This window comes from Chryseobacterium ginsenosidimutans, assembly GCF_039536845.1.
In the GTDB taxonomy this organism is placed as follows: domain Bacteria; phylum Bacteroidota; class Bacteroidia; order Flavobacteriales; family Weeksellaceae; genus Chryseobacterium; species Chryseobacterium ginsenosidimutans_B.
Genome location: NZ_BAAAZJ010000003.1, coordinates 1,379,944 through 1,479,802, shown reverse-complemented (window position 1 = coordinate 1,479,802; position 99,859 = coordinate 1,379,944). Strand labels below are relative to the sequence as shown.

At 34.5% G+C, this 99,859-nt stretch carries 73 protein-coding genes, 1 tRNA gene, 1 pseudogene and 1 CRISPR repeat array (1 of these 76 cut by a window edge); of the genes and pseudogenes, 26 read left to right on the top strand and 49 right to left on the bottom strand.

Annotated features, from left to right (window positions below):
• Positions 1 to 167: 167 nt before the first annotated feature.
• The gene (locus tag ABD745_RS06930) at positions 168 to 359 is read right to left on the bottom strand and encodes a helix-turn-helix domain-containing protein (RefSeq protein WP_344827224.1); all 192 of its coding nucleotides are present in this window, start codon (positions 357 to 359) and stop codon (positions 168 to 170) included.
• An 852-nt stretch (positions 360 to 1,211) separates the two neighbouring features.
• Here ABD745_RS06930 and ABD745_RS06925 point away from each other — a divergent pair.
• The 9 genes and pseudogenes from ABD745_RS06925 to ABD745_RS06885 all read left to right on the top strand — a co-directional run bounded on the left by ABD745_RS06925 (position 1,212) and on the right by ABD745_RS06885 (position 12,875).
• On the top strand, positions 1,212 to 2,786 hold the full coding sequence (locus tag ABD745_RS06925) for a T9SS type A sorting domain-containing protein (protein WP_344827158.1): 1,575 nt from the start codon (positions 1,212 to 1,214) through the stop codon (positions 2,784 to 2,786).
• Between the two features lie 12 nt (positions 2,787 to 2,798).
• The gene (locus ABD745_RS06920) at positions 2,799 to 5,579 is read left to right on the top strand and encodes a hypothetical protein (protein ID WP_344827155.1); all 2,781 of its coding nucleotides are present in this window, start codon (positions 2,799 to 2,801) and stop codon (positions 5,577 to 5,579) included.
• 2 nt (positions 5,580 to 5,581) lie between these two features.
• On the top strand, positions 5,582 to 9,277 hold the full coding sequence (locus ABD745_RS06915; RefSeq protein ID WP_344827153.1) for a DUF6443 domain-containing protein: 3,696 nt from the start codon (positions 5,582 to 5,584) through the stop codon (positions 9,275 to 9,277).
• The gene (locus tag ABD745_RS06910; RefSeq protein ID WP_344827150.1) at positions 9,274 to 9,681 is read left to right on the top strand and encodes a hypothetical protein; all 408 of its coding nucleotides are present in this window, start codon (positions 9,274 to 9,276) and stop codon (positions 9,679 to 9,681) included. The genes ABD745_RS06915 and ABD745_RS06910 overlap by 4 nt, the downstream gene beginning before the upstream one ends.
• 7 nt (positions 9,682 to 9,688) lie before the next feature.
• Positions 9,689 to 10,069: a hypothetical protein gene (locus ABD745_RS06905; protein ID WP_344827147.1), complete on the top strand. Its 381-nt coding sequence runs from the start codon at positions 9,689 to 9,691 to the stop codon at positions 10,067 to 10,069.
• Between the two features lie 131 nt (positions 10,070 to 10,200).
• Positions 10,201 to 10,533 (top strand): annotated as a pseudogene (locus ABD745_RS06900) (RHS repeat domain-containing protein); the annotation flags it as partial.
• A gap of 894 nt (positions 10,534 to 11,427) precedes the next feature.
• Positions 11,428 to 11,796: a hypothetical protein gene (locus ABD745_RS06895; protein WP_344827144.1), complete on the top strand. Its 369-nt coding sequence runs from the start codon at positions 11,428 to 11,430 to the stop codon at positions 11,794 to 11,796.
• Between the two features lie 306 nt (positions 11,797 to 12,102).
• Entirely contained in the window at positions 12,103 to 12,351 is a 249-nt protein-coding gene (locus tag ABD745_RS06890; protein ID WP_344827142.1) for a hypothetical protein, read from the top strand.
• Between the two features lie 44 nt (positions 12,352 to 12,395).
• Complete coding sequence (locus tag ABD745_RS06885; protein WP_344827139.1) at positions 12,396 to 12,875, top strand: hypothetical protein; 480 nt, start codon at positions 12,396 to 12,398, stop codon at positions 12,873 to 12,875.
• A 138-nt stretch (positions 12,876 to 13,013) separates the two neighbouring features.
• Positions 13,014 to 15,446: direct repeats of the CRISPR family, unit length 47 nt; unit sequence GTTGTGAATTGCTTTCAAAAATTATTATCTTCGTGATTGATCACAGC.
• Positions 15,447 to 15,503: 57 nt separating this feature from the next.
• On the opposite strand, the gene cas2 is transcribed toward ABD745_RS06885, so the two are convergent.
• The 4 genes from cas2 to ABD745_RS06865 all read right to left on the bottom strand — a co-directional run bounded on the left by cas2 (position 15,504) and on the right by ABD745_RS06865 (position 21,529).
• On the bottom strand, positions 15,504 to 15,842 hold the full coding sequence (gene cas2, locus ABD745_RS06880) for a CRISPR-associated endonuclease Cas2 (RefSeq protein ID WP_034678328.1): 339 nt from the start codon (positions 15,840 to 15,842) through the stop codon (positions 15,504 to 15,506).
• Entirely contained in the window at positions 15,839 to 16,732 is an 894-nt protein-coding gene (gene cas1, locus ABD745_RS06875) for a type II CRISPR-associated endonuclease Cas1 (protein WP_344827132.1), read from the bottom strand. The genes cas2 and cas1 overlap by 4 nt, the downstream gene beginning before the upstream one ends.
• Before the next feature lie 2 nt (positions 16,733 to 16,734).
• Positions 16,735 to 20,598 carry a type II CRISPR RNA-guided endonuclease Cas9 gene (gene cas9, locus ABD745_RS06870; RefSeq protein WP_344827129.1) on the bottom strand — a complete coding sequence of 1,288 codons (3,864 nt, stop codon included), beginning with the start codon at positions 20,596 to 20,598 and terminating at the stop codon, positions 16,735 to 16,737.
• 253 nt (positions 20,599 to 20,851) lie between these two features.
• Positions 20,852 to 21,529: a YceI family protein gene (locus ABD745_RS06865; RefSeq protein WP_344827126.1), complete on the bottom strand. Its 678-nt coding sequence runs from the start codon at positions 21,527 to 21,529 to the stop codon at positions 20,852 to 20,854.
• A gap of 301 nt (positions 21,530 to 21,830) precedes the next feature.
• Here ABD745_RS06865 and ABD745_RS06860 point away from each other — a divergent pair, with 301 nt between their 5' ends.
• The 3 genes from ABD745_RS06860 (at position 21,831) to ABD745_RS06850 (ending at position 27,364) form a co-directional block, all read left to right on the top strand.
• A complete protein-coding gene (locus ABD745_RS06860) occupies positions 21,831 to 24,233 on the top strand; it encodes a hypothetical protein (RefSeq protein ID WP_344827124.1) in 2,403 nt (800 codons plus the stop codon).
• A gap of 418 nt (positions 24,234 to 24,651) precedes the next feature.
• Positions 24,652 to 26,775 carry a Tex family protein gene (locus ABD745_RS06855; RefSeq protein ID WP_344827121.1) on the top strand — a complete coding sequence of 708 codons (2,124 nt, stop codon included), beginning with the start codon at positions 24,652 to 24,654 and terminating at the stop codon, positions 26,773 to 26,775.
• Between the two features lie 10 nt (positions 26,776 to 26,785).
• A complete protein-coding gene (locus tag ABD745_RS06850; protein WP_344827119.1) occupies positions 26,786 to 27,364 on the top strand; it encodes an RDD family protein in 579 nt (192 codons plus the stop codon).
• Positions 27,365 to 27,403: 39 nt separating this feature from the next.
• Here the strand turns inward: ABD745_RS06850 and ABD745_RS06845 are convergent, their stop codons facing one another.
• From ABD745_RS06845 to ABD745_RS06835, 3 genes are all read right to left on the bottom strand, one after another.
• Positions 27,404 to 28,108: a hypothetical protein gene (locus tag ABD745_RS06845; protein ID WP_344827116.1), complete on the bottom strand. Its 705-nt coding sequence runs from the start codon at positions 28,106 to 28,108 to the stop codon at positions 27,404 to 27,406.
• Between the two features lie 100 nt (positions 28,109 to 28,208).
• Complete coding sequence (locus ABD745_RS06840) at positions 28,209 to 29,780, bottom strand: M20/M25/M40 family metallo-hydrolase (protein ID WP_344827114.1); 1,572 nt, start codon at positions 29,778 to 29,780, stop codon at positions 28,209 to 28,211.
• Positions 29,781 to 29,927: 147 nt separating this feature from the next.
• Positions 29,928 to 30,104: a histone H1 gene (locus ABD745_RS06835; protein WP_027381692.1), complete on the bottom strand. Its 177-nt coding sequence runs from the start codon at positions 30,102 to 30,104 to the stop codon at positions 29,928 to 29,930.
• 344 nt (positions 30,105 to 30,448) lie between these two features.
• Between ABD745_RS06835 and ABD745_RS06830 the strand changes: the two genes are divergently transcribed.
• A complete protein-coding gene (locus ABD745_RS06830; protein WP_344827108.1) occupies positions 30,449 to 31,411 on the top strand; it encodes a beta-1,6-N-acetylglucosaminyltransferase in 963 nt (320 codons plus the stop codon).
• Between the two features lie 113 nt (positions 31,412 to 31,524).
• Here the strand turns inward: ABD745_RS06830 and ABD745_RS06825 are convergent, their stop codons facing one another.
• The 10 genes from ABD745_RS06825 to ABD745_RS06780 all read right to left on the bottom strand — a co-directional run bounded on the left by ABD745_RS06825 (position 31,525) and on the right by ABD745_RS06780 (position 38,350).
• Positions 31,525 to 32,442 (bottom strand): hypothetical protein, encoded by a 918-nt coding sequence (locus ABD745_RS06825; RefSeq protein WP_344827105.1) that lies wholly within the window; start codon positions 32,440 to 32,442, stop codon positions 31,525 to 31,527.
• An 11-nt stretch (positions 32,443 to 32,453) separates the two neighbouring features.
• Complete coding sequence (locus tag ABD745_RS06820; protein ID WP_344827102.1) at positions 32,454 to 33,308, bottom strand: hypothetical protein; 855 nt, start codon at positions 33,306 to 33,308, stop codon at positions 32,454 to 32,456.
• A gap of 10 nt (positions 33,309 to 33,318) precedes the next feature.
• Complete coding sequence (locus ABD745_RS06815; protein WP_344827099.1) at positions 33,319 to 33,990, bottom strand: hypothetical protein; 672 nt, start codon at positions 33,988 to 33,990, stop codon at positions 33,319 to 33,321.
• Positions 33,991 to 34,270: 280 nt separating this feature from the next.
• Positions 34,271 to 34,450, bottom strand: coding sequence for a hypothetical protein (locus ABD745_RS06810; protein ID WP_344827096.1), 180 nt, complete (start codon positions 34,448 to 34,450; stop codon positions 34,271 to 34,273).
• Positions 34,451 to 34,697: 247 nt separating this feature from the next.
• Positions 34,698 to 35,021: a helix-turn-helix domain-containing protein gene (locus ABD745_RS06805; protein ID WP_344827094.1), complete on the bottom strand. Its 324-nt coding sequence runs from the start codon at positions 35,019 to 35,021 to the stop codon at positions 34,698 to 34,700.
• 4 nt (positions 35,022 to 35,025) lie between these two features.
• Positions 35,026 to 35,445, bottom strand: coding sequence for a S1 domain-containing protein (locus tag ABD745_RS06800; protein ID WP_344827091.1), 420 nt, complete (start codon positions 35,443 to 35,445; stop codon positions 35,026 to 35,028).
• A gap of 61 nt (positions 35,446 to 35,506) precedes the next feature.
• On the bottom strand, positions 35,507 to 35,725 hold the full coding sequence (locus ABD745_RS06795; RefSeq protein WP_047400013.1) for a hypothetical protein: 219 nt from the start codon (positions 35,723 to 35,725) through the stop codon (positions 35,507 to 35,509).
• A 63-nt stretch (positions 35,726 to 35,788) separates the two neighbouring features.
• Complete coding sequence (locus ABD745_RS06790) at positions 35,789 to 36,589, bottom strand: hypothetical protein (protein WP_344827087.1); 801 nt, start codon at positions 36,587 to 36,589, stop codon at positions 35,789 to 35,791.
• An 18-nt stretch (positions 36,590 to 36,607) separates the two neighbouring features.
• Complete coding sequence (locus ABD745_RS06785; RefSeq protein ID WP_344827083.1) at positions 36,608 to 37,513, bottom strand: hypothetical protein; 906 nt, start codon at positions 37,511 to 37,513, stop codon at positions 36,608 to 36,610.
• Positions 37,514 to 37,531: 18 nt separating this feature from the next.
• Positions 37,532 to 38,350: a hypothetical protein gene (locus ABD745_RS06780; RefSeq protein ID WP_344827081.1), complete on the bottom strand. Its 819-nt coding sequence runs from the start codon at positions 38,348 to 38,350 to the stop codon at positions 37,532 to 37,534.
• A gap of 501 nt (positions 38,351 to 38,851) precedes the next feature.
• Here ABD745_RS06780 and ABD745_RS06775 point away from each other — a divergent pair.
• Positions 38,852 to 40,492 carry a helix-turn-helix domain-containing protein gene (locus tag ABD745_RS06775; protein ID WP_344827079.1) on the top strand — a complete coding sequence of 547 codons (1,641 nt, stop codon included), beginning with the start codon at positions 38,852 to 38,854 and terminating at the stop codon, positions 40,490 to 40,492.
• 42 nt (positions 40,493 to 40,534) lie between these two features.
• Here the strand turns inward: ABD745_RS06775 and ABD745_RS06770 are convergent, their stop codons facing one another.
• Positions 40,535 to 41,290: an SDR family oxidoreductase gene (locus ABD745_RS06770; RefSeq protein ID WP_344827076.1), complete on the bottom strand. Its 756-nt coding sequence runs from the start codon at positions 41,288 to 41,290 to the stop codon at positions 40,535 to 40,537.
• A gap of 634 nt (positions 41,291 to 41,924) precedes the next feature.
• Here ABD745_RS06770 and ABD745_RS06765 point away from each other — a divergent pair.
• The 7 genes from ABD745_RS06765 (at position 41,925) to ABD745_RS06735 (ending at position 52,707) form a co-directional block, all read left to right on the top strand.
• The gene (locus tag ABD745_RS06765; protein WP_344827073.1) at positions 41,925 to 42,374 is read left to right on the top strand and encodes a MarR family winged helix-turn-helix transcriptional regulator; all 450 of its coding nucleotides are present in this window, start codon (positions 41,925 to 41,927) and stop codon (positions 42,372 to 42,374) included.
• Positions 42,375 to 42,396: 22 nt separating this feature from the next.
• Positions 42,397 to 43,245, top strand: coding sequence for a universal stress protein (locus tag ABD745_RS06760; RefSeq protein ID WP_344827071.1), 849 nt, complete (start codon positions 42,397 to 42,399; stop codon positions 43,243 to 43,245).
• Positions 43,246 to 43,600: 355 nt separating this feature from the next.
• Positions 43,601 to 45,001 (top strand): glycoside hydrolase family 28 protein, encoded by a 1,401-nt coding sequence (locus ABD745_RS06755; RefSeq protein ID WP_344827068.1) that lies wholly within the window; start codon positions 43,601 to 43,603, stop codon positions 44,999 to 45,001.
• Between the two features lie 4 nt (positions 45,002 to 45,005).
• Entirely contained in the window at positions 45,006 to 48,566 is a 3,561-nt protein-coding gene (locus tag ABD745_RS06750; protein ID WP_344827066.1) for a DUF4450 domain-containing protein, read from the top strand.
• 121 nt (positions 48,567 to 48,687) lie between these two features.
• Positions 48,688 to 50,823: a hypothetical protein gene (locus ABD745_RS06745; RefSeq protein ID WP_344827063.1), complete on the top strand. Its 2,136-nt coding sequence runs from the start codon at positions 48,688 to 48,690 to the stop codon at positions 50,821 to 50,823.
• 306 nt (positions 50,824 to 51,129) lie between these two features.
• Positions 51,130 to 52,176, top strand: coding sequence for a GntR family transcriptional regulator (locus ABD745_RS06740; RefSeq protein ID WP_344827061.1), 1,047 nt, complete (start codon positions 51,130 to 51,132; stop codon positions 52,174 to 52,176).
• A 93-nt stretch (positions 52,177 to 52,269) separates the two neighbouring features.
• Positions 52,270 to 52,707, top strand: coding sequence for a nuclear transport factor 2 family protein (locus ABD745_RS06735; protein ID WP_344827058.1), 438 nt, complete (start codon positions 52,270 to 52,272; stop codon positions 52,705 to 52,707).
• 395 nt (positions 52,708 to 53,102) lie between these two features.
• Here ABD745_RS06735 and ABD745_RS06730 read toward each other — a convergent pair whose 3' ends face one another.
• From ABD745_RS06730 to ABD745_RS06590, 29 genes are all read right to left on the bottom strand, one after another.
• On the bottom strand, positions 53,103 to 54,254 hold the full coding sequence (locus tag ABD745_RS06730) for an alpha-hydroxy acid oxidase (protein WP_344827056.1): 1,152 nt from the start codon (positions 54,252 to 54,254) through the stop codon (positions 53,103 to 53,105).
• A gap of 86 nt (positions 54,255 to 54,340) precedes the next feature.
• Positions 54,341 to 55,729 (bottom strand): FGGY-family carbohydrate kinase, encoded by a 1,389-nt coding sequence (locus tag ABD745_RS06725; protein ID WP_344827054.1) that lies wholly within the window; start codon positions 55,727 to 55,729, stop codon positions 54,341 to 54,343.
• A 355-nt stretch (positions 55,730 to 56,084) separates the two neighbouring features.
• Complete coding sequence (locus ABD745_RS06720; protein ID WP_344827051.1) at positions 56,085 to 57,365, bottom strand: sugar isomerase; 1,281 nt, start codon at positions 57,363 to 57,365, stop codon at positions 56,085 to 56,087.
• 188 nt (positions 57,366 to 57,553) lie between these two features.
• Positions 57,554 to 59,656: a bifunctional aldolase/short-chain dehydrogenase gene (locus ABD745_RS06715; protein ID WP_344827049.1), complete on the bottom strand. Its 2,103-nt coding sequence runs from the start codon at positions 59,654 to 59,656 to the stop codon at positions 57,554 to 57,556.
• A 262-nt stretch (positions 59,657 to 59,918) separates the two neighbouring features.
• Positions 59,919 to 61,976, bottom strand: coding sequence for a RagB/SusD family nutrient uptake outer membrane protein (locus ABD745_RS06710; protein WP_344827046.1), 2,058 nt, complete (start codon positions 61,974 to 61,976; stop codon positions 59,919 to 59,921).
• Positions 61,977 to 61,986: 10 nt separating this feature from the next.
• A complete protein-coding gene (locus ABD745_RS06705) occupies positions 61,987 to 65,031 on the bottom strand; it encodes a SusC/RagA family TonB-linked outer membrane protein (RefSeq protein ID WP_344827043.1) in 3,045 nt (1,014 codons plus the stop codon).
• Positions 65,032 to 65,388: 357 nt separating this feature from the next.
• Positions 65,389 to 66,477, bottom strand: a complete 1,089-nt coding sequence (gene rhaT / locus ABD745_RS06700; protein WP_344827041.1) for an L-rhamnose/proton symporter RhaT — start codon at positions 66,475 to 66,477, stop codon at positions 65,389 to 65,391.
• Positions 66,478 to 66,821: 344 nt separating this feature from the next.
• Positions 66,822 to 67,985, bottom strand: coding sequence for a glycoside hydrolase family 88/105 protein (locus ABD745_RS06695; protein WP_344827039.1), 1,164 nt, complete (start codon positions 67,983 to 67,985; stop codon positions 66,822 to 66,824).
• Between the two features lie 12 nt (positions 67,986 to 67,997).
• Entirely contained in the window at positions 67,998 to 68,774 is a 777-nt protein-coding gene (locus ABD745_RS06690) for a rhamnogalacturonan acetylesterase (RefSeq protein WP_344827036.1), read from the bottom strand.
• Between the two features lie 5 nt (positions 68,775 to 68,779).
• On the bottom strand, positions 68,780 to 70,660 hold the full coding sequence (locus ABD745_RS06685) for a rhamnogalacturonan lyase (protein WP_344827033.1): 1,881 nt from the start codon (positions 70,658 to 70,660) through the stop codon (positions 68,780 to 68,782).
• Positions 70,661 to 70,952: 292 nt separating this feature from the next.
• On the bottom strand, positions 70,953 to 71,747 hold the full coding sequence (locus ABD745_RS06680; RefSeq protein ID WP_344827031.1) for a hypothetical protein: 795 nt from the start codon (positions 71,745 to 71,747) through the stop codon (positions 70,953 to 70,955).
• Between the two features lie 170 nt (positions 71,748 to 71,917).
• Positions 71,918 to 74,695: a glycosyl hydrolase gene (locus ABD745_RS06675; RefSeq protein ID WP_344827028.1), complete on the bottom strand. Its 2,778-nt coding sequence runs from the start codon at positions 74,693 to 74,695 to the stop codon at positions 71,918 to 71,920.
• A 155-nt stretch (positions 74,696 to 74,850) separates the two neighbouring features.
• Positions 74,851 to 76,170 carry a rhamnogalacturonan acetylesterase gene (locus ABD745_RS06670; protein WP_344827027.1) on the bottom strand — a complete coding sequence of 440 codons (1,320 nt, stop codon included), beginning with the start codon at positions 76,168 to 76,170 and terminating at the stop codon, positions 74,851 to 74,853.
• A gap of 2 nt (positions 76,171 to 76,172) precedes the next feature.
• Positions 76,173 to 79,028, bottom strand: a complete 2,856-nt coding sequence (locus ABD745_RS06665; protein ID WP_344827024.1) for a glycoside hydrolase family 2 protein — start codon at positions 79,026 to 79,028, stop codon at positions 76,173 to 76,175.
• Positions 79,028 to 80,407 (bottom strand): rhamnogalacturonidase, encoded by a 1,380-nt coding sequence (locus tag ABD745_RS06660; protein WP_344827021.1) that lies wholly within the window; start codon positions 80,405 to 80,407, stop codon positions 79,028 to 79,030. Before ABD745_RS06660 ends, ABD745_RS06665 begins: the two co-directional genes overlap by 1 nt.
• Positions 80,408 to 80,709: 302 nt before the next feature.
• Positions 80,710 to 80,883, bottom strand: coding sequence for a hypothetical protein (locus tag ABD745_RS06655; protein WP_344827018.1), 174 nt, complete (start codon positions 80,881 to 80,883; stop codon positions 80,710 to 80,712).
• A 176-nt stretch (positions 80,884 to 81,059) separates the two neighbouring features.
• Positions 81,060 to 81,335 carry a UBP-type zinc finger domain-containing protein gene (locus ABD745_RS06650; RefSeq protein ID WP_344827015.1) on the bottom strand — a complete coding sequence of 92 codons (276 nt, stop codon included), beginning with the start codon at positions 81,333 to 81,335 and terminating at the stop codon, positions 81,060 to 81,062.
• A 25-nt stretch (positions 81,336 to 81,360) separates the two neighbouring features.
• Positions 81,361 to 83,022, bottom strand: coding sequence for an FAD-dependent oxidoreductase (locus ABD745_RS06645; protein WP_344827012.1), 1,662 nt, complete (start codon positions 83,020 to 83,022; stop codon positions 81,361 to 81,363).
• Between the two features lie 9 nt (positions 83,023 to 83,031).
• Positions 83,032 to 84,450, bottom strand: coding sequence for a sensor histidine kinase (locus tag ABD745_RS06640; RefSeq protein WP_344827009.1), 1,419 nt, complete (start codon positions 84,448 to 84,450; stop codon positions 83,032 to 83,034).
• Positions 84,451 to 84,660: 210 nt separating this feature from the next.
• Entirely contained in the window at positions 84,661 to 85,749 is a 1,089-nt protein-coding gene (gene gwsS / locus ABD745_RS06635) for a grasp-with-spasm system SPASM domain peptide maturase (RefSeq protein WP_344827006.1), read from the bottom strand.
• On the bottom strand, positions 85,742 to 85,882 hold the full coding sequence (locus ABD745_RS06630; protein ID WP_344827005.1) for a hypothetical protein: 141 nt from the start codon (positions 85,880 to 85,882) through the stop codon (positions 85,742 to 85,744). Before ABD745_RS06630 ends, gwsS begins: the two co-directional genes overlap by 8 nt.
• Positions 85,883 to 85,934: 52 nt before the next feature.
• Positions 85,935 to 86,933: a grasp-with-spasm system ATP-grasp peptide maturase gene (gwsG, locus tag ABD745_RS06625; protein ID WP_344827002.1), complete on the bottom strand. Its 999-nt coding sequence runs from the start codon at positions 86,931 to 86,933 to the stop codon at positions 85,935 to 85,937.
• A 121-nt stretch (positions 86,934 to 87,054) separates the two neighbouring features.
• Positions 87,055 to 87,252, bottom strand: a complete 198-nt coding sequence (locus ABD745_RS06620; protein WP_344826999.1) for a hypothetical protein — start codon at positions 87,250 to 87,252, stop codon at positions 87,055 to 87,057.
• 32 nt (positions 87,253 to 87,284) lie between these two features.
• On the bottom strand, positions 87,285 to 87,479 hold the full coding sequence (locus tag ABD745_RS06615) for a hypothetical protein (protein WP_344826996.1): 195 nt from the start codon (positions 87,477 to 87,479) through the stop codon (positions 87,285 to 87,287).
• A 32-nt stretch (positions 87,480 to 87,511) separates the two neighbouring features.
• Positions 87,512 to 87,706, bottom strand: a complete 195-nt coding sequence (locus tag ABD745_RS06610) for a hypothetical protein (protein ID WP_344826993.1) — start codon at positions 87,704 to 87,706, stop codon at positions 87,512 to 87,514.
• A 25-nt stretch (positions 87,707 to 87,731) separates the two neighbouring features.
• Positions 87,732 to 87,929 (bottom strand): hypothetical protein, encoded by a 198-nt coding sequence (locus tag ABD745_RS06605; RefSeq protein WP_344826990.1) that lies wholly within the window; start codon positions 87,927 to 87,929, stop codon positions 87,732 to 87,734.
• A 42-nt stretch (positions 87,930 to 87,971) separates the two neighbouring features.
• Entirely contained in the window at positions 87,972 to 88,799 is an 828-nt protein-coding gene (locus tag ABD745_RS06600) for a GLPGLI family protein (RefSeq protein ID WP_344826987.1), read from the bottom strand.
• 496 nt (positions 88,800 to 89,295) lie between these two features.
• Entirely contained in the window at positions 89,296 to 89,634 is a 339-nt protein-coding gene (locus tag ABD745_RS06595) for an Mpo1-like protein (protein WP_344826984.1), read from the bottom strand.
• A 134-nt stretch (positions 89,635 to 89,768) separates the two neighbouring features.
• Positions 89,769 to 91,577 carry an amino acid permease gene (locus tag ABD745_RS06590; RefSeq protein WP_344826981.1) on the bottom strand — a complete coding sequence of 603 codons (1,809 nt, stop codon included), beginning with the start codon at positions 91,575 to 91,577 and terminating at the stop codon, positions 89,769 to 89,771.
• A gap of 251 nt (positions 91,578 to 91,828) precedes the next feature.
• Between ABD745_RS06590 and ABD745_RS06585 the strand changes: the two genes are divergently transcribed.
• From ABD745_RS06585 to ABD745_RS06565, 5 genes are all read left to right on the top strand, one after another.
• Positions 91,829 to 94,792, top strand: a complete 2,964-nt coding sequence (locus ABD745_RS06585) for a tetratricopeptide repeat protein (protein ID WP_344826978.1) — start codon at positions 91,829 to 91,831, stop codon at positions 94,790 to 94,792.
• 9 nt (positions 94,793 to 94,801) lie between these two features.
• Entirely contained in the window at positions 94,802 to 95,287 is a 486-nt protein-coding gene (locus ABD745_RS06580; RefSeq protein ID WP_344826975.1) for a hypothetical protein, read from the top strand.
• 31 nt (positions 95,288 to 95,318) lie between these two features.
• Positions 95,319 to 97,082 (top strand): TonB-dependent receptor, encoded by a 1,764-nt coding sequence (locus ABD745_RS06575; protein WP_344826973.1) that lies wholly within the window; start codon positions 95,319 to 95,321, stop codon positions 97,080 to 97,082.
• A gap of 84 nt (positions 97,083 to 97,166) precedes the next feature.
• Positions 97,167 to 97,238: transfer RNA gene (locus tag ABD745_RS06570), tRNA-Arg, on the top strand.
• 903 nt (positions 97,239 to 98,141) lie between these two features.
• Positions 98,142 to 99,125, top strand: a complete 984-nt coding sequence (locus tag ABD745_RS06565) for a hypothetical protein (protein ID WP_344826970.1) — start codon at positions 98,142 to 98,144, stop codon at positions 99,123 to 99,125.
• Between the two features lie 130 nt (positions 99,126 to 99,255).
• Here the strand turns inward: ABD745_RS06565 and ABD745_RS06560 are convergent, their stop codons facing one another.
• Positions 99,256 to 99,859, bottom strand: partial view of a DUF4267 domain-containing protein gene (locus ABD745_RS06560; protein WP_344826967.1) — the 3' portion only. 323 nt of this gene lie beyond the right edge of the window; only the last 604 of its 927 coding nucleotides appear in the window; its start codon lies off the right edge, out of view — the gene reads right to left on this strand; its stop codon occupies positions 99,256 to 99,258.

Below are 99,859 nucleotides of genomic sequence, written 5' to 3'. Positions count from 1 at the left end.
GTAAGTTTGCATTGTGAAATTTTATCGCAGATAAAATCCTTGTGCCTTATAACAGTATTTCAACTGTAATTTGCACCTTTGCGATTGACCAACTATAAAAATGTAAATAATTTAAGATGGAAACCTTTAGAGTTTGAGAAATTTCATCTCAAAACAAAAAAATACCTTCATTTCTTGAAGGCATTATTGAAAAACGATTTGGGATAAAATATTTTGCGCCCTATCCTGACGTGTGGAATATTCTGGGATTTCCTGATCCGCAATAACGTACTGTCACTGATGTTCAGTAACCTTTTGACATCTGCACTGTCGTAGTACGGCGATTCATTACCCTGCCCTTTTCTAAGGGTATCTAAAATTTTTACAAAAACAGCCAGAACAGTATTTATTAGCTAGTCATCATATAAGGGAGGTTCTGCTTTCTTTTTCATAGTGTGTTTTTTTATTTAATCAAAATAAATTATTTTATATTATTTATATTTATTCAAACGTAATGATACTTAAAAATATTGTTTCAAACTTATTTCAATTAATATCAACAAATAAATTACACTTTAATTGAAATTAATGTATTTTATATTTTAAAAGAATATTTTTTATCAAAAACTGAAATATTAAGAATCAGAATTATCTAATGATTAAAAATTGCGAATATTTTTCACTATAAAAATTTATTTTTCCTCCTCATTATCAGTACTATCTGAATATATTTTTTGCATTGTGTATTTATTTTTTTATTTTCGCTCCATAATTTTAATGAAAACAAGCGTAAGCTATCGATTTGGACAAAGAAAACTGCGAATCTTCTTAATTGTATCCAAAAAAGATAGACTTACGCCCGTGTACCTATATGGCGCGGGCTAGGTCTTTCTGGATACAGGGTTCTTCGCAGTACCTCTTTGTCGGATTGGCTTTTGCTCCGCGCTTTTTATTTTAAAATTTCCAACCTTAGAGCAAAATACTGCATCTCTATATAATACGACATCCTTTGTCGTGTATGAGAACTAATTTTGCACAACAGATTGAGAATAACAGCTTACAATATTTAAATAATAGTAAAACAATAAACCATGATAACAACAAATGATGACACTAATTTCAATTACTAATAATAATAATTCTTTAAGAATGCGGTTTCCCTTATTTTCTTAAGTAAAACTCTTCTTACTTTCGACACAAATAATAACGTAAAATTTCAAACACTAAGAAGCATGAAAAAATTTTCTGCAAGCGCACTTACCATGTGCACAATCTTCGGCATTTCGGCTCAAGAAGTGGTCTGGCAACGTGACATCAAATCCTCGACACAGGATTTCCTTTCACAGGTCACCACCACCATCGATCAGCAGTATCTGATTACGGGAAGCTCCATTCGGGCTAACAACAGTCAACAATCACCTAACAACCAAAAACAAAACAATGGCTACGACCTTCATTTGGTTAAACTCAACCAACAGGGGGAAGAAGTATGGGAAAAATATTTCTCAGGGAAAAACCATGATTTCCTGTCAGCAACAGTCAATACTCAGGAAGGAGGTTTCGTTTTAGCAGGCACTTCTTACAGTGGAAAAGGCTTGGATAAAAAAGAAGAATCCAAAGGAGGATCTGATATCTGGCTCATCAGAATTAATGAATTTGGTGATGAATTGTGGCAGAAAACCATTGGTGGAACATCGGATGAAGAAGCCAGAGCGGTGATCCAAACCACCGACTTCGGATTTTTTGTTGCCGGAAATGTTCAGGGCGCAGTAAAAGGCTACGGATCAAAAGATGTTCTGGTTATAAGACTGGATAAAAACGGAAAAGAAGTATCCCAACTCGTTTTAGGCGGAAAAGGACTCGATGAAGTTGAGAAAATGATTCCTACCAAAGACGGTGGAGCTTTACTCGGAGTGTATTCCAGAAGCAACATCGGAGGATCCAAGAAAACCGAAAACTTTGGAGAGGGCGATTACTGGATCATTAAGCTCAGTAAAGACGGCAAAATAGAATGGGAAAAGAACTTCGGAGGAAAAGGCGATGACCATTTAAGAACACTGGCTTTGACTTCAACAGGCTATTTAATCGGAGGAGAATCAAGATCGGAAAGATCAGGAAATAAATCAGTCGGAATAGAAGAAGGAACTGATTTATGGCTGATTTCACTCGATGAAAGAGGGGAAGAAATCTGGCAGAAATCTTACAATTTTAAGAACAGGGATGTTCTCATGGGAATGAGCGTGATTCACCATCCATCAACAGACAACCAAAAACAATCAACCCAAGGCATTTTACTGGGAGGTTACACTCAGGCAGAAGGTCGTATTGAAACGGACGATGAAAAATTCTGGATGTTATACTTAGACCAAAATGGCAACGAACAGTGGAGAAAACATGTGAAGGGAGAATCCAGTAAACGTGAAGAAAGACTTTCAGACATTAAGTTAAACAGAGACGGATCAATTGTGTTGGCGGGTACGAGTGCGGAAGAGCTCGGAAAAGAGAACTGGAAGATTGTAAAACTGGGAGATAAACAAATTGATCAGCTGGTAGAAAAAAAGGATATTAAGATTTATCCGAATCCTGTATCTGATTACGCATATGTGGAGCTTGGGTTTGAGGGTCTGAGAGAAGGAGCGTTTGAGGCAGAGATCTCGGTGTATGATATGGGAGGAAGAAAGCTACAGAGCCTGAAAACAAAGAATAAAGTGACCAAGATCAATACACAACCTCTGATTCAGGGGGCTTATCTGGTCGTGGTGAAAACAAATGATAAAACGGCGAATGCTAAACTCATAAAAAAATAAAAATTACAAATAATGAAAAAAATAATAGTAAGTGCTTTTCTATTGACAGCCTTATTGGGAAATATCCATATTTCTGCACAATCGGATGCTATTGGACTTCAGAAATATGATTATGTCACCAATGGTGATGCCAATGTATTTCAGGGAATTCCCAATATCGGAATCCCCATCTTTGGTATTGATATCCCCACAACAGGAGCAGGCATCAACCTTTCTATAAGCTATACCACCGAAAGTCTTGCCGCATCAAGCCTGATCAGTGACGTAGGCAGGGGCTGGAATCTCTCCAGTATCGGAAGCATCGTGAGAAGTAAAACCCGTATCGCAGAAGACTATATCAAGACAACAGCATCCAGACCCGCCTATTCTGATGTCTATTACTATAATTATCCGGGAGGAAGCGGGAAATTTTTCATCACTGAAAATACTGTTTCTCATGAACTTCAAGCAGTACACACCTCTCCTGACAATGATAAAATCACATTTATTAAGGACACTACTGAAGGGAAAATAAAATCTTTTACCATCACAGATACAAAAGGGAATACTTATCTCTTTGATAAACTGAACATCAACAAAATGAATGTTGGAACCATAAACAGTACTCAAAAGTTAATTAACAGTGGTTTTTTACTGACTAAGATTTTCAATGTTAAAAATGAAGAAACTGCAGTCATTGAATATGAAACAAGAACGCAGCAGATCTCCAGTCCTGCAGGAACTTTACAGCAGAATAAGATCAAAAAAATTACCGTTAACGGTATAGGAAGCATAGAATATACTTACAGACACAACGGTACAGCTCCTTTACTAACAGACAATACCGATAGTGACTGGTATATTCTGGATAAATTGGTGCTTAAAGATACACGAGGTACTGTGATGAACCAGTATGCTTTTGAGAGAACCGAAGAAAATTTAACCGGATTGATCAATCTTGATAAAAATAATGCTCAGGTTCAGAAAACCAGATTTGAATATAATCTGGATACTCCTATAGGATTTAATAATACGTATGACAGCTTCGGATATGTCAATTCATTTCAATATTGTGATTTTGACAGTGGAATATTACACAGCCCTGAAGGAAGAAACAAGGATATCTGTACCTATGGAGCTTTAAAAAGTATTATCCTGCCTTCGGGAGGAAGAACGGAATATGAATTTGAATCTCAATCCCTTTATCAGGGGGATTATGCACCTTCTCCATCCAATTACTACGATAATTATCTTTTTGAAAAAATTCAGACCATTACCTACAGAACAGAACCGGGAGAATATCCTGCGCCATTTACAGTTCCCAATGATTATAAGGTAGCTGCGGTGAAAGTTGAGGCTTTAGCTTACGGACCTCCAGGACCTCATGGAACACTGCCGACATATACTATTTATATTAATGGTGTTGAGCCCCAACCTTATACTTATAATGCTGTAAACAATACAGGCTATTGCCAAAATATGTTTAGCTTTGAAAGTGAAGGAACCCTTACTTTCACTTTTCAGGGAAAGAGCCAGGGAACGATAGACCTGTATGCCTTTAAAAAGACCCGTATTGATGAAAATGATTACGGACACGGTCTGCGTATTAAAAGTATTAAGAATTTTAATACCGGATCTTCTACTCCTTTGAGTTATACAAAATACGAATATAATGTTTTTGATAATGCTCTCCGTTCAAGCGGAGTGGTACTGGATGACAGTATCGATCTCTTATTCCTGGATGATTCCCGAAAGGAAGTTAAACCGATCGGTTACACGAATATTAAAGTAACGGATATGGTAGGAGGAAATTATTCAAAATATTATTTCAAGGACCCTTATGCTGTAGCACCAGGAATTACACCTTCCTATCTGGGGGCTGATCAGGAAATGGATGTTTATCTCCGCACGATGGGAATTCTTGAGAAAAAAGAAGATTTTACCCCTACGAATCAGCTTTTACAGAAAACAGAGATGAATTATCAGTTCAAAGAAATTCCTATTGCCAATATTTCAGATGGAAACAATCCCGCAAAAAGAATTAATATTTCCAAACAAAGCTCTACAACCGAAAGCTATGTGACACCTTCAAAGAAACTGGTTTCTTCTTCCGAGACCAACATTGAGGATAAATACAACAACGTATCCTCTACCAAGGAAACTCTTTCTGACGGAACGGTGGTAGAAAAAACATTCCTCTATCCTGAAGACAAAGGAGTACAAAAACTATTGACAGCCAACATGGTGGATATTCCTCTGGAAACCTCCACCAAAAAGAACGGAAAGCTGGTAGGAAAAGCAGAAACCAAGTTTGACGATGCCTCGAATCTTTATCCTACTTCCATTATTTCTTATAATATGCAGACCCAGACTCCGGTTACGGCTTCTACACTGGATATATATGACAGCAAAGGAAACCTGGTACAGACCACAGGGAAAAACGGAATCCCGGTGACAACGATTTGGGGATATTACCAGACTCAGCCTATTGCCGTAATTGCGGGAGCTTCTTATGCCCAGGTTTCTTCACTGGCAACAGTAACGGCAGCAATAAATGCTTCCAATGCAGATCGTGATGATCCCACTCAGGAACCTCAGTTATTGACCGCACTGGAAAACCTTCGTAAAGATACTGCATTGCAGAATTATACCGTGAGTGCAACAACCTATGATCCGATGATCGGAGTAACCAATTCCATTTCATCCAACGGAATCAGAACAGTGAATATCTACGATTCCGCAAACAGGCTGATCAAAGTAACGGATGCAGCAGGCAAAACGTTGCAGGAACACCAGTACAACTATAAAAACTAATCATGATGAACAAAAAAACAACAAAAATAAAAAGACTCTCAGTTGAAAAACGGGTGGAGAGAAAATATTTTTCACTCCTCACTTTTCTTTTTTCATTAACAATTTTCGCGCAGAGCAGTTTAAATGCAGACAAAAACTACATCTACACCAAAAGCTGTCTGGATGCAGACTGCGTAAAAAAAGCCGAAGCCGTGCAATATTTTGACGGACTCGGAAGACCTGTTCAGTCCATAGCCATCAAAGCAACGCCGCTCGGGAGAGATGTAGTAACCCCGTTTGAATACAATTCACTAGGAAAACAGGTGAAAGATTACCTTCCGATTCCGCAGCAAAGTACAAGCGGAGGAGCTTTTTATGCCAATCCCAATGACAATATTTCGGCTGTTTACGGAAGTGAGAAAATCTATTCCGAAAAGATCTACGACAATATCTATACAAACAGGGTAAAACAGGTGGTTTCCGTAGGAAATGCATGGGCGCAGAAACCCGTGAATTTAGGATATGACACCAATATCGACGGCGAAGTAAAAAAGTATATCATTACCACAAACTGGGTGGACGGAAGAACAGATGCTCAGATCAGTGTTTCAACACCATACGCTGCGAATCAGCTGATGAAAACCTCGGCAACCGATGAAGACGGTAATACGACCGTTGAGTTTCAGAATGGTGAAGGACAGACCGTGTTGGTAAGAAAAAATGACGGAACACAGGACGTAGATACCTATTATCTGTACAACGAATACGCTCAGCTTGCCTATGTAATTCCGCCTTTGGCTGTGAGTACAGCACTGGATCAGGTAACTTTGGATAATCTCTGCTACCAGTACCGTTACGACGGAATGGGAAAAATGGTGGAGAAAAAAGTTCCCGGAAAAGGATGGGAATATGTGATCTACGACAAACAGGACAGGGTCATCCTGACCCAGGATGCCAACCTGAGAACAGCCACCAATACGTTCCTTACCCAGGGATGGATGTTTACCAAATATGATAAATTCGGGAGAGTGGCTTATACGGGATTTTTCCCTTCTACGGATACCAGAGCTACAGTACAGAACTATGTGAATAACCTTTCTGTAAATCCTGAAAACAATGAAGCAAGGATTTCAGGTTCTTTTACTTCAGACGGAATGGATGTATTTTATTCCCAGAATGCTTTTCCTTCTACAGGGATCAAAGTTTTAAGTGTTAATTATTACGATACCTATCCTTCTTACAGCTTTAATCCGGCGTTTCCAGCTTCGGTATTTGGACAGAATGTGATCACAGATGTTCAAAACGCTGCAATCAGTACCAAGGTCTTACCGACAATGAGTCTGGTGAAAAATATTGAAGACAATAACTGGACGAAAAGCTATGTGTATTACGATAACAAAGCAAGAGCAGTAGCAACCTATTCCATCAATCATTTGGGAGGATACACCAAAACAGAATCTGAGCTTGATTTTGCAGGAGTCGTAAAACAAACCAAAGTCTATCATAAAAGACTCAACTCAGATACCGAAAAAGTGATCTCCCAGGTTTTTGAATACGACGACCAAAACCGACTGAAAAAGCAGTGGCATCAGGTAAACAGCCAGCCACAGGAATTGTTGTCGGAAAATTCGTATAACGAGCTTTCACAGCTTTCCAATAAAAAAGTAGGAAACAACCTGCAAAGTATCGATTATACCTATAACATCAGAGGTTCTGTTACCCGGGTGAATGATCCGGCAAATCTGGGAACAAAACTTTTCGGTTACGAATTGAAATATTACAATCCTTTAAATACATCCAGTTCTACAGGAAAATACAACGGAAACATAGCCGAAGTTACCTGGAAAACCGCCACAGATAATGTATTGAGACAGTACAACTATCAGTATGATGCCCTGAACAGACTCAAAAAAGGAATCTATTCCGAACCCGATGCTTCCGTTCCTTCCAACGATTTTTATAACGAATCGGTAACCTATGACATGAACTCCAATATCCTGTCGCTGCAGAGAAACGGGAAAAACTCGTTGGGTTTAAAAGCAGAAATCGACAATCTTACATATGATTACACAGGAAACCAGCTGAATTCGGTAACGGACAATTCTCAGAATTACGCAGGATATCCTGATACATCGGGAAGCAGGATTCATTATGACAACAACGGCAATATGACCGATCATACCGATAAAGGAATTCTTCAGATTGATTATAATTTCCTGAATCTGCCGAAATATATTAAGTTCAATCAAAGTGTCGGAAGACTTTTAAAGACCTATGTAAATACAACTTATCTTTATCGTGCCGATGGATCAAAATTAAAAAAGATTCATAAGTACAAAGATTCGGAAACCGCTACAGCTCTTAGTACAACAGACACCGATTATCTGGATGGTTTTCAGTATGAAACAAAAACAATCCCATCCGCATCAGGAACTACCATTTTAAAATTTGTACCTACAGCAGAAGGATATTATAATTTTGAAAATAATAAGTATATTTACAGCTACTCAGACCATTTGGGAAATGTGCGTTTAAGCTATTTTAATAATGGAAGTGGCGCAGAAGTTCTTGAAGAAAACAATTTTTATCCGTTTGGATTAAAGCATGAAGGATATAATGCTCAGGCTGGAAATCCTGCATATAACTACCAATACAACGGTAAGGAACTGCAAAAAGAAACAGGTTGGAGCGATTACGGAGCTAGGATGTACATGTCAGACATCGGACGTTGGGGTGTGATTGATCCGCTGGCGGAGATGATGCGTCGTTATTCTCCGTATAATTACGCTTATAACAACCCGATCAGTTATATTGATCCCGATGGAAGGAAACCACAAACACAGGAAGATGAAATAAAAGCGACAATGGTTCCCACTACCATGCTGATGTTTTATGCAAGCGGAGGAAGCACAAATAATCGTGCTTTAATGCAGTTTGTCGGACAACCGGACGATATTGGGGATTTCTTTGTCGCAATGGACAAACTGAAGTCTGTGAACAGTAAAAGTGGCGGAGGGGCAAGTAGCAGTTCTTCATCAGGTACTTCCGAACATATAGATGTAGAGATTCCTGAAGTTACTATTAATGTAAAAGGTAATAAAAAAACTTGGAAAAATTCTGCAAACTTTGAATACAATAGATTACTCATGATGAGTAAGATTACTGGAGCTTTAGGAGAATGGAACTTAGATCTAAGAAGAGACTTTTTATATAATAGAGTCATAGAGACAGGAGCAGATAAAGTAGAAAGAAATTTTTATTTTATGTTTGGAGGAGCTTTAGCTGCACCATTTGCTATGTCATATATTGCAACACTTGGAGGAGGAACTGCTGCTGGTTATTTACAAGGAGCTGCGGTAAGAGGAGTTACAGATATGGCATTACAACAAACTATAAAAGGAAGCATAGACTGGAAACAAACTAGTATTAATGCATTTGTAGGAGGTGGAAGTGGTTTTGGAGCAACTCAAGTGAACTGGTTAAATTATGGAGGAAATATGGTTAATAATTTTGGAACGTCAATATATGATGGAACTTTCAATCATGATTTTATTATGAATTCAATGAAAGCCTTTACAGGTATTTTTGGAATGGGGTTTGCAAATTATAATGGTTTAACAAATGGCTATTTAGGAGGTTATTTTGGGACAACCTTATTACCGGGACTTTATTTTAATACAACTGATATAGTAATTGAGCAAAATAAAAATAAAAAATGATTAAAAAGAATATTCATATTCTAGTAATTGGTGTAGTTGCCCTAGTTATTATTTGTGGTTTTATAATATCAAGTATAAACTCTAAAAGACTTGTTAAATATACAAAATATACAACAGCAATAGTAACAAGTGACTGGCATCATAAAAATAATACTGGAGTTGGTGTAGATTATGAATACCATGTAAATGGAAGAAGCTATGAATACACCATAAATTTAGATTTAAAGAAAAATGAGAAATATCTTTTAGCTTATGATTCATTGAAACCAAGTAATTGTGAGATATTAGAAACATATCCTTTAAATCAAAATATAATTTCACCTATAAATGGCTGGAATATAAATGAATTACCAATACCGGTTGACAGCAAAACTATTAATGATTTAATTTTAGAAAATAATTAATTATTCAATGAAAAAAGACAAGATATTAATTACTATAGGCTTCTTTACATCATTATTAGCCTATGCTCAAAAAACTAATGAATATAAATTTTTAGCAAGTGATACTAACAAAAATAAAATATACGAAAAATTTGAAAGGAGAGATGGAAATAAGGTTTGTATATGGAACAAGATAGAAGAAACTTTCGAAAATGATCCATCAACTGAATTTACAGAATATTATTTACAAATTAATTGTGACACTAAAACGAGTGTGTTAAAAAAATTAATAATCCATTGGAGAGACGGAAATATTGAAAAACATGATGATCCATCAAATAAAGAAGTTTCTATAACAGATTCAAAATCTATACCGGGGCTTTTATATCAAAATCATTGTATAAAATAGGTAATGTTCCAGATGTGTTGGTTTCTTTTATTCATCAATATTAATAAAATTAATTTTAAATAAAATTAATAAAAAACAGGTAATCGAATGGTTACCTGTTTATTTTTATGTTAATAAAGATTTTTGAAGATAATAAGTATATTTACAGCTATACAGACCATTTGGGAAATGTACGCTTAAGTTACTTTAAAAACCCATCTTGCAGCGCAGAAGTTCTTGAAGAAAACAATTTCTATCCTCATGAAGGATATAATGCTCAGGCTGGAAATCCTTCTTACAATTACCAATACAACGGAAAAGAGTTACAGAAAGAAACAGGTTGGAGCGATTACGGAGCTAGGATGTACATGTCAGACATCGGACGTTGGGGAGTGATTGATCCGCTGGCTGAAATGATGAGAAGATATTCTCCTTACAATTATGCTTATAATAATCCTATCAGTTATATTGATCCGGATGGTAGAAAACCACAAACACAGGAAGATGAAATAAAAGCGACAATGCTTCCCACTACCATGCTGATGTTTTATGCAGGGGGTGGTAGTAAAAATAATGCTGCTCTAATGCAGTTTGTTGGAGTCCCGGATCAGATGGGTAGTTTTTTTAGCAGAATGGATGAACTTTCCTATAAGTCTGGTGGAGGTGGTTCAGCCACATCGTCAGGTGGATCGGGAGCAAGTTCTACAAGAGAAGAAGTTGATGTTGAAATTCCTGAGCTCGTAATGACAGGAAAAAAGGGTAACAAAAGTTACAATATGATGTTGCTGCATCTTGCTTTAGTAAGCTCAATTGAAAAACAGCTTGAAAAAATGGAAAACTCACAAATATCAATATATACACCTTTAAGTTTAGGCAATACACTATTGTCTTTTAACGCAACTTATATGTCAAATTTATCATATAGAAGATATATTGGAACGGCTAGTCCGAACTCTCCATTTATTTATAGAGGAATTAAATACTATGGAAATGGAAAAACATTCTTAAAGTCTGAAAGTTTAATTAATAGTACTAAATTAATTAAATTAGGAAAGGGTGTGGGGATTGGAACTGTTGTTTTAGGAGGTGTGCTTGATTGGGGATATGGAGTTCCAGAATATAAAAAGAATCCTAATTCGCCAAATGCTGTTTCTCCAGAAAAAGCTACTGCTAATACAATTATGGGTGCTTATGGCTTAACAGGAATTGGAACAATGCCTTCAATAGTCTATTTTGGGTTTGATAATTTATATCCAGGTGGATTAAGTGGATACACAAAAGACTTAGGAGAAGTACAGGCTGAATTAGATAATGGAATAAATCAAGCAGGGCCATATAGGATTAATTTAACAGGGGCTCATGAGCCTAAATAAAATATTATGAAATTTTATTATTATATTTTTTATCATTTTTACAAACTTTGGGATTATATTTCAAGTCCTAAAACTTTGTCAGATTTTAAAGCTGTAATTTCTATAGCATTTTTAGAATCGACATTTCTTTTATCATATTTATATTATACGTTGACTGTGCTTTCAAAAGTAAGCTTGGTTATTATTACCCTTGTTGTATTTATTTTCCCTAATTTATATTTATTTATTTTTAATGAAAAATGGAAAATTTATTTTCAAGAATTTCAAGAATACCCAAAAGCTAAAACACAAAAATATTCATTAATTATTTGGTTTATTACAATAATCATTATTGTTAATTTTATTTTCTCTTTAAATTATTTTCTATCACATTAATAGATTATGTGGTAATGTTCCGGTAATGTTCCAGATGTGTTGGTTTCCTTTATTAATCAATATTTAAGATAACATTACTTATAAAAATCATCAAAAGAGAGTAACCGAAATGGTTACTCTCTTTAATTTTAAAGGAAATTTACCCCCCCAAATGCAATCTACTTTTTATTCGTGTTCCAGATGTGTTGATAAGAAAAAGATAATTACCAATATGACGCACTGAACAAACTCAAAAAAGGAATCTATTCCGAACCCGATGCTTCCGTACCTTCCAACGATTTTTATAATGAAACGGTAACCTATGACATGAACTCCAATATCCTATCATTGCAAAGAAATACAAAAGGAATTTCCGGAACGGCTTCACAAATGGATAACCTGGCGTATATTTATGCAAATAACGGCAAGAGCAACAAACTGAATTCGGTTACAGACAGCTCTACCAATTACAGCGGTTATCCCGATACTTCAGGAAACACCATTTCTTATGATGATAACGGAAATATGACTAATCAGACTGATAAAGGAATTCTTGGCATTACCTACAATTACTGAACCTTCCGGATTATGTAAAGTTTGATAAAACCTATGTTCCAAGATTGGGATTCGAGGGAGATTTTAATGTTAATACCCAATATCTTTACAGGGCAGACGGTACAAAACTAAGAAAAGTATACACCTATGGTTCTGTAAGCACTAACAATGAACAGAATATCATTACCGAATATTTGGATGGCTTTCAGTATGAAACCACAGATTCTTGGGGGAAACCTTCCCAATCGATACCTTTAAAATTTGTTCCTACTTCTGAAGGATATTATAATTTTGAAAAAAATCAATATATTTACAGCTATACAGACCATTTGGGAAATGTGCGTTTAAGCTATTTCAATAATGGAAGTGGCGCAGAAGTTCTTGAAGAAAACAACTACTATCCTTTTGGATTGAAGCATCAGGGGTACAATGTATTGCCAGGAAATCTTTCTTATCAGTATAAATATAACGGTAAGGAGCTTCAAACAGAATCCGGAATGCTGGATTACGGATGGAGACAGTATATGCCCGAGCTTGGAAGATAGAACGGGATGGATCAATTAGCAGAAATGTATAACGCTATTTCTCCGTTTGCTTATGTAGGAAATAACCCGATCAATATGTTCGATCCGGATGGAAGGAAAATCACACCAATATCCATGATAATTATCGTTATAGAGGTTGTTGTGAATTGCTTTCAAAAATTATTATCTTCGTGATTGATCACAGCGAACCCAATTTAGAAAGTGATGACGAGCATGTTGTGAATTGCTTTCAAAAATTATTATCTTCGTGATTGATCACAGCGCTAGAAGTATTAGATATAGTTTCCAGAGAGTTGTGAATTGCTTTCAAAAATTATTATCTTCGTGATTGATCACAGCATAGCGGATGAAATTCCAGCCATTAAAAACGTTGTGAATTGCTTTCAAAAATTATTATCTTCGTGATTGATCACAGCTGATATTTAAATTGTTCGCAGTACTGAGCGGTTGTGAATTGCTTTCAAAAATTATTATCTTCGTGATTGATCACAGCTACTTTGAACGCCAGAACACATCCGCCACAGTTGTGAATTGCTTTCAAAAATTATTATCTTCGTGATTGATCACAGCTTTTGCAACTGGATTAAACGTCCCGCCCATGTTGTGAATTGCTTTCAAAAATTATTATCTTCGTGATTGATCACAGCAAAAATAAATAAATCCTCGTCGAATTTTCAGTTGTGAATTGCTTTCAAAAATTATTATCTTCGTGATTGATCACAGCGAAAACATCGTATTTAGTGACGCCCGCCATGTTGTGAATTGCTTTCAAAAATTATTATCTTCGTGATTGATCACAGCATAATATCCCGCGGGCTTACTGTTCCAATTGTTGTGAATTGCTTTCAAAAATTATTATCTTCGTGATTGATCACAGCCTTAATTCTGCTTATCCAATAATGCATTATGTTGTGAATTGCTTTCAAAAATTATTATCTTCGTGATTGATCACAGCATCTTGTCCGGACGTTGCGACTTGAAGCCCGTTGTGAATTGCTTTCAAAAATTATTATCTTCGTGATTGATCACAGCTTGTTTCCTTCTTCCAAATAAACGCCTTCAGTTGTGAATTGCTTTCAAAAATTATTATCTTCGTGATTGATCACAGCTAATTAAATATTTGAAAATACTTTTCCTACGTTGTGAATTGCTTTCAAAAATTATTATCTTCGTGATTGATCACAGCGCATTTTCGCAAAACGTAACCGCTTCGGCTGTTGTGAATTGCTTTCAAAAATTATTATCTTCGTGATTGATCACAGCTCTTTTGTTTGTCAGTATTTCGTTCCAGGTGTTGTGAATTGCTTTCAAAAATTATTATCTTCGTGATTGATCACAGCTTTGAGGATGGATTGTCAATGTATCAATTGTTGTGAATTGCTTTCAAAAATTATTATCTTCGTGATTGATCACAGCTAAAATATTCGCCAGATCAAGAACTATTCTGTTGTGAATTGCTTTCAAAAATTATTATCTTCGTGATTGATCACAGCGCCTCTTTTCAATTTTTAGAATATCGGATTGTTGTGAATTGCTTTCAAAAATTATTATCTTCGTGATTGATCACAGCTTCAATATACTGCTCCCTACAATGGATACAGTTGTGAATTGCTTTCAAAAATTATTATCTTCGTGATTGATCACAGCATTACTAACAGTAGGAAACGCAACTTCTTGGTTGTGAATTGCTTTCAAAAATTATTATCTTCGTGATTGATCACAGCGTTTGAATAATACAGCTCCACACTCGGAGCGTTGTGAATTGCTTTCAAAAATTATTATCTTCGTGATTGATCACAGCGAATTTTTTTGATTCCTTCGGATGTTTTCAGTTGTGAATTGCTTTCAAAAATTATTATCTTCGTGATTGATCACAGCACATTTCGCTTAACAGCTGCTGCTTTTTCAGTTGTGAATTGCTTTCAAAAATTATTATCTTCGTGATTGATCACAGCGATCCTACCAAAATGATATTTTCTCCGGTTGTTGTGAATTGCTTTCAAAAATTATTATCTTCGTGATTGATCACAGCATTGGAAACGGTAGGAAAGGCAACTTCCTGGTTGTGAATTGCTTTCAAAAATTATTATCTTCGTGATTGATCACAGCGTTTCCTGTATTTTCTTTATTGTTCCTGTGGTTGTGAATTGCTTTCAAAAATTATTATCTTCGTGATTGATCACAGCTGTAGGAGGTGTAAAAGCGGAAGTTGCTCAGTTGTGAATTGCTTTCAAAAATTATTATCTTCGTGATTGATCACAGCTCTTCAGAATATGGCTTATGAGGTTGTGAAGTTGTGAATTGCTTTCAAAAATTATTATCTTCGTGATTGATCACAGCAAGAAACTTCAACCTTTCTTTAAAAACATTGTTGTGAATTGCTTTCAAAAATTATTATCTTCGTGATTGATCACAGCCACCAAAGTCAAGGTTCAGCTGCAGCGGTAGTTGTGAATTGCTTTCAAAAATTATTATCTTCGTGATTGATCACAGCGCCGTTTTTCTTCTTGTCCTCCTCGTCGCCGTTGTGAATTGCTTTCAAAAATTATTATCTTCGTGATTGATCACAGCCTCAAAAAATAATCTACTGATTTTCAGTAGATTATTTTCGTTTTTAGGATTTGAAATTTAGAATAATTCAAGCTGTTGGAAGGTTGGCGGTGGTTCTTCTTTATTCCTGGCAAAGAATATTTCGATGTCACCAAATTGTTTATCGGTGATGCACATTATGGCTACTTTTCCTGCTTTCGGGAGCATAAATTTCACTCTTTTAATATGAACCTCAGCATTTTCACGACTCGGACAATGTCGTACATACATCGAAAACTGAAATAAGGTAAAACCATCATCCAACAAAGATTTACGAAAGCGGTTTGCATCTTTCATATTGGCTTTAGTTTCTGTCGGTAAATCATATAATACTAAAACCCACATAATACGGTATGCATTAAACCTTTCGGCATTCATATCAGTTCAGGATAAGAGATCAGACGTTTTTCTCCTGTATAACATTTATACAGTGAGGTGGCCGTTGTTTTTACAGCAACCAACAATGGCCTGGTCTTATCATCTATTTTCACATCTTTGGTCGCAATCTGTAAGATGTAAGCTTTAAATTCTTTAGTCAATTCTTCTGTTTCCTGGTTGAGTTCAAGCCATTGCATCACCAATAAATCAACAAATGGACGATAAGGTTCCATCAAATCATCTGCAAGACAGTATGGATTATATTTATTTTTATGGAAAATTCCGAGCACCGGAAGCAATCCTGTCTCAACAATTGCTCTCGCTACAATACTTCTGAGAACTGAGTAACCGAAATTAAAAAACTGATTGGGCGAATCTCCAAAACGCTGTCTCAGGAAATCAAGACTGATGAGGTATTTCCAGTAATGTTGTGCTGCAATGCCTTCCATATTGGTAATATCTCCACTTTTGACGTTATTTTGATAATCAATCATTGGTTCATAATAGTTTTCTAATTTCCTTAATACTTCTTTTTGGTTTTCGATTTTACATTCGATGGTTTGCTTCCAAAGTTGTTTTTTGAGGGGTTCGCTGGCTTCTAATTGGTCTTTGATCCGGTCGGAATGTTCGGTGTGTCCGTAAAGCGGAAGCATTATTCCGTGTGGTAAATGATGAGAATCGCAACTGACCACAACTACATTATTTCCCATCATTTTCTGAATGAGCTGATGGGAAATGGTAATCTGAAAATGGTCCAACATCAGCAAACCCAAATCTTCCACCGGAACTTTGCCTTTCATCTCATTGGAAGAAGGTTCCATAATGTACATTTGCTCGTCTTTGAGCTTGAGGTAAGCGGGATTGCCGATATAGATGGAGCGGGTGATCATAACTAGTACTCTCCTATTTTTGTGATTTCTCCTAAATGATTTAATTTTACTTTTATTGGATTAGTTCCAACGAGTGCTCCTACACTTTTAAATCTAAAATATCTTTTCGAGTCTTTTGCAGTAGGGATATTTTTCAATTCAGTATTTTTTGTTTCCAAATGATGTCTAAAATAATAATCGTTATTAGAAATGCTCCAGACCAAATACAAATGTTTGCTCAATAAAGATTTATTAGTGTTTTTTAAAGCTTCATCAAATTCTTCTTGTGATAAACCCAGAATAAACATTTCATTTTGCTGCATACTGAACTTTAAATTAAGATTATCTGCAGGTAGTTTACTTAAAAATGATTGTGGAAGTTCTTTGTCTAATAATTGACTCCAAACATCTGATGAATTTTTAATAACAGTCGGAATATTACATTTTTTTCTTTCTACTGCATGCCAAAATGTACAACTGTGCTGAACAAGCTTATTATCTTTATCTTCATAAATGGCGATATGATGATTGTTTCCTGTTAGTACAAACCCGATATCTTTGCCATTTTTATCTTTTTTAATTGCCTGTAAATTATTAGCATCCGGACGAGCAAATAACCGAACTGTAATAATTGGGATTTGTTTTTCTTCATTAAACCAAAGTGTATCCTTGAAAGCTTCTTTTTCTTTATTTCCAAATTGAGCTAAACGCTCTTTTACTAAAAATTTCACTCTTTCATCAACAATATCATCAGCCTGATTTGCTTTTAGACTTTGTAGTTTATATTTCAAAACGGTTGCATCATTATAGCACGATGCTTTTTCCAGAATTTCTGTTTTTTCTTCATTCAGAAAAATTGGGCTTTTCTTTAAGGTTGATAAAGACAATTTAGAATTATTTTCGTTTCCTAAAAGCCTTTCCTGTACCAAAACTTTAATCTTAGGGTTTACAATCTTTTCTGAATTTTCAAATAAGTATTTTAAAGGCTTATCTTTCTCAATCACTTTTATTTTACCATAAACAGATTGTTCGTGCAATGCCCCTCTTGGAACAATTACTCCAGTATCTTTATTCTTTCCTGTTGCTTTAAATTTAGTTATTGTTGCAACTTTTTTACCTGCTTTAAAAGAAACTAAAACCTTGTCAGCCTCTTGTTCCACATACTTTGTATCAAATTTAGTAGGTTTCTGTAAACGCAAATAATCGTCCAATTGAGATAATCTTTCTTTATGGTTTTTTACGAGTTCATTATTATTTTCAAACTCTTTTTCATTATACTTTTCTCCTAAAAGTTTTTTAGCTTCTTTAATTTCCTGTTGCATCAAATCTTTTGTTTCGCTCGAATTCAAAGTATTTATTCGCTGAATAAAACCTTGTTTTGTACAGGCAATCACCAAAGCATCAATGGCGTGATGGCGATGGTCATCTCTTTTTGTCCAATTTTCGATTTCTTCTTTTTGGTGTTTTCTTTTTCCGTGTTCGCTTGTCCATTCTTTGATTACGGTTTGTCCTAATTTTTTGTATTTAGGCATTTGCAGATTCATCAAAACATCGTCCCAACCCCATAAATTACGAAGTTTTGCAGTAACTCCACCTTCTGTTGTTGTCACATTATTGCATACTTTCTGTAAAATTTCTCTTGATTTGCGAGAGATATATTGGGTGTCTCTCAATTGTCTGTCGATAAAATTTTCCCAAAGCTTTTTATCGGTTTCCGTTTCTTTTCCAAGTTTTTTTCTTTCCAAATATTCTTTGTGTGAAACTTTCAGCCTTTGCATTTTACTGTAGGAAATAATTCCTCTCTTGAACCAATCATCTATCCGCTCGGAATAAAGAAGCAATTGCTCCTCGCCTTTTGTAGCAATGTAATCGTACGCAGTTTGATTGGTTTTTGTTGAATTACATTTCCTGTGAACCAATACTTTATTGGTTTGAGAATCATCAAACAACAAAGCTTTCGGCACAATGTGGTCAACATCATACGCATCGCCACTTAGAGCTTCTGTTAAATTAAATGTTTCTCCACAATAAATACATTGATTATTAACATGAGCATCTTTCAGATTTTTGCTAAGCGACGGGAAAATGAATTTATATTTCTGAATATATCGCTTGGTTACAGGTAATCCCAATTCAGCTAATCGTTTTCCGATTTCCTCATTGAGTTTTTTATTTTTTGAATTTTGTAAATCTGCGTCGTTTCGCTCGTCCTTACTTTGTTTCAGTGCACGTGCAAGTTCAACTCTGATTTCAGAAGGTTTTCCGTATTGCTCAAGAATTGCATTAACCACATTAATCATCTGATTCAGAATTTTCTCGACAATAGGTTGTCTCAAACTATTTTTAGAAAGAAGTTCCAATCTATCTAAAGTAATTTGTTGTTCTCTTTCATCCTTCGTCAACGAATTAGAATGATTATAACCAGCCAAACTGCAAGATTGAGAATAATCATAACCCTCCATCAAAAAAGGTAGAATCTTCCTCATTGATTTGTTTGATTTATTCCCGAAAGCATGTTTGTTAAAATCAATATGAGACAATTTATCGGCAATTTCATCATCAAATCCAAACCTTTTGATTAAAGCATTTTTACATTCATCTAAATCTTTCAAGGAATAAATGGTATGCCACAATTGATACAAAGGTTCTTTCTCCATTGAAGCATCCAATTCCAAACCAGCTCTTTCTTCCAGAATTTCTCCAGTCTTTTTATCTACCAACATTGAAGTATGATTTGATGGAATGATAAAAACATCAAAGTTTAAAAGTTCATTATCGCCTAAAATATTATGAAGTGTAGAATAAGTTTCATTTCCTTTAATGCCTTTTAGAATTTGCTTATTGACATAAACATCATTTTTATTTAATTCTAAAATTTCAAGAAGCATAGTAAAACTTAAACTGTCATTTTTAAATAAATAATCTGCTAAAATTTCTTTTTCCTTTAAATTTGGAATTTTCTCACCCCATTTATATTTGCTTCCTTCTGGATTTTTTATTTTTAAACTAATCGTATTCACAACTTCCCAAATACGACAAAGCTGAAACAATGGAGAAGTTTTCGGAGCGACTTTCGGTCCTACAAAAACTACTTTATTTTTATCTTTTTCTTTATCAAAAATAGTTTTCTCAAAACCTTCAAATTCGCAGACACTTACTAACCCTTTCTGAGATTTTAGTTTTCTTTGAAAATAAATAATCTCATTCCTTAATTGATGAACAACTTCATCCGTAAGAAAATCATGTTTATCTTTTTGGGCATTAATGATGGTATCAAACTCTTCTGTATAAGCTTCTCGTGGATAAACTTCTTCCTTGATTCTGAAATAAGAATTGTTTATGTTTGAATTATACAATTCTTCATAAAAATACTGACCAATAGTTTGATTTCTGTCTTTCAACTGAGCATAACGTCCTTTGACTGCCTGAACATAATCGGTATCTTTTTTATCAGCATTTGCTTCGCTTCTTGCAGATTTATAACCTCTTTTTTGATTAAGCATATATAAAATACGCCCTAATTGTTCAGCAGAAATATTCTCATTTGGATTTGCAGAATCGCTTCTAAGCTTCCATAAATCAAGCATTGGAAGCTTTAACAATTCTTCTGAAGGAAAAACATTGTATTTATTCAGGATTTTCTTTAAATCACTTTTTTTCAGTTGCTTTCGATCATATCCCTTTCTCTGAGTACGGCTTACTGTTCTGCTTTGATTCTTTGTGATGGACAAACCTCTTTGGAATTCTTCTTTATCACTAGTTGATAAAGGAATGATTCGTGAACCCATCGCAATAATACGGATAGGAATATTATTTTCATCAACTTCTACTAATGCCCATCCAATTGAGTTAGTTCCTAGATCTAATCCGAGTATATATTTAGCCATAGTTAATAGTTTTTGATATTGTATAAAAATAGAAAGAAAAAAATTATTAAAAATGAGGTTTCCCGTAAATCAATTAAAGAATTTTTCATTTATATTTGTATTAATAATTTTGAAAAGCAATTCACAATAAGGATTATTCCGTTGTGAAAACATTCAAGGCGGGGCAACTCGCCTTTTTCTTTTTAAAGTTTTTAAACACAAAAAAAGCCGCCTCAAAAAAAGGCAGCTTCCATGATTCTATAATCTAACAATATTATTTTTTAGCTTTTACATCAACAGCGATTTCGATGTCTTTGCTGATCATCCATTCTGCAGGATCCGCTTCGGAAGTCCCGAATTTGATTCCCCAATCTGCTCTGTTTACAGTGAATTTAGCCTGGATAGAAGCTGAACCTTCTGTTACATCAACTTTCGCAGGGAAAGTTACGTTCATTGTTTTTCCTGATAAAGTAAGATTTCCGCTTACTGTTTTATTTGCTCCTGCAACAGCATCTTTTGGAGCTTCTTTAAGATCTGCTACACTTGTAATTTTGAATTCTGATGTAGGGTTTTTCGCAGTATCGAAGAAATCAGGAGTTTTTAGGTGAGCTTCAAGATCTGCAGGTTTTTTATCTTTTTCAGTTACTGAAGCCGGATCAACTTTTAGAGAGTTCATATCGATTACGAAGTTTCCAGCTGCAACATTTCCGTTTTCAATGCTTAAATCTCCTGATTTTACACTAAGAGTTCCCCAACGAGGAGCCATTCCGCCTTTGTGGAAAGCTTTCCAGTTTACTACCGAACTTACAGCGTCTACCGTCAATACTTCACCTTTGCTTTCAGCTACTTTTTGTTCTGTGGCTGTAGCAGCACTTTCTGCAGATTTTTCTTTGTTACAAGACGCCGCAAGCAATCCAACTCCTACTAATGCAATTACACTAAGTTTTTTCATATTATTTAAATTGTTTAAAAAGTTTATTTTTCTAAATATAAACAAAATTAAATTTCCGACAAGAAATTCATTCTTTACATATTGAGATTTCAAAAATAGAAACATAAATACTTTATTTCATTATCATACATCAATAAATTCAATAAATTTCCAATTACTGTAATTTTCTTCACTGAAGCTAAAAATCCGATGAATAATTTAATAAAATTTTAATGTATTTTGTAATCGTTTGCATTGTATTAAATTTCAAATCATGTACTTTTAATACTTATTATTTTTAACGCAAATAATCTCTATTTCTATGTCAAAGAAACTGTTACCTTTATTATTCTTTGTAAGTTTTTTTAGTAATTTTCAAGCACAGGATAAGGCAGAAAGCGCTTTAGAAATATTTACAGAAAAATATCCTCAGGAAAAAATACATTTGGTTTTTAATAAAAACAGCTATATCGCAGGGGAAAATCTCTGGTTCAAATCTTTTGTGTTTGATGGATACAGCCCTTCAACGATTTCTACTTCTTTATTTGTAGAATTGTATGACAGGAATAAAACTCAGATCAGCAAAAAATTAGTTCCCTTAATTAATGGAGAAGGCAGCGGAAGCTTTACGTTACCGGATAATTTAAAAGAAGATATTTACTACGTCAGAGCCTACACAACATGGATGACCAATTTTAATGAAGACTTTCAGGCTTTAAGACCCATTACAGTTTATAATCCTTCTTCTCCTCAAAAGCTTGTGATCGACAGCAATTCGAGATGGACAGCCTCAGTTTTTCCTGAAAGCGGAACTTTTGTAGACGGTATTAATACAAAATTTGCCGTTCGTCTGCAATCAAAAGGATTACCACCATCTGACTGGAACGGATATGTTGTAGATATAGCAAAACCTGATGTAAAGATAACTTCATTTAAAGGTTTTGATCAAAATGTGGGTTCATTTTCATTAACTCCAAAAGCCGGAACGAAATATCAGTTGATCGTGGATGATTCAAAAGGAAACAAACAGTCCATCGACTTACCCAATGTATCAGATTCAGGGATAAACCTTCAGGTTGTAAGCAGTAATGATGCCGTTAAATTTACTTTAAAATCAAAAAACATTGCTCCGGGAACACTGTATAAAGTGATCGCAACGATTAGTAATCAATTGGTTTTCAAAGTAAAATCGACAAAAATATTAGAGCAAACCTACTCTATTCCCGCAAACCAGCTCATCAACGGAATTTTACAGCTTACCGCGTTTGATGACAAGGAAAACATTGTTGCCCAGAGACTTTGTTTTGTTCAGCCTGATGTATTAAAAATAAAAAACCCGGCACTACAATCTTTATCTCTCAATGAATCTCCGAGAGCTTCAAACTCGTTCGGGTTACCTCAAACTTCCGATGGCAGACCTTATACTGTTCTTGTGCTTGATGGAAATTCAGACAGTTCGGAAGATGAAAACAGTTTACTAAGTACATTATGGTTAACGGGGGACATCACATCAAAAATATATACACCATCGCAATACTTTACTAAAAATCACAATTCAGAGGCTTTAGATGCTCTTTTAATTTCAGGAAAATGGAAAAGATTCGACTGGAGGTCCATCATGACAGGAGTTTATCCTGTTATCAGATATAAACCCGAACCCTATATTTCTTATAAGGGAAAAGTTTCCGTTCAGGGGAAACCGGCTCCCAATACAGATCTGAACCTATTGTTTCAGACACCAAATCAGGGAATAAAATTTTATCAGAAAAAAACTGATGCGAACGGTTTTTTCTCTTTAAACGGTTTGTTTTTTGAAGATTCAATTAAATTCTCTTATCAATTGAATGATCCCAAAATACCTAAGGAACAGGTTCAGGTAATTTTCCAGCCAAATTATGCTTTCGTTCCTTACAAAAACAGTCTGCCGGAAAGTAATTACAATCTGGTACAGCGTTCCGGCGAAGATCAGCCGACCAGCCAAATAGAAAGATATATTGCAACAAAAAACAATCAAAGCTTAATCAATGAAAAAGCTACTCTTATCGAAGAAGTAAAGTTAAAAGGCATAAAAAAAGATAAAACCAAAGAACTTAATGAGAAACTAAGCGGTCCTTTATTTCAAAGTGCTAATGATATGATTTTTGATTTTGTAAATGATAACAACAGTGCTCAGGGATCTATCAATATTTTGCAGTGGTTGCAGGGCAGAGTTGCCGGATTGACCATAGAATCCAGTATGGGAGAATTCATTCCAAAATTAAGAGGCAGCGAAATAAGCATTTATCTGGACGAAATGAAGGTTGATGCTTCTCAGATTAATTCAATTTCAACCTCAGATATTGCCATGGTAAAAGTTATCAAAGGCTTTTTTGCAGGTGGTTTTGGCGGAGGAAACGGAGCTATTGCAATTTATACCAAAAGAGGAGGAATTACAGGTTCTGTAAGTGATTCTACAGCCCCTACAAAATTAAGACAGATTACTTTAAACGGTTTCGATAAAGAAACACCTTTTGTAAATCCGGTTTACGGGGATGAAGGTTTTACCAATATTTCTCATGATTTCCGGAATGTTCTTTATTGGAATCCATCTTTACAGACACAGTCTAAAGAACCCGTTACAGTACAATTCTTTAATAATGACGATGCCAAAAATTATAAAGTGATCATTATGGGTTATGATGAAAAGGACTACACTCCTATTTATTACAATGAAATAATTAAATAATAAACTTGTTTAAATTTTTTTATTTGAAGCTTTTCCCGCTTTCCGCACTCGCTATTTGTGTTTGTTTCAACATTTGGAAATAAACACATAGTTTGTCATTCCGTAGGAATCTATGCAAAGTTTTTAAAGATCTATTTGAAAAAATTCGATCTTAGATTCCTATGGAATGACAAACCTTGTGGAAAATCATTACGTAAAACAGTACTTTACAAAAGAATAAAAATCAACGATTTTTAAAAACTTAAGTGATCTTTTTACGGTTTTAATTAAACTTAAAATAACTTAAGTGTCTAAAATTTGTAGTCAAAATAAAAGTTTAAACAAGTCTTATATTTTACAGAATTCTAAACCAAATCTAGAAGAAAAAAGTAAATTATTTTATAAAAAAGTCAGTACTTTAGCCATTCAAAATTTTCGGATGAACACAATTACTTATATACAGCAAACTCTCAATATATCAGATAAAAGTATCAATGCAACCCTTCAATTATTAGCAGAAGACTGCACTATTCCTTTCATTTCACGCTACCGAAAAGATAAAACCGGAAATCTTGATGAAATACAGATCGAACAGATTTCAAAGCTTAATAAACAGTTTGAAGAAATTGTAAAACGAAAAGAGACTATTTTAAAGTCTGTCGAGGAACAAAATGCCTTAACTCCCGAATTCAAACAAAGAATTGAAGAAAGTTTCGATATCCAGGAACTTGAAGACCTGTATTTACCTTTCAAAAAAAGAAAGAAAACCAAAGCCGATGCCGCCAAAGAAAAAGGTCTGGAACCTTTAGCGAAAATGATCATGAGCCAGAAAGTTCAGGATTTGCAGTTTTTAGCCTCAAAATATCTGAATGATCAGGTTTTATCTGAAGAAGAAGCTTTGCAGGGCGCAAGAGACATCATGGCAGAATGGATCAATGAAAATATGTATGTAAGAAAAAACCTTCGCCGACTGTTCCAGAGAAAAGCCGTTGTCACTTCAAAAGTGGTTAAAGCTAAAAAAGATGAAGAAGATGCCCAGAAATTCTCTCAGTATTTCGAATGGGAAGAAAGCCTGAACAGAATGCCTTCACACCGACTTTTAGCCATGTTGAGAGCCGAAACAGAAGGTTTTGTAAAAACAAATATCGGAATCGATAAAGAAGAGGCGATTGATTTTATTGAAAATGCAGTTATTAAATCTAATAACGAAACATCAGAACAGATTTCATTAGCCATAAAAGACAGTTATAAAAGGTTATTGGAACCTGCTATTTCCAATGAAACTTTACAGGAAGCAAAAGAAAAAGCCGATAAAAAAGCCATTGAAATTTTCTCTGAAAACTTAACACAACTGTTATTCGCTCCACCTTTGGGAGAAAAGAGGATTCTGGCGATCGATCCTGGTTACAGAAGCGGTTGCAAAGTGGTTTGTTTAGATGAAAAAGGAGATCTTTTGCACAACGAAACCATCTATCCTCATGCTCCTCAAAACGAAAGCGGAATGGCAATGAAAAAAATCCGTTCGATGGTGAATGCTTATAATATCGAAGCGATTTCCATCGGAAACGGAACAGCAAGCCGTGAAACAGAGTTTTTTATTAAAAAAATTGCGTTCGACAAACCTTTGCAGGTTTTCGTAGTTTCGGAAGCCGGAGCTTCGGTGTATTCTGCGAGTAAAATTGCGAGAGATGAATTTCCAAGTTATGATGTGACGGTTCGTGGGTCGGTTTCTATCGGAAGAAGATTGGCTGATCCTTTGGCAGAGTTGGTTAAAATCGATCCAAAATCCATCGGAGTCGGACAATATCAACATGATGTCGATCAGACTCAATTGAAAAATGAATTGGATTCTACGGTCATGAAATGTGTAAACTCTGTCGGAATTAATTTAAATACAGCAAGTAAATCTTTATTGAGTTACGTTTCAGGAATCGGTGAAAAGATGGCAGAAAATATTGTCAATTACAGGGCTGAAAATGGAGCTTTCAAAGACAGAAAACAATTGAAAAAAGTTCCAAGATTAGGAGAAAAAGCCTTTCAGCAGGCAGCTGCGTTTGTGAGAATTAATAATGCTAAAAATCCTTTGGACAATTCTGCAGTTCATCCGGAAGCGTACGGAATTGTAGAAAAAATGGCAAAAGATCTTGGAATTAAAACCAATGAACTGATCGCCAATAAAGAAAAAATCGCATTGGTACAACCTGAAAAATATATCACAGAAGATATCGGAATTTTAAGTATTAATGATATTTTAAAAGAACTTTTAAAACCAGGATTAGATCCAAGAAAAGCAGCTAAAGTTTTTGAATTTGATCCGAATATAAGAAAGATCACAGACCTAAAGATCGGAATGGTTTTACCAGGAATTGTAAATAATATCACAGCTTTCGGATGTTTTGTAGATTTGGGAATTAAGGAAAGCGGGCTCGTTCATATTTCTCAATTAAAAGACGGTTTCGTTTCTGATGTGAATGAGGTGGTAAAACTCCATCAGCACGTTCAGGTAAGAGTAACGGAAATTGATGAGGCAAGAAAAAGAATTCAGTTGAGTATGATTTTATAAAAAGCCGGGCTTGAAAATATCAGAAATTAAAGAAAGAAAAATCATCCACAGACCGACTCCGGATTTCGACGAGTACGGGAAAAGAATCTATCACGCTTATGAATATTATTTAGCCTATAATCCTGGTTTTAAAGGAAATGAAACCCAAAGATTATTTGCAAAGTGGATCGATATGGCTGTGTTTACTTTAATTTTTCATTTTATATTCAATAAAGTTCTTATTGTCAGTATTTTACTTTCTATTCCTTGTGTAATTATGTTTGGAACGATCACTGAATTTTATTGGGGAACAACTTTAGGAAAGAAAATCTTCAGAATGAAAGTAATTGATGATGAGGGAAATTATCCTAAATTATTAAAATCACTACAAAGAAATCTTTTATGTCTGGCCAATTTCTATCCTGTTTTTTCAGAATATACTGTAAAAACTGTTGCTATGGGAAGACGGACAGGAACCCGAATGAATTTCAGTATGCATCTCAACAATGAAATCTGTAAAACTTATATTGTAAAAGAAAGCAAAATAGATGAAATAAGAAGCCTGCTGGATATAGAACAACACCAAAATAAAGAGCGACTTATTGAGTAAGCCGCTCTTTGTTATTGAAGATTATTATATCTATTAGGGTTAATATTTGAAATCAGCTCTTTTAATGCCTTTGTTGTAATATAAGTCAATTAAGGTTACTACCTGATCTCCATCCTCAGACTGAAATGTATTTTTTGAGCAGTAAAGAAGATCTCCAAATTTTTTATATTCATTACAAAGAATGGTGGAAAAAGAACCCTTTGAAGGGTTTTCTTTGACTTCTTTTTTTAATAAAAAACTTTCAGTATCGTAATATAAATTGGTTATGCTTCCATCTTTAGCTATTGCTTTTATCTTATGAAGCTTTTGGTCATTATCTGTTTCTACAAACTCAACATTATATATTGTAGGATCCAGATAAGCCAATTCATTCATAATATATTTTCTATCGAGCTTATCCTTAAACTCTTCCTGATCTGCAATTTTTTTCTCGCCGTTTACCATATTATAGCCTGTTTTACCGTCAAACCAAGACCTGTAAACAATTCTTCCCTGATATTCTACCTCAAAGCTTCCCATATTTGGAGCCATTTCTTTTGTGATATAATTCACATTTCTTCCATCTGTTATTGTGGAAGACTTAGAATAAAGAGTTTTTATACTGTTCAGAAGCTCTTTGCCCCCTGTAGCCTTAACAGCTTTCTCAATAATTTCTTTACCTTTAGTTTCGTTTGTGCTTTGAGAAAAAACAAAATTGCTTGATATTACAGTGCAAACTGTTAAAATTGTAGGTATTAGTTTCATTTTAAATTTTAATTATTTTGCTAAATTATTAAATCTGTCTTATTTAAAAAGTGTTATCAGATTGCCTTTTTATTAATTATTCTGAAATTTATATTTTCTATTATCTAAAATCCTTAGAATCCCTTATCGGTTTTTTCACTTCCGGCCATTTTGTAACCTGACCTTTGTCGTCAAGAGGCATTGCTCTCTTTTCCCTGCTTGTAAATTCAGGATCTTCTGAAGCCATGTAAGCTAAAGTTGCTGTAAGAATCACATTATTTTTGACCTCATCAAAAATAATTTTATCATAAGTATCTTTGGTCGTGTGCCAAGTGTAGCCAAAATATCCCCAATTCAAAGAACCCAGACCAAATGCGGGAACTCCCGCTGCAACAAATGAAGCATGATCTGAACCTCCTCCTCCAGGCATTCCCGGAAAATCTGTTTTGATCTGATCTTTAACATTTTTAGGAGCGACATTCAGCCATTTCCCGATGTAATCGTAAGCATTCACAAAACCTTGTCCGCTTATGTTCACTACTCTACCCGTTCCGTTATCCTGATTGAAAACAGCCTGAGCTCCTTTAATAATTTCAGGATTATCGGCTACAAAACCTCTCGATCCGTTTAAACCCTGTTCCTCGCTTCCCCAAAGTCCAACAACAATTGTTCTCTTATTATTTGGATAATATTTTTTCAGAATTCTCATCGTTTCAAGCATTGTAAGAACTCCTGTTCCGTTGTCTGTCGCACCTTGGGCACCATCCCAAGAATCTAAATGAGCAGAGAGAATCACATATTCATCTGGTTTTTCTTTTCCTTTGATCATTCCGATTGTGTTGAAAGTTTTCGCTTCAGGAAGTACTTTTGACTGAGTTTCAACTTTAATTCTCGGTTTCTGACCGTTTTCAGCCATTCTGCACAGCATTCCATAATCTTCAACATCAATATCGATCATTGGAATTTTTGTAGTTTTTGCACCGAAGATTCTGTTCGCTCCCATGATTCCCGTCCAGTTGGAAATGGAAATCCCTGCAGCTCCGGCTTTTTCTAAAGCTTCAGGAAGTGTATTGTTATCATAGCCAATACTTTTCACGTAATCAGTAAAATCTTTTGTTGCCTTTGCTTTTTCTGCTTTTAGTTTTTCATATAATTCGGGAGTTGCAAATTCTTTGATTTGCTCATCAGAACGACCGATTTTTTGATATTGAGCAATTAAAACGATCTTTCCTTTCGCAGAAGGAAGCCATTTATCAAATTCAGCTTTTGAAGACACTTTCGGAAGGATAGTTACTTCAGCTTCAATTGCTTTTTTAGTTGAAGGACTCCAGGCTAACTGTGTTGCAGCCAAAGTTTTTACACGAGGATAAATCATATCAACATGCGTAATTCCCCTTTGCCATCCTTTCCATGTTCCGAATTGCTGCAGATTGGCTTCAATATCCCAGGAACGAAGCTTATTTGCCGTCCAGTTATTTGCCGCCAACATTTCAGGAGTGCCTACCAAACGCGGTCCGATTCCGTCAAGAAGTTCAAAAGCCATGTTTTCCAGCTGAGAATTACTATTCACTTCATTCACGAAACTCTGAACAACCGGATTAAGCTTTTCCTGAGAAATAGCAGTCGTCTGAGCCAAAGAAAATTGTGTTGCCACAACCATCGCGGGCATCACAAAAAATCTGTTTATCTTCATAGTTTTATTGATTGGTTTAAAGATAAAAAGATTCGGTCGGAATATAAAATAAAAGGAGAAAATTGCCTTAAATAAAAGAAAAATTAAAGCTGAATAATAATGAAGAGAAATAAAAAAAACCGACTTAAAAAGCCGGTTCGGGAATAACTATTTTTTTGATTCTTCAACAGAAACTTTTCTGAAATCTTTGAACAGTTTGCTTAGTTCCAAAGCTGCTTTACGAGCTCTTGTTCCAGCTGCTTTGTTTCCTTTTTCTGCTTGTTGGTTTGCTTCAGTTGTGAAAGCTTCAAATTCCGCGTTGATTTTTTCAATTAGTTCTTTCATTATTTTTAAAATTTAGGGTGCAAATATAGGTTTTATGGTAATTCCAGCCTAATTGTGGAGAAAAAATTTGTGAGAATTAACCAAAATTAATCTTTTATACTCTTATAAATACTCATTTTAAATATTTAGCCGGATGTATGTCTTTTAATTTTTTTATATTTTTATTCTAAACTCATTTAATTTAATTCAAAAAACACCTCTTTAATTTGAAATTAAATCATCCATTCAGTTAATTAGAAACAATTTTAAACAAAAATACCATTTAATTGTTGTATATTTATAAAAATGTCTATTAATACTTTATAAAATAAGTTGTAAACATTAAAAATTTAAATTAAATAAAATTGAAAAATGTTTATATAAGCGAGAGCGATGGACACAGCATCGGAAATATCCCGATGAAACCTATCAATATTGCTTACTTGATTTTAGTACACCGTTTACCCAATCAATTCAAAAAACTTTTTAAAGCCATCTACGATCCTTCTAATTTTTATCTTATTCACATTGATAAAAAAGCAAATGAACAAATCGGGGAAGAGGTAACAGATTTTCTATATAAATACCCGAATGTACATATTCTTAAAAGCGAAAATGTAATCTGGGGAGGCTACAGCATGGTACAGGCAGAATTGGACGGCATGAAATATCTGCTGGAAATGGACGCAAAATGGGATTATTTCATTAATCTGAGCGGTCAGGATTACCCTTTAAAATCACAAAAAATAATCAAAGATTTTTTATCTCAAAACAATGGAAAAAATTACATAAAATTTGCCGATCAGGAAAAAAACAGACCTGAAACAATGAACAGGATTGAAAATTATTTCGAAGAAACGGAGGATAAAATTTCGGATAAAACGCATAAAAGAGAATTCATGAAAGACGTTGTTCCTTATATCGGAGGACAATGGATGATCTTAACGAGAAGCTGCTGCGAATTTATCAGTAATAATATGGAAGTGAAGAAATTTGAAGATTATTATCTGAATACTTTAATTGCTGATGAAGCTTTCTTCCAAACGGTTTTAATGAATACTTCTTTTGACGGTATTCTGATCGATGACGATAAAAGAGCCATCATCTGGATTCCCGATGGCGATATTAAATTACGCCCGAAAACGTTCACCGAAACTGATTTGAACTTCCTTCAGACCGGAAATCATCTTTTTGCCAGAAAGTTTGACGACAATGTTGACAATAAAATAATCGAAAGTATTAAAATTCAATATGATAGACCTTTTAAAACTTTTGCAAAGGTCGCAGATATTAAGAGTCTAAACATAAATTTTAATCACTTGAATTAAATACTCACAACAGTTGCATTTAAATAAAAAAACCTTGAAAAATCAAGGTTTTTTTGGCTATTAATATGTATTTGTGATTGTAAGGCACAAAATCTGGATTAAAAAAGCTGTCTTTATTGCTCTACTATAGTGAGTGCATTATAAACCCCGCTTCCCGAAACATCAAACTGGCTTAAGGTAGTATCTGTAAAAGCCAATGTAATCCAGGAAAAAGGTCTTAGCTTATCCCCTTGATTTAAGTATACACTTACCGTACAGGCAGAACCTACAGGCACTTGATTAGAGGCACCAGCTCCCGAATCCGAAGCATAACCATTATTGGTTTTTACCCTTTGAGTAATCGTACCTGATGAATTTCTAACTTCCCAAATGGCTTCTGTTTGGTTATTAGCTCCTGTATTTACATTAGCAGCTTGCAATGCATAGGTAAATGTGGCAAAATATACACCGGCTCGTGGCGCTATAAACTCACCTGTAGCCGGATTGAAATTAGAAGTTGACACACCTGAGTCGGAATCTAATACTTCTGTCCAATTGGTTAAATAAGACGATCTACGCTGCATAATACCTGATTTTGTACCTATTTCTGAAGGAGTTCCGCTTTCAAATACATAAGTATCCTGTGTAGTTTTATTTGCCATTACTACAATACGTGGTTTTCCTTTAGGATAAAAACTAACCCAATTTGTACCGTCCGAAAATTCCAAATAACCCTTTACTCCAATTGCAGGACTTGCAACATAGCGTAATGCACCTGCACCGGCGGCTGCGGCTGTTTTGTTGGTATTTCCTACCGCTAAAGAACCATTAGTACCAGAGCGTAGATCTATCGCTACCTTCGGACTCGTGATCAACACTCCTATTTTACCTGTATTATCTACAATTACATTTCCTGCATTTGTTTTAATTTCTACAGGATTTACAGGATTTTGTACACCTATTCCTATTTGAGCGTTGGCGTTTGTTACAAAAAATAACACAGGTATAAAAGTACCAACTAAGCTTTTTATTTTATTTTGTAATATTATCATTGTTATACTTTTTATAATTCGCTGATGCTGAAATTATTTAATGTTCGATCAGAAACAGTATTTCTTGCACTACCCGTAGTCTGCTTAACAGAAAACTGAATCTGGTTACCTGCCTTAAGCTGGAAAATAGCGTTGCAATTACCACTTATAAAATTACTTACTATGGTAGCTTGGTATGCAGGATAAGAATTTACCGTTATAAATTTTGGAATTGTAGTAGCCATACCGGTACCTGAAGAACCTAAAACACTTTCTATTGCTGTTTCTATATAGCTGTTTCTGGCTATACTATTGCTGGTTAAAGTAATACTGAAAGATACCAGATAAAAACCATCACGTGGTGCAGTAAAAATGCTATTGGTAGTATCAAAATCATTACCTGCATCAAAAGCTTCTTTCCAGCCTTTTATAATAGTAGAAGTACCTGAAGGAACACTTACGCCTGTATCAATATAAGCATTAACAAGTGCCTTGGTTGGTGCCGTAAGTGGTAAAGCAATCCATTGTTCCCCATCAGAATAATCTAAAAAACCACCACTATTATAACGTATAGCACCAGCTCCGGCCGCAACTGGAGTCTGCGTATTAGTTCCAACACCAATAAGTCCTTTATTATCCGGCGAGCGAACATCTACTTTTGTTACAGGATTTAAAAGCCCAACTCCTAACTTACCATCCGATGTCATGATCACATCATTAGACAGCTTTGCGGCATCCGGTGTAGTACCATTATCTTTTGCAGCATCTATTTGCAGAGGATGTACAGGATTGGGAGTAAAAAAACCTGTTTGTGCAGCTATTGTACCGGCAGAAAAAATTAAAATACAAGCCAACAATTTATATCTGATATTAATTTTCTTTTTCATAATCTGTCTTTTAATGTTCTATAATGGTTAAATTATTAAACCCATCATCCGGATTTGCGGGGTCTGAAGAATTACTGGTAACTCTAAGTGCAATAGAACCGCTTGTAAGAGTATGAAGCAACTTTGCCTTTACCGTTGTACCAGCATTTAAGGTAAGTGTAACGGTACTGGAACCTCCGGCCTGGGTAGACCGGATACTACCCGAACCGTCTCCACCGGCGGAAGTATCACCTGTCATTGACTGTCCGAATGTTTTATAAACACTTGCCAGCACTACATTTGTAGTAGTATTCACAAACTGCGACTCTACTCTGGAACCATCATTAATAATGGTACCAACAAAATCAAAGGTTAATAAAAAAGTGTAAGTGCCATTACGGGGAGCAGTAAAAATACCTGTTGCCGGATCGAAACTGCTGCTCATATCACGAACTTCAGTCCAACCGGTAATATCAGTACCTGCAGGTGCTATTGCAAGCGATGAAATTTTACGTTCAACCACTACTGCTTTTTGAGGCGCAACATAGACTCTTTTCCACGATAAGTTATCGGATACATCTATTGCAGGACCGGTACCAAGAGGTGATACTGCATCATATCGAATAGCACCTGCGGCAGCTGCAGCGGCACTCATCGTTGTAGTTCCTAAACCTAAAGCATTTTCTATACCTGCAGATCTCATATCTAGCTTTACCTGTGGGTTGAGAACACCTACACCTATAAAACCAGTTGTCTTGTTTATCAGAACATCATTAGCTACCTGCGCTGCTGTTGGTGTTCCTGTTGTTGCATTATCCTTAGTACCATCTATATGCAGAGCTCCTTGTGGATTACTGGTGCCTATCCCGGTTTGAGCATAGGCTGAACCAATACAACAAGAAAATATTGACAGCAGTATTATTCTATTTATTTTTTTATTCATCTGTTTTTTGTGAAATTTAAATTATTATAATAGTGTCGGTTTAGAAGATGATTTCATAAAGCAGATCATTTGTCTCATTTCCCTTATCATTCAAAGATGGAAATGTGATTATTTCAGAGTTTACAGAAGAACCTCTGGTTGGTGGATCAGTGGTTTCTTTACAATTTTCATTGTTAATTCCTATTTGGGCAGAAACTAATGATGAAACTATAAGTACCAACGAGGGCAATTTTTCATTCATTTTATATGTATTTAATTATGTTTAATAATTGAACCAATGAAGATTACATTCAGAAAATCCTTATTATTTTTAAAAATGTATCACTATTGAGTTCGGTTGTAAAAATTGACTCTTTTTTAAGTAAGAAAGAGTCAATATATTTTGTAATTGGGTATTGGAATGTATTTGATGTAATAACAAAAAGCTGATTATCAATATTTTTTTGGAATAACAGAATTTACAATCCTTACACTAAAAACTGACTTTTCCATTTTGTGACAGTATTCCTGCTTAGTTTAAAATGTCTGGCAAGTTCGGAGTTATTCAACTTATTTTTTTTCTGATATTCTAATATTTGAAAAATTGTTTCTTCATTGTAAGAACGATGCTTTTGGTCGAATTCAGAGCTTTCTTTAGAGTTTCTATTGAAAAGAATTTTACTCATTTCTATAATATCTAGTGTTGACAAGCTAGATTTAGATAATAATTGACTGCATCTTTCTTTTTTTTCAGGATATTTTAAATTAATCATATCGCTGTATATTTTTTTATAATCAGGTGTTTTTTCCATATCTTCATTCTTGTTTTTTAAACTGATGATATTTGCTTATCCATTTATACAGAGTCGTTTTGGGAATTTTGTACTCTTCTATAATCTGTGCTTTTGTCTTAGCTCCATTTTCTATCTGCTCCAAAATAAAATCTACCACTTCTTTGGTGTAAATATTTTTTCTGTAATATGGTAGTAAGGATTGCTTATTGGCAACATTATTATAATGAACGTTGGCTTGAGGAGCATATAAAATCAAATATTGTGAATAAATCCTGAAAAAATCATATTCAAGTAAAATACTTAGTTTCAATACAATATCAGTATCCAAAGATTTTTGGGATTGCATTGATTTCCATTCCGGATCTGTACATTTTAAAAATTTACATATACGGAATGAATCGAATCCCCTTTCTTTCACACGCTGACTTATCAGGTTTCCCATGTGGATATTTTTCAGATCAAGAATCATGAATAAAATATATTATATTTAAAATTTGTGTTTTTTAATAAGTGGTAACATAAATATCTCTTATTTTGTTATCCGTATTATCTGTACAGTATAAAAACAGCCTTTTTTTAATTAATCCGAAAAAATATCTTTTCAGAGTACATTCATATCCAACAGATTGTATCTTTTCGATTTTATACCCTTTTAGTTTCAGTAAAGACTGAGCTTCTAAGATTGTTTTTCCTACAAGTATTTCATAGTTATCTTGTTGCATTTTCTACCAAATAATGTTTATAAATAAATTTTCATTTGTGTTTTCAGAATAATCCAGCCTGATTTATAATACCCTTTCGATACTTACGTTGCTTTCGGCTGTTCCACCAAAATTATAACTGCTGATTGACCATGATGAACCGTCCAGAACCAAACGAAAAGTAACATCATTATTAACATCCAAAAATAAAACGCCATCTGTAGAAACAAGGTAATTTCCTACATTGATAAAAGGTGATGCTTTACCGGACATATATGCCTTCTCTACTCCATTTACCACAACAACTATTGTAATTCTGGCACCATTAAAATCAAATCCTGCTGTAAAACCACTGAATAATACATTAAAATTAATCCTGTATAATCCTTTCTGTCTTATCCTGAAGGTTTCAGAATCTCTTACAACAGACAGATAATCAGAAAATTGAGAACTATTTGCGGGAACAGAAAATTTCAGATTATTAGAACTGCAAAGCTGTAAAAGCTGTCCGAAAAGATCGGAAGTTGACAAGCAGGTCATATTTGTACTGTTAATATTTGCCCGCGTCCATGTTGTTGATTTATTTTTAGCGTTAAAAGCTTGTTCCCACTTTGTCCCGTCATAAACTTTGGTAAGACTTTCCCCTTTATTGTACATCAGCATCGCTTCCATTGTGGCATCGTCATCATATTTATCAGGTTGAGAACTGTTGTATTTCGGTAATATCGTTTCGTTTTCAGCAACAGGAAGAATCAGTACTTTTTGCCCGGAATTTTGAAGTTCCAGCTGAGTGTTGCTGCTGGAAAGTGTTGATCCACCTATAACAACCTGGGAATTTGCCGTCATAAATCCCAACATACCTATAAATGCTAAATATTTTTTCATGTGTTTAATTTTATGGGATTATCTTAATTTTTGAATATTAACAAAGGTTTCTCTATGATCTACCGAATTTGAAAAAGTAGATATTACAGAATCCGTATTTACAGCAGCCTGAAGTCTGATACGGGAGTTTGCAGGTAATGTAACAGAAGCAGAAACGCTTGCACTTTTATTTCCTCCCTGCCCTAAGTCGATAAAAATTCCGCCATATAGCTTCGTTTCCTCAAACGCCAGTGTCGACCAGTTTGTACCTCCATCATAACTGACATCAATACTTACCCAAAACGTAGCATCTTTTCCCAAAGAACCTAATGAAAATCCTCCAAATCCTGTAACTCCGGAAATATGATACAATCCGGCTTGTGGTATTTGGATTACATTATCGCTACCGCTTGTTGGCATTGTAGTATTCAGGTTGTTTACTAATAATTGAGACCTGTTTGTAGTTGGCGACAGCGAAATTGTCTGTTTGCTATTGCTTCCAAAAAGTGCTAAAACACTGCATGTACTTACAGTTATTGGAGTAAATGGCGGAAAAGGATTGGGAACCTGTACTCCTAAACAATTCCATGTTTTTGAATTGGCTGCTTTCCTTCTTGTTAAAAAGGGATTATACCACCCTCCGAGCTGAAGCGCAGGAATCCAGGTGTTTCCATCGTATTTATAATATTGTTTGTCTTCTTTATTGTACAAAATCGCACCTTCCAGAGCAGCTTCATCATTAAAATAATCTTCCTGGGCATTATTATATAATGGAAAAGTGGTAATATTCTCAGCACGGGTAAAAATTACACCCTTATTGGCATCTTTTATGTCTAATAAAGCGTTTTGATGAGCAGAACCAGCTGTTTTCGAAATCATTACCTGTGCATTGAAAAACGTTGCAGCCAGTAAGGCTGCTGCCGATAAATATATTTTAGGATACATAATTTTAGAATTAATGATTTATAAAACAATTTTCTCGAAAATCAACTCACCTGTTCCATAAGTATTATTATTTTGGAAGCTGGTAGACGAGTTAACCAAAGGTGAAAATCCTGATTGCATGAAACCCTGCAAACGGAATTTTTCTCCTGCATTCACTTGTAGAACGATCGATCCGTTGAACACGGGCGAATATCCCAAATTGTCATTGTCACTTGTAAAAGATTTAAAATCAATTGTTGAGAATACAGTTGGAGTTGCAGCCATTGCTTTTTGGAGTCTCAACTGAATTTCATCTGTATTCAGTCCGTTGAAAGTTGCATAAGACCTGTAAGTAATTCTGTATAAACCCGTTTCGTTTACTGTTACAACATTAGACGCTAAAGAAAGGTTAATAGAACTTCCCTGAAAATCAGAACTTCCGTTGTTTACAAGCGAAACAATTCCTGAAGCTGTACAGCCATACGGAGGAAGAAATCCACCATTACAGGAAAGACTGAGGTTGGATGAACGCGAAAAATGGGCAAAATACTGTGGTCTGATATCTACAACATAATTATAGATACTCGACCAATTGGTTCCGTCATGCTCGTAAATTGTACCATTATCCTTACTGTACGCAACTGCTCCCTTAAAATTGTTATCATTATCCGGATCTGCTGCATTACTGATCTGTGAAACGACGGGAAGCAATACTGCTTTTGAAGGTGTTGAAGATTTCACATCCAGAATGGAGTTCTGATGTGGTTCATGATCGGCGGGATTGGGGGCAATACCTATTTGAGCATAGAATAAACTCTCAAAAAGTAATAGGGAAATAAAATAGTGTTTTTTCATCATCAATTTTTTTTAAGTGTTACTAAATGTAAATTGGATAAAACGCATTTTTTTCAAAAGCAATAAATTTTTAATCATTGTTGAGTGTGTGTGTTTTTAGAATCTGTATAACGAAGACTCAGAATTAATTCAATTATTCATTGGATTACAATGCAATGATAGAAACTTTTACAGACCACTTCAAAACAATATGGGTTGTAAATTCGGAAATTAAAACTTAAACAATTCATCAATAATCACTTTGTTATTAATAAATTATATCATTGCGCATTAAAATAAGTCGTATTTTTAACTTAGAAAATTTCAATGGGGAAAAGAAAAAATATTTCGGTTAAATAACACAACAGACGATTTATTAAAATTCATGCTGCTATAACAAACAAGAAACTAAAAACCAACACATTAAACCATTATTCTAAAGTTATAATTTCGGAATATATTACAAAACAAACACAGGTTATTAGCTAAATAGCACTAAAATTGTAATCTAAAAAAAACAATACAATGATGTTTATAAAAAAATTTTATCCTTTACTATTTAGTTTGATTTTCGGTCTTTATTACGCCCAGGTTGGCAATCGAACAATCACAAAAGAAAGCATTGACAGAGAGATTGTATTAAGTAAAAAAAACACTCTTGATCAAAACAAAACCTTAGCTTTATTTTTAAAAATAAATAAGGATGCGAAAAGTATTAATTATAAAGAAGGTATTATAGCCAGCACAAAAAAATTAATGATTCTCTATCACAGTATCGGAGAAGATGAAAAATCGATCGAATATTCTCAAGAACTGGAAAAGCTGGCAAAAGAAATCAATGATAATGAATATATTTCTACAGCAATTATTCAAAGGGCAACTGATCTTTCTTCACTTGGTCTTTTTGATGAAAATTACAAGGAACTTCAAAATGCCAAATATTACGTCAGCAAACTTACAGATGCCAATAGGAAACATTATCATATGTCGCTTATATATCAAGGATTGGCTGCAGGTTATTATATTCCTAAAAAATCACATCAGGATACCATTTTATCCTATTTCAAGAGAAGTTTACAAGAAGCCAAACAAATCACCGACAATAAAAGCAATATGCTACAAACTGATGAGAAATATGACATGATCTCTTATCTTTATATGAATATGGGAATGTTTTATGCGATGATGTATAAGCCTCAAAAGCTGGATATTGCAGAAGAATATTTGAAAAATTCATTAAATACGATCAATAGCAGGAAGTTTACCGAACTTAAAGTAGATAAAATCCCTATTTTAAATTATTTAGGTAATTTTTATTCGGAACAAAATAAGAATACAGAGGCAATTAGCTATGCAAGACAAGTCATAAAACTCGAGAAAAAAGCCAAATCTCCTTCTGCAAGAGTTGCTGCCTATGCGACTTTAACCAACTCTTATGAAGCTATAAAAAATAAAGATTCTACGATTAAATATATGTCTCTTTATACCAATCTTAGCGACAGTTTAGCTCATACCAGTAAATTATCCGCAGATAAAACGATTAAAAAAATCAGTTCAAAACAAGATAAGGTACATAAAGCTAACGAATTACATATCATTATTATTTCCTGCATTATCCTATTGGTGCTTGTTGTATCCGGTTGGTTTTTATGGAAAAGAAATCAAAATAAAATTCATGAAAAATATAAAACAGTCATTGAAAATCTTAAAGATGAAGCAAAAATAAGAGAAACTGAACCTGTTTTAATTAAAATTGAAAATAAAGGTCCCGAAAGTGCCATAAATATCTCTGAAGATACCACCGCTTCCCTATTAAACAAACTCTCTAAATTTGAAAAATCTGAAAAATTCCTGAAAAAAGACATGAATCTTTCCTCTTTATCAAGTTTATTGAATACAAACCCAAGATATCTTTCAGAAATTATAAAGCAACACCGAGGTAAAAATTTCAACAATTACCTTCACGGCTTGCGGATACATTATATAACCAGCAAGTTATATGAAACTCCTGTTTTCCGCGAATATAAAATAAGTTATCTGGCAGATGTTTCCGGATTTTCATCCCGGGAAGTTTTCGCTGTCATTTTCAAAAAAGAAACCGGAGTCACTCCTTCCTATTTCATAAGTCAGCTTAAAAAAGATGAAATGAAACAAGAGGTTGTGTAAAGTAAAAACAGCTGCTAAATTTAGCAGCTGTTTTTTTATGATTTATCGTGTAGTATAACCTCCGTTGGCAAAGATCGTCTGCCCTGTGATCCACCAACCGTCAGTTACTAAAAACTCGATCAGCGGTGCAATATCTTTAATATTCGTCAAGCCACCTAATGCTGAAGCAGATTTGTGATAAGCAACTGCATCAGCACTCTCCTGTCCGTAGAAAAATGGAGTATCCATTGGTCCCGGAGCAACAGCAGTTACAGAAATCCCTCTGCTCCCAAATTCTTTAGAAGCTGCTCTTGTAAAATGCTCTACCGGAGCTTTAGCACCTGCATATGTGGAATACAATCCTGTATAAGCAGCTAATAATGAAGTCACAATAGTACAGATTTTACCGTTATCATTCAGTTTTTTACCTGCTTCCTGCAAAAAGAAATATGCTGATTTGGAATTAATGCCAAACATCAAATCATATTCTGCTTCTGTAGTTTCTGCAAATGGTTTCTTTAGCACCATTCCTACTGTATTTATTGCGATATCAATACCGCCAAATCTGGCAATTGTTTCATCAAATAATTTGGTAACGTTTTCTACTTTAGTTAAATCTCCCTGAAATAAAAACGCTTCCGCTCCCAAAGCCTGAACTTCCGCCAATGTTTTTTCACTTTCGGCTTTAGACCCTTCGCTGTTATAATGTATTGCTAATTTTGCTCCTTTTGCTGCAAAATCTTTGCTTAATAATCCGCCAAGGTTTTTACCTCCCCCGGCAATCAATACCACTTTTCCTTTTACATCGTGTGTTGACATTCTTGATTTTTTTTAATGTTATCACACAAAGATGAACAATGAAAACCACACCTCGCATCTTGAATTCTTAGAAAATTGTAATTAATTCTGAATTTCACACATACATTTAGAATGATTAATTTTAACTGATATTATTCACAGACAATATAAAATTCGCGGTCTCATTATTAAGCAATTTCTCAATATTTTGAAAAAATCGGCTGTCTTTCATTATGAGCCTTAAGATATTGTTGACTTTCCAGCTTATGCAGAACAAAAGGTTATCATTTTCTTTTACACAATGAAAACGTAGTTCAACATTACCGGGTTACCATTATTACCAACAGAACAAATTTCGAATTTAAATAAAAAAATAAACCCCTTAAAAAAGAGGCTCAAAATATAGAGAACTGCTGTTAAAATTATTCTAAAGTATGCGGATTAATCAAAATGAGAATCCAATTATTGGAAATTTTTCTTTACAAAAAATTATATAAAGAAATTCAAATGATAAATATTCTAATATTTATCATTTGAATTAGTTTTAATTAAAACTAATTTTCACTATATTTGTTACAGTCAGTTAATAACATAAAGATTTTTCTGGCCTTTTTACTACTATTTAATCTCATTTATATTCATTACTCATTAAAGTATGCCTGCAAAACAAAATAACATATCAGAATTGGCCTTAGAATTAGGTCTTGCTATGGGCGAAATGAAAAACCGTTTACGCCAGAAAATTCAGGCAAAAATTAATGAGTATGATCCCGATCTTTCTTTTGAGCTTATAGAAATTCTCGGACTTCTATCACGTAACGACGGTATCAATCAGCAGGAAATCGGCAATAAGGTAAGCAAAGACAAATCCAGCATCACTTATCTCATCAACAGTCTTGTGAAACGGGAACTGGTTCAGCGCGTTGAAAATGAAAACGACAGAAGAAATAAGCAGATATTTCTGACTGATAAAGGAAAAAAAATAGTTGAAACTGTTTATCCTTGGGCATTGGAACTTTATAAAAAAGCTGCAGGAGATCTTAATCAAAACGAAATAAAAAATGCCCTTCTTTTAGTAAGAAAAATGACAACAAATCTCGAATAACTAAGTTTTAAATTAATTTAATATGAGAACAATACTGGTACCGGTCGATTTTACCTCAACAACAGAAAATGCAGTAAAAGTCGCTGCAAAATGGGCAACGCAATATGAATATACCCATATTATTCTTTTAAAAACTTCTGAAGAATCGGAATTTGATTATCTGCACATTGCTGAAGGTCATTCATTTGTAAATGAAGAAAGCATCAACAGCCTGCTGGAAAGAACAGAGCTGCGATTAAATGAATTAACCAATATCATTACTGAAAAATCACCCGAAATAAAGGTTTCAAAAGCGATAAGTAACTGGACTCTTACAAGGAGTATCAATGATCTATTAAGCGATCAACCGTCAGTGGAACTGATTATTTTAGGCAGTGACGATAAGGAAACTTCAAATGACAGTTTTGTTTCGGAAAATATTATAAGTATCGCCAGAACAAGCCCCGTTAAGATATTGATTGTTCCTAATAGCTATAATTACAGTACAATAAAAAATATCCTCATCCCATGTGATGTAAACGGCATAACAAAATTAGACAGACTGTTTCATCATAAATCTATCATCCATCAACAGGAGATACAATTAATGTTTCTAAATATACATACAAAAGAAAATAATGATAGTATAGCTGAAAAAAAGAAAGAAATTGAGGAGTATATTCACCAAAACTTAACTGAAATTCCTAGTAATATCTACTACTCTTATGATAAAAATATTATCAACGGAATTCTGACTTTTGCATCTTCAAACAAAGCCGATCTTATTATTGCTTTACCCGGAAAGCACAGTTTTCTATATTATTTGACAAATACAAGTATTTCTGAAGGGATTTATCAGAATGTTAATCAACCTGTTTTGATATTGAAATAGATAACCGTTATCTCTAAGATTGATTTAGATTTAATATTTTTAAAACAAAGTCTTATTAATCCAAAACACTTTTTTATAATAGATTATATATATTGACGTTTCTGTTTGGAATTTTCAAAGATGGTATTTTAAATTTTTCAGAAACTTCTATTTTAAAGTTGTATTTTTTGATATTACTTTCATTAATTCTTTTTTATTTTATCTTTGAATTATGCAATCGATTACATAAATAATGAATGAATTTTATTATACCGACAGTGCAGGATAATTTTTAATTTCAATTATTTTAGATTGCGATAATTAAAGAAAATATTTGAAGATAGCAGCTTTAAAAACTAAACAACTCTCTACCATTATGAAAAAATATGCTTTATTCTTTCTTTTACTCCTAATATCGATTCCATTTTCGGCTCAATATAAACCATGGACTTCAGCACAGCAGCCTTTAAAAGAAATCGATGCCCTGAAAAAACAAATCGTAAAACCCAACTTCAGAAAAAAAGACTATCTGATTACAGATTTTGGTGCCATTGGTGATGGAAAAACAAAAAATACGGAAGCATTCAAGAAAGCGATTGAAAAATGCAATGCAGAAGGCGGAGGAAGAGTTGTCGTTCCAAAAGGAGTTTTTCTGACGGGTGCTATCTATTTAAAAAGTAATGTAAATCTTTATGTAAGTGAAGGTTCTACCATTTTGTTCAGTCAGGACAGCAACGATTATCCGATTGTTTTCACAAGATGGGAAGGAATGGAATGTATGAATTATTCATCTTTAATTTACGCTTACGAAGAACAAAATATCGCAGTAACCGGAAAAGGAACATTAGACGGAAATTCTGACAACGACCATTGGTGGTTTTGGTGTGGAGCTAAACAATACGGCTACAACGAAACCCGTCCGGGAAGGCAAAACCCAGCGCGTGCAAAGCTTCACGAATATATGGCTCAGAGAAAACCTGCAAGAGAAAGAATTTTCGGTGACGGATATTATTTAAGACCAAATTTCGTTCAGCCATATAAATGCAAAAACTTCTGGATGGCAGATGTTCAGGTAAAAAATTCCCCAATGTGGAATCTTAATCCTGTGCTTTGCGAGAATGTTTTGATTGAAAGAGTAAAAGTAATCAGTCATGGTCCCAATAACGATGGTTGCGATCCGGAAGCCTGTAAAAATGTCTGGATTAAAGACTGTTATTTCGATACCGGAGACGATTGTATCGCCATAAAATCCGGAAGAGATGAAGATGGAAGAGACATCGGAAAACCTGCAGAAAATCACATCATCGAAAACTGCGAAATGAAAGACGGTCACGGCGGCGTTGTGATCGGAAGCGAAATTGCAGGCGGAGCAAAAAATATCTACGCCATAGGAAATGTAATGGATAGTAAAAATCTCGACAGAGCTTTAAGAATTAAAACCAGCTCAAGCCGTGGCGGAATCATCGAAAATGTATTTTTCTACAACACAAAAGTTGGCGCTTATAAAGAAGCAGCAGTACGTTTTAATATGCATTATGAAAAACCTGGTAATTTTATTCCGACCATCAGAAATATCTGGGTAGAAAATCTGACAGTAGAAAAAGGCGGGAAATATGCTGTTCTTTCTGATGCTTACGAATCTTCGCCGGTAACAGATTTCACCATGATTAACGCAAAAATGAACGGAGTTGAAATTCCTTATAAAGTTGATTTCTTAAAAAATGTAACATTGAAAAATGTAACTGTTAATGGACAGCCTTTAACCGAATTAAAATAATAGAATGCGAAGAAAAATCATTTTCGCCGGACTGATTGTTTTATCATCTTATTCTTTTTCTCAGTCTAAACACTGGCAGGGAAACGAAAGAGAGCTGCATTACAAAGAAGACAAAGGTGATTTTTTATTGGTTAACGGAAAATACAGATTCAACCGTGCCTTGTATGGAAACAATCTCGCTTCAAGAGTTGAAGCCGGAGATTTGCCGGAATTCACGTTATACCTTCCGGGAATGGGAGGAAATCTTCAGTTTGTTATTCAGAAAGGAAATTCCATTAAAAAATTAATTCAGGCAGAAAAAATTGAAACCCGCTATCGTCCCGGATCGATGCTTTACAATATTAAAGATCCGATTCTTGGATTTGGAAGTTTAAAACTGACGGTTTTAGCCCAATCAAAAGAAGAAGGATTGGTTTTAAAAATGGAAACTGAGAATGTAGATTCCTCAACAAAAATCTATGCTGTTTACGGCGGTGCAAGCGGAACAACTTTCAGCAGAAATGGCGACATTGGCGCTGATCCGGAATCAGGATTTTATTTACTTCCCGAATATTGCATCGGAAATGAATTTAAAATTAATAAAAATCAGTTTGAACTTTCTTATTTAAACAAAAAAAAGGAAACACAGAGCATTAACGGAAGTTTCTCAAATGCCAATTCTTTACAATTGACCGATGCTAAAACACTTGAAAATCTCTCTGAACTTACACAAAATAAAGCCGAGCAATCACCTATAATTTACGCAACCTATTCTGCACAAAAAAAACCTGTTTACATTCAGATTACAAAAGGAAAATCAACTTCCAAACCTGCATCAGACGAGCAGATTGTAACTATTTTTAATGAAGCGGAACAATCCCGATTAAATTTAACCAACAGAGTTCAGTTAAAAACTCCGGATTCGGATTTGAATAATTTCGGAGCAACTTTAGCGGTTGCCGCAGACGGAATTTGGGAAAGTCCGACCTTTCTTCACGGTGCAGTGGCGTGGAGAATGCGATTAAATGCATGGCGTGGCGCTTATGTAGCCGATGTTCTCAGTTGGCATGACCGAGCAAAAGAACATTTTCAAAGCTATGCTAATTCTCAGGTTTTGAAACCTGAAACCGGACCTGTGGAGATGGATACCCTTTTACATTTGGCTCGAAATGCCGAGGAAATGGGAAATTCTATGTTTTCAAGCGGATATATTTCAAGAAATCCTAATGACAATTCAAAACCGCATCATTATGATATGAATCTGGTTTTCTTTGACCAGATGTTTTCTCATTTCAATTATACCGGTGATGTTGAATTTTTAAAGAAAATGTGGCCTACAATGGTTCGCCACATGGATTGGGAAAAAAGAAATTTCAAAAGAGGCGATCTTTACGATGCCTATGCCGCAATTTGGGCAAGTGATGCGTTGCAATATTCGGGTGGAAAAGTGACTCATACTTCCGCTTATAATTACAGAGCCAACATTGAAATGGCGAAATTAGCAAAAATTATTGGCGAAAATCCTCAACCTTATGAAAAAGAAGCCGAAGCCATTTTAAAGGCAATGAAAGATCAGCTTTGGATTAAAAAAAATGGTTATTTTGCTGAATATAAAGACGCTTTAGGGAATCAGATTCTTCACGATAAGCCAGGAATTTGGTCGATTTATCACGTTTCGGATGCTTATATATTAAATGAGTTTGAAGATTATCAAAATACACAATACATTAATAATCACATCCCGAAAATTCCGGTAACGGTAAAGGGAGAAGTTAATAAAAACTATTATACACTTTCGACAACCAACTGGCAACCATACGATTGGTCGCTCAACAATGTCGCATTGGCGGAAAACTTACAGACGGCATTGGCTTATTGGCAGTCGGGAAGAAATGAGGATGCTTACCGACTTTGGAAAGGCAATTTAGCTGAAAGTATGTATTACGGAATCAGTCCTGGAAACTTTGAACAAATATCGCATTATGACGCTTTTCGTGGTGAATTGTATCGTGATTTTGCCGATCCGATCGGAGTTGCGGCACGAACTCTAACGGAAGGGCTTTTCGGGGTTTATCCAAAATTATTAGAAAATAAAATCAACATAAAACCTGGATTTCCCAAAGACTGGAATTTCGCCGAGCTGAAGCTTCCGGATTGGGAATTTAAATTCAGCAGAACAGCTAAAAAAACGAATTATTGGTTTAAATCAAACTTTACAAACTCAGTTTCGCTCGATTTGTTAATTCCCGTAAACCATACTCAGATAAAAATGGTAACTGTAAATGGCAAAAAAGCAGATTGGACAATTCAACCGAATTCCATTTTGCAACCTTTTATTAAGTTAGAAACAGAAAAAGCAAAAGAATTTAACCTTGAAATTACATATTCCGGAGAAGAATTAAAAAACGAAAAGACAGATTATATAAGTTATATCTCTGAAAACCTTCAACTTAATTTAGATTCAAAAAAGAAGATTCACCAGATTTACGATCCGCAAGAATTGGTAAAAATCAGAAACGGTAATCAATTTGATTTAGTTAAAGAAGAAAGAAAAGGAACTTTTTTCGTTCAGTTAGAGCAAGACGGAACCAAGTGGTGGCAGCCTGTGAATGTCGATATTCAATATCCTTTACAAGCTAAATGGATTAATAGAAAACTACAGCTTCAATCAAAATCATCCAATCCAATCAATGGAAAATTGTTTGTTAATAGCTTAAATAAAACTTTTTCAATTCAAAAAAATCAATCAGCATCAATTGAAATTCCGATAAATGTTTTAAGCAAAGGAACCAATTCTATTGAACTTGAATATAACGGAATTAAGCAAAATATTGAAATTACAGATTGGGAAATTGAAAATAAGGGAGAATTTAATCCGATTTCATTAACATCAAAATATAACGAAAAAGTAACCTATATTTTTAATCAAAAATATCTTTCTCCGCGAACAACCGGTCCTACTCTACAGCTTCCGTGGCAGGGAATTGGGAATTGGTGTTATCCATTAATCACTGCTCAAATCGACGACAGCGGATTGATGGCAAAACGAAAAAATGGCAAAGTTGATTTCCTTGGAATTCCATTTTTAATCGACAACGACGAGAAAAATATTGTTTTTACGAGTCAATGGGATAATTTCCCGAAATCGGTTGAAATTCCTCTTACAGGAAAAGGTAAAAAAATCTATTTTCTGATGGCAGGTTCTACCAATCCGATGCAGTCGCAGATTACAAATGGAACAATTACTATTAATTATTCTGATGGTTCTCACACAGATTTAGAATTAAAAAATCCGATCAACTGGTGGCCTATTGAACAGGATCTGCTTGACGATAATTTCGCCTTCGAAATTCCGGATGATAAAATTCCGTACAGGGTTAAATTAAAAACCGGAGAATTGTATAAAGGCGGAAGTTTAACGAAATATTCGGGCATTAAAGGATTCAGCGATCGTGCCGTAGAAGGCGGTGCTGCAACCATTCTGGATTTACCAATTGATTCAAATAAAGAATTAAAATCAATACAATTAACGGCAGTGAGCAACGATGTTGTCATCGGAATGATGAGTGCCACTGTTTTAAAATAAATATTAAACATCAAATAGCAACGGGCTTTAGCCCGTTTATAAATAATAAAAACAATCAAGGCTTTAGCAGAAACTTATTTTAAGATCGACAATGCCTGATTCAATAAAATAAATTTAAAAAATGAAGAAATTAGTCATATATCTGAGTCTATTTTGCATTGGATTTTCTTCTCTCAATGCCCAGAAAATCGACCGTAAAAAAGTCGTCCAGCGTCATAATATTGTCAACACAAAAGTTGATACATTATCTTCTTTAACGGTCGGAAACGGAAAATTTGCTTACACAGTTGACATTACCGGAATGCAGTCATTTCCTGAGGTTTATAAAAATGGAGTTTCCCTCGGAACGCAGTCTGAATGGGGCTGGAACAGTTTTCCAAATACTAAGAATTATAAGTTTGAGGAGACACTGAAAGCCTATGATTTCAATAATGATGGACGTAAAGCATTGTACAGCACTCAACTAAAAGCGCCGGAACGAAATAAAGAAGCTGTCGAATATTTTCGTGTTAACCAACATCGTCTGCAATTAGGAAATGTAGGTATCGAATTGTATAAAAAAAACGGTCAGAAAGCCAAAATTTCTGATCTGACAAACATTAACCAAACAATTGATCTTTGGACAGGAATTATAACCAGTGAATTTTCTTTAGACGGAACTCCAGTGAAAGTCTGGACCGCTTCTTTTCAAAATTCCGATAAAATCGGAGTAAAAATTGAGTCTGATTTGATTTCTCAGAACAGATTAAAAGTTTTCGCACACTACCCTTCTCCTACCGGACAATTCTTAGATGACGCAGCCTTTTATGGTAATGAAAATGATCATTCCACAAAAATCATTAATTCACAATCAACTCAAGGATTGATTCAACACAAGTTACAAAGTACAGATTATTATACTCAGTTTTATTTCACAGAAGGAAAATTACGTGAGGCAGGAAAACATTATTTCGTGTACGAACCGTCTTCTAAAAACAAAACAATAGAATTAAGTGTCGAATTTTCGTCTAAAAACCAAAAAAGCAGCAAAACATTATTTGCTGATGCTGAAAAAGAAAGCACTTCAGGATGGGAATCTTTCTGGGAAAGCGGCGCGGCAGTCGATTTTGAAGGAAGTACAGATCCAAGAGCCAACGAACTGGAACGCAGAGTTGTTTTATCTGAATATTTAACAAAAGTACAATGTGGAGGAAGCAATCCTCCACAGGAAACGGGTTTAACATTTAACAGCTGGTACGGGAAGCCACACACAGAAATGCATTGGTGGCATGGTGTTCACTACGCTTTATGGGGAAGACCTGAAATTCTGGAAAAACAATTGGATTATTATTTCAGATCGTTTGACAAAGCAAAAAAATTAGCAGAAAGACAAGGCTATAAAGGCGTAAGATGGATCAAAATGTCCGACAACGATGGAAATGAAAGTCCATCTTCTGTGGCTGCGTTTTTGATCTGGGAACAACCGCATATTATTTATATGACCGAACTTTTGTATCGCGATAAACAAGACAAAAAAGTTTTAGAAAAATATAAAGACCTTATTTTTGCAACAGCAGATTTTATGGCAGATTTTGCCACTTATGACAAAGAAAAAAACCGCTATAACCTAGGTAAAGGAATAATTCCGGCACAGGAAGTTTTCCCTGCAAAAGACACTTACAACCCGACTTATGAAGTGGCATATTGGGATTGGGCACTAAGAACAGCACAACAATGGAAAGAAAGATTAGGACAACCTAGAGATAAAAAATGGGATGATGTTATTTCTAAACTAGCTCCGCTTCCGGTACAGGACGGCGTTTATCTGTCGACCGAATCTGCAAAGGATTCTTTTACATTTCCAAAATGGATGACCGATCATCCAGCTGTTTTGGGAGCGTTGGGAATGGTTCCAGAATCTCCGAAGTTGGATAAAAAAATTATGAAAAACACCTTGGATATTGTTTGGGAAAGATGGAACTGGGGACACACCTGGGGTTGGGATTTCCCGATGACTGCCATGAATGCAGCACGATTAGGACTTCCAAACAAAGCGTTGGACGCACTTTTCATGAAAATACAGACCAATACTTACCTTAAAAATGGTCATAATTATCAGGACGGTCGTCTTCGTATTTATCTTCCCGGAAACGGAGGCGTTTTAACAACCGTTGCCATGATGCTTGAAGGTTGGGACAATTCGAAAGGTGAATTTCCTGGTTTTCCGAAAGATGGAACCTGGAAAATAAAAGCTGAAGGTTTCAAAAAAATGCCTTAAAAAAAATACTTACATTCATATTACTGAGGTCTGTCGGAAACGGCAGGCTTTTTTATTGTCATATTTTACTTTTTAAAAGTGAAATATAACATTTTAGGTTTAGGCTAAGAAATTGGTATTTTTTTAATTCCGAAGAAAATTAAAACATTTAATACAATTAATTGAAAATAAATACTTTATATATTTTCGAATAATTAAATAACATCAAAAACAAGTTCATAGAAATTTTGTAACTTGTGTTCGACCGTTACACCACTTTTTGATTAATATTTTCGTTAACTGAAATAATATCTCGTACCTGCAATCATGTCAGAAACATTAGAAATAAATATCAACGAAAACTCCAGAGTCCCTAAATACAAACAGATTGTAGATTCTATTCTAAATGGAATCGACGGAGGACAGATTAAAATTGGAGAAAAGATCCCATCTATCAACGAGCTCAGCGAATCTTGTTTCCTTTCAAGAGATACTGTGGAAAAAGCATATAAAGAGCTTAGGAAAAGGCAAATTATTGAATCTGTAAAAGGTAAAGGTTACTATATTTCACGTATCAACAAAAATGATATCATCAATATTTTCTTTCTGATCAACAAACCAAGTACCTATAAAATGATGATTTATAATTATTTCGTCAATGCAATCGGTACCAAGGGAAATGTTGAAATGTATATTTATCATTGTGATGAAACACTTTTTATTAATTCCTTAAAAAAGAATCTGGGAGGATTTGACTACTATGTGATCATGCCCCATTTTCGGGATGAACAGTCTAAACACACCAGTTCAACACAGGAAGTTTTAGATATGATTGAACAAATTCCTAAAAATAAACTTCTTTTATTAGACAATACAAAACCTAATATTTCAGGAGAATACGGCTCTATTTTTCAGGATTTCGAACATGATATTTACAATGCCCTAGAAGAAGGTTTAGATAAAATAAAGAAATACGAGAAGATTATTCTGGTCTATCCTGATAAATCTATTCATCCCTATCCTTTCCGTATTGTGCGCGGTTTTGAGAATTTTTGTAAAGATTTTAAACTGGATTATGAAATTCTTGATGAAATTTATCCCGATATGGAATTACAGGATAAAGATATTTTCATCACCATTCGGGAGCGTGATCTGGTGAATTTGGTTAAGCAAATCAGACAAAAAAATCTGAAATTGGGTGAAGACATCGGAATTATTTCTTACAACGAAACTCCTCTTAAAGAATTGCTTGGAATTACGGTTATTACAACAGATTTTAAAGCGATGGGAGAATCTGCAGCTTATATGATTTTAAAAAATAAAAAGGAGTCTGTGAATAATGTTTTCAAATTTATTCAGAGAGATTCTTTATAAATTACCATTTATTTTAAACGATTTCTTTTAATTACCTTTAAAAGCGCAATCGATTACATAATTATTTTAAATTAAAAAATATATTATTCAATTATGATTAAAAAATTGATTTTTGCCATGACTTTTTTAATGGCACTTTCTGTATTCGGACAGAAAAAAAATGATAAAGATGCTGTAACAGATGCTGCTGAAAAGCTAAGATTAGCAATGATAAGCGGCGACAAACCATCGTTAGAATCTTTGATCTTACCGGAATTAACTTACGGTCATTCAAGTGGGAATATTCAAAATGCGAAAGAATTTGTAGAAACATTGGTTACAAAAAAATCAGTTTTTGAAACTATCAATATTACCAATCAAAATATAAGTATTGTAGGAAACACTGCGATTCTGCGTCATCATTTCTATGCAAAAACCAATGACCTTGGGAAAGGTCCGGGTGATGTGACTTTGGATATTTTATTGGTTTGGGTAAAGACCGGAAACAACTGGAAATTATTGGCCAGACAAGCCGTAAAATCTGGAAAGTAAAAATAAATTATCAAGATTTTTATAAATAAAAATTCGCAAGATTGTCTTTGCGAATTTTTTATTTTGAAACTGTTCAAGTTTTTTAACGCAAAGTTTATTTATGATTCTAAAAATTTCAAGGGAGCAAAGAATGGAATCAATTTATTGATTCTTACGAAGCGTGCTTCATTAGCAACTCTGTTGCGGTATTTTGCTTCCTTCAATAAAATATTTTAATATTAAATCTTTGCGTTTAAAAATATTTAAAGTTTAATAAGTTTTGGCTAAAGCCAATATAGAATTTCTTTTGCTGAAAACGGGCTAAAGCCCATTTCTATTGAATGGTAAAAAAAATTCGCAAAGACAAACTTGCGAATTTTTTATTTAGGATATTTAGATCTGAAAAATATTCTGTGCTACTTTACTCTAAAGTTTTGCAAATCTTCCGGTTTTTCACAGCAAACCTGCTCCATCACCTGTCTGAACTGCATTTTAAGCATTTCAATGACATGATCACCGCCTTTTTCACCTAAAGCTCCAACTGCATACATAAACGTCCTTCCCATAAAGGTAAATTCAGCGCCACAGCTTAAAGCGCGGGCAACATCCGGACCGGTTCTTACACCGCTGTCCATCATAATTTTGATCTGACCTTTGTATTTTTCACTGATTTCTTTTACCACCGCAATCGTAGACTCTCCGGCATCAAGCTGTCTTCCGCCATGATTGGAGATGATCATTCCGTCGAATCCTAAACGTACCGCTTCTTCTGCATCTTCATCAGAAGCGACACCTTTGATAACCAATTTACCTTTCCATTTGTCGCGGATTGCTTTTATCCTGTCAGGATTTAATCTGCCGGAAAAAGTAGAATTCATGAACTGTCCCAACTGTTTTACATTCATGTTTTTATCCATATACTTTTCCATCGTCTTAAAGCTCGGAACACCATGTTTCAGCATTTCCAGACACCACTCCGGTTTTGCTAAAGCCTGGGAAACATTTCTAAAATTTAATTGAGGTGGCATTGCCAAACCGTTTCTAATTTCTTTAGCTCTGTAACCAAAAGTCGGAACATCTGCCAAAACCACCAAAACATCGTAGCCTGAAGCTTCGCAACGGTCGAGAATATCGTCGCGCAACCACTCTTCTCTGGGATGATATAATTGATACCATGCTTTTCCTTCTGTTAATTCAGAAATTCTTTCAATGCTGCTGGTCGTAACTGTACTTAAAATAAAAGGAATATTGTGTTTAAAGGCTGCTTTTGCTAAAATTTCGGGAGCATTGGGCCACATCAATCCCTGTAAACCGACAGGAGAAATTCCGAATGGTGCAGAATATTTTACGCCAAATAATTCAGTTTCCATATTGGCTTCCGCATAATTATTGTTCAGGTAGCGCGGACGAAGCAGAACTTCTCTTAGTTCGCCTGTGTTTCTGTCTCTGTTGATGTTTTCATTACAGCCGCCATCCAGATATTCGAAAGCGAAACGGGGCATTCTTTTTTTTGCTCTTTCGATCAGAAGTTCAAGTGAAGCATAACGGGTATCAAATGGAAATGCCATAAATAGTTGTTTGTTGTTTGTTGTTTGTTGTTAGTTATTGGTATTTAGTTTTTAGAAATAAAACTTTCGACTCATTAACTAATTAATTACAAATTGAGGATTAAAGGTTGAAGCACTTTCATCTGATAATGCTGCTGTAAAAAAGTTTCGTCTATTTTTTTGTTGGAAATCACCATTGAAGCTCCCAACGCAGAACCCAGCGGAGAATGTGTAGACATCACATTATAATGTTGGAAATGATGAGACATCAGTTTCATAAATACGTCATTATCCGTAAATCCACCATCAATGTAGATGTTGGTAATTTCTGAATTTCCGATTGCATTTGTAATGGTATGAATCTGCAGATCCATCAATTCAATCATCAATTGATGATAGGCTTCTTCAAAGGTTGCGAATGAATTTAAATCTGTTGCAGTAATCATTTTTCGCTTTAAAATAATTCCTTCAAAACGAAAATAGATATTTTTATTTTTCATTAACCGCAGATACAAATCCTGATCAAACTGTACTTCTCTGTGGAAACCATATTCTTTTCCGTAATAAGCACATAATTTTTCAACCTGAATTTTATATTCATTTCCCATAAAAAAACGGGATGCTTTTACTCGTTTACCGTCGATACGCATGTAATTCAGGCAATTATTTTCTATATCTTCATCAGTAAGACTTTCATCATTAAAAGGATTTAAAGAAATACTCCATGTTCCGGTTGAAAGTAATAAAAATGGTTCCTTTTTACTTAAAATATAGGGTAATAACGCTGAAGAACTATCATGAATTCCAACGCCGATTTTTATTTTTTTGTTTCTGTAAGAAGTGTTAATACTTGCTGAAGTAGGAACGATTGGTCCCAATAAAGCATCGATACCTTCTTCATAAACCCAGTCGTGATAATCTGCTTTGTCGTAATCCCACAAATTGGTATGACAGCCGATTGAAGTAAATTCCGAAACGCAGATTCCTGTAAACAGATACGACAAATATTGAGGTAAATGAAGACTGTAACGGATCTTTTTGAACGTTTCGGGGTGTTTGTATTTTAACCAGAATAATTGCAGTCCTGAGTTCAGCATTCCCGATTGAGGTGATGCTGTTTCTCGCGCAATTTTCAGTTTATCTCCATGTTTTTCGTAAAATAAATCAAGAATTTCCTGATCCATGGGTTTCGTATAATTGTACAAAGGAGTCAGAATATTTCCTTTGTGGTCCAAATGCACAAAACTTGCTCCGTAGGTAGAAAAATTGATCGCTTTTACTTCATATTTCTCATTGTCAAGAATGGCATTAAAATTATCTTTTATCCAGTTTTGCAGTGCCGCAAGATCTTCGGTGGGATAACCATCTTCATCCGTTGTGAGCGGTAATTCTGTATATTCACGAACAACTTCTTTATAATTTTTATCAAATAAAAAGAATTTTTTATTGGTTTTTCCAATATCAAATACTATGGTTACCTTCTTTTTCTTGGACATTCTTGTGATGAATTAAATTTTATACGATGAAATGAAATATTTTTTTGTCTCTTTATTTTAAACACAAATATCACAAATATTTTCTCACTAATGACACAAATGATGATTCGTGAAATTTGTGTAAAGAATTTGTGCTTATTCGTGTTTTATAATTAAATTTCATTTAACTAAAACCATTAAGGAGTGTTTAGATCATAAGATGCGTAAGAAAAAATCCACTGATTTCTTATGCAGCAATGCTTAAAACCTTACTTATCTAAACACTTTCAACCTTAATGATAAAAAAATAAGGATACATATAATTAAAAACTTTCGATTGCACTTGAAAGTTTAAATTATCAAATTAAATAGGATTTTATAACCCGGTTGCTTTTACATTTAAACCTCTTTCGGTAATTAAATTTTCTCTTACCTTTAAGTTTCTGTAAGCCGCAATCGGATCCAGTGCTGCTCCTGTCTGTAATCTTGCAGCTTTTAATAATGGACGAACGTCTGTTCTGTACGCATTCTGCAAAATATCCTGTGCACCAACAACATCATTGTTTAATTGTGCTGTTTTTAATGCTTTCTGATCTACCAAAAGTGCCTGGGCATACGCAATTAAAATAGCTTCCAAAGACTGTAATAAATCTTCCAACGGATCTTTGATGTTGTGACTTGCATCAATCATCCAAGCCGGATAAGGGTTGTTAGGATTATTTTCCATCCCGAACACCAATTCATTGAAAATCAAGAACAAAGCATAAGGTTTGATAGAACCAACCGTCAAATCATCATCTCCATATTTGCTGTCGTTGAAATGGAAGCCTCCCAATTTCCCTTTATACATCAATGTTGCAACGATTTGTTCGATATTGGTATTCGGTAAATGATGTCCTAAATCCACTAAAGTGTAAGCTCTCTCTCCACAAGTATTTGCCAACATGAATGAAGTTCCCCAATCCTGGATTGTTGTTGAATAGAAATTAGGTTCGTAAGGTTTGTATTCGATAAACAATTTCCAGTCTTCAGGCATTCCTGCGTAGATTTCTTTTAAGCTTTTTTCAGTATTTGATAAAGCGGTCTGGAAATTCAATTGTCCCGGAAAACTTGCTCCATCAGCCAACCAAACGGTTAAGCTTTTTGAACCTAATTCTTTTCCGATTCTTATTACTTCTTTGTTGTGTTCTACTGCATAAGCTCTTGAATCCTCATTCACAGCGTTCAAAGAACCAAATTTGTAAGATGCTTTTGCTCCCGGCTGGTCCTGAAACGTGTTGGAATTCATGGCATCAAAAATAAGTCCGTGAGACGCTGCTTTTTCTTTAATCGCTTTCACATCATTCGGAATATCCCAAGGAATATGCAATGAAATAGCGCCTGCAGAATGCGTTAATGCATGAAGCAATCCAACGTCATCTAATTTTTGTTCCAAAGAAGAAGGTTCGCCACCGTAAGAAAATCTTCCGAAACGGGTTCCTCCTGCTCCTAAAGCCCAACTCGGGATCGCCACCTGGAAATCGGCAATTTTGTTAACAATTTCAGCAACATTGGCTCCTGATTTTGTTAATTTATTTTGTAGAAAATCAAAATCTGTCTGAAAGTTTTCAGCTTCATTTTTATTGTATTGTTCAATGATATCTTTTCCTATAATCATGATTTGATTTTTTTTAAATCTTAATTCATAGTTGTTTCGTACACAGTACACAGGGTTTCACCCTGTGCTATTAATATGTCGCCACTTCATGGCTCTCTATGAAGAAAATTGTTTTAATTAATTGAAGGCTTAATTTGATAATAAGCCTTCAATTTAATAAATTATATACTTTTTTAAGCATTAAAATTTTATCTCGGAAAGGCATTTGCCATACCTCCATCTACATTGATGATGTTTCCTGTACTTTTATCTAAAATGGCGATGCACGCAAAAACTCCGTTGGCGATATCTTCCGGAAGGATAATTTCGTTTAGTAAATTTCTTTTTGCATAAAATGCAGGCAATTCTTCAACAGAAATTCCGTTTGCTTTTGCACGGCCTTCTGCCCAAGAACCTTCCCAGATTTTGCTTCCAACGATAACTCCGTCAGGATTTACTACATTAACACGGATTTTATCTGAAGCCAATTCAGCCGCCAATAACCTTGTCATGTGCTGTTGAGCTGCTTTTGCAGTTCCGTAGGCCACATTATTTGGTCCGGCAACCAATCCGTTTTTACTTGCAATATTTACGATATCTCCTCCTAAATCTTGCTTTTTCATGATTTCTACCCCATTTTTCGCCATTAAAAACTGTCCTTTTACCAAGACATTTTCTAATAGTTCCCAGTCTTTCGTTGTTGTATCTTCCAAAGATTTAGAAATTGCTAAACCAGCAGAATGTACAATAATATCTACTCCACCAAATGCTAAAACAGTTTCTTTGAAAGCGTTTGCAATCGCCTCTTCATTAGTGACATCACAAGTAACGGCAACCGCCTGATCTTTATTGTATTTTGCAGTAACAGATTCTACCGCTTCCTGATTCAAATCTGTGAAAACAACTACTGCGCCTTCCTGAACCATTTTGTCAGCAATTGCCTGTCCGATTCCACCTCCTGCGCCGGTTACGATCGCAACTTTTCTTGAAAGTGGCTTTTCTTTAGGCATTCTTTGCAATTTTGCTTCTTCCAACAACCAATATTCAATATCAAATGCTTCCTGTCTTGGTAATGAGGTGTATTCGGAAATTGCTTCTGCTCCACGCATTACATTGATTGCATTTACATAAAATTCGCTAGCAACACGAGTCGTTTGCTTATCTTTTGAGAAACTGAACATTCCCACTCCCGGATAAATGATGATCACAGGGTTCGGATCACGCATTGCTGGACTGTTTGGATGTTTGCAGGTTTCGTAATACTCTTTGTATTCTTGTCTGTATTGTTCAAAAAGAGGATTTAATTTATCTAAAATAGCTTTAGAATCGCTTAAATCTTCATTTTTATCTAAAGTTAAAACTAATGGTTGAATCTTTGTTCTTAAAAAATGATCCGGACAAGATGTCCCAAGTGGTGCTAAACGCTCAAGATCGTTACTGTTGATGTATTCCAAAACAACATCGCTGTCTGTAAAATGACCCACCATTCTGTTTTCAGATGATGCTAAACCACGCAATAACGGCATCAATTGAGCTGCTTTGTTTTTACGCTCGTCAGCAGGAAGAGATTCTACTTTATGACCTCCAAAAACCTGTCCGTTTTCTTCGATTTTTTTAGCAATATATTCAGAGGCCATTTCAATAACTTCCAAACTGTTGATGTAACATTCGTAAGAAGTGTCTCCCCAAGTGAACAATCCATGACTTCCTAAGACGATTCCGCGAATTCCGGGATTTTCAGCTAAACATTTTTCCAACTGTAAACCTAAATCAAAACCAGGACGTTGCCAAGGAACCCACCCCATTGTATCTCCCCAGATTTCTTTTGTAATTGCTTCGCTGTCTTTCGCAGCAGCTACAGCAATTAAAGCATCCGGATGAAGGTGATCGATATGTTTGAATGGAAGTAAACCGTGAAGAGGCGTATCAATAGAAGGAGCTTTGCTATCCAAATCAAAAATACAGTGATTGAATAAACCTACCATTCTGTCTTCATCTGTTAAACCTTGGTAAACATTCTTTAAGTTTCTTAATCTTTCTGTATATAATCCGGCGATTCCTTTTCTTGTTAAAGTTCCGATGTCTCCACCTGAACCTTTCACCCACATTACTTCAACTTCTTCGTTGGTTAATGGATCTTTTTCAAGTGTTTTGCAACTGGTATTACCTCCCCCATAATTGGTAATTCTTAAATCTGCCCCTAAAATGTTTGATCTGTATAAAAACAAAGCAACCTGATCATCTCCTAAAGATGCCGCTTTATTTTCATCCCATAAATAGTCTACGTATTTGAATGTTTTTACTTTTTCCATTGTTTGTCTTATATTTCTAAATTGTACCCCAAAATTAGATTGTTATATTTTTTTTAGTATCCCGTACTATACTGCTAAATGCTTTATTTAAAGAAGAATTAACGTTAAAATATTTAGTTCAGTTCAACTTTATATCAATCTTATTGGAATTATTTGTAATTAATATTTTGTGATGTGTATATGTTTAAAATTTAACCATTAAGAAAAATTTATGAGTTAAAAGATTTCTTAATGGTTAAAAATATATTTGAGTGTTTATTGATTAATATCCAGGAAGCTGAGACAGGTTCGGATTATCAACCAAAGGATGACCAGCAGAAGCTGATGCAAAAGGAAGCAATTCTGTTTTATTTGGTACGAATCCGTAGAAAAGACCATCTCCCCCACCTTCAATCCAGTTCGGATAAGTTCCTCCGTTTTCAGCAGAACCTGTTGGTTTTGTATAAATAATAGCTCCAACCTGAATAGCATTAAATCCACCTGTAAATCCTACCGCTTTTCTTGCATTACCGTTAAAAGTACTTGTATAAGCCTCAAACATCTTAGTAGGATACCATTTGTCGCCAGCAGCTACCGTTTGTCCGTGTGCTGTAACTATACTTGCCAAAGCTGTCTGATATGCCGCATAATTTGCTGCAGCCGTAGGAACGTTTTGAACGACAGCAATTTCTGCCGGGCTTGTTATTTCAATATATTTAAGTGCTAAGAATGGATCTCCATAAACCTGTGCATTCTTTTCAAATTTATACAAACGCAAAGCAGGTGTATTTGCATATTGACCGGTTTTATTCGATAAATTTTTCATTGCTTGTTTTGTGGCTTCAATTTCGCTGGCAATACGGTTCATACGAATCAAATCTGTACGAAGATTAAATTCTCCTGCAAATTCCCATTTACGTTCCTGAACAATTGCTGATTCAAATGCCTGTTGACCGCTTGGTATTGGTAATGAACCAATACCTGCACGAGTTCTTACCTGTTGTAAAGCAGCTGTTGCCAGAGCAGTAGGTCCTCCGTTTAGGTAATTTTGAGTTTCTGCATACATTAATAAAACATCTGCATATCTAATAATCGGAATGTTTAAATTACGTGCATCTGCAGCCTGTGGTGCAACCCCCCATCCCATTCTGAATTTACCCGGTAAGATACATGAGTAGGTAGTTCCTACATTCACCCAGGTATCTGTTGCTGCACCAGAATTTAAGAAATAAATACTGTAAGAAGTACAAGAAACATCTCTACGCGTATCTCCAGGATTAAATGACAGATAATAGCTTGGTAAAATAAACTGTAAAGCTTTACGTGAACCGTATGTACCACCACGAGACCCTTCCATAGCATAGACACCAAAAGCTGAGTTTGTATTAGGTCCGTATTCTGCGATGTGCCAAAGCATTTCCGGATCGCTCACTCCAAATTTTCTCTGGCAGAAATTGAACCATAAAGCTTCAAAACCACTTTTACCGCTTTGAGCCTGTACCAAACTGTTGGTACCACCATTGATTACAGCTGCAGCTGCTGCATCTGCAATTTGATAAAGCTGCTGAACTCTTGTATTGTCAGGACGACGAGACATTGTTCCTGCCGCTCCGGTATTAAGATCCCATCTTAGAGAATACCCTGCTGCATACAAAGCAATTCTTGCTAGCAAAGCATTACCAGACGATTTTTTCAAACGCTCAGCTGTTCCGGTAGTAGGCAAATCATTTATTGATCCCTGCATATCAGCGATGATACGGTCGTAGATTACATCACGGGAAGTACGTTTTGGATATAAAGTATTAGGATCATTAGGATCTGCTTCTACTAATGGGATCCAAACTGCAGGAACATCTCCATAAACTCTGATCAAATTATAGTAACAAAATGCACGAAGGGCTTTTACTTCTGCTAATAAGGCATTACGTCTTGGACTGTCCGGCATCTTACTTAATCCGCTGATCGCAATATTAGTTCTCTCTATAGATGCGTACATTACTGAATAGACCCCTGTAAGTGTATAAGGTGTTTTTGCATCATAAAAATAATTGCAAATATTGTATTTAGAATTATTTGTTGTACCATCTTCCGCAGAATGAACCACTGTATCACCAGCTCCTAATTGATAATACATCTCTGTAGGAACTATACCTCTGTAACAGCCCTGAACATAAATGTCTGCAGTATCCAAATTTTGAAACACCGATTCTGTATCAGATGTGTTGGTCGATGGCTGATTCAGAAAATCATCACTACACGAATTAATACTTAAGGCGGCGATAAAAAAAGATGGAATTACTACTAAGCTTTTTATAAATGTTGATTTAATTATATTTTTCATGATCTGAATATTAAAAAGTTAAATTGATACCAAGAACATAACTTCTTGAACGTGGATAGGCAGAGCTATCATATCCTGGTGTTATCGAAACACCGGTTGCTGCTGCTACTTCCGGGTCATAGCCAGAGTAACCGGTAATCGTAGCTAAGTTATTAACTGTAAAATAAATACGCGCATTAGCTACTGAAATTTTTTCTAGGAATTCTCTGTTCAAACTATACCCAAGAGTTAGCTGAGCAATTCTAAGATAAGACCCATCTTCCACATAATATGAAGAAGGATAAGTAATGTTGGCAGTATTTGTATTGCTTAAGCTCCAAAGACTTGAATTTTCATTAGGATTAAGCTCTTTTAATCTTACTAAATTATTAGTTGCTTGTCCTGTATTAGGATCAATCAAATGATAGTAATTATTTCCAAATTCTGAAGGTGTATTCTGATACAGTGCATACGGACTCAAACTTTGTTTAGTTGCATTATAAATATCACCTCCCACGCTGAATTTCATAAATACTGACAAATCAAAACCTTTGTAAGAAAAATTATTACTGATACCCCCAATAAAATCTGGCGTACCATTTCCTATTTTCACCAATTTTCTTGTAAACTGATCTCCTGCTTCGTTATCTGCAGCAAATTTCATATCTCCAGGTTTAGGAGTTCCTGTTGCTGGTTTTACCACGCCAGGTTTTAGCGTCAATGTTCCGTTTGGTGCTTGGGTAAAATCATCAGTCGTGTAAATTCCCTGATAAACATATCCGTACATATCTCCCAACTGTTGCCCTACCGTGGCATAATAAGTTACCTGCCCACCTCTGTTACTTCCTACAGAGAATGTTCTGAAGTCTCTTCCATTCTCAAGAGAAGTCACTTTAGACTTATTAAAACCAATATTAGCATCTGTCGTCCATCTGAACTTCTCCGATTTTAAATTGACTGTATTAAGTGTGAATTCGTATCCTTTATTAGTCATAGTTCCAACATTCTGATATTGGTTTGAATAACCTGTATGAGCTGGTAATATGGTTAATAATATCATGTTGGTTACATCATTTTTATAATATTCTGATGTTAGTTTTATTCTATTATTGAAAAATGCTAAATCTATCCCAATATTAGTCGATTTCATGGCTTCCCATTGCAGATCGATATTACCATAGGTTGAGCTCGTGATATACGCCGGGTTACCTATTGTATTATTCAATGGATAATCTGTTAGTATAACATTGGTTCTCCACAAGTTGCTTGGAACATCGTTGTTTCCAGTTTCACCATATTCAAACCTTAATTTCAAATCGTTGATAATATTATTAATCTTATGGTCTTTCCAAAATCCTTCCTGAGAAACACGCCATGCAGCAGCTCCAGAAAGAAACGTCCCATATTGGTTATCACGATAAAACTTAGAAGATCCGTCACGACGTATTGTACCTGTCAATAGATATCGGTTATCGTAATTATAGTTTACACGTCCAAAGTAAGAAAGCATAGTTATCGGAGCTGGTTTGTCCACACTTTTATCTCTTACTGTAGCATTATCGATTTGATCCAGCCCAAAGTTTACAAATGGAGGGAATTTACTTAATGAAATACTGTTACCTTCAGATTTTCCATATATTGCTTCCGTACCGGCAAGGACAGTAAGTTTATGCTTTTCGGCAAGAGTTTTATTATAAGTTACTGTATTAGTAATCTGATAGCTGTAAGATTCACTATTGCTTATACTTCCATTGATTCCTACATTCACAGGATCTGTAAGGTATGATCTTGAGTTTTCATCAGAAAATGCAGTAGATTTACTGCTATTCCAGGTATATTGTCCCGCGGTTCTGAATGTGAAATCTTTCAGAAAATCAATTTCCAAACCAACATTGGCTACAAATGAGCGTGAACGCTTATTAGCCGTAGAAGCATTATTTTCTATATAAGGGTTTTCTGTATCATAACTGGAATCGAAACCAGAAAAATCACCATAGGTTTGTGTATTGTATAACTGATCTAATGAAAATTTAGTTCCACCATTGATAGGCTGTAGAAGCACCTTCTTCATTCCACCGTACGATCCTCCTCCATTCACAGAATTGGAAGTAAACATAGAACCAAAATCTACTCTTACCCCTTTATAAAGTTCGGATTTGATATTAGCACGCAAAGAGTTGCGGGTTTCATCATGATTGGCAAGAATACCTTGTTGTTTATTATAATTATAACTGATAAACACCTGAGTTTTCTCGCTACCCGCAGAAATATTGAAGTTTTGGTTTTGAGTCAATCCTGTTCCGCCAAATACCTTATCCTGCCAATCCAATGAAGGAGCAGATGCGTAACGACTGTTGATCCTGTTATATACACCTGTATAAAATCCCGGTGAATCTGTCCCCAAACTATTATCGAAAACATTGCTCCATTGCGCTGTTTTTCCTCCAAGTTGTGCTAACTCATATTGATACTTTACATAATCTTCTGAATTGGAAAGCATATCCAGTTTCTTGGAAAGCATATCAAAACTCATAAAAGAGTTATAATTAATCGTAACCTTTCCCTTTTTACCGCTTTTAGTTTTAACTATTATGATACCGTTAGAACCACGCGCACCGTAGATTGCGATGGCTGAAGCCCCTTTTAATACATCAATACTTTCAATATCATTAGGATTGATAATATTCAAAGCATTATCTAATTGGAAACCATCTACAATATATAAGGGCTCTGTACCTTGAGTAATAGAAGCACCTCCACGAACGGTTACATTGGCTCCCGCTCCCGGAGCACCACCTCCCGTGACAATATTCAGTCCGGCTGCCCTACCCTGTAAAGCCTGTAAAGCATTCATTGCCGGTGTTGCGGCTAAATCTTTTGCAGATACTGAAGATACAGATCCTGTAAGATCTGATTTTTTTACTGTTCCGTAACCGATAACGACAACTTCCTCAATATCTTTTGTATTTTTCACAGTATCCTTTACAGCCTTCTGTCCCCAAAGGAAACTTGTTGAAAGCATAAATGCCGGAAAGACTATACGCTTAATATCCTTGTGTTTAATTATTAAAGACATATATTAATTTTTATTTATATTGATTATTATGTCACCAAAGTACACTGTTAGAAAAGTTTTCGCATCCTGTCATATCCTGCATTATAAAATTCTTAATTTATCTTAATTATTTATAAATATTTGATATAAAAATAAAAAATTACGGTATTTTAATTATAAAAAACAGATAAAAACTTAAAATTCATGAAAATTCCACATAGTTGGATTTATCTTTTAATGAAAATTATGCTTACAAAAATGCTTACAATCTCCAAAAAAAGACACTGATCTTTATCAGTGCCTTAAAAGAGCCAGATTCTAACTCTGAACTATATGAATAGAATAAAAAGTATCAATTTTAAATGTTACCGAAAGAATTTATCGCAAAGAATTTCCATATCCTACAATCAAAATAGAAATAAACATTACCGTCATTCCTATAGCAATGGTAGTAATCGTTTTTTTGGAAACTCCTTTCCATTCCTTTATGATAATTCCCCATAAATTAGCAATAAGAATGATAAATGCCATGTGTAATATCCATGAGCTTGCGCCATTGCCCATTTTACTTTCTCCCATACCATAAAAGAAGAACTGTAAAAACCACATCGTTCCTGCAAGCGCACAAAAAATTAAATTACTTAAAACCGGTACGTTCTTTTTTGTATAATCTGTATAAGATTTATTTTTAATTGCTAAATATAAACAGCCGATCAGATTGACCGCCATTCCGCCCCAAAGGACAACAACATAGGTTACATTGTTTTGAAAAAGGAATTCTCCCTGTCCCGGATTTGCAGTTTTCCACAATTCGTTGGCTACGTCTGCCATTGGTTTTCCTGCTTCCAGTCCAAAATTAAAACAAGCACTTAAAACACCTGATATGATGGAAACAATTAATCCTAAGCCGAATTTATATTCCGTTTTTACCTGTGTTCCGTGAGGGTCTAATGAATCTGTTTTCAGTTCTTTTTCCTTCATCATTCCTGCTTTTCCACTGATGACGATTCCGATGACACAGACAAAAAGTCCTAATAAAACCATTTGTCCCCATTTATTGGAAATCAACAAACCGATACTGTCTTTTCCTGTGTGTGGAGAAAATTCATAAAATATCGACGGAACCAGCGAACCAAACACCATGCAAAGCCCTAAAATAATGCTGCTTCCGAGCGCAACTCCCAAATATCGAACTCCTAAACCATAAGTAAAACCACCGATTCCCCACAATGCACCAAATAAAAACGTCAATCCCAATATGGAAGAGCTTTCATTCTGAATAATTTCCCAAAAATTAGGAATGGTAAGAAATGCGGCCAGTGGCGGAACAATGATCCAAGAGACTATTCCTCCTATCAACCAATACGTTTCCCAGTTCCATCCTTTTACTTTTTTGTACGGCAAATAAAAACTTCCCGAAGAAAATCCTCCTAAGAAATGGAAAAAAATTCCTAATAATGCATTCATAATTTTGTCTTATGGATTGAATTTGAAAATTAATACTATGAAATCGATTGCGCATCTTGTGGTGTCATGCACATTGTCTATAATTTCTTTTCAGTAATAAAACTAAGGTTTTTCTTAATTATATTAAAATTATTAAAGATTGTCTATAATTTTTAAGTTTTGGCTAAAGCCTTTGAATAGACGTTATTTATTAGTCGGGCTAAAGCCCGACTCCATTGATTTTCCCATGGATTTCTCAGATTTGCACAGATGTTTATGCTATATTTTATTTAATTGCTAAGTTAGTACTAAATCCTTTTGCAAATCTAAAGGCAAATCTGTGTATTCTGTGGGAAATAAAAACGTTATTTTAATTTATAAACTTCACTACCTGCAAGCAACAGACAACCTAAACCATAGTCTTCAAAATCAGGTTGTTTGTCAACAGCAAGTGGCTGACCGTCTTTTGGTTCTTTTCCTGTTCCCTGAACCCAACCTAAAAATCCATTTGGCTGAACGGAGTCTTTTGCAATCGCATTCCAGGCTTTAACGACAACAGGTAAGTACGTTTCTCTGTCAATCAAACCTTTGTTGATTCCATACGCCATTCCGTATACGAAAAGAGCGGTTCCTGTCATTTCTTTTCCTCCGAAATTGGTTGGATCATGCAAACTCGCGTTCCAAAAACCATCTTCTCTCTGAATCGGAAGCAATGCCGATAACAAATCTTTATAATCCTGTAAATATTCCTGATAATGAGGATCAGATTTAGGTGTATCTTCCAGTGTACGCGCCAAAGCAGCAACTACCCAGCCGTTTCCACGGCTCCAGTAGCAATCTTCACCGTTTGGCTCTTTATAAGGCGGAACAAAGCTTTTGTCTCGCCACCAAAGCTTATCTTTTGGATTGTAAAGACCGTTTCCTCCGTGTTTGTACTTTGTGAAAGCGTACATTTCGTAATTTTTATCGAAATATTTTTTCTCACCGGTAACTTTACCCAGCTTTGAGAAAATAGGCATTCCCATTTGAAGCGCATCGATCCACCACCAGTCGTCTACTTTATTGGTAACCATCATACTGTCTATGGAAGCTTTCACAAATTTAATTCTCTCCGGATTTTTTTTACCATCGATTTCATAAAGATCCAAATATGTTTGTCCACAAGCCTGATTGTCTGCGTTACGCGTATAAGTATCACGCATCATGTCCCAATTATGCTTTTCAGACCAGGAAACTGCATAGTCATAATATTCTTTTTTCGGATCTACTTTATATAAGGCAATTAATCCTTCATAATACACTGCACGCGTCCATAGATTGCTTGGCCAAACTTTTTTACCAACAATTTCTTTTCCTGTATCCGGCCATTTGTTCATGAAATATTGGTTGGCTCTTTCTGAAATTTCCAGGACTTCTTTTTTATTGGGAAGGTTAACATTTTTCGTTATCGTCTGTTTTTGAACTGAGCATGAGGACAAAGCCCCAAAAATCAATACAAAAACAGCACTTCTCATTAATATCTTTTTCATAATATTATTTTTTTATTTTATATATTTTTTCAATTCGCAATTTTTTAAATTCTTAATTCCGGTTGTCACTAATTCTGCATTTAAGATCGCTCCTGCTTCGTTGGTATGAGTATGGTCTTTTGGAAAGAAAGCCTTTACTTTTTCCTGTCCCATTTTTTGATATTTTTCTATGATCATTCCATTCAAATCAATAAAGTAAGCTCCTGTTTGTTTTGCCACCTCTTGCGCCCAAATTCCGTATTGATCTTTTCCTATTTTTCCGTTTTTATCAAATTCATTTCTTGGAATTGGAGAAACGATAATAGGAACTGCTCCTTTTGCTTTAGCTTCATTTGCATATTTTCTCATGTAATGACCGTAAGTATAGACGGTTTCATTCACTTTTCGAATTGGGTTATAGATATCTTTTGTCTCTTCTCCGATACCTTTAATTGTACCTCTAGCTCTCAAAGTATCTGCCAGTTCACCACCATCATTGTGCCCGAATTGCATTAAAACATAATCCCCTTTTTTAATCGTTTTCATAATCGAATCCCAACGGCCTTCTGTAAGAAATGTTCGACTGCTTCTGCCACCTTTTGCATGATTCTGAATTTCAATTTTATCTGTATTTAAATATAAATTCATAAAACTTCCCCAACCCCAAAGTGAATCAGAACCTTTTCCTGAACCGTTTTGTACAGTGGAATCACCAATAATATAAAGAACCGGTTTATCTTGAAATTTTTGAAATGAAACTCCTAAAAATACAACCAATACAACAAACGGAATAACAATTTTGATTTTCATAAAATTTATTTTTTGGGATTTACTGTATAAATATTTGGTTTTGGAACTTCTTTAACCGATTCATCCAAATAATAATCCGTATGCGGAGGCTGATTGTAGCCTACATTTTGCCAGACAATACTTAAACGATATTGCGGATTGTGCATCAAAGTATACAAACGGTGCTTCGTAGGAATTGTTGAACTGAAAATACGAAGTTCCTGATTATCTGATGTTCTATAAATTACTTCTTCTCTCCAATCTCCAAACAAATCTGCCACTAAAGAAGGATTTTTCTTCGTTCCGTTGTTTGATTCACACTGAAAATCTTTAGCATCAAATATTAAGTTTGATTTTTCATTTTTCCAGTCCCATTTTGACACGGAAGTTCCGTCTAAAATTTCACTTAAAAAATCTCCGTCCCAATAGATTCCCATATTAACTGACGGATTTTTTTCACTGATTTTATTTCCTTTTGCATCATAAAGACCTTTAACTCCCGCTCCGGCAGCCCAACATTCCGAACCTTCATGACGAGGATCAATATTTAAAGACAATCCTCTTCCAGGACCCTGGAATTTACTTTTTTCACTGTACACTAAAGAAGGTAATTTCCATAAAATCTTTCCTGTTTTTCCATCTCGGAAGTGTGCACCAGCATTGTCGAACCTTTCCTGAATATCAAAAATTTCCAATCCGGGATTTGAAGGATCAAGATCTCCAACATGCAGAGCATCGCCATGACCATTTCCTGTGCTATTCAATACTTTTCCGTTGTCGTCAACAGTCATGGCACCAAAGATTATTTCATCTTTTCCGTCGTTGTCAACATCTGCAATGCTCAAATTGTGGTTTCCCTGTCCGCGGAATTTTTTATTTTCTTCTGAACTTTCCGTATCAAAAAGCCATCGCAGACTGAGTTTTTTATCTTTATAATCCCAGGCTGCGATTGCCGTTCTGGTGTAATATCCTCTCGACATTACAAAACTCGGATGTTTACCGTCTAAGTAAGCAACTGCACCAAGAAACCGGTCTATACGATTTCCTTTTGCATCACCCCAGGTTTCAGTCATTTGTTCATCAGTCGGATTTAAACTCCCTGCAAATCTTGGAACCTGATAATTAACTGTATTAATTTCCTCGCCTGTTTCTCCATTAAAAACCGTCAGATATTCCGGTCCGGAAAGGATAAATCCGTTTTCATTTACATAATTTTTTGTTTTATCTCCTATGAATTTCCCTTTAGCATCTTTGCTTCCGTCTGCGGTTTTCATGACGATTTCTGCTTTACCATCTTGATCTAGATCGTAGACCAGAAACTGTGTATAATGCGCTCCCTCTCTTATGTTTTTCCCTAAATTAATTTCCCATAAGAACGTTCCATTTAGTTTATAAGCCTGAATAATCGGCTCGTCAGTAATACCTTTCTGACTGTTATCTTTTGATCTTCCGGTCTGATGAAGGATGATTTCATATTCGCCATCGCCGTCAAGATCTGCAACAGAAATATCATTTGGGGTATATCCGACAGGTGTTTTCAAAGGAATTGAAAAATAAGGTTTTTGAGAAGCTAAATATTTCGCAGAATCATCATCTATCGTTTCATCCTGAGTGTTAGATTTCACAAAATAGGTGTAATTCTTTGTTTTGTCTGCCGTTTTGTCGAGAAAATTGGTTTCATTGAGTAATGGTTTTTCATTAAGCTTTTTGGTCTGATTATTTTCTGTGCGATACAAATCAAACTGCGTATTCTGAGCTTCTGTTCCGAGCAAACGCCAACTCACAAAAACACCAGACTCTGCGGGTATGGCTACGATTCCTCTTTTCAAATACTCCATTTGTCTTTGGGCAAAAATTGTTTGCGAAAGAAAAATAGCGGATGTAATGAAGATATATTTGATTTTCATAAATCTTGTTTTAATAAGTTTTGGCTAAAGCCGAATTTGAAACGTCATTTCTTAAACGGGCTTTAGCCCGTTCCTATTGATGTAATCCTTGTTAAAGTTTAAAATCTTGACAAGGATTTTTCCGTTGAATCTCTCGCAGCCCGACTTGAACGGAAATCCTTTTTGTGGAACGAAGTATAACAAAAAGATTGAGAGTCCTTCGACATGCTCAGGATAAATTCAGGCTGATTAAGAGCTGCCCCAAATATTTATCATACAAATTCAATCGATTGCACAGATTCAATTATTGATACTATTTGCTTTGTTTTAATAACCATTTCACCCATTCTTCGGTTCCCTGGAAATTGGTAAAATCTGCCGTTAATTTTTTGCCGTCGATATATTCATTATAGCACCACGGATCTCCCAACGCGAAAACGGTTCCTTTTCCTAATTTTGCAATCGCTGCAATATTTTTACCTTCTGCAGACAAAATAGCTTTTGCAGGCGATTTTACGTCTATAGAACTCACTTCTTTCATATATAATTTTTGCTCAGAGAAAACTTCGTTTCCTGCAGGAACCATTACTTTTCCCTGTTCAAATTCTCTTCCCTGAACTCTGTTATAACTGTCATCATTGAAATGAATTCCAAATTCTCCCGCCAATTGGTTGAAATGTTCAAATTCCGAATTGCCGTGATCGTTGCTCAACAAAACCAAAATACCACCTTTTTTCACCCAGCTTACCAGATTTTTAATGCTTTTGGAATCGATTAAATTTGCCTTTCCTCCGAATGCTTCTTTGTCAATATCCGGATCTACGATGATGTAGATATTAGCAGTTTTAAGATCTTTTTTGGAAGGAGCGGTTTTTAGAGTAGTTATTTCTGCACCCTGCTTTGTGAAGATATCTCCCAGCAAAGAAAATCCGCCATTTGTTTTGTCTTCCCAGGTATAATGAGTTGATTTTAATTCTCCGGTTTCTTTATCTTTTTGCTTTTCGTTGTTGAAAAAGTTATCCAACACAACTTTCTTTTGAGAATAGGAAAAGCCAAATGTCAACAGGCAAGTTCCCAATGCGATTGATTTTATACTATTTTTTATCATATTTTTTATTTTAATATTTAATTGAAACCTGTTTTATTTCTTAATCATTATTTAAACGCAAAGTTCGCAAAGATTTTTTGACTACTAACTGCTTTTAAGTTACACAAAGGCGTTTCACTTAACAAAAAAAACAAAGTTTTTTAATTTAATAATTTAGATAATTATACAATTTATTTTGTCCAATATAGTGGAATTATTTGAATCTGCCCATCCAAACCTGAAGGCTGAACTTTCCAATTGGAAGCATCAAAAGCCTTATAATCAATATTTACAAAATTGATCTCATTATAATTTCGCCACGTAATTTTATTCTGATCCATATATCGAATTCTATTCGCCATTAAATTACAAACTTCTATTTGAATGGTATTTTTACCTTTTTTCAGGTATTTTCCAATGTTAATTTCAAAAGGAATGCTCCAGACAATTCCTGCATCCTGACCGTTGACAATTACTTTTGCACTTTCGTACAGTTTATCAAATTTTAAAAGATAATCGTCTGCATTTTTTTTCTTTACATTTAAAGTCGTGGTGTAAACGCCTGTTCCTGAAAAACTTTGCGTTGCAGGATCATCATAAAAGTTGGTCCAAGGTTCTAATTTCTTTAAATTTCTGGATTTTGGAAGCTCGGGACCGCCTTCTTTGAAACTTAATTGCCAAGCTTGATCTAAAATTATTGGAGATTCTGTTTTTTCGAGATATTTCCATTTTGAGATGGAGGAATCAACAGTTTCAGAATTTTTTAGAATTAAAGATTCTCCGGATTTCAGCTGAATTCGGACAGAATTATTTTGCATTTCCGCAACTCCAAAATCTCCGTTTTCAGGATTCATTATCGTCGTTTGTTTTCCTGTATAATTAATAGGAATAAATTGATTGATTTCCTTTGAAGTATGATTGACAATATAGTAATATTTTCCGCCGTCAAACTCTCTTCTCACAAATTTCAATCCTGTGTCCGTCAATTTTTCTCTTTGTATTTTTAAATATTCCAATCCTTTTTCTACATCAGAACTTAAAACAATCTTTCCTTTTCCAAAGCTTGCAATTTTTACATTTTCGCCTTGATTCTGAAACGGAATTTGCTTCCATAAAGATTTTAATTGATTTCTTCTTTTCTCCACTTCAAAATTTCCGGGAATATCTTTTGGTTCGTTTTGAAAAATAATTGAAGCACCATTTTGGGCTAGTTTCAGAATATCACTCAATGTAGTTTCCGGCAAATACGTCAATCCCGGAATGATTAAAACCTGATAGGAAGATCCTTCTTTTGCAGTCTGAATTTTCTGATTTTCCGACTTCGATTCACTAATCATTTTGTCTGAAATCATATCAAGTGAATAACCCATTTTGTTTAGTTTATTCAAATTCTCATACATCGGAGTTGGTTGCAACCATTTTTCAACGTTATGAACTTTAAAGGCAATATCTTTTCCTTTTGGAGTTGACCACTGGTCGTAAATCGGCCAATACATCAACAGTTCATTATCAGATTTTCCACTTTGCAAAACACTTTGAGTGCGCGCAATATAAGAATTTAATCCACTTAAATGTGGCCACAAACTATTTTCCGGAACAAAATTAACCGAAGCATAAAACAACCATCCCGGAAAAGGAACATCGGCAGGTGTATAAGTCGTGCCATGATAAAAAACGTGATTGATTCCCGATAAAAATACCTGTTCAACTTCCGGTTTTGCTTGTGACCAAGAGGTTTTAAAGTGCTCAGTCAGCCAAGTAAAAGTCTCGTTTGATGTTAGTTTTTTGCCTGTCACATTCGCTGCTGACGAAGCAAATTTTAACATATTAAAATCAGGTATATCAGCTTTTTGAATATCTGCGCTGTCTCTTCTCAACCCTGGGATTTCAAAAATAGAACTTCCGAAAGTTTCAGATTCCGGAATGTCGACTGCAGCGTATAAATCGAGTAAATTACCGGGTGAACCGTGCGCCTGATTGGTATTTTTTGAGTTTTTGGAATGTGCCCAGTTCGTGAAATCCTTTGCGAAATTGTTTAAAATCAATTCACTTAACGTTTCACGATAATCGGATTTTATTCTTGTTGTAATTTCATTATCCTCATCACTCGCCAAATATTTGATATACGGACTTAGATCATATCCTCTCTTTTTTTTAAATTCATTTTTAAAATCAGGCGTCCAGTCGGCATTGTAAACTTCGTAACTGTCATTAAAAAAAGAACGCACCCCATAATTGGAATTTCCAAAAGCCTTATCGAAAGTTTTAAGATAATTTACCGTTGCAACAGGCGAAAAATGGTCTAATGTATATCCTTCACCGCCGGGAGCTGCACGTTTTACTTTTTGCAAAGTTTTACCAACAAAAACTGCATAGATCGTCCATTTCCCAGAATCTGGTTTCCAGTTGAGAGATCCGTCGTTTGTAATTTTATCGTTTAAAACAACTGCTTCATTTTTTTCATTGTAAGCGGTTACGATATCTAGTTTTATCGTTTTTAAATTCTTTTGCTTTTCATCTTTAAGAACAATTTTATCTGAAAATTTTTCGCCTGATGAAATTGTATAGGTCTGAACAATCATTTTTGTAGCAGCATCTTCTTCACTTACCTGCGGACCACCGATTGGCCAACCTGTTCCGACCGCCATATCAACTCCCATATTTAAGCTTTTTGCTTTGTTTGTGGTGAACTGAAGCATTTTCATCCATTCAGGGGAGAGATAATTGATATATTGATTTTCGAATCTTTTTGCTCCGTAAATTGGAACTATTTCAACGCCTCCAAAACCTGCTTGATTAAGTGTTGTCAACTGTTTATCCAATCCTTTTTCATCAACAGCATTTCCCATCCACCACCAACGCGTCCACGGTTTTGCAGTTTCGGTAGTTTTTGGCCACGGATTTTGTGCGGAAAGGTTTCCGAAGGCAAAACAGATTAGACTGAGACTGACTATATTTTTAATTTTCATTTTTGATCGATGTTTTAGATCGTATTTCATATGATGTTGTTCATATTTTTCACCGGGTTCAAATGATTATTTACATTTTTCACCGGGTTTTCCCCGATGCTATTCATATTGAACCACTTCGTGGTTCTTTAAACTTTATGTTTAAACGCCAATCTTTAATTTCCATCAGGTTTTAAAGATTCCATAAAGATACTTTCAGGCCAATGAAATTTTTCGACTGCATCTGGTTTTTTGGGATCAAAACCTTTATAATTTTTTGAAACAAATTTACTCAAAGGCAATTTTTGATCTACAATACTTTTTACCACACATTTCGCCAATTCATAAGCGCCATATGTATTAAAATGAGTGTCATCCGCTAAAACATTCGGTTGATTGGAATAAGAATTTGCAGGATAATAGACAAATGCTTTTTTAGAATTTTCCGGTCCCATCGCTTCGAACAGCGTTTTACTCATGGTATTTAAATCAATTAAATATACATTTTCTTCTTTTGCAATTTCACGCATTGCGGCAGGAAAATCATCCAAAGTATTGACAATTTTATTATTTTTATCAAAAACATGACGGTTCATAGAAGTTACCAAAACCGGAATTGCTCCCAATTGTTTTGCTTTATTAATCCATTCTTTTAATCTTTTTCTATAACCGGATTTGTTGCTATTTCCAGATTTTTGATCGTTATGTCCAAACTGGATGAACAGATAATCTCCGGGCTTTATTGTATTCCAAATTTTATCAATTCGGTGGCGGTCTTCAAAGGCTTTCAACGTTTCGCCGCTTTCTGCATAATTGGCAATCACGACTTCCTTAGGAACAAAAAAATACGGCAACATCTGTCCCCAGGAAGCCCAAGGCTCGTACTGCGCATCTACAACCGTAGAATCTCCTGTGATATAAATCGTTTTGGCTGTTTTATTGGGTTGAATGATTACTGCGCAAACTTTTGGAGCTTTATTATTAAATTCGATGGTCAACAGATTATCCCAATGCAGATATTTTGTTTCTCTCGGTTTTAATTTTACAATACCTATCTGAGCTCCGCTTTGATTACGAATGATGCTGTCTTTAACGTGAACGGTAATTGATTTTTCGACAATCTCGTTCTCTTTTGTTTTTACATCATCCAGCATCAGACGGCGATTTTCTACACGAACTGTCGTTTCGGAAGTTCCTTTACTATCGCCTAACGTTAATTTTATGTCATAATTTCCTTCAGGAATCGCTACCGAAAAATAGAAAGGTTTGTCGCTGGTGATATAATCTCCTGTCAACGCATTTCCTCCATTGTCAACGGATTTTAAGTTGGAAATATCCATAAATCCGTAACCAATTTCTTTATCAAATTTTGAAGTTGAAGTGATTTGAATAAATCCTTTTTCCGTTCTGTTTCCGCCAAAATCAAACTTGAAAGTCGTTTGTTGAGCAAACATCAACGAACTTAAAAAAAACATTAAAAATCCTATCCTTTTCATAATTAATCCGTTAAAATGTTTTCTTTCGGCATTGTAAACTGTTTATTTTCATCTCCCAAATCCGGCAATCCGAAATAGAAATAAAGCGTTCTTTTGAAAGTTCCGTTGAGATGATTCAGTTCACTTTCCGGTCCTAAAGATTCAGTTTTATCATTAATGTTAAACGCTAAAACAGTTCCCAAAGACGGTATTGCATCTAAAAATGAAATATTTCCGCTCGGCAATTTCGGATAACCTTCTGCTCCGTAAATTCCATAAAAATCAAAGAGCCTTACAAACATCTTTTCTTCTTTTGTTCCGATCGTGATTTTCCCTTCTGCGGCATCTAGTTGCAACCACGAAACATCATCAAAATATCCTTTAAATTCAGGATAAATCCAAGGTGAAAAACCAGTTCGTGTTGAATTTTTCAAATTCTGCCAAACATTATAAGTCTGTCCCTGAGTACGGTTTTTCCAGACGTGATAAGGGCCTTTGCCCAGCCATTTTGCGCTGATGACATAATTTTCAGGATAATCAAAACTTACACCTGCAAACGGATAATCGCCCGAAAGTACATATTCGTAATTTAACTCTAAAATTCCGTCAGGATTCAGCTTCCAGATTATTTTATTTCCGTTTTTATAGGATACTTCAATGACTTGATTTTTTTCTTCCGCAAAAGATTTTATGGATGATAATTCTACTTTTCCATTCACGAAAACCGGTCCGTTTCGGAAGGTCATTTTTTTGCCTTTTTTATCGATAATGACTGATTTTAATAATCCGTCTTTTTTACCGATTGAAAATTCTTTTTCATCAGATTTTAAAATAAATAATGAATCATTTTCCGCAACAGAAACTGGAATTGTTTTGGTTAACGCTTTCTGAAACTGTTTTGAAATTTCATTATTAGACGAAATTTTCCAAGTCCAGGTATAAATTTCTTTACCGAAAGGATCGGTTACCGTTAATAATAAAGCTTCACTTTCTTTCCAATTTGAAGGAAGATTGAGTTTTATATTTCCTTTTTCTGTCGGTTTAATATCTGACGATTCTGCTTTTCCTTTTTGCAAAACATCAAATCCTGATTCTGAGGAAAATGGTGTTTTAAATTTTATTAATTTCCATTCAAACTGACATTCATTTAAATTCGTAAAATGATATCGATTTTCTACACTCATCATTCCATCAAAATCGTTTGAAATTGTTTTCAAATCAATTTTTACCGGACTGTAAATTTCGCGGATCGCATAAAAACTTCCTTCTTTTTCACGATGTGGACCCACCACTCCATCCGGAGCATTGATCGCATTTACATCAATCTGATTATTGAAATCGGTTCTCACCAAACCTTCATCTGCAAACGCCCAAATAAAACCTCCGGCGCCTTTTTTGGAATTCCAGTGCAGTTCCCAATAATCGGCTAGAGAAGTTCCGCCACCGCCGTCATCCTGCGCGTGCAAAAATTCGGTCGGCATATAGATATTTTCTCCTTCAAGGATTTTTTGTGTGCTGTAATAATCTTCGTAATGGTTGCAATCGATCCCATTGAAAGCGTTTCCCGGCTTGTGATGCGCGTGAATGACTGGGCGATTTGACAGATCATATTTTGCAAATTCATTGTCCAAATCAAAGTTATGTCCGCCTTCGTTTCCATTGCTCCAAAAAATGATCGAGGGATGATTAGCATCTCTTGTAACCATTTCTTTCACGAGTTTTTTCCCGACTTCCGTGCTGTATTTTTTTTGCCAGCCCGCCAATTCATCCAAAACATACAATCCTAAAGAATCGCAAATTTTTAAAAATGATTTATTGGGCGGATAGTGCGAACAGCGAACGGCATTCATATTCATTTCTTTGATGAGCCGAACGTCCATTAAATCGATGTTTTTACTGACGGCTCGACCAGTTTCCGGCCACCAAACGTGTCGGTTGATGCCTTTCATCTTGATTTTGGTTCCGTTGATGTAAATTCCGTCGCCTTTTCGGATTTCAATGGTTCGGAAACCGAATTTTTCTTCAGTTTCGTAGATGTTGTTTTTATTTTTATGTAAACTGAATTTTGCTTTGTATAAATTCGGAGTTTCTGCCGTCCAAAGTTTGGGATTTTTAACGGAAAACCGGATTTGTTTTAAAGTATCTCCTTTTTCAATTTTAACTTGAGATTCACCAATCAGAATATTTTTAGCGTCAAATAATTCTACTTTTAAATTATTGACTGATTCAATTCCTTTTAAATGAATATTGCAACGAAAAGTTCCGTCTGCTTTTGCATCAATTGATATCGACGATATATTTTCTTTTGGAGTTGCTTCGAGATAAACCGGTCTGAAAATTCCTCCTAAAATCCAGTAATCGGCTAAACGTTCTGCATTATTTACAGATTTGTCGGCTGACATTTTAGAAACTTTGACTTCGAGAATATTTTCTTTTCCGAAATTTAATTTATCTGAAATATCATATTTAAATTCATAAAAAGCACCTTGATGAATTGCTCCGGCAGGCTTTCCATTAATTTTCACTTCGGTATCAGTCATTGAGCCTTCAAAAACGATGTTGACCGATTTTCCTTTCCATGAATTTGGAACCTGAAATTTGTATTTATAGACTCCTATTTCATCATTAAACTTAAAATTTTTGCCGTACGTCACATAATCTCTGCCATAATTGTACGAACCAAATCCCTGCTGTTCCCATTGAGAAGGAACCTGAATTCTATCCCAATTTCCGGATTTCCGACCTCCATTGATCCAAAAATCCCATTCTTTTGTATGCTCAGAATCTGTCCCGCTCAGGAATTGAATTTCCTTAGATTGAGAATGCAGCAATTGGAAGCACAAACATAACAGAAAGAATATTTTGGAAGAATAATTCATTATTTTTTGCCTTCGTCGGAATCGTCTTTTTTATCGTATGATTGACCTAAAGAAGCTACTTTGGTAACGTTTACATTCGTTTTCTTTACATTTTCAATAGCATTTAAGTTCTGCTCTTCAGGCTTTAAAGCTTTGATTGTCAGATTTTCTAAAGTAAAATCTTTCAACTCGTACAAGTCTGATTTTTCAATATCGAAAGCCGTCTCACAACTGATGTTGATATTTTTTAAAACAATATTATTTGCTAATCTCCTTTTTGGCGCTTCTTCTCCTTTCAAATCAAAAAACTGGCTCCAGCCTTTTACAAATAAGAAAGTTTTTACGTTTCCTTTGATATTGTCAAGCGTGATGTATTCGTAATGTTGAGGCGTATCCGGTCTCATTTTTAAATGCAACAATCTCGAAGCATCTTTCACTGTCGAATTTCTGAAGATAATATTGTAGTTGTGAATCGATTCGCTTCCGCAAGTCAATGCAGAATGGCAGAATCCGAAAGTGTTGTTTTCAATGATGATGTTTCTGTTTTCACCATTATTTGGGTCTTTATCGGCTTTTGGACCTTTTCCGCCCTTCAATGCAATGGCATCGTCGTTTACTGATAAATAACAGTTTTTAACTAAGAAATTAGAACACGCATCAATATCAATTGCATCTGTACTTGGTGCTTTTACAGGCTCTTTTGGAGCTAAAATTGTTAAATTTAATAATTTTACGAATTGACTTTTATAATAATGAGTGCTCCAGAAAGGTGAGTTTTTTACGGTAATATCTTCAATCTGAACGTTTTTAGAATTTGAAATATAGATGATACGAGGTCTCATTTCATCCATATTGGTACATTTAGGATTCCATTCGCGTCTTTTCCAGAATGATTTCCAGAAGCGTAAACCATTTCCGTTCAATGTTCCTTTTCCTGAAATCGTAAAGCCATCCAATCCGTCAGCGTTTACCAATGCCGGAAAGTATTTTACTGTTTGTCCTTCCATTCTTGTTGTCACGACCGGAAAATCATTAATATCATCGCTTCCTTTTAAAACTGCTCCTTTTTCTAAATGTAAATGCGTTCCCTGCTTAAAAAAAACAGAACTTATCAGGAAAGTTCCTTTTGGTACGATGATAACTCCGCCTCCATTTTTAGCAGCGTTATCAATGATCGCCTGAACTTGTTTTGTTTGGAGAACCGTGCTGTCATTTTTAACACCAAAATCCGTCAGAATATATTTTTTCCCTAATTTGTTGACGTCTGTCGGTTTGTTATCTCTAAACCATTGCGGAATAGCTGTTCCATCCGGAAATTTATCCTGACTTTTCACCACTGATGAAAAGAAAAAAAGCATAAAAACAGATAATAGGAATTTTGATATATTTTGAAATGTCATAATTATTTTTAGCAAATCCTGAATTATTTTAATTAAACTAATTAACAAAAATAAAAGTATACATTTTGAGTGCTTGCAGTATCCTGCTCTTTCATGTGAAGTAAATTTCTGAAAAATTTTAATCTTAGGAGAATATTCAGACAAAACAAAAAAACATAATAAAAAAACTCAATCAGCAGTAATTGAGGTTTTATAATTGATTATATTTATTTTATAGTACAGACAACCTAGCTTTAACGATGTCTTCATAAACCTGTTTATCTTTTTCGGTACGAGCCAAAATTCTGATTCCTGAATAATTATTAAAGATAAATCTTGCTAAAGCTCTGGCGTCCATTTTTTCCAAAAATTTGTCCCAAATCCTGACCTTTCTGAACTGCATTTGTAAAAACGTCCTCCATAGTCTGATCGTTATTCTGTACAATCTTTGCAATTTCTGGATCATGCATCGCAAGTTCAATAGAAGAATTAACCATAAAACATCCTTTTGTGATTCGATCTTCCAAACTTTCGAGAAGAGCCAATTTTGAATTGGCATCTGTGAGATGACCTTCAAACCTTATTTATTTTTACTCTTCTGTAAGCTTTGAAATTACCAAGAATATAGACAGAGCATTATTTTTTACACAGTAGAGGAAATCAAAACCAGCTTTTAATATTCGGCAAACTGCTCATCTTTATAACACCAAAGCCAGCGTTCCCCACGTTCAGCTGAAATAGCAACAAAATGTTCTTTTTCATGGGCATGTTTGGTCATATGCTGATTAGGTGAAGAATCGCAGCAAAGAGTTTCCCCACAGGTTTGACAAGTACGAAGATGTACCCATTGGCTGCCTGTTTTAATACATTCTGAACATTCATGCTTTAAAGGAAGTTTTAATTCTTTAATTGCTTCCAGATGTTCGCATATTCTATTGTCTTCTGTCATATTTATTTAAAAAAATGATAATTATTTAATTTTCTGCAAGGTATTTGTGTACAAAAGAAATAGCCATAGAACCTTCACCTACCGCTGAAGCGACACGGTTCATAGCACCGGAACGAACATCTCCGGCAGCAAAAATTCCCGGAAGGCTTGTTTCCAGTAAAAACGGATCTCTCTTTAGTTTCCAGTTTTTTGTAAATTCCGGATAGGCTGTCAAATCTCTGCCAGTTTCGATAAAGCCTTTTTCATCTCTTCGTACCGCAACACCAAGCCAGTCTGTAAAAGGTTTTGCACCAATAAAAATATATAAAGCTGCTGCATCTCCAACGGTTGTTTTACCTGTTGGTACATGTTCGATAATAAGGTTTTCTAAATGAGTATCTCCTTTGGCTTCCCGGATTTCGGTATCGGTCAGAACTTCAATATTAGGTAAATCGGCAATTTGCTGAATAAGATAAGAAGACATTGTATATGATAAGCTGTCTTTGCGTATTACGATATAAACTTTATCCGCAAATTTTGAAAGATACACAGCCGATTGCCCTGCAGAGTTTCCGCCGCCTACAATGTAAACGCTTTTATTCTTGCATGCTGAAGCTTCAGTAATTGCAGCTCCATAATAGATTCCCGCACCTGTAAAATCCTCAATACCTTTTTTATCGAGTTTCCTGTAATCAACTCCGGTTGTAATGATAATCGAGCGGCAGTTAATTTCCTGTCCGTCTCCTAATTTAAGTATTTTATAGTTTTCAACTTCTTTAATATCGACCACTTCTTTCGGTGATAAAAACTCTGCCCCTAAACGACGGGCTTGGCTAATGGCACGTCGTGTCAAATCTGCACCAGTCAGCCCTGATGGAAAGCCAAGATAATTTTCAATCCTTGAACTTGTACCTGCCTGTCCGCCGGGAGCTTTTCGCTCTACTACCAATGTTCTTAATCCTTCAGAAGCACCATATACAGCTGCAGCCAATCCTGCCGGTCCTGCTCCGATAATAACCACGTCGTAAATTTCAGCAGTAATTTCAGGGTTTGTTCCTATATTTTCCGCCAGCATAGCAACATCAGGTTGTTTCAATATAGAACCGTCTTCAAGGAATACAACAGGTAGATTTTCTTTTGTAAGTTTATTAAGATCCAGAAGGTTTTGAGCTTCAGGATTTTTTTCTACATCAAGCCATAAATAAGGGATAAGATTTGCCGCGAGATAATCTTTTATGTTATGCGAAAATGGTGAATATTGATAACCTATAACACGTAAACCCTTAAAATCAGGCTTATAATTACTTTGCCAGTCTGCCAGTAAATCATCAATTACGGGATATAATTTTTCTTCTGCAGGATCCCACGGCTTCATCAGGTAATAATCCAACTGAATTTTATTAATGGCATTAATTGCAGCTTCAGTATCAGAGTAAGCGGTAAGTAAAACTCGTTTTGCTTCCGGATATATTTTTATTGCTTCTTCCAAAAACTCCACGCCTTCCATTTCCGGCATACGCTGGTCGCAGATAAACATTGCTATTGCACGTGCTTCATTTTTAAGTTCTGTAATTCTTTCAAGTGCTTCCTTTGCTGAGGTTGTGCTGATAATTTTATATTGGCTGGTATATTTTACTTTAAGATCTCTTGCGATGGCATTTAACACCTGCTGATCGTCATCTATTGAGAAAATAATAGGTTTTTCCATGTTTTTTGTTTAAATATTATTGGAAGTAATGGCGCTATTGATGGGAATACATATTATAAAAGTTGTATTACCCGGGATTGATTCTACTTTTATGGAACCTTTATGTTTCAGTATAATTCTCTGAACGGTTTCCAGTCCCATTCCTGTACCTTTACCGACTTCTTTAGTTGTGAAAAAGGGGTCGAATATCTTAGATTTTATATTTTCAGGAATTCCTGGCCCATCATCATTAATTGTTACTTTTACAAACTCCCGATCTCTTTCTGTGGTAATGATAATTTTTCCTTTTTTATTGATTTCCATACTGTCTAGAGCATTGTCAATAAGATTTGTCCATACCTGGTTGAGCTGACCTGTATATGCGATCACCAACGGAAGGGTTTCATCATATCTTTCATCCAGTACTATATTTCCTTTGCGCAATTTGTGCCCAAGAATACTCAAGGTATTTCTGATACCGTCATGAATATTGGATGCCATTTTTTCTGATCCCCGATCCATATGTGTATAGATTTTGATCGATTTTATCAGTTCGGCAATCCTTCCTGAAGACATCTGTATATCCTGTATCATTTTTTCGGTCACCAAAATATTGAGAAGCCAGTTAAAAATCGGAGATCTGGCGTGTTCCGGGATCAAATTTTCAAATATTTTTAGGTTATCAAAAGTAAAATTAAAATCAACAAAAATTTCAGCTATTTCTTCTGCATTATTTATATTTCGTTCATCAAGCCAATCGGTAATAGCTTCTTCTTTTTTAGATTTCTCTTTAAGACTTAATACCGGTTTATCAGTCACAGCTAAAATTTTCAGCAATTCTTCGCTGATACCATCTACCTGAAAAGCTTCTAAATGCAGGGACGTAAGTTCTTTAAAAGCGGCGGGTTCTAAACGCAAATGCTGACGAAGAGAGAGAGAATCACTTACCAATGCGGCAGCCGGATTATTAATTTCATGAGCCAAACCTGCAGCTAATTTTCCCAGAGCAGCCATTTTATCGTTTTGCTGCTGAAGAGCTGTAAATTCACGAATCCTGTTATTCATGATATGCACCAACGCCTGAGTGAGCTCAAAATGATCCCGAATCATCGTGTTGATTTCATCTGTATTAAAAGACATTATTTTGACAGATCCAATTGCCCTGATGTTTACTCCTGCAATTATACCTCGCGAATAAGGAAGATAACCAAAAATATTACCTTTGGAAAGCACTGAAATTTCCCGATTTTCATTACCTTGTTTAATGAAAAGAGAAATGCGACCTTCGAGAATAAAATTAGGTCCGTCTATTTTATTTCCTTCTTCAGTAATAAACTCTCCATCAGCATAATCTATTATTTTGCTATGTTCTTCCAACCAGTTCAACTGCTCTTCAGGCACTGCAATTAATGCATCAAATTGTTGTAGAACTTCTGTATTTTGTCCCATATTATATTTTAATAATAGATGTTTGGTGCAACATTATTTAGTTATAAAGATAAGAAAATCGACAGTTATAAAAGTAAAAAATAAAAATCATCGAAATTTGACAGATCATGATTATAGAAAAAATCGCCCTGTTTGAAGGACGATTTGTTATGTTGAAGTTTGGTTTTTTGAACACTTTAACTTCTGCTATTAGTAGAAATAGTTTCCAAATCATTTAATCATCATATCATAATATTTTATTGCATCGTGTTTTAAAGGATTTGTACTCCAATCTGCCCATTCTCCGGTATAGGGATTATAACCACATTTTAAAGGTTTTGAGAGATCTATCCCTTCTTCATTAAATTGATCTCGATCTGTATACGCTCTGCAATCTGTACATAGATAGCGGAATTCACAATCTTTGCAAACACTTATCTTGTCTTTAGTAAGATCCCATAATTTCCTAAAACTTTTATTACTCACCACCTGAAGCAAATTTTCTTTGTCAATGTTTCCATAAAATTGCTGCATGGATGGGCAGTTTTTTATATTGCCATCATTATCTATTGATATTTTTTTGTGCAAACAAGAATTGTGAGATATATTCTCTACAATCTGGTCTGTACCCCTTATAAATAAATTACTTAAAGATATTTTACCACAATTTTTATTATCAAGATTTTCTTTCAGATAATACAGTCTTTGATCCTTCATCATATCTTCATTCTTAACATTTTCATCAGCAGGGCTGTTAAAAACACATATACTCTTAATAAATGGAAATTCTCTCAGAATATCTAAATAATGCTCATCTCTAATCTCCGGCGAATTTAAGCTAAGTATATTGATACTTTTAAGACTATTGAACTGAATTGTTGAAAAAATATTTTCCAGCATTTCCTTCTCAAGACAAAAATGAATTCGAAATTCGTAAAACTTACAACCCAGATCGTCAAGCTTTTGGATACGAGTACTGTATTTATCATAAGATTTTGGAGAGTAAAACTCCAATATGGCATTATTGATATGTTCAGGACTTTCAAAAGTTCGTTCGATATCCGGAAACATTTCGGGACTGGATGTCATCATTCCCAAGTCTTGATCAAGAATAAACTGTATAAATGATTCAAAATTTTCATCATTATATTTTAACCGAAGCTCTGCAACCGGATATTTTTTTAAATCCTTAATAAGATACAAAAAGCTTTTCGGAAGCTCAAAAACTTTATTTCTTGAGGTATCTACGAGGATCATTTTAACGGCTCCTTTAGAAATAATGACATCACTGTAGATCATTAAAAAATCACTGTTATTCATGCTCTTCCAATTTAGAAAAATCAACAATTGTCGAAATCAATTTATCGTTCGCATGATAATTCTGACTGCCTCTATATTTTGTACTGTAATAAGTATATATTGACTGCTCATTCATCGTCAGTTTATTGTACATTATATAATTTAAGAAAAAATGAATATTAGTTCTCCTTTTATTTTTTAATTTTTTAATTTTTATGTTCATTCCTTTTGTGTATTTTAATTAATTCTTCTGCCATAATTTTTTCAAGATTATAATTGCATGGTGATGAAGTCATAGAAAACTGACCAACAGGATTTATCTCTAAAAAAATATAATTATCGTCTTCATCAACAATCAAATCCACAGAACCTGTATTTAAATTCAATACCTCAAATAATTTTATTAATTTCTTTTCTATATCATCCGGTAACTTAAATCTTATATTTCTGTTCGGCACTTCACGATCGTATTTTCTGTAATCGACCAAAGTTCTAGAATTTTTTTGGGAAAGGATCGCCATTGAATAAAATGATCCGTTTAAAAAGAAAGACCGAATTTCGAACTTCTTTTTTATCTGTAGCTGAAAAAGAGAAGGTGCAAATTCATTTTTATCTAAAAGATCCTTTTTCTCCACTTTTTCTGTATAAGTATAATAAGCATATTTCTTACTAAAATAGTATAATCCGTCACTAAGAGCCTTTGTAATAACATTATCTTCCTTGATAAGGGATTTTAAAGCTTCTGTGTTATTTAAAACAAATGTTTCCGGAATATGTAATCCTAGTGACTGGGCTAAGTTCAAAACATTTAATTTATTTAGTTTTGAATTAAAATAACTTCCGATATTCTTCCCTTTCTCAAACTCTCTCTGAAGGAAAACGGCGAGATCATAATACTCACTATCCATAATTTTATTAAGCCTGAAACTGCTGTCTTTCAAAATTTCGTTGTCGTTAAAATGCAGTTCATTTCTTAAAGTTTGAATAAAGCCTCCTCTACGATACCAAACAGCTTTCACATCTTTCGAATTTACTAAAGTTTCACCGTTAATTTCAACAACAGCCTCATTAGTGTTAAGATGCAGGGATTTTAAAACACACTTATCTTCTTTATTTATTCTAATAAATTTATATCCTAATCTTTCAATCCATTCACAGACCTTTAAGGTACTGTAATCGTCTTTCATACTAAATATTACTATCATGGTATTGGTTTAAATTATAGAAGAGGAAGCTGGCTTCCTCTTCTAATATTGCAGTAATAGAATAATTACTTTTATGTAGCCTGCAATTGGGTTATTCAATTTATGCTACTATTATCTTTATTTAACCTAAAGATGTTTCCGGCTTTATAGTACTATCTCCTGAGTCAGAGTCACTTCCTCCGTTATCTGTGTCAGAATCACTATCGGCACCACTACTGGTTGTTTGAGCTGTGCCACAATTGGAATCTCCGCCCTTTACAAGGGATAATGATTTGATATTTAAAAGTTTAAATTCAAACTTTTCTGTTATTTTTTTCATGGTTTATTATTTTAGTGATATAATATTTAAAATTATCCGATAGAAGTGTCCGGTGGTTGAAGACCTCCTGAATCAGAATCACTGCCTCCGTCTTCTGTATCAGAGTCAGTATCTGCACCGCTACTGGTTGTTTGTGCTGTTCCACAATTGGAATCTCCGCCCTTTACAAGGGATAATGATTTGATATTTAAAAGTTTAAATTCAAACTTTTCTGTTATTTTTTTCATGGTTTATTATTTTAGTGATATAATATTTAAAATTATCCGATAGAAGTGTCCGGTGGTTGAAGACCTCCTGAATCAGAATCACTGCCTCCGTCTTCTGTATCAGAGTCAGTATCTGCACCGCTACTGGTTGTTTGTGCTGTTCCACAATTGGAATCTCCGCCTTTGATAATAGACAACGACTTGATGTCTAATGCCTTGAACTCAAATTTTTCTAATTTTCTTTTCATAGTCTTGAAATTTAATTAATTTTTTTTAACCTAAAGATGGATCCGGATCTAAAGTACTTCCTCCAGAATCAGAATCGCTCCCGCCGCTGTCTGAATCTGTGTCGCTATCAGCTCCGCTACTCTTTGTTTCAGCTGTCCCACAATTGGAATCTCCCCCTTTGATAATAGACAATGACTTGATGTCTAATGCCTTGAATTCAAATTTTTCTAATTTTCTTTTCATAGTCTTGAAATTTAATTAATATTATATGATATAACTAATATGTTATTTATATGACACTGCCTTATCCAGCTCAACAGGATTATAGTTTTTCTTAATCTTTTCTCTTATGCTTTTACGCATGACATCAAGCTGTTCATTATTCTGAATTTTCTGATTGTTAATCATAACAGTACCTCCATTTATTATTGTAGATTTATATCCTGCTACAGGATCACCATAATTATCTAATAATAATTTTTGGTATTGTGACAGATTGATCTCAATAGGGTTTTTACCATATCTTGTTTCCAGAAAAAATGAGGTATCATAATTTTCTTTGATAACTTGGGATTTTAACAAATTATAGATATAATTACCTTTAGTATCCTGTATATTGACAATCAATCCCGGTAATCCTCTAAATTTGTAAGGTCCTTCATTAAATGGTATACTAGTAGTGAACCATGCAGTCCAGTTTCTTCCTCCAAACGAAGCAGTAGCTTTCTGTACTACAAGACCTGATACTGTTTTTGTTTCCTGTAATATTTTCCAATTAATTGGTTCATCGGATTTCAGAACAAAATAATCAAAATTAAAAGTAAAATACTGTTTATTATTATAAGAATTTAAATCCCTAGTAATCATCTGCTTAGTTAATGACGAGGTTTGGATATTTGATCCGGTATTTTTATTGATTGAATCATATTTTACAAAGTTATAATCATAAAATCTAACTTTTTTATCGGTAATATCAAGCACCATATTTTCTTTTTTTAAAGAATTTGATGTTGAATCTGCCTTATATTCCAATTCATATATAAATCTGTAGGTTTGGGCAAATGTTTTTAGGCTAAAAAATAAAATTATAAATAGTAAAATTTCCTTTTTCATATGAATGGTTAATAGTATTGCATCGTTTATAAATTAATGCTATTAATATTTCTCAATAAAGTGATAAATGTAATTATTTTTTTTTATTTCTCCAAAAAAACATTCAGGATTATTTAAAATTTATGATTATTCTGAGAAAACAATACGGGATTATTACTAAATATGAGTCAGAGATAAGAATGCGAAAAGAACTAAGTATTAGGAAAGAATCAATAATGTATTTATTTTAATCTTTCAGACATATCTTCGAAGATCTTTTTACAAAAAAATTCAATAAAAATCTACCATTTCTCAAGACATTAATTCACTCCAATTTCAACTATATGAAAAAGTCTTTTTATTTTAAATTAACTCTAATAGAAAAGTAAAGCTAATATGATTGTATCGTAAAATGTAAATAATAAGTTATAATAATTAAATATCACAGACATTCGTAGAATTTGGATCTATCTATGAATTAAATTAATCAAAATGTAAAAGCTCTCCGGTTAAAAAACTATTCCCATGGTTGTTTTGGTTTACCGACTCCAATAAATTTCTGTTTTCCAATTAATAATTCAAAAAACAATCTGAAGTCCGAAATTAGCGACCATAAAGGATATTTAAAAGTGGCAGGTTTGTTCTTTTCAATAACAGCATGGCTAAACCATGCAAAACCATAGCCGAAAATGGGAATGTACCACAAAAATCTTTCTTTTCCTGAACTGATAACATATCCGATCACGAAAAATACAAGTAATGTTCCTATAAAATGAAAAATTCTGGTGCCTGTTCTACTGTGTTCTGTAAGGTAAAACTGATAAAATTCTTTGAAGGTTTTTATTCTTTCAGACATGGCGTTTTAATTTAAGTTTAAGAAATCTAAAGCAATAAATCAGCCAATTTTTAAGAAAATGCAGAAAAGCAAAAAGGCAAAACTGTGATTCACAATTTTGCCTTTTATTATATTTTATCTGTAATCTTTTGAAATTAAGCTTTCCTAAGTTTACTGTGTTTTTTACCGTAAGAAAAATAGAAAATTAATCCTAAAACCAGCCAAATCCCAAACCAAGACCAATTTTCTGTACTCATTCCTGTTAAAAGATAACAACAGGAAATCAAACCTAAAAGTGGAATTAAAGATAAGTTTTTCAGGAATGCCAAAAATGAAATCACCAAACAAACTAAGAAAAAAGTAATGAGTGGAATATTCAATACGACATCTTTAAACATATCTGAAAAATAAGTTGGAAAAAGGTAATTTACCAAAACCAAACTCAGGATAAACCCTATTGGAAAAATGTATTTTGAATTAATATAAGGAATCTTAAATTTCCCTTTTCTTTCTGCCATTTCTTCCTCACTTTGTGGCGAAAGCATCAAAACACCTCCGCAAACAAGAACGAACGCAAACAGAGTTCCGATACTCGTAAAATCTAAAATTAAATTTTCGTCTGTAAAAAAGATAGGAAGCCCCACCACAACACCGGTAAGAATGGTCGCAAAAGCAGGCGTTTTATATTTAGGATGAATTTCAGCTAATTTTTTTGGCATTAAGCCATCTCTACTCATTGTCATCCAGATTCTAGGCTGCCCCATCTGGAAAACCAATAAAACACTTGTCATCGCTACAACCGCAGATATTGATACAATGAAAAGCATCCACTTTACTCCTTTTATTGCAAATATTTCTGCTAAAGGATCTGAAACACCTAGGTCTTTATAAGAAACCATACCGGTAAGAACCAAAGCCAGAATAATGTAAACAACAGTACAGATTACCAAAGAATAAATCATCCCTCGAGGTAAATCTTTTTGAGGATTTTTTGCTTCTTCTGCTAAAGTAGAAACGGCATCGAAACCAATATAAGCATAGAAAACTGCAGAAACTCCTGCCATTACTCCACCAAAACCATTAGGTAAAAACGGCGTCCAGTTATCAATATCAACATAGGCAAACCCTACGATAATTACAAGAAGAATTACAGCTAATTTTATGTATACCATTAAGTTACTGAAATTTTTAGATTCTTTTGTTCCTCTGTAAACCAAATAGGTAATTAATACATTAATTAATAAAGCGGGTAAATCAAATATTACTTTTAAACCTCCTAAAAGCGGTGGATTTTTCCATGCTAAAAAGCCTTCCGCATTTTGGAGTGTTGTTATCTTTTTTTGAAGAATCGTTGTAATGTTTTGTCCTTCTTTCAGATGTCCTTTCACTTCATTAGAAGTTAAATAACTTTCTAAAGGAGAATTGTGTATAAGATTTGCTTTATTCGACAAATAATCATTTATACTTTGAATAAAAGCCGTATTATCATTAAAAATAGAATGCGCAGATTTATAATTAATAGTGAGCCACTCCGGCAAATGAACTCCAAATGTTTCTAATAAATTGGTAAAATAACCACTCCACGAAAAGGCAATATAAATGTTTCCGATGGAATATTCCATAATTAAAGCCCAACCAATGATCCACGCAAAAATTTCCCCAAAAGAAACATAAGCATAAGTATAAGCACTTCCTGAAACCGGAACCCGTGATGCAAATTCTGCATAACACATTGCTGTAAATCCGCATGCAACGGCACAAATAGCATATAAGAAAATAACACCGGGACCACCAGAAAAACAAGCATTACCAATCGCACTGAAAATACCACCCCCGATAATTGCGGCAATACCAAAAAAAGTTAAATCTTTTACGCTTAAAACTTTGTTCAAAGAATGGTTTTCGCCATCACCTCCCTCCAAAATTGTAGCATTCAATGGTTTCCTCCTAAAAAGTTGATTCATTCAATTCTATATTTGATTTCGAAAAAAGCAAATGTAATTATTTCTATGAAATAATTTTTATTTTCTTAAGGTTTCTTATCAAAAAGTTAAGAAGTCTTAAAAAAGAATATAGTTATTAACAATGTGTTAAAAGGCTTGTTTATACAATATCTTTTCAATATTTTCGTTGATAAATTGTGGATAAATATTTCCCGTAATTTTAAATATTTAGACCTGATTTTCAGGCTTACACGTATTAAAATTTAAAATTAATGAAATCAAGAAAAATACTTTTAGCGGTTGCTGTCATGTATTTCGGAATCTCCGATGCGCAGCAGTCTCAGTACTTTACACAACAAGAAAACTACAGATTCAATCTAGCCGAAAATCTTTATCAGACCAAAATATACAATGCTTCTCAATACGAATACGCAAGACAGTATTTCTATAATCAGAATTTGTCGAGGTCGAGAAAAGAAGCTGCGCAGTTTTTTGATAATGTGATCGGGGTTATTCTTCAGAAAAATCATGCTGAAGAAGGTTTAACTGCCTTCATGAAAGAATATCCGAATTCTGCCTATTTTGCTCAGGCAAATCTTCCGCTGGCTGATTATTATTTAGCTAAAAAAGATTTCCCGAAAGCATTGGAAACTCTGAAAAAAGTGAATCAGTATCAGCTTTCCAAAGAAGAAAATACACAATATATCCTGAAACTGGGTTATGCTAAATTCATGATGGGTGATTCCAAAGGCGCAACTGATGCATTGGAAGAAGCTTACAAAACAGCGGATGAATCTCAGAAAGGCGATATTGCTTATATGTTGGGACATTTGTATTATTCGAACAGACAGAACGATAAGGCTTTCAAATATTTTGATTCTGTAAAAGACCAGCCAAAATATTCTAAGCTGGTTCGTCCTTATTACGTTCAGATGTACTACAATGATAAGGATTATGACAAGGCAATTTCGGAAGGAACCGCTTTGTTGAATGAAGATATTTCCGATTCTTATAAAGCTGAAGTTCACAAGATTATTGGTGAAAGTTATTTCATGAAAAATGATTATACTTCAGCGTATCCTCATTTGAAAGATTATCTGAGTGTTCAGCAAAATCCGTCTGAAAATGACTTATATGAAATGGGATTTGTTGCAGCTCAGCTTAAAAAATATGATGAAGCGGTTTCCTATTATAATCAATTGCTGAACAGCAATTCCGCTTTAGCTCAAAATGCTTATTATCAACTTGGAAATGCTTATTTGGCAGTTGGTAAAAAGCAGGAAGCTCTTTCGGCGTTCCGCTCGTCTTATCAGATGAATTATGATCCGAAGGTTAAAAAACTGGCTCATGAACAATATGCAAAATTAAGTTACGACATCGGTAACCCTTTTGAAAGTGCATCAACAGTTATTCAGAATTATATTAATGAAAATCCTGATGATGCCAATGGAGCAGAAATGAGATCACTTTTGGTGAAATCTTATCTGTATTCGGGTAATTACAAGGAAACATTAAAAGCGATTGACAGGCTCAAAACTTCTTCTCCTGATATCGATAAAGTAGATCAGGAAGTTTCTTATTTATTAGGAACTGAAGAATTCAACAAAGGAAATTATGATGAAGCTGAACAGTATTTCCTTAGAAGTTTAGGGTTTAATATTAATAAGGAATTTAATAACAGGGCCTTATATTGGTTGGGTCAGGTTTATTATCAGAAAGGAAATTATCCGTCTGCAATTGTTCGTTATGAAAAGTTGCTTTCCGAAACTTTCCCCGAAAAACAGCAATTGCCTTACGATTTAGGATATGCATATTTTAAATCTAAAAAATTCGATCAGGCTGAAACGTATTTTAAACAATATCTTACGAATCCGAAACCTGAGTTTAAAAATGATGCAGAGCTTCGTCTGGCAGATATTAATTATGCCAATAATAATCTGAATGAAGCGATTGCGATCTATGACAAAAACGAAGATGCAACGGATTATACTTTATACCAAAAAGCAATGGCTTTAGGATTTAAAGGCGATACTCAGGCAAAAATTACCAACTTAAAAAATCTTTTATCGAAATATCCGGGTTCTGATTATCTGGACGATGCCCAGTACGAAATCGGAACAGCATATGCAGATCAGGATGATTTTGCCAACTCGAATGATTTCTTTAACAAAGTTATTAAAACTTCATCCGATAAAGATTTGGTAGCCAATGCTTCAATTTACAGAGCTCAGAATTATATTGATCAAAATCAAAGCGATAAAGCGTTATCTGAATTAAGAATTCTTGGAGATCAGTACAAAAATACGGCTTATGCAGAAAAAATCGTTCAGGCAGCAAAACCAATTTTCACGAAAAACGGTGATGTCGCAGGATATGAAAGCTTTGCTAAAAATATTGGTGTAAATGTTGATGCTGCTGAAATAGATGAGATTAATCTATCAACAGCAAAACAATATTTCACGAAGAAAGATTATAAGAATGCAATTTCTTATTACGAGAAATATTTAACTCAAAATCCGACAGGAGAAGGGCTTTATCAGGCTAAATATGAACTTGGTGAAAGCTATTATCAAACAAAAAACACAACAAAAGCATTGTTGGTTTTACAGGAAGTTGCAGGTGTTCAAAATGATTATCAGGATGATGCACAAACCCGTTTGGCTCAAATATACATTGCGCAGGGAGATAATGCAGAAGCAAGAAAATATTTAGAAAACATCAAAAATTCTTCAGACGTTAACGTTAAAAATTATGCGAATGTAGAATTGATGAAGTTATATGCAGATGAAAAGAATTTCTCTCAAGCTGAAAAATTAGCGGATGCAGTAATTGCGAACAATAAAAATTCTGCGGCGGTAATTGAAACGGCAAAAGTAATCAAGGCGAGAAGTCTTATGAATTCAGGAAAAGACAAAGATGCGCAAACAGCGTATACTTCTCTTGAAAAGTCTTCCAACACATCGGTTGCGGCAGAAGCTTTCTATGCAAAAGCATTCTATCAAAACAAAGCAAAAGCCTTTAAGTCTTCTAATGAAACGATTTTCAAACTGGCAAATAATTATGCTTCAGAAGAATATTGGGGTGCAAAAGCCCTTGTTCTGATGGCGAAAAACTATGTAGGCTTGAAAGATAATTATCAGGCAAGTTATACTTGTGACCAGATCATTGAAAATTATAAAGATTTTCCTGATATTGTTGCAGAGGCTAAAGAAGTAAAAAAACAGATTAAAAAATAGGTTAAAATAATGGACATTAAAGTTTTAACATATTCTTTTCTTGGAGCTGTTTCTCTGTGTAGCTGTATTCCTGCGTATAATGTTTCGAAAGAATACAGAAGTACAAAAGCAGAATCTTCAAAACAGAAAATCTTTGTTATCAATAAAGATCTAAAGCAAGAATTTGATATTTTAAAACATTCGGAAATCTATGAAATAGTTGAGGACAGCAGCAATGTCGCAAAACTTCAGTTACTTCCAATGAATATTTACACTCCTTCATGCGGAAACGCAATGGCGGGGAGCATGCTTACATTCGGATTATTACCGGCCAGATTTCCCTATTATATTTCCTATAACTATAATATAACAGAACATAATACAACGAAAAATCATCAATACAAATTAGAAGTTTATCAGAGCCTTTGGCTGTTTAATATCTTCAGATTGGGCAAAACTTACAACAAAGAGGCTGGGAAGGCTTTATTGGGCAATTATATAGCTTCAAATAAATAATTCCACTGTATATTTTTCAAATAAAGAAAATATGAACAAGAAAATTCAAATATTATCTATATTATTCTTAGGGATTTCGTCGGTCGCGTTTTCCCAGATCAAAGAAGAAAAACTGATTCTTAATAAAAAAAGAGAACCGGAAGTAAAAAAGATCGAAAAAAAGAAAACTTCGGTAGAAACCATTAAAAATTATCCGCCGGAGGAGAAATCTCAGAATCCCGTGCAATACAATATTACGGACGTTCCTGCGGTTTCGGATTTCAAAACTTCAACGATTCAGGGACAGGACGTAACTCCGAAGTTCCAAGGATCAACTCAGAATAATTATCTGCAATTCGGAATGGGTAATTATGGAAAGATCTTAGGTGATGCTAATATTTCGAAAACGTTACAAAATAAAATCGAAGTTGGAGCCGATGCCCATTTTCTTTCTACTCAAGGTCTGAAAAAAGAATATCCTTGGGATTCCAAGCAAAGTTCCACAACATTGGGAGCTTTCCTTAATTCTTACGGAGATAAAGGAAAATTTAATTTAAATGCTGAATATGGCCTAAACAGCTATAATTATTATGGTATTTATGTACTGGAACCGGGAGATGTAGATTTGGATCAGAGGGTAAACCAGTTTAAAGTAAACGGTTACTACGATTTCTATTCTAATGAAATTCTGAATGATGTGAGAGTAAAATCTTCATTCTTAAAAGACCATTTTGATGCTCAGGAAAATCAGGTTTCCGTATTGGCGAATTTATCAAAACATGCTGTTGAAATAGGAAAATCAGGAATTAATCTGAATGCCGATTTAGGTGTTGGCTTAGAAGCCGTAAAGAGTGAATTTGCAATTAGAGATAAAAATACTTCGAACTTTGTTAATACGAGTTTGACTCCGAAAGTCACTTTCAGAAAAGGAGAATCTTATTTGATGTTAGGTTCATCATTTTCGTTCCTGAATTCAAAAAATCAGAACGATCTGATGGCTGGGCAAATGAAAAACAATAAAACCTATTGGTTTCCACAGGCAGAGTTTCAGTTTGCCGCAGCTCAGGAATTCAAATTTTATGGAGGAGTTGACGGAGGTTTAAAACTGAATACTTATTCTGATTTATTACAACAAAATCCATTCATCGTTTCAGATCAATATTTGAGACCGACAGAAACTAAATATCATTTTTATGTAGGTTTGAGGGGTGATATTGATGAAACTTTCAAGTACGATGTTTCCGCAGGATACGGAAAAATGAAGGATATTATGTTCTTTAAAGCAAATGATTTATTTGATAATAATTTCACATTAAACCGATCTGCATATAACTTTGCAAATACTTTCTCCGCAATCTATGATGATGGAAATGTTGGAGACATCAAAGGAAGCTTACAGTATTTTCCTTTAGCGAATCTGGTATTGGATGGAGAAGTGAAATTCACCAAATTTGATTTGAAAAACTATGAAGATATTTACAATGTTCCATTGCTTACGGCAAGTATCGGAGCAAAATATACCATGCTTGATCAAAAATTATTGCTTGGTTTCAAGGGGATTTTTGCAAGCGACAGAACGACGAATTCATTTATGATTGAGGGAGTTGGGAGTCCGATGATGTACCAGTCTACTGAGAACACCAATGATAAAGTTGGTGGTTATGCAGACTTAAACCTTTCCGCAGAGTATAAAATTCACAAAAATTTCAGTATTTTCGCACTCGGAAACAATCTTCTAAGCTCAAAATACCAAACGTACAAAGGATATAAAGTTCTTGGAGCACAGGTTTTGGGAGGGGTGAAGATTACGTTTTAGAGTAAGAGAGTTTTAGAGTAAAGGAATATTTGCGTATTTAATAGTCATAAACCCTAAAACTCTCCCACACTAAAAACCCAAACCGGCTGCATAGTTTAATGGATAGAACTTCGGATTTCGGCTCCGACAGTGAGGGTTCGAGTCCTTCTGCGGTCACAATGGTAAATAAACAACCTGCTGTTTTACAGTGGGTTGATTTTTTTTTAAACCTTTATTTTGTATTTGGTCAAGGTTTTGGTTAAGGCAAATGTGATAAATGGAATAATATGTGGTGAAACCATGCGACAATTAAAATTAATCTCTAAAATAATTTTCTTGTCTTTGTTCGATCACTCTCATAATTCAATAGCAATGCAGGTCTTACAGGAATCAGTAAAACGGCTACGAAAATATCGTATTCTTTTTCGGAGAACAAAATATTTTTTTTGAGAATTATTTTTCCAGAATCAAAATCCGTGATGCCGGTATGCCCTTAAAAAAGTCAATTTTCTTTTCACCAAAAGGAGGGCGGATTTATACATAGACCTTAACCCTTCTATTTTTTTAAAAAATTTTAAAGTAGTTAGTTACTGAATAAACTCGGACAGTCTCCGAACGTACCTCAATTTTCTCGCTTTAAAATTAAATCCGGTATAATTCATACCATTTTGATAGAGATAAGGCTTAAAATGACACAACGTATAGTGTGAAAAATACAAATGCAATCCTTGCTTAATCGACATTTTACCAAGCAAAAATTAAAACATTGTAAACAGCTTATCAATGTAGGTTTAAAGCTATTTACAAGGTCTTAATTTTGTATAGATATAAATGATTTATTATAGATAATGAGATATAGAAAATATGTACCATTATCTTGCTCGGTGAGTAAAAATAAATTTTTCTATGTAATTAGATTCAGAAATATTATTTTATGTGCATATCTAAATGAATTGAATTTAATTTATTGATTTACAGTTGTTTGTATATTTTATATAATTAATAAATATAACTTATATATTTAATATTAATGCAATGCGTATATTTAAACTTTATGTAACATTTTATAAAAACTCTCTTATGAAAAAGTTTCTATATTATCCAAATTTTGAACCACCAAATAATGAATGGCTAAAATTTTCACTTTTATACTTAGATAAATTTGAAAGTATTATTCCTTATAATCGCCAACACTTAATAAGTGATGAGTATAAAGAAGTTCATGAAAAAACAGATCTTGTTGATTTTTTTTCTCCAGAATATCATCATGGAGAAACGGCTTCTTTTAGTGCAATAAATGAAGCGTCAAACATCATGAAAAGAACATATGACTCAAGTTTTCTTTTTAATAGGATAAATATTTTAAGAGATTGGAAAAATAAACAAACATGGGATTATCAAATTTATGGAGAGAAGTTTCCATACTCATGGCTTAAATTTTGTGAAGATGAAAAAATAGGAGAACAAAATGATGACGGAATTATATTACCAAGAAGCTTAGCATTTCTTTATATGACACACTTAGCGAGAGAAATTGCTAATGACAGAAATAGTAATATAATTACGGATAACATGGATTATGATAGATATACTAGTTACTCAAAAGTGAGTCCCTCCAATATAAAAGTAAAAAACAAATTTATTCAAGGAATTATTAAACTAAAAGTTCCCAAAGATATAAACGCTATACCTTTTAAGCAATTGATAGATTTTAGGAATAAAAATAGGGAGCTAATTAAAGTATTTAATGGTGAGATTAATTCTGTTGAACAAATGATTGGAAATGGTTTAACAGAACAACAATTTATTGATAGCTACAATAAATCTTTAACGGAAATAACAAAAGAAATATTAAAGTTAGGAGTTGATACTGCAACTATTCCTTTAGGATTTTATACATTGGCACAAAACTCTATGGCATTAAATCAAGAATATATAAAAGAAATATTGACTGGTCTAAGTATTGTTGGAGGCGGATATTATGGAATTAGGAAAACACTTTCAGATACTTACCAAGAAAGAATGTGTAAAAAGTATATTACACGTTTAAGTCAGTTAAAATAAAAATATCATATAAGATTGCATTGACAAAATGCAAGGTGAAATGACTTTGAGTGAACACTAATTTTTGTTTAAATAATAATTCAATTCATGGATACATTCTTGACGTACTCAGATTTTTCTTCCGGTGATGTTAGACAAAATTAAAATCGCCAATGAAACTACCCCTGCAATATTTTAATTCTAATTCTTCCAACCGTCCTCTTTTTATAGCTTTCTTTGCAAGATAATTGAAAAGAGTTTCTGCGATTTTTTGCGGGCCTACCATCCGCGAGTTATTCAGGTAAATAAACAGAGCAAGGTCGGATAACTTTTTAGGAACTCCCGAGGTACTTGCCAAACCGTCTTTCGCAAGTCCTTTCAGTATCAACAGTGCATTTTCAAAGTTCTTATTACCGGGGCTTATGGTAACTTTTATCAGACAGTCATCATTTGAGGTGTTATGGAAATAATGCTTCTCATTAGGTTGTATCGTTACAATATCACCTGTTTTCTTTTGATAAACCTGATTTTTTAGTCCAACTTCCAATGTGCCTCTCACTATTTCGAACGTCTCTGAAAAAAGATTGTGGTAATGCCAGGGCGTCTTTTCACCTGGCATGATGTTATACTCAATAGTGCTGTCCTCATTGGTATCTACTGAGCGAATGACTTTAGCAAAGCCAGTGTTGTCAGTCTTTTTTACATTATTATTTCTAAGGAAAAATATGCCGCAGAAAAAGCAGATGATAATAGCA

Coding starts and splice junctions, on each gene's coding strand:
- ABD745_RS06925 (WP_344827158.1), top strand. CDS start 1,212: ATGAAAAAATTTTCTGCAAGCGCACTTACCATGTGCACAATCTTCGGC.
- ABD745_RS06920 (WP_344827155.1), top strand. CDS start 2,799: ATGAAAAAAATAATAGTAAGTGCTTTTCTATTGACAGCCTTATTGGGA.
- ABD745_RS06915 (WP_344827153.1), top strand. CDS start 5,582: ATGATGAACAAAAAAACAACAAAAATAAAAAGACTCTCAGTTGAAAAA.
- ABD745_RS06910 (WP_344827150.1), top strand. CDS start 9,274: ATGATTAAAAAGAATATTCATATTCTAGTAATTGGTGTAGTTGCCCTA.
- ABD745_RS06905 (WP_344827147.1), top strand. CDS start 9,689: ATGAAAAAAGACAAGATATTAATTACTATAGGCTTCTTTACATCATTA.
- ABD745_RS06895 (WP_344827144.1), top strand. CDS start 11,428: ATGAAATTTTATTATTATATTTTTTATCATTTTTACAAACTTTGGGAT.
- ABD745_RS06890 (WP_344827142.1), top strand. CDS start 12,103: ATGAACTCCAATATCCTATCATTGCAAAGAAATACAAAAGGAATTTCC.
- cas2 (WP_034678328.1), bottom strand. CDS start 15,842: ATGAATGCCGAAAGGTTTAATGCATACCGTATTATGTGGGTTTTAGTA.
- cas1 (WP_344827132.1), bottom strand. CDS start 16,732: ATGATCACCCGCTCCATCTATATCGGCAATCCCGCTTACCTCAAGCTC.
- cas9 (WP_344827129.1), bottom strand. CDS start 20,598: ATGGCTAAATATATACTCGGATTAGATCTAGGAACTAACTCAATTGGA.
- ABD745_RS06865 (WP_344827126.1), bottom strand. CDS start 21,529: ATGAAAAAACTTAGTGTAATTGCATTAGTAGGAGTTGGATTGCTTGCG.
- ABD745_RS06860 (WP_344827124.1), top strand. CDS start 21,831: ATGTCAAAGAAACTGTTACCTTTATTATTCTTTGTAAGTTTTTTTAGT.
- ABD745_RS06855 (WP_344827121.1), top strand. CDS start 24,652: ATGAACACAATTACTTATATACAGCAAACTCTCAATATATCAGATAAA.
- ABD745_RS06845 (WP_344827116.1), bottom strand. CDS start 28,108: ATGAAACTAATACCTACAATTTTAACAGTTTGCACTGTAATATCAAGC.
- ABD745_RS06840 (WP_344827114.1), bottom strand. CDS start 29,780: ATGAAGATAAACAGATTTTTTGTGATGCCCGCGATGGTTGTGGCAACA.
- ABD745_RS06835 (WP_027381692.1), bottom strand. CDS start 30,104: ATGAAAGAACTAATTGAAAAAATCAACGCGGAATTTGAAGCTTTCACA.
- ABD745_RS06825 (WP_344827105.1), bottom strand. CDS start 32,442: ATGATAATATTACAAAATAAAATAAAAAGCTTAGTTGGTACTTTTATA.
- ABD745_RS06820 (WP_344827102.1), bottom strand. CDS start 33,308: ATGAAAAAGAAAATTAATATCAGATATAAATTGTTGGCTTGTATTTTA.
- ABD745_RS06815 (WP_344827099.1), bottom strand. CDS start 33,990: ATGAGATCTGCAGGTATAGAAAATGCTTTAGGTTTAGGAACTACAACG.
- ABD745_RS06805 (WP_344827094.1), bottom strand. CDS start 35,021: ATGGAAAAAACACCTGATTATAAAAAAATATACAGCGATATGATTAAT.
- ABD745_RS06800 (WP_344827091.1), bottom strand. CDS start 35,445: ATGGGAAACCTGATAAGTCAGCGTGTGAAAGAAAGGGGATTCGATTCA.
- ABD745_RS06795 (WP_047400013.1), bottom strand. CDS start 35,725: ATGCAACAAGATAACTATGAAATACTTGTAGGAAAAACAATCTTAGAA.
- ABD745_RS06790 (WP_344827087.1), bottom strand. CDS start 36,589: ATGAAAAAATATTTAGCATTTATAGGTATGTTGGGATTTATGACGGCA.
- ABD745_RS06785 (WP_344827083.1), bottom strand. CDS start 37,513: ATGTATCCTAAAATATATTTATCGGCAGCAGCCTTACTGGCTGCAACG.
- ABD745_RS06780 (WP_344827081.1), bottom strand. CDS start 38,350: ATGATGAAAAAACACTATTTTATTTCCCTATTACTTTTTGAGAGTTTA.
- ABD745_RS06775 (WP_344827079.1), top strand. CDS start 38,852: ATGATGTTTATAAAAAAATTTTATCCTTTACTATTTAGTTTGATTTTC.
- ABD745_RS06770 (WP_344827076.1), bottom strand. CDS start 41,290: ATGTCAACACACGATGTAAAAGGAAAAGTGGTATTGATTGCCGGGGGA.
- ABD745_RS06765 (WP_344827073.1), top strand. CDS start 41,925: ATGCCTGCAAAACAAAATAACATATCAGAATTGGCCTTAGAATTAGGT.
- ABD745_RS06760 (WP_344827071.1), top strand. CDS start 42,397: ATGAGAACAATACTGGTACCGGTCGATTTTACCTCAACAACAGAAAAT.
- ABD745_RS06755 (WP_344827068.1), top strand. CDS start 43,601: ATGAAAAAATATGCTTTATTCTTTCTTTTACTCCTAATATCGATTCCA.
- ABD745_RS06750 (WP_344827066.1), top strand. CDS start 45,006: ATGCGAAGAAAAATCATTTTCGCCGGACTGATTGTTTTATCATCTTAT.
- ABD745_RS06745 (WP_344827063.1), top strand. CDS start 48,688: ATGAAGAAATTAGTCATATATCTGAGTCTATTTTGCATTGGATTTTCT.
- ABD745_RS06740 (WP_344827061.1), top strand. CDS start 51,130: ATGTCAGAAACATTAGAAATAAATATCAACGAAAACTCCAGAGTCCCT.
- ABD745_RS06735 (WP_344827058.1), top strand. CDS start 52,270: ATGATTAAAAAATTGATTTTTGCCATGACTTTTTTAATGGCACTTTCT.
- ABD745_RS06730 (WP_344827056.1), bottom strand. CDS start 54,254: ATGGCATTTCCATTTGATACCCGTTATGCTTCACTTGAACTTCTGATC.
- ABD745_RS06725 (WP_344827054.1), bottom strand. CDS start 55,729: ATGTCCAAGAAAAAGAAGGTAACCATAGTATTTGATATTGGAAAAACC.
- ABD745_RS06720 (WP_344827051.1), bottom strand. CDS start 57,365: ATGATTATAGGAAAAGATATCATTGAACAATACAATAAAAATGAAGCT.
- ABD745_RS06715 (WP_344827049.1), bottom strand. CDS start 59,656: ATGGAAAAAGTAAAAACATTCAAATACGTAGACTATTTATGGGATGAA.
- ABD745_RS06710 (WP_344827046.1), bottom strand. CDS start 61,976: ATGAAAAATATAATTAAATCAACATTTATAAAAAGCTTAGTAGTAATT.
- ABD745_RS06705 (WP_344827043.1), bottom strand. CDS start 65,031: ATGTCTTTAATAATTAAACACAAGGATATTAAGCGTATAGTCTTTCCG.
- rhaT (WP_344827041.1), bottom strand. CDS start 66,477: ATGAATGCATTATTAGGAATTTTTTTCCATTTCTTAGGAGGATTTTCT.
- ABD745_RS06695 (WP_344827039.1), bottom strand. CDS start 67,985: ATGAAAAAGATATTAATGAGAAGTGCTGTTTTTGTATTGATTTTTGGG.
- ABD745_RS06690 (WP_344827036.1), bottom strand. CDS start 68,774: ATGAAAATCAAAATTGTTATTCCGTTTGTTGTATTGGTTGTATTTTTA.
- ABD745_RS06685 (WP_344827033.1), bottom strand. CDS start 70,660: ATGAAAATCAAATATATCTTCATTACATCCGCTATTTTTCTTTCGCAA.
- ABD745_RS06680 (WP_344827031.1), bottom strand. CDS start 71,747: ATGATAAAAAATAGTATAAAATCAATCGCATTGGGAACTTGCCTGTTG.
- ABD745_RS06675 (WP_344827028.1), bottom strand. CDS start 74,695: ATGAAAATTAAAAATATAGTCAGTCTCAGTCTAATCTGTTTTGCCTTC.
- ABD745_RS06670 (WP_344827027.1), bottom strand. CDS start 76,170: ATGAAAAGGATAGGATTTTTAATGTTTTTTTTAAGTTCGTTGATGTTT.
- ABD745_RS06665 (WP_344827024.1), bottom strand. CDS start 79,028: ATGAATTATTCTTCCAAAATATTCTTTCTGTTATGTTTGTGCTTCCAA.
- ABD745_RS06660 (WP_344827021.1), bottom strand. CDS start 80,407: ATGACATTTCAAAATATATCAAAATTCCTATTATCTGTTTTTATGCTT.
- ABD745_RS06655 (WP_344827018.1), bottom strand. CDS start 80,883: ATGGTTAATTCTTCTATTGAACTTGCGATGCATGATCCAGAAATTGCA.
- ABD745_RS06650 (WP_344827015.1), bottom strand. CDS start 81,335: ATGACAGAAGACAATAGAATATGCGAACATCTGGAAGCAATTAAAGAA.
- ABD745_RS06645 (WP_344827012.1), bottom strand. CDS start 83,022: ATGGAAAAACCTATTATTTTCTCAATAGATGACGATCAGCAGGTGTTA.
- ABD745_RS06640 (WP_344827009.1), bottom strand. CDS start 84,450: ATGGGACAAAATACAGAAGTTCTACAACAATTTGATGCATTAATTGCA.
- gwsS (WP_344827006.1), bottom strand. CDS start 85,749: ATGAATAACAGTGATTTTTTAATGATCTACAGTGATGTCATTATTTCT.
- ABD745_RS06630 (WP_344827005.1), bottom strand. CDS start 85,882: ATGTACAATAAACTGACGATGAATGAGCAGTCAATATATACTTATTAC.
- gwsG (WP_344827002.1), bottom strand. CDS start 86,933: ATGATAGTAATATTTAGTATGAAAGACGATTACAGTACCTTAAAGGTC.
- ABD745_RS06620 (WP_344826999.1), bottom strand. CDS start 87,252: ATGAAAAAAATAACAGAAAAGTTTGAATTTAAACTTTTAAATATCAAA.
- ABD745_RS06615 (WP_344826996.1), bottom strand. CDS start 87,479: ATGAAAAAAATAACAGAAAAGTTTGAATTTAAACTTTTAAATATCAAA.
- ABD745_RS06610 (WP_344826993.1), bottom strand. CDS start 87,706: ATGAAAAGAAAATTAGAAAAATTTGAGTTCAAGGCATTAGACATCAAG.
- ABD745_RS06605 (WP_344826990.1), bottom strand. CDS start 87,929: ATGAAAAGAAAATTAGAAAAATTTGAATTCAAGGCATTAGACATCAAG.
- ABD745_RS06600 (WP_344826987.1), bottom strand. CDS start 88,799: ATGAAAAAGGAAATTTTACTATTTATAATTTTATTTTTTAGCCTAAAA.
- ABD745_RS06595 (WP_344826984.1), bottom strand. CDS start 89,634: ATGTCTGAAAGAATAAAAACCTTCAAAGAATTTTATCAGTTTTACCTT.
- ABD745_RS06590 (WP_344826981.1), bottom strand. CDS start 91,577: ATGAATCAACTTTTTAGGAGGAAACCATTGAATGCTACAATTTTGGAG.
- ABD745_RS06585 (WP_344826978.1), top strand. CDS start 91,829: ATGAAATCAAGAAAAATACTTTTAGCGGTTGCTGTCATGTATTTCGGA.
- ABD745_RS06580 (WP_344826975.1), top strand. CDS start 94,802: ATGGACATTAAAGTTTTAACATATTCTTTTCTTGGAGCTGTTTCTCTG.
- ABD745_RS06575 (WP_344826973.1), top strand. CDS start 95,319: ATGAACAAGAAAATTCAAATATTATCTATATTATTCTTAGGGATTTCG.
- ABD745_RS06565 (WP_344826970.1), top strand. CDS start 98,142: ATGAAAAAGTTTCTATATTATCCAAATTTTGAACCACCAAATAATGAA.